Origin of the sequence: Robertmurraya mesotrionivorans, from assembly GCF_050971805.1 — a bacterium.
Lineage (GTDB): Bacteria > Bacillota > Bacilli > Bacillales > Cytobacillaceae > Robertmurraya_A.
In genome coordinates this window covers 1-115343 of record NZ_JBPCCH010000002.1, presented here as the reverse complement: position 1 = coordinate 115343, position 115343 = coordinate 1, and the positions used below count along the sequence as shown (strand labels likewise).

102 protein-coding genes and 2 pseudogenes are annotated in these 115343 nt (G+C 38.8%); 69 read left to right on the top strand and 35 right to left on the bottom strand.

The genetic code is table 11. The annotated features are described in order from the left end of the window. Positions 1 to 113 precede the first annotated feature (113 nt). The 4 genes from ACRX5O_RS04645 (at position 114) to ACRX5O_RS04630 (ending at position 3286) form a co-directional block, all read left to right on the top strand. Positions 114 to 812 (top strand): response regulator transcription factor, encoded by a 699-nt coding sequence (locus tag ACRX5O_RS04645; RefSeq protein WP_433904855.1) that lies wholly within the window; start codon positions 114 to 116, stop codon positions 810 to 812. Continuing rightward, on the top strand, positions 809 to 2173 hold the full coding sequence (locus ACRX5O_RS04640) for a sensor histidine kinase (protein ID WP_433904854.1): 1365 nt from the start codon (positions 809 to 811) through the stop codon (positions 2171 to 2173). The genes ACRX5O_RS04645 and ACRX5O_RS04640 overlap by 4 nt, the downstream gene beginning before the upstream one ends. A gap of 53 nt (positions 2174 to 2226) precedes the next feature. Then, positions 2227 to 2787, top strand: a complete 561-nt coding sequence (locus ACRX5O_RS04635) for a PepSY domain-containing protein (protein WP_433904853.1) — start codon at positions 2227 to 2229, stop codon at positions 2785 to 2787. A 100-nt stretch (positions 2788 to 2887) separates the two neighbouring features. Beyond that, positions 2888 to 3286, top strand: a complete 399-nt coding sequence (locus ACRX5O_RS04630; RefSeq protein ID WP_433904852.1) for a PepSY domain-containing protein — start codon at positions 2888 to 2890, stop codon at positions 3284 to 3286. 23 nt (positions 3287 to 3309) lie between these two features. Here the strand turns inward: ACRX5O_RS04630 and ACRX5O_RS04625 are convergent, their stop codons facing one another. Then, positions 3310 to 4209 carry a Gfo/Idh/MocA family protein gene (locus ACRX5O_RS04625; protein ID WP_433905194.1) on the bottom strand — a complete coding sequence of 300 codons (900 nt, stop codon included), beginning with the start codon at positions 4207 to 4209 and terminating at the stop codon, positions 3310 to 3312. 273 nt (positions 4210 to 4482) lie between these two features. On the opposite strand from ACRX5O_RS04625, the gene ACRX5O_RS04620 reads away from it, so the two are divergent. From ACRX5O_RS04620 to pepF, 9 genes are all read left to right on the top strand, one after another. Beyond that, complete coding sequence (locus tag ACRX5O_RS04620; protein ID WP_433904851.1) at positions 4483 to 5289, top strand: Cof-type HAD-IIB family hydrolase; 807 nt, start codon at positions 4483 to 4485, stop codon at positions 5287 to 5289. Between the two features lie 269 nt (positions 5290 to 5558). Continuing rightward, complete coding sequence (locus tag ACRX5O_RS04615) at positions 5559 to 6167, top strand: TetR/AcrR family transcriptional regulator (RefSeq protein WP_433904850.1); 609 nt, start codon at positions 5559 to 5561, stop codon at positions 6165 to 6167. An 11-nt stretch (positions 6168 to 6178) separates the two neighbouring features. Next, positions 6179 to 6790: a TetR/AcrR family transcriptional regulator gene (locus ACRX5O_RS04610; protein WP_433904849.1), complete on the top strand. Its 612-nt coding sequence runs from the start codon at positions 6179 to 6181 to the stop codon at positions 6788 to 6790. Between the two features lie 150 nt (positions 6791 to 6940). Next, the gene (locus ACRX5O_RS04605) at positions 6941 to 8455 is read left to right on the top strand and encodes a carboxypeptidase M32 (protein WP_433904848.1); all 1515 of its coding nucleotides are present in this window, start codon (positions 6941 to 6943) and stop codon (positions 8453 to 8455) included. A gap of 72 nt (positions 8456 to 8527) precedes the next feature. Further along, positions 8528 to 9403 carry a GNAT family N-acetyltransferase gene (locus ACRX5O_RS04600; RefSeq protein ID WP_433904847.1) on the top strand — a complete coding sequence of 292 codons (876 nt, stop codon included), beginning with the start codon at positions 8528 to 8530 and terminating at the stop codon, positions 9401 to 9403. A gap of 247 nt (positions 9404 to 9650) precedes the next feature. Then, a complete protein-coding gene (locus tag ACRX5O_RS04595) occupies positions 9651 to 10037 on the top strand; it encodes a hypothetical protein (RefSeq protein WP_433904846.1) in 387 nt (128 codons plus the stop codon). Between the two features lie 20 nt (positions 10038 to 10057). Then, positions 10058 to 10708, top strand: coding sequence for a PspA/IM30 family protein (locus tag ACRX5O_RS04590; protein WP_433904845.1), 651 nt, complete (start codon positions 10058 to 10060; stop codon positions 10706 to 10708). A 115-nt stretch (positions 10709 to 10823) separates the two neighbouring features. Further along, positions 10824 to 11018 carry an IDEAL domain-containing protein gene (locus ACRX5O_RS04585; RefSeq protein ID WP_433904844.1) on the top strand — a complete coding sequence of 65 codons (195 nt, stop codon included), beginning with the start codon at positions 10824 to 10826 and terminating at the stop codon, positions 11016 to 11018. A gap of 123 nt (positions 11019 to 11141) precedes the next feature. After that, complete coding sequence (gene pepF / locus ACRX5O_RS04580; RefSeq protein WP_433904843.1) at positions 11142 to 12929, top strand: oligoendopeptidase F; 1788 nt, start codon at positions 11142 to 11144, stop codon at positions 12927 to 12929. A 72-nt stretch (positions 12930 to 13001) separates the two neighbouring features. Here the strand turns inward: pepF and ACRX5O_RS04575 are convergent, their stop codons facing one another. Beyond that, the gene (locus ACRX5O_RS04575) at positions 13002 to 14666 is read right to left on the bottom strand and encodes a hypothetical protein (protein ID WP_433904842.1); all 1665 of its coding nucleotides are present in this window, start codon (positions 14664 to 14666) and stop codon (positions 13002 to 13004) included. 165 nt (positions 14667 to 14831) lie between these two features. On the opposite strand from ACRX5O_RS04575, the gene ACRX5O_RS04570 reads away from it, so the two are divergent. Then, the gene (locus ACRX5O_RS04570) at positions 14832 to 15491 is read left to right on the top strand and encodes a hypothetical protein (RefSeq protein ID WP_433904841.1); all 660 of its coding nucleotides are present in this window, start codon (positions 14832 to 14834) and stop codon (positions 15489 to 15491) included. 299 nt (positions 15492 to 15790) lie between these two features. Here ACRX5O_RS04570 and ACRX5O_RS04565 read toward each other — a convergent pair whose 3' ends face one another. Next, entirely contained in the window at positions 15791 to 16042 is a 252-nt protein-coding gene (locus ACRX5O_RS04565; protein ID WP_433904840.1) for a phage holin family protein, read from the bottom strand. Between the two features lie 197 nt (positions 16043 to 16239). Here ACRX5O_RS04565 and ACRX5O_RS04560 point away from each other — a divergent pair, with 197 nt between their 5' ends. The 23 genes from ACRX5O_RS04560 (at position 16240) to ltaS (ending at position 49480) form a co-directional block, all read left to right on the top strand. After that, positions 16240 to 16383: a YvrJ family protein gene (locus ACRX5O_RS04560; RefSeq protein WP_119708442.1), complete on the top strand. Its 144-nt coding sequence runs from the start codon at positions 16240 to 16242 to the stop codon at positions 16381 to 16383. Positions 16384 to 16603: 220 nt separating this feature from the next. Further along, positions 16604 to 16804 (top strand): cold-shock protein, encoded by a 201-nt coding sequence (locus tag ACRX5O_RS04555; RefSeq protein WP_433904839.1) that lies wholly within the window; start codon positions 16604 to 16606, stop codon positions 16802 to 16804. Positions 16805 to 16953: 149 nt separating this feature from the next. Continuing rightward, the gene (locus ACRX5O_RS04550) at positions 16954 to 18093 is read left to right on the top strand and encodes an exonuclease SbcCD subunit D (RefSeq protein WP_433904838.1); all 1140 of its coding nucleotides are present in this window, start codon (positions 16954 to 16956) and stop codon (positions 18091 to 18093) included. Between the two features lies 1 nt (position 18094). Continuing rightward, a complete protein-coding gene (locus tag ACRX5O_RS04545; protein ID WP_433904837.1) occupies positions 18095 to 21232 on the top strand; it encodes an AAA family ATPase in 3138 nt (1045 codons plus the stop codon). Between the two features lie 532 nt (positions 21233 to 21764). Then, positions 21765 to 23645, top strand: a complete 1881-nt coding sequence (gene selB, locus ACRX5O_RS04540) for a selenocysteine-specific translation elongation factor (protein WP_433904836.1) — start codon at positions 21765 to 21767, stop codon at positions 23643 to 23645. 55 nt (positions 23646 to 23700) lie between these two features. After that, positions 23701 to 24531, top strand: a complete 831-nt coding sequence (locus tag ACRX5O_RS04535) for an STAS domain-containing protein (protein WP_433904835.1) — start codon at positions 23701 to 23703, stop codon at positions 24529 to 24531. A gap of 588 nt (positions 24532 to 25119) precedes the next feature. Further along, positions 25120 to 26004, top strand: a complete 885-nt coding sequence (locus tag ACRX5O_RS04530; protein ID WP_433904834.1) for a nitrilase-related carbon-nitrogen hydrolase — start codon at positions 25120 to 25122, stop codon at positions 26002 to 26004. Positions 26005 to 26049: 45 nt separating this feature from the next. Next, positions 26050 to 27423: an NAD(P)-dependent oxidoreductase gene (locus ACRX5O_RS04525; protein WP_433904833.1), complete on the top strand. Its 1374-nt coding sequence runs from the start codon at positions 26050 to 26052 to the stop codon at positions 27421 to 27423. Between the two features lie 32 nt (positions 27424 to 27455). Then, complete coding sequence (preA, locus tag ACRX5O_RS04520; protein WP_433904832.1) at positions 27456 to 28742, top strand: NAD-dependent dihydropyrimidine dehydrogenase subunit PreA; 1287 nt, start codon at positions 27456 to 27458, stop codon at positions 28740 to 28742. Positions 28743 to 28764: 22 nt separating this feature from the next. Then, positions 28765 to 30180, top strand: coding sequence for a dihydropyrimidinase (hydA, locus tag ACRX5O_RS04515; RefSeq protein WP_433904831.1), 1416 nt, complete (start codon positions 28765 to 28767; stop codon positions 30178 to 30180). A 92-nt stretch (positions 30181 to 30272) separates the two neighbouring features. After that, entirely contained in the window at positions 30273 to 31745 is a 1473-nt protein-coding gene (locus ACRX5O_RS04510; RefSeq protein WP_433904830.1) for an NCS1 family transporter, read from the top strand. 14 nt (positions 31746 to 31759) lie between these two features. Then, a complete protein-coding gene (locus tag ACRX5O_RS04505; protein WP_433904829.1) occupies positions 31760 to 31981 on the top strand; it encodes a hypothetical protein in 222 nt (73 codons plus the stop codon). Positions 31982 to 32055: 74 nt separating this feature from the next. Next, positions 32056 to 33705, top strand: a complete 1650-nt coding sequence (locus ACRX5O_RS04500) for a PucR family transcriptional regulator (RefSeq protein ID WP_433904828.1) — start codon at positions 32056 to 32058, stop codon at positions 33703 to 33705. A 112-nt stretch (positions 33706 to 33817) separates the two neighbouring features. Then, positions 33818 to 35284 (top strand): CoA-acylating methylmalonate-semialdehyde dehydrogenase, encoded by a 1467-nt coding sequence (locus ACRX5O_RS04495; RefSeq protein ID WP_433904827.1) that lies wholly within the window; start codon positions 33818 to 33820, stop codon positions 35282 to 35284. A 31-nt stretch (positions 35285 to 35315) separates the two neighbouring features. Continuing rightward, entirely contained in the window at positions 35316 to 36674 is a 1359-nt protein-coding gene (locus ACRX5O_RS04490) for an aspartate aminotransferase family protein (protein ID WP_433904826.1), read from the top strand. Positions 36675 to 36722: 48 nt separating this feature from the next. Then, entirely contained in the window at positions 36723 to 37826 is a 1104-nt protein-coding gene (ald, locus tag ACRX5O_RS04485; protein WP_433904825.1) for an alanine dehydrogenase, read from the top strand. A gap of 20 nt (positions 37827 to 37846) precedes the next feature. Then, positions 37847 to 39094 (top strand): M20 family metallo-hydrolase, encoded by a 1248-nt coding sequence (locus tag ACRX5O_RS04480; protein ID WP_433904824.1) that lies wholly within the window; start codon positions 37847 to 37849, stop codon positions 39092 to 39094. A 239-nt stretch (positions 39095 to 39333) separates the two neighbouring features. Then, complete coding sequence (locus ACRX5O_RS04475) at positions 39334 to 42042, top strand: tetratricopeptide repeat protein (protein WP_433904823.1); 2709 nt, start codon at positions 39334 to 39336, stop codon at positions 42040 to 42042. Positions 42043 to 42248: 206 nt separating this feature from the next. Further along, positions 42249 to 44684, top strand: a complete 2436-nt coding sequence (nirB, locus tag ACRX5O_RS04470) for a nitrite reductase large subunit NirB (RefSeq protein ID WP_433904822.1) — start codon at positions 42249 to 42251, stop codon at positions 44682 to 44684. Between the two features lie 37 nt (positions 44685 to 44721). Beyond that, positions 44722 to 45081 (top strand): nitrite reductase small subunit NirD, encoded by a 360-nt coding sequence (nirD, locus tag ACRX5O_RS04465; protein ID WP_433904821.1) that lies wholly within the window; start codon positions 44722 to 44724, stop codon positions 45079 to 45081. A gap of 48 nt (positions 45082 to 45129) precedes the next feature. Then, a complete protein-coding gene (gene cobA / locus ACRX5O_RS04460; protein WP_433904820.1) occupies positions 45130 to 46599 on the top strand; it encodes a uroporphyrinogen-III C-methyltransferase in 1470 nt (489 codons plus the stop codon). 18 nt (positions 46600 to 46617) lie between these two features. Next, positions 46618 to 47247, top strand: coding sequence for a precorrin-2 dehydrogenase/sirohydrochlorin ferrochelatase family protein (locus tag ACRX5O_RS04455; protein ID WP_433904819.1), 630 nt, complete (start codon positions 46618 to 46620; stop codon positions 47245 to 47247). A gap of 238 nt (positions 47248 to 47485) precedes the next feature. Then, positions 47486 to 49480, top strand: coding sequence for a lipoteichoic acid synthase (gene ltaS, locus ACRX5O_RS04450; RefSeq protein ID WP_433904818.1), 1995 nt, complete (start codon positions 47486 to 47488; stop codon positions 49478 to 49480). 34 nt (positions 49481 to 49514) lie between these two features. Here the strand turns inward: ltaS and ACRX5O_RS04445 are convergent, their stop codons facing one another. Beyond that, positions 49515 to 49976: a CBO0543 family protein gene (locus tag ACRX5O_RS04445; RefSeq protein ID WP_433904817.1), complete on the bottom strand. Its 462-nt coding sequence runs from the start codon at positions 49974 to 49976 to the stop codon at positions 49515 to 49517. 130 nt (positions 49977 to 50106) lie between these two features. Further along, on the bottom strand, positions 50107 to 51762 hold the full coding sequence (locus tag ACRX5O_RS04440) for a glutamine--tRNA ligase/YqeY domain fusion protein (protein WP_433904816.1): 1656 nt from the start codon (positions 51760 to 51762) through the stop codon (positions 50107 to 50109). 446 nt (positions 51763 to 52208) lie between these two features. Between ACRX5O_RS04440 and ACRX5O_RS04435 the strand changes: the two genes are divergently transcribed. After that, the gene (locus ACRX5O_RS04435) at positions 52209 to 52982 is read left to right on the top strand and encodes a C40 family peptidase (protein ID WP_433904815.1); all 774 of its coding nucleotides are present in this window, start codon (positions 52209 to 52211) and stop codon (positions 52980 to 52982) included. A 96-nt stretch (positions 52983 to 53078) separates the two neighbouring features. Here the strand turns inward: ACRX5O_RS04435 and ACRX5O_RS04430 are convergent, their stop codons facing one another. Next, the gene (locus ACRX5O_RS04430; protein ID WP_433904814.1) at positions 53079 to 53252 is read right to left on the bottom strand and encodes a hypothetical protein; all 174 of its coding nucleotides are present in this window, start codon (positions 53250 to 53252) and stop codon (positions 53079 to 53081) included. Positions 53253 to 53325: 73 nt separating this feature from the next. After that, entirely contained in the window at positions 53326 to 54363 is a 1038-nt protein-coding gene (locus ACRX5O_RS04425; protein ID WP_433905193.1) for a M42 family metallopeptidase, read from the bottom strand. Positions 54364 to 54500: 137 nt separating this feature from the next. Between ACRX5O_RS04425 and ACRX5O_RS04420 the strand changes: the two genes are divergently transcribed. Next, positions 54501 to 55892, top strand: a complete 1392-nt coding sequence (locus tag ACRX5O_RS04420) for a PAS domain S-box protein (RefSeq protein ID WP_433904813.1) — start codon at positions 54501 to 54503, stop codon at positions 55890 to 55892. Positions 55893 to 55911: 19 nt separating this feature from the next. Here the strand turns inward: ACRX5O_RS04420 and ACRX5O_RS04415 are convergent, their stop codons facing one another. Next, the gene (locus ACRX5O_RS04415; protein WP_433904812.1) at positions 55912 to 56523 is read right to left on the bottom strand and encodes a YczE/YyaS/YitT family protein; all 612 of its coding nucleotides are present in this window, start codon (positions 56521 to 56523) and stop codon (positions 55912 to 55914) included. A gap of 132 nt (positions 56524 to 56655) precedes the next feature. Here ACRX5O_RS04415 and ACRX5O_RS04410 point away from each other — a divergent pair, with 132 nt between their 5' ends. From ACRX5O_RS04410 to helD, 4 genes are all read left to right on the top strand, one after another. Further along, on the top strand, positions 56656 to 56892 hold the full coding sequence (locus tag ACRX5O_RS04410; protein WP_433904811.1) for a hypothetical protein: 237 nt from the start codon (positions 56656 to 56658) through the stop codon (positions 56890 to 56892). 151 nt (positions 56893 to 57043) lie between these two features. Beyond that, positions 57044 to 57997, top strand: coding sequence for a Gfo/Idh/MocA family protein (locus ACRX5O_RS04405; protein WP_433904810.1), 954 nt, complete (start codon positions 57044 to 57046; stop codon positions 57995 to 57997). A gap of 124 nt (positions 57998 to 58121) precedes the next feature. Next, on the top strand, positions 58122 to 59363 hold the full coding sequence (locus tag ACRX5O_RS04400; protein WP_433904808.1) for an MFS transporter: 1242 nt from the start codon (positions 58122 to 58124) through the stop codon (positions 59361 to 59363). Positions 59364 to 59509: 146 nt separating this feature from the next. After that, positions 59510 to 61792 (top strand): RNA polymerase recycling motor HelD, encoded by a 2283-nt coding sequence (gene helD / locus ACRX5O_RS04395; RefSeq protein WP_433905192.1) that lies wholly within the window; start codon positions 59510 to 59512, stop codon positions 61790 to 61792. Between the two features lie 21 nt (positions 61793 to 61813). Here helD and ACRX5O_RS04390 read toward each other — a convergent pair whose 3' ends face one another. Continuing rightward, positions 61814 to 63187 carry a dipeptidase gene (locus ACRX5O_RS04390; RefSeq protein ID WP_433904807.1) on the bottom strand — a complete coding sequence of 458 codons (1374 nt, stop codon included), beginning with the start codon at positions 63185 to 63187 and terminating at the stop codon, positions 61814 to 61816. 160 nt (positions 63188 to 63347) lie between these two features. On the opposite strand from ACRX5O_RS04390, the gene ACRX5O_RS04385 reads away from it, so the two are divergent. The 3 genes from ACRX5O_RS04385 (at position 63348) to mscL (ending at position 68132) form a co-directional block, all read left to right on the top strand. After that, on the top strand, positions 63348 to 66710 hold the full coding sequence (locus ACRX5O_RS04385) for a hypothetical protein (RefSeq protein WP_433904806.1): 3363 nt from the start codon (positions 63348 to 63350) through the stop codon (positions 66708 to 66710). Between the two features lie 78 nt (positions 66711 to 66788). Continuing rightward, a complete protein-coding gene (locus ACRX5O_RS04380; protein WP_066049283.1) occupies positions 66789 to 67229 on the top strand; it encodes a peptidylprolyl isomerase in 441 nt (146 codons plus the stop codon). 345 nt (positions 67230 to 67574) lie between these two features. After that, positions 67575 to 68132 (top strand): large conductance mechanosensitive channel protein MscL, encoded by a 558-nt coding sequence (gene mscL / locus ACRX5O_RS04375; protein ID WP_433905191.1) that lies wholly within the window; start codon positions 67575 to 67577, stop codon positions 68130 to 68132. 23 nt (positions 68133 to 68155) lie between these two features. On the opposite strand, the gene ACRX5O_RS04370 is transcribed toward mscL, so the two are convergent. The 7 genes from ACRX5O_RS04370 to ACRX5O_RS04340 form a co-directional block, all read right to left on the bottom strand. Continuing rightward, entirely contained in the window at positions 68156 to 68803 is a 648-nt protein-coding gene (locus ACRX5O_RS04370) for a glycoside hydrolase family 25 domain-containing protein (RefSeq protein WP_433904805.1), read from the bottom strand. Positions 68804 to 68880: 77 nt separating this feature from the next. Next, positions 68881 to 69480: a class D sortase gene (locus tag ACRX5O_RS04365; RefSeq protein ID WP_433904804.1), complete on the bottom strand. Its 600-nt coding sequence runs from the start codon at positions 69478 to 69480 to the stop codon at positions 68881 to 68883. A 15-nt stretch (positions 69481 to 69495) separates the two neighbouring features. Then, positions 69496 to 70296, bottom strand: coding sequence for a processed acidic surface protein (locus ACRX5O_RS04360; protein WP_433904803.1), 801 nt, complete (start codon positions 70294 to 70296; stop codon positions 69496 to 69498). 149 nt (positions 70297 to 70445) lie between these two features. After that, positions 70446 to 72065, bottom strand: a complete 1620-nt coding sequence (locus ACRX5O_RS04355) for a PhnE/PtxC family ABC transporter permease (RefSeq protein WP_433904802.1) — start codon at positions 72063 to 72065, stop codon at positions 70446 to 70448. Next, positions 72062 to 72820 (bottom strand): phosphonate ABC transporter ATP-binding protein, encoded by a 759-nt coding sequence (locus ACRX5O_RS04350; protein ID WP_433904801.1) that lies wholly within the window; start codon positions 72818 to 72820, stop codon positions 72062 to 72064. The genes ACRX5O_RS04355 and ACRX5O_RS04350 overlap by 4 nt, the downstream gene beginning before the upstream one ends. A 10-nt stretch (positions 72821 to 72830) precedes the next feature. Then, complete coding sequence (locus tag ACRX5O_RS04345) at positions 72831 to 73718, bottom strand: putative selenate ABC transporter substrate-binding protein (RefSeq protein ID WP_433904800.1); 888 nt, start codon at positions 73716 to 73718, stop codon at positions 72831 to 72833. 77 nt (positions 73719 to 73795) lie between these two features. Then, positions 73796 to 75343, bottom strand: coding sequence for an ABC-F family ATP-binding cassette domain-containing protein (locus tag ACRX5O_RS04340; protein WP_433904799.1), 1548 nt, complete (start codon positions 75341 to 75343; stop codon positions 73796 to 73798). A 282-nt stretch (positions 75344 to 75625) separates the two neighbouring features. Here ACRX5O_RS04340 and ACRX5O_RS04335 point away from each other — a divergent pair, with 282 nt between their 5' ends. Next, a complete protein-coding gene (locus ACRX5O_RS04335) occupies positions 75626 to 76822 on the top strand; it encodes a glycine C-acetyltransferase (RefSeq protein ID WP_433904798.1) in 1197 nt (398 codons plus the stop codon). 19 nt (positions 76823 to 76841) lie between these two features. Further along, positions 76842 to 77789: an L-threonine 3-dehydrogenase gene (locus ACRX5O_RS04330; protein ID WP_433904797.1), complete on the top strand. Its 948-nt coding sequence runs from the start codon at positions 76842 to 76844 to the stop codon at positions 77787 to 77789. A 38-nt stretch (positions 77790 to 77827) separates the two neighbouring features. On the opposite strand, the gene ACRX5O_RS04325 is transcribed toward ACRX5O_RS04330, so the two are convergent. Both ACRX5O_RS04325 and selD read right to left on the bottom strand, forming a co-directional pair. After that, positions 77828 to 78121 carry a hypothetical protein gene (locus ACRX5O_RS04325; protein WP_433904796.1) on the bottom strand — a complete coding sequence of 98 codons (294 nt, stop codon included), beginning with the start codon at positions 78119 to 78121 and terminating at the stop codon, positions 77828 to 77830. A gap of 113 nt (positions 78122 to 78234) precedes the next feature. After that, positions 78235 to 79272 (bottom strand): selenide, water dikinase SelD, encoded by a 1038-nt coding sequence (gene selD / locus ACRX5O_RS04320; protein ID WP_433905190.1) that lies wholly within the window; start codon positions 79270 to 79272, stop codon positions 78235 to 78237. Between the two features lie 239 nt (positions 79273 to 79511). Between selD and ACRX5O_RS04315 the strand changes: the two are divergent. Next, a pseudogene (locus ACRX5O_RS04315) lies at positions 79512 to 79694 on the top strand (Rdx family protein); the annotation flags it as partial. Between the two features lie 57 nt (positions 79695 to 79751). Here ACRX5O_RS04315 and ACRX5O_RS04310 read toward each other — a convergent pair. Beyond that, positions 79752 to 80123, bottom strand: coding sequence for an Hsp20/alpha crystallin family protein (locus ACRX5O_RS04310; RefSeq protein ID WP_433904795.1), 372 nt, complete (start codon positions 80121 to 80123; stop codon positions 79752 to 79754). A gap of 109 nt (positions 80124 to 80232) precedes the next feature. Between ACRX5O_RS04310 and selA the strand changes: the two genes are divergently transcribed. Beyond that, positions 80233 to 81663, top strand: coding sequence for an L-seryl-tRNA(Sec) selenium transferase (gene selA / locus ACRX5O_RS04305; RefSeq protein ID WP_433904794.1), 1431 nt, complete (start codon positions 80233 to 80235; stop codon positions 81661 to 81663). A 25-nt stretch (positions 81664 to 81688) separates the two neighbouring features. On the opposite strand, the gene ACRX5O_RS04300 is transcribed toward selA, so the two are convergent. Next, positions 81689 to 81835: a small acid-soluble spore protein P gene (locus ACRX5O_RS04300; protein ID WP_119708486.1), complete on the bottom strand. Its 147-nt coding sequence runs from the start codon at positions 81833 to 81835 to the stop codon at positions 81689 to 81691. 110 nt (positions 81836 to 81945) lie between these two features. Between ACRX5O_RS04300 and ACRX5O_RS04295 the strand changes: the two genes are divergently transcribed. Then, entirely contained in the window at positions 81946 to 82206 is a 261-nt protein-coding gene (locus tag ACRX5O_RS04295; protein WP_119708487.1) for a hypothetical protein, read from the top strand. Positions 82207 to 82249: 43 nt separating this feature from the next. Here ACRX5O_RS04295 and sspO read toward each other — a convergent pair whose 3' ends face one another. Continuing rightward, complete coding sequence (gene sspO / locus ACRX5O_RS04290) at positions 82250 to 82399, bottom strand: small acid-soluble spore protein SspO (RefSeq protein ID WP_119710601.1); 150 nt, start codon at positions 82397 to 82399, stop codon at positions 82250 to 82252. A gap of 355 nt (positions 82400 to 82754) precedes the next feature. On the opposite strand from sspO, the gene acnA reads away from it, so the two are divergent. The 10 genes from acnA to ACRX5O_RS04240 all read left to right on the top strand — a co-directional run bounded on the left by acnA (position 82755) and on the right by ACRX5O_RS04240 (position 91687). Further along, the gene (gene acnA, locus ACRX5O_RS04285; protein WP_433904793.1) at positions 82755 to 85463 is read left to right on the top strand and encodes an aconitate hydratase AcnA; all 2709 of its coding nucleotides are present in this window, start codon (positions 82755 to 82757) and stop codon (positions 85461 to 85463) included. Positions 85464 to 85582: 119 nt separating this feature from the next. Further along, entirely contained in the window at positions 85583 to 86632 is a 1050-nt protein-coding gene (gene mtnA / locus ACRX5O_RS04280; RefSeq protein ID WP_433904792.1) for an S-methyl-5-thioribose-1-phosphate isomerase, read from the top strand. Positions 86633 to 86717: 85 nt separating this feature from the next. Beyond that, positions 86718 to 87131: a hypothetical protein gene (locus ACRX5O_RS04275; protein WP_433904791.1), complete on the top strand. Its 414-nt coding sequence runs from the start codon at positions 86718 to 86720 to the stop codon at positions 87129 to 87131. 26 nt (positions 87132 to 87157) lie between these two features. Further along, complete coding sequence (locus tag ACRX5O_RS04270; RefSeq protein WP_433904790.1) at positions 87158 to 87664, top strand: peroxiredoxin family protein; 507 nt, start codon at positions 87158 to 87160, stop codon at positions 87662 to 87664. Positions 87665 to 87794: 130 nt separating this feature from the next. Further along, positions 87795 to 87926 carry an FbpB family small basic protein gene (locus ACRX5O_RS04265; RefSeq protein ID WP_119708492.1) on the top strand — a complete coding sequence of 44 codons (132 nt, stop codon included), beginning with the start codon at positions 87795 to 87797 and terminating at the stop codon, positions 87924 to 87926. A gap of 65 nt (positions 87927 to 87991) precedes the next feature. Then, the gene (locus ACRX5O_RS04260) at positions 87992 to 88135 is read left to right on the top strand and encodes an acid-soluble spore protein N (protein WP_119708493.1); all 144 of its coding nucleotides are present in this window, start codon (positions 87992 to 87994) and stop codon (positions 88133 to 88135) included. A 143-nt stretch (positions 88136 to 88278) separates the two neighbouring features. Next, positions 88279 to 88515, top strand: coding sequence for a small acid-soluble spore protein Tlp (gene tlp, locus ACRX5O_RS04255; protein ID WP_433904789.1), 237 nt, complete (start codon positions 88279 to 88281; stop codon positions 88513 to 88515). Positions 88516 to 88611: 96 nt separating this feature from the next. Beyond that, complete coding sequence (locus ACRX5O_RS04250) at positions 88612 to 90939, top strand: AAA family ATPase (protein ID WP_433904788.1); 2328 nt, start codon at positions 88612 to 88614, stop codon at positions 90937 to 90939. After that, positions 90939 to 91373, top strand: coding sequence for a YbgC/FadM family acyl-CoA thioesterase (locus ACRX5O_RS04245; protein ID WP_433904787.1), 435 nt, complete (start codon positions 90939 to 90941; stop codon positions 91371 to 91373). The genes ACRX5O_RS04250 and ACRX5O_RS04245 overlap by 1 nt, the downstream gene beginning before the upstream one ends. A gap of 14 nt (positions 91374 to 91387) precedes the next feature. Then, positions 91388 to 91687, top strand: a complete 300-nt coding sequence (locus tag ACRX5O_RS04240; protein WP_391557941.1) for a hypothetical protein — start codon at positions 91388 to 91390, stop codon at positions 91685 to 91687. 25 nt (positions 91688 to 91712) lie between these two features. On the opposite strand, the gene ACRX5O_RS04235 is transcribed toward ACRX5O_RS04240, so the two are convergent. The 4 genes from ACRX5O_RS04235 to ACRX5O_RS04220 form a co-directional block, all read right to left on the bottom strand. Next, positions 91713 to 92000: a HesB/YadR/YfhF family protein gene (locus ACRX5O_RS04235; protein ID WP_433904786.1), complete on the bottom strand. Its 288-nt coding sequence runs from the start codon at positions 91998 to 92000 to the stop codon at positions 91713 to 91715. 76 nt (positions 92001 to 92076) lie between these two features. Further along, the gene (locus tag ACRX5O_RS04230; protein ID WP_433904785.1) at positions 92077 to 92628 is read right to left on the bottom strand and encodes a hypothetical protein; all 552 of its coding nucleotides are present in this window, start codon (positions 92626 to 92628) and stop codon (positions 92077 to 92079) included. A gap of 315 nt (positions 92629 to 92943) precedes the next feature. After that, on the bottom strand, positions 92944 to 94116 hold the full coding sequence (locus ACRX5O_RS04225; RefSeq protein WP_433904784.1) for a CapA family protein: 1173 nt from the start codon (positions 94114 to 94116) through the stop codon (positions 92944 to 92946). A gap of 460 nt (positions 94117 to 94576) precedes the next feature. Further along, entirely contained in the window at positions 94577 to 95632 is a 1056-nt protein-coding gene (locus ACRX5O_RS04220) for a phosphatidylglycerol lysyltransferase domain-containing protein (RefSeq protein ID WP_433904783.1), read from the bottom strand. A 175-nt stretch (positions 95633 to 95807) separates the two neighbouring features. Between ACRX5O_RS04220 and ACRX5O_RS04215 the strand changes: the two genes are divergently transcribed. After that, positions 95808 to 95978: a hypothetical protein gene (locus tag ACRX5O_RS04215; protein ID WP_433904782.1), complete on the top strand. Its 171-nt coding sequence runs from the start codon at positions 95808 to 95810 to the stop codon at positions 95976 to 95978. Between the two features lie 54 nt (positions 95979 to 96032). Here the strand turns inward: ACRX5O_RS04215 and ACRX5O_RS04210 are convergent, their stop codons facing one another. The 3 genes from ACRX5O_RS04210 to plsY all read right to left on the bottom strand — a co-directional run bounded on the left by ACRX5O_RS04210 (position 96033) and on the right by plsY (position 97720). Beyond that, positions 96033 to 96221, bottom strand: a complete 189-nt coding sequence (locus ACRX5O_RS04210; RefSeq protein WP_433904781.1) for a hypothetical protein — start codon at positions 96219 to 96221, stop codon at positions 96033 to 96035. A 91-nt stretch (positions 96222 to 96312) separates the two neighbouring features. Beyond that, positions 96313 to 96999: a two-component system sensor histidine kinase NtrB gene (locus ACRX5O_RS04205; protein ID WP_433904780.1), complete on the bottom strand. Its 687-nt coding sequence runs from the start codon at positions 96997 to 96999 to the stop codon at positions 96313 to 96315. Positions 97000 to 97132: 133 nt separating this feature from the next. Continuing rightward, positions 97133 to 97720: a glycerol-3-phosphate 1-O-acyltransferase PlsY gene (plsY, locus tag ACRX5O_RS04200; protein WP_433905189.1), complete on the bottom strand. Its 588-nt coding sequence runs from the start codon at positions 97718 to 97720 to the stop codon at positions 97133 to 97135. A gap of 211 nt (positions 97721 to 97931) precedes the next feature. On the opposite strand from plsY, the gene ACRX5O_RS04195 reads away from it, so the two are divergent. From ACRX5O_RS04195 to parC, 4 genes are all read left to right on the top strand, one after another. Next, the gene (locus ACRX5O_RS04195; protein WP_433904779.1) at positions 97932 to 99653 is read left to right on the top strand and encodes a glycosyl hydrolase family 18 protein; all 1722 of its coding nucleotides are present in this window, start codon (positions 97932 to 97934) and stop codon (positions 99651 to 99653) included. A gap of 98 nt (positions 99654 to 99751) precedes the next feature. After that, on the top strand, positions 99752 to 100165 hold the full coding sequence (locus ACRX5O_RS04190; RefSeq protein WP_433904778.1) for a CoA-binding protein: 414 nt from the start codon (positions 99752 to 99754) through the stop codon (positions 100163 to 100165). 326 nt (positions 100166 to 100491) lie between these two features. Further along, entirely contained in the window at positions 100492 to 102471 is a 1980-nt protein-coding gene (parE, locus tag ACRX5O_RS04185) for a DNA topoisomerase IV subunit B (RefSeq protein ID WP_433904777.1), read from the top strand. Further along, on the top strand, positions 102468 to 104915 hold the full coding sequence (gene parC / locus ACRX5O_RS04180) for a DNA topoisomerase IV subunit A (protein ID WP_433904776.1): 2448 nt from the start codon (positions 102468 to 102470) through the stop codon (positions 104913 to 104915). The genes parE and parC overlap by 4 nt, the downstream gene beginning before the upstream one ends. 72 nt (positions 104916 to 104987) lie before the next feature. Here the strand turns inward: parC and ACRX5O_RS04175 are convergent, their stop codons facing one another. Continuing rightward, positions 104988 to 105833: a GNAT family N-acetyltransferase gene (locus ACRX5O_RS04175; protein WP_433904775.1), complete on the bottom strand. Its 846-nt coding sequence runs from the start codon at positions 105831 to 105833 to the stop codon at positions 104988 to 104990. A gap of 120 nt (positions 105834 to 105953) precedes the next feature. Here ACRX5O_RS04175 and ACRX5O_RS04170 point away from each other — a divergent pair, with 120 nt between their 5' ends. The 3 genes from ACRX5O_RS04170 to ACRX5O_RS04160 all read left to right on the top strand — a co-directional run bounded on the left by ACRX5O_RS04170 (position 105954) and on the right by ACRX5O_RS04160 (position 108248). Beyond that, positions 105954 to 106823, top strand: coding sequence for an NAD-dependent epimerase/dehydratase family protein (locus tag ACRX5O_RS04170; RefSeq protein ID WP_433904774.1), 870 nt, complete (start codon positions 105954 to 105956; stop codon positions 106821 to 106823). Between the two features lie 86 nt (positions 106824 to 106909). Then, a complete protein-coding gene (locus ACRX5O_RS04165; RefSeq protein WP_433904773.1) occupies positions 106910 to 107689 on the top strand; it encodes a YybI family spore inner coat protein in 780 nt (259 codons plus the stop codon). Positions 107690 to 107768: 79 nt separating this feature from the next. After that, positions 107769 to 108248 (top strand): staygreen family protein, encoded by a 480-nt coding sequence (locus ACRX5O_RS04160; RefSeq protein ID WP_433904772.1) that lies wholly within the window; start codon positions 107769 to 107771, stop codon positions 108246 to 108248. Between the two features lie 908 nt (positions 108249 to 109156). On the opposite strand, the pseudogene xerS reads toward ACRX5O_RS04160, so the two are convergent. The 6 genes and pseudogenes from xerS to ACRX5O_RS04130 form a co-directional block, all read right to left on the bottom strand. After that, positions 109157 to 110074: pseudogene (gene xerS / locus ACRX5O_RS04155) on the bottom strand (tyrosine recombinase XerS); the annotation flags it as partial. Between the two features lie 34 nt (positions 110075 to 110108). Further along, complete coding sequence (locus ACRX5O_RS04150) at positions 110109 to 111110, bottom strand: NADP-dependent oxidoreductase (RefSeq protein ID WP_433904771.1); 1002 nt, start codon at positions 111108 to 111110, stop codon at positions 110109 to 110111. A 113-nt stretch (positions 111111 to 111223) separates the two neighbouring features. Then, complete coding sequence (locus ACRX5O_RS04145; protein WP_433904770.1) at positions 111224 to 112285, bottom strand: alkene reductase; 1062 nt, start codon at positions 112283 to 112285, stop codon at positions 111224 to 111226. Positions 112286 to 112555: 270 nt separating this feature from the next. Beyond that, positions 112556 to 113305: an SDR family NAD(P)-dependent oxidoreductase gene (locus ACRX5O_RS04140; RefSeq protein ID WP_233319333.1), complete on the bottom strand. Its 750-nt coding sequence runs from the start codon at positions 113303 to 113305 to the stop codon at positions 112556 to 112558. A 156-nt stretch (positions 113306 to 113461) separates the two neighbouring features. Next, entirely contained in the window at positions 113462 to 114037 is a 576-nt protein-coding gene (locus ACRX5O_RS04135) for a TetR/AcrR family transcriptional regulator (RefSeq protein ID WP_433904769.1), read from the bottom strand. A 524-nt stretch (positions 114038 to 114561) separates the two neighbouring features. Beyond that, on the bottom strand, positions 114562 to 114882 hold the full coding sequence (locus ACRX5O_RS04130; RefSeq protein WP_433904768.1) for a hypothetical protein: 321 nt from the start codon (positions 114880 to 114882) through the stop codon (positions 114562 to 114564). Between the last annotated feature and the right edge of the window lie 461 nt (positions 114883 to 115343).

Sequence of the window (115343 nt, the reverse complement as noted above, 5' to 3'; positions counted from 1 at the left end):
GAGGGTTTATCTTATGCACTTTTCCCCTTAAATCTTTACTCCGATACACAAATTAAGTAAACATCCTCCATTTATGATAAAATGACGGTAAATTCCATCTTTTGGAGGTTTTAATGGATAAGCCAAAGGTGTTAATTATTGAGGATGAAGAAAAGATTGCCCGTGTTCTTGAGCTTGAACTTTCCTATGAAGGTTATGAAGTGAAAACGGCTTTAAATGGATTAGAAGGTTTTCAGTTGTTTCAATCAGAAACTTGGGACGTCATTCTATTAGATGTGATGCTTCCTGGTATTAGTGGAATTGAACTTTTACGGCGGATTCGATCAGCACAGTCAAACGTAGCGGTTATCATGTTAACCGCAAAGGATTCTGTTGAGGATAAGGTGTCTGGACTTGATCTTGGAGCAAACGACTATATGACAAAGCCTTTTCAAATTGAAGAACTGCTTGCAAGAATTCGTGTGTGTCTACGCAATAAACAGCCGATTCTCGATAAGGGGACTGAATCCAACTGGCTTATTTTCTCTGATTTAAAACTAAGCGAGACGACACACGAAGTGATGAGAGAGGAAGATCGGATCGAATTGACTCCAAGAGAATTTTCGTTACTTTCACACCTCATCAAACACCCACGCCAGGTGCTAAGCCGAGAACAGCTTTTAAACGGTGTGTGGGGTTATGATTATTACGGTGACACCAACGTTGTTGATGTTTACATACGCTATTTAAGAAATAAAATCGACAAGCCTTATTCTACGAATTTAATTCATACGATTCGTGGCGTTGGTTATGTTCTTAGGGAAACAGAATGAAACTTAATAATAAAATCAATTTATCTACAGCAGTCATGTTCATTGTTCTGTTAATCATTATTGTATTAACGATTTATCTCTCTTTTAGCGTAATGGCGAAGAACCGTGAAATAGACAGAGTGTATGAAGAGGCGAAACAGGCAACTACCGGTATTCACCAGTCGGATGCGTCAGTTCCCGTCCAAGAGCTTCTCCGAGCGTATGTACCCGTGGATGGACTTCTACAAATTGTAAAACCAGATGGAATCCCAGGGGCAGGGGCAGCAGCCGATTCAGCACAACTATCGGAATTACGAAATTTACCCGTAACCTACTACGGCAAAGAAGAGAAGAAAATTATTAACAACAACGGAAGTTCCTTTGCCTTTGTATCACTCCCGATCGTTTGGTTGGATGGCGAAATTGTTGATCTACAGGTAATGGTAAGTTTACACTCCACCGATGAGATGCTTCACATATTAAAATTACTTCTCATTGCTGTCACTTTTTTAGCAACCATTCCTGCCCTGATTTCGTCGAGGCTATTAGGAAATGTCATCACTAGACCGATAACATCCATGATTCACACCATGAAGGAAATACAAAAAAGTGGTCATTTTAAAAGACTTCCTTTACCGAAGAAAACAAATGATGAACTTTACCAAATGGGAGATGCATTTAATAAAATGATCGACTTATTAGAGGTGAATTATCAAAAACAAGGAGATTTCATTAGCAATGCTTCTCACGAACTTAAAACACCATTAACGGTGATTGAATCTTATGCCACTTTATTGCGTAGAAGAGGGAAGGAGAGGCCAGAAGTGTTCGATGAATCCGTTCATGCCATTCTTTCTGAAACAGAACGGATGAGGGATTTAACCAATAATCTTCTTTTATTAGCCAAGCACGACAAGCAATGGCAAGTGAACAAAGAGAAAATAGAATTATCACCGTTGATACAAGAAATTGCTCACTCCTTTCAACACGCGTACCATCGACAAATACATATCAATATTGAAGGTCATCCCGTTGTCGAAGCTGATCACCAAAGGCTCAAACAGCTTATCTATATTTTCATGGATAATGCGCGAAAATACAGTGATGAAATTATAGAATTACGGTTATATACAAAAGAGAATCTTGCTTTTTTGGAAATAAAAGATTTTGGAATTGGGATTCCTGCTCCTGATTTAGAAAAGATATTCGATCGTTTTTACCGGGTAGATAAAGCAAGGGAGAGAAAGACGGGCGGCTTTGGATTGGGCCTTTCCCTAGCCAAAGAGTTAGCAGAGGCAATGAATATAAAGCTTCAAGTAGAAAGTAGGGAAGGGTACGGTACAACAGCTCGTATTCTTTTCAACACTACTAACTCTCAGTAAATTCTCATTTTTCACATGTATACTAGTGTCAATATACAAATGGAGGGAGAAAAATGAGGCTAAATAAATGGGGCATTATCATTATTTTTCTAAGTGTAATCGCAATCATTGCTGCAGTCTTTTTACAAACCTCTTCATTTGCCAGCCAAATGAGCGCTACTGAGGCCGAAGAAAAAGTAAAACAATTGTATACAGGCGAAGTGATATCAACACTTGAAAAGGACGGTCGTTTTCATATTACTCTGTCATTATCAGGTGGGGAGTATGAACTTGTCCTTGATCGAGAGTCAGGCGACATTTTAAGAATGACAAAAACAAAAAGTTCTCTAAATAATAACTCTGACACCTCAACTGATCAAGGCAATCATGCGGCAGAGGAAGAACCCGTGGAACCACCCCCATCGAAGGAGGAGCCTCCAAGTCAGATTACGGAACAAGAAGCCATAGGGATTGCATTAGAAAAAATAGCTGGAACAGTGGAGGAAGTTGATCTCGAGGAATCAAAAGGTATCTCATATTATTTGGTTGAGATTGAAGCAAATGACCAGCAGGAGGCCACCATACAAGTTCACTCCATTACAGGGGAAATCATGAGTGTCACATGGGATGATTAAACCTTTCTTTTCGTTTTCTCATCAATTTCTCATTTTCTTATCTGAGTTTCCTCATTTTTGCTGGCTATGATAAGAGTATCAACAGTAAGGAGGAAACAAAATGAAAAAGAGAAACGCATTATTAATTTGTATTGTAAGTTTCGTTGTACTAGGTGGAACACTCGGTGTAGGAGCGATTGATAAAATGGATGACAATTCGGTAAAGAATGTCAAGGATGTGGTAACAACTAGCGATTCTACAGAACCTACACAAACAACTGTAAAAACAGACGACTCATCTGTATCATCTCAAGAAGTGAAAATTTCCCAGGATGAGGCCATCGCTATAGCATTAAAAGAATCACCAGGTACAGTAACAAAAGTCGAAATTGACGATGATAATGAATACGAGATTGAAATCCAAGATGGTGACAAGGAGATGGACTATGAAATTGACGCCATGACAGGAGAAATTAGAGAGATGGATACTGACTTTTTCGATGACAGAGATGATGATTAATTCAATAAAATACCCCCACATTTTCACAAGTGGGGGGTTACTAATTTCATGACTAATTGTTGTGATTTTAACGCTTCTTCACCATCAACTGAAGGCGTCATATCATTTTCAACACAATGAATAAAATGATGGATAGCATCTTCAAATCCGCGTTGTTTCAGCGTGGAATCCCAAGAGCCTGGGTAAGAAGTTGAGATGGTATCACCAGCTTCCCTCTCAGTCGTATTCATATTCTTTACTCGTATGATGGCCCCGTTCGTAACTAGTTCCAATTGCTCCAATCCCGTACCTGCATTTCGATGCATGGCCGTCGTCATTTGGATCCCGTCTTTTTTGGAGAAAGTATGCTGACCAAAAACCATCTCGTTTTTTTCATTTCTATGTATGGTTCCATGCTGAACAATAAGATCACCCTCAGCCAACCAACGGACAGTATCAACAAGGTGCAAGTAATCATCTAACATCGTAAACTCCACATCATGTGGTCCAACACTATTCGCACGATACTTCTCAAATCTTGCCCATGCAAGATCTTTCGATTGTTCCTTCGCTTTCACATACATAGGGGCAAAACGACGATTAAAGCCCACCATTAATTTGCAGCCTGATGTATGCTGCAACTCCACCAATTTCTCCGCTTGATCGAGAGTAGCCGCTAACGGCTTATCCACGTATACATGCTTGCCTTTTGAGAGAAGAGTAGTGATAATGTCAAAATGTGTAGCTGTTGAACTATGAACAAACACCGCATCACACGCATCAGCCACAGAATTAACACTTGAAAAATCCTCGATCCGGTATTGCTTACAAATCAAACTTCTCTTTTCTTTGTTCGGGGTAAAAGCACCAACAAACTCCCAATCTGTCTCTCTAGATAGAATAGGCAAATATGCCTTTTGTGCTATATTGCCAAGCCCAACCATTCCAATTTTCAACTTCAAATTATACCACCCTTTACCATTTATGTACTTCTTTCATCATATATAGAGTGTGGAACGTCCGTCAACCATGGAGGTTTTCACGAAAAATGTGCTCCTATTTTTTTACACGCTATAATAGAAAAAGTGAAACCGAGAAAAGGATTTCGAACAATAATTAAAAAAATGCCACCTAATCGAATTGATAGGTGGTCGTTTTTATGTAAAAATAAGATATGTTAAAAAATATTACAAAAATTCAATTCTAGTTAGGTGTGAATGTGTGTGAAGTGTGTTGCCCTTGATTTAGATGGTACTTTGCTCAATTCAGAGCATGAGGTATCTGCTGAAAACGAAAAGACGATCCGAAAGCTTCAAGAAGAAGGGGTAGAGGTGATCTTAAATACGGGACGAGCTTATGCTGATGTTGTGAAAGTAAATGCGATTCGCGAACTAAATTGCCCGATATTAACCTTAAATGGATCTGCTCTTTATGGAAAGGACGGTTCCTTATTATACGAAACGACGATACCTGTTCCTGTCTATATGCAAATGCTGACTGAATTAAAAAAGCTTTCTGTCGGGATATTGGTATATACAAATCACGGAGGATTTCCTTGTACACTTCCTGGGTTAAGAGGCAAAAGTGACGAGGAACTAAAAGAGCTATTCCTTACATACGATTATGACCAGATATTACAAATCGAGGATTTGAAGATTTTCAAATGTATTGCGGTGGTTTCATATGAAGAGCTTGAGAGAATTCAAATCGTTAAGGAGAAATTATCCGGTTTTGAAGAATTAACTTTGGCTTCTTCCTTCCCAAATAACGTCGAAATTATGTCTAAAGAAGCTCATAAAGGGAAAGCGATTCAGCGGTATGCTTTGATGCATGATCATGTGTTTTCTGAGATTTATGCATTTGGTGATGGGGGCAACGACTTACCGATGTTCGAAATCGCAACAGCATCCGTCGCCATGGAGAATGCACCTGATGAAGTAAAGGAAAAAGCTACGTATGTAACAAAATCGAATGATGAAGATGGCGTTTCTCACGCCATTTACCATATTTTAAAGCTTTTATAAGCGGTTGGTCGTTTCCCTCTTGTTTTGAGCAGGAGGGGGCGATTTTTAAAAAAATCTTTGATAATCTCTTGTTGTTTTCTAATTTTTTTGCGATAATCAGAACTTATTTGCGATTATTGGGAAATACTTGCGATTCGAGAAATTTATTTGCGATTAAAAATTTTTATTTGCTATTTTCAGAATTTACTTGCGATTATTAAAATTTATTTGCGATCCACACCATTTATTAGCGATTAACCATTAATATAACAAAAATAAAGGAGGAGCTTATGCCAATTGTATCCGAGGAGTACAAAGAAGAGAAAAAAGAGCAGATTTTAGACAGTGCGTTTGAGTGCTTTGCGAAAAAAGGCTTCCAAACTGCAACAATGGATGATATCGTTGCCCATTGTGGTATGAGCAAAGGAGCGATCTACAATTATTTTTCAAGTAAGGAAGAAATCTATTTAGACCTCCTAACACGTGCAACAGACAAGAACTTTGTTCAATACCATAAACACTTTGCCAAACATCGAACAGCTAGCAGCAAAATGGATTATCTGTTTAACGCTTATTTATCTGCAAATCCCATTGACCGCAATCGGTTAGAATATATTGTTGTTTTCTACGAATTTAATCTTCATAGCACAAGGGATCCTGACCTTCTTCAACAGCTTCATGAAAGAAAAAGAAAATTGGTTACCTTAGTGAATGACATCATTCAAGAAGGACAACAGCAAGGTGAATTCAAACAAGATATTCCATCTCAACTTTACGCTGAAAGATTTTGGACGATAATCGATGGAGTCAATCTTCATGCGGTATATGATGATTTTCCTTATTACGATGTGTTAAGGGAATTAAAAGATATGTATTTAGAAGAATTAAAGTCTGAATAAGGGAGGGTACTATGCCAATCGTATCTGAAGAACATAAGAGACAAAGAAGAAATCATATTTTATTGAGTGCACAGCATTGTTTTGCGGAAAAGGGCTATCATATCACGTCAATGGATCAGCTTGTTCAACATTCAGGCCTTTCAAGAGGAGCGATTTACAACTATTTTAAAAGCAAAGAAGAAATATACCTAGAGCTTATGAAAGGGATTGTCACTCGAGAAATAGAACCAATCGAGTCGCATATTAAGACCCTTCCTACACATCTTGAAAAAATAGCCTATCTGTTTGATCATTATTATCAGCTAGAACCGATGTGTGAAGAGCAAAAGGAAGCATTTTTCGTACAGCTTGATTTTCAGTTGTCAGCTTCTAGAAAACCTGACATGATGACTATCCTAGATGAATTACATAAAAACATGAAATTCGAATTAGTGAAATCGATTTTAAAAGAAGGAAAAGCGACGGGCGAGATCAAATCAAATATCCATGTTGATATTTATACTCATATGTTTTGGTCATTTATTGATGCGGCAAATATGCAACGAATTCTTTTTCCAGAGCTACCGTACCAATCGATATTAATGGATCAGAAGCATTCCTTCCTAAATAAGATCACTAAATAGACTTGTTGGTATGTTAAAGACCCTTCTTTGATACTACGCATTTTTTCGCGAAAATTGACCGATTATTTTCACTTGATAATATTCTGAATGTTCCATATAATGAAAATAAACCGATTAGTCGGTTAAAAAACATTAAAGGGGTGTTCGGCTATGACTCAATCGGTTCTACATATGGCTCTTGAAAGATTCCAAGCATTGGACGAAAAAATTTCACACTTAGAAAGTATCTCTGGTCTCCTTTCATGGGATCAAAAGGTGATCGCACCTAAAAAGGGAAGAGCCCAGTTTTCAAAAGCATACGGGGCACTGCAAACGGAAATATTCGATCTTATGATCTCTCAGGAAATGGGAGAGCTTTTAGGTCAGTTGTCAGAAAACAATGAGAATTTTGATACAGTAACAAAAGCAAAAATCCGTTTACGAAAACACTTTTATAACCGTTCAAAGAGTATTCCTTCTGATTTATATAAGGAATATTCCGTCTTGTGCAGTGATGCCAATGATGCATGGGAAGAGGCACGAGAAAAAAATAACTACGCTCTTTTTCTCCCTTATTTAGAAAAAATCGTTGAAATTAAAAAGAAATTCGTTGAATATTACGGGTACGAGAAGCATCCGTATGACGCATTACTAGATGAATTTGAGCCAGGCTTAACGGTAGAAGTACTCGATCCACTTTTTGCTAGCTTAAGAGAAAAGAGCATAGCACTGTTAAATAAAATTAAAGCTGCCTCACATAAGACACCAGTTGAAATCGTGAAACAGCCATTTGCCATAGAGAAGCAAAAAGAGTTAAACCGCTACATGCTTCCACAATTAGGATTTGATCTGGACGCTGGAAGACTTGATGAAACGGTGCATCCATTCGCCCAGACGGTAAACACAGGGGATGTTCGAATTACGACTCGCTATCTAGAAGACAATGTACTTTCTGCTTTGTTTGGTACGATCCACGAGGCAGGTCATGGTATCTACGAACAGCAAATTAGCTCAAGCCTTGAGGGAACAGTCTTATGCGCGGGTACTTCATTTGGGATTCATGAATCACAGTCTCGCTTTTTAGAAAATATGGTGGGACGAAGTGAAGCCTTTTGGCAGTACTTTTTGCCAAAGCTAAAGGAATTTTTCCCAACTCAGCTTCATAACGTTGAATTACAAGAATTTTACGAAGCAATTAATACGGTACATCCGTCTTTTATTCGTGTGGAAGCAGATGAACTTACGTATAATCTTCACATTATGCTTCGATATGAAATTGAGAAGGAATTGTTTGAAGGAAAACTAGAGGTAAGCGAACTCCCAGCTGTTTGGAATAAGAAAATGGAAGAGTTTCTAGGAATAGTCCCTCCAACAGATACGTTAGGTGTACTTCAGGATGTTCACTGGTCATTCGGTGGCTTTGGTTATTTCCCATCGTATTCATTAGGAAATCTGTATGCAGCACAACTATTAAAAACGATGAAAAAAGAACTACCAGTATTCGACCAATACTTAGAAACTGGTAATTTACAGCCAATCATGAGTTGGTTAAAGGAAAAGATTCATCAGCATGGAAGCTTGTATACACCAAATGAATTAATTGTTTCTGTGACAGGCGAGCAACTAAATGCCGCTCACTTAGTCGAATATCTTGAAGAAAAATATAGTCGAGTGTATCAGATGTAAATAATAGAAGGGTGTGCCAAATCAAGAGTGTTTATCACTTTCAGGCACACCCTCTTTTAAGGAGAGATACCAATGCTTAAGATCAAAAGATTAAAAGATTGTGAGATTTCAGAAGCAGTAGAGGCATGGAATATTGGCTTTGAGGGATATTACTTTGACTTAACGATGACTACCGAAAAATTTACGGCTAGAATGGCTTCCGAGGGACTATCTGATAAGTTGTCCGTTGTTGCCTTCTGGAATGATAAACCAGTCGGATTAATTGTAAATGGAATTAGAGAGTTTCAAGGAGAATTAATCGGCTGGAATGGAGGAACAGCAGTCGACAAGGACTACCGAAGCAAAGGAATCGGCAGAAGAATGCTCGAAGCCACTTTAGATATTCTTGAAGAAAATGACGTGAATGTGTCGACGCTAGAGGCTATAAGCGAAAATAAAGGAGCCATTGCTCTCTATCAATCTCTTGGATACGACATTATTGACCACCTCGAATGCTTAGAAAAAAAGGAAGGTCAAATACCAGCCGTCTCGTCAAACGTTTTTCAAATAAAGAGAGTTTCACCTGAAGAAGTCGGCAATCTATCGTTCTATCAAGGAAAAAATCCTTGGCAAACCCACTGGCAAAGCGTCATGGATGGGGAAGCGTTGATTGCTGAAGATGCCTTTGGAAATGCCATTGGTTATGCCTACTTCCGTAAGATTTTTTCAGAGGAAGGAATTCATACGGGTACTACCTTATATCAATGTGAAGCAGATCGAAGTAGAAGCGATCAAAAAGAAGTCATTCAGTTTCTATTAGCAGAAGCTTTTCATGCTTCCACTGACCATATTCGTCACTATGTACCTAACCTACCGATATTGAGCAGTTCCATTACTTATGGGGTATTAAAAGAATTGGGATTTGAACCCATTGTTCATCTTGTTTATATGAAACAAATCTTAAACTAACCAATCCGCGACCTTACTCTGCAAGATGAGTAAGGTTTTTTTATGATCATTAATGAATTGTTCCTCTCTTTTCCTATAATTCGTAAAGGATCGTTAATAGTTTTGACATATCTCCTCGATATGATAATAACAAGCCCAGGATATAGCAGCCTCAACCGAAAGAGAACCCTTGGAATTCCCCCCTCCAATGAATAACTCATAAAAAGAGGCTGCGCATCCGGTTAATAAGGAGAGGAGGTGTAGTTGATTGAAAAAGTTAAAGTGGCTGCTTTTCTTCCTTTTACTTGCAGTTGCTTTTAGTTTAGGAGTCTATACAGCTCCCTATCTAAACGGAACAACACAATGGGTACAATCCTTGCCAAATGTAAGTAACTGGAATGTAAATTATAATCCACTACCGTTTTTAATGGCACTTAGTATGTCAACGATACTTACAATCATTAAAATTGTTACTGCGTTCATCGGTTGGTTAATTTGGAGTAAAACGAAAAAGCTGAATTTAGTTAAGCTATCAGGTTTACTATTGTTCGCTTTTTCCGTCATTTCCTTATTACCCATGTTATTTGCAGTAGGGATTATTGGATTAGCTTTATTTTTAGTAACAAAAAGAAGAAAAAGAACAATAATGGAATGAATTTGAGGAGGAACTACAAAATGGGATTATTTAAACGTTTAAAAACGATCGCAACAGCAGACTTACATGATGTACTAGACCGAATGGAAGATCCAATTGTGATGCTCAAGCAGCATCTACGTGAAATGGAACAGGATATTGCCAAAGGGGAAGAATCTTTAGGCAAACAATTGTTTTTCGAGAAGAAACAAGAAGCTCAATTAAATGAAACTAGAGCATTAATGGAAAAAAGAGTGGGACAAGCTGAAATAGCTGTTAAAAAAGGTGACGACGAAACAGCGAAACAATTAATCTTAGATAAAATCGAACTAGAAAAGAAGGAACAGGTTTATGCTTCACAGCTTGAAGCTCTTTCACAACAAACGAAGAAACTTGTTCAGCAAATTGAAGATTATAAGTATAAATATAAGGAATTAAAAAATAAGCAGCAGATTCTTATTTCAAGAGCTCACGTGGCAAAAGTGACTGAATCCATTGAACAATCATTTGCGACTTTTACTCCTGGCAGTGCCGTGAAGGGGTTTGAACGTGCTGAGGAGAAGATTCTTGCTCTTGAAGCAAAATCAAAGGCAAGAGAACTGTTTCAACCGTCCGTTGACTTGAATAAAGTATATGACTATGAGCTCGAAGAACAGGTCCAAAAAGAATTAGAGAAAATTAAGAACAACTAATACGAACACTGTGATCACTCCTTAACAAAAGTATTCCGAAAAAATAATTTATTTAAATATTGAATTTTCAGAAAACAAATGTTATTATAGAAAAAAGGTTAAGGAGTGATTTCCAATGGAAAAGTATTTGCTAAATTCACCACAACAACCAACTGAAGAACAATTATCGTCAGCCGCAGATATGGTCATCCGTCAAGCACTACTTGATTATCGAAAAGATAAGTTAAGAAAGGAAATTGATGATTCCTTAGCCACAAGAGATAAAGAAGAGTTTTTCCGATTAACAGACGAATTAAAAAATTTAATGTAAGTAAAAATTAATCGACGACCACACATTTGTGTGGTTTTTGTTTTTTATACGATATTCGATTTGTATTGGCGTATAATGGATATAAATAGAAAATATTACATACATAAGGAGTTGTCTTCGCCTATGACTACCTATACGTCTCGAGAGCAAGTACCCTCTCAAGAAAAGTGGAATTTAGACGATATTTATCCCGATTTATCATCATGGGAGAACGATTTTAAGAAAGTCGAAGAAATGACGAGTGAATTAAAAGCTTTTGATGGCAAGATTCAGGATGGTGCCAGCCTCTTTCAATTTTTACAGAAAAAAGAAGAGCTTTCCTACAAATTCAATCATTTATACGCTTACAGCATGCTGAAGGTGGATGAAGACACTCGTGTGACAGAGTCTCAAAGCTATCTCGAACGTATGAAGAGCTTAGGTATTAAAGTAAGTTCCTCTACGTCATTTTTTATGCCTTATCTCTTGAGTTTAGAAGAGAAGGACTTAAAGGCCTTTATTGAGGAAGAAAAGGGATTGAGTTACTTTGAAGAGGATTTATTAGAATCGTTTCGATACAAGCCACATGTTCTATCTAAGGAAAAAGAGGAGCTCGTTTCCCAGCTTGGAGAGGCTTTTTCCGCACCAAGTACCATCTATGGAATGATCAACAATGCGGATATAAAGTTTGGAGAAGTGACACAGGAGGACGGGACAAAGGTCGAGCTTACACGTGGCTTATACTCAAAGTTGATTGAAGATGAGAACCGTGAGACGAGAAAAGAAGCGTATAAAGCATACTACGAACCTTACATTCAGCTAAAAAATACAATAGCTTCTACATTATCCAATTCAATAAAAAACAATGTGACGATGTCGAAGCTACGTAATTATCCGTCTGCACTTGAAAAATCATTGTTTGGCGATAATGTTCCGAAAGAAGTATACGATAATTTAATTATGTCAACAAAACAACATATTGCACCGATGCATCGTTATAATCAAATTCGGAGGGAAAAGTTAAACCTCGATGAACTTCGAGCCTATGACTTAAGCGTTCCGATTGTAAGTGGTGTGAAAATGGACATTTCGTACGAAGAGGCGTATGAAACGATGCTAAAAGCACTAGCGCCACTTGGAAGTGATTATATTGAAACCTTAAAAACATTCAAAGATTCTCGCTACATTGACGTTCGAGAGACAAAAGGGAAGCGGTCTGGGGCATATAATCTTGGAATTTATGGGGTCCACCCGTATATTTTATTAAACCATCAAGATGATTTGGATAGCATGTTCACACTCGTCCATGAATGTGGGCATGGTGTTCATAGTAAATTAAGTGCGGAGCATCAACCGAAAATTTCAGCGAGATACAGTATTTTCGTAGCCGAAGTAGCTTCCACCGTAAACGAAGTACTTTTAATCAACTATTTACTACAACACGAAACGGATCCTGATATTCGAAAGCATCTGTTAAATCATTTTATTGATCAATTTAAAGGTACATTTTTTACTCAGGTCATGTTTGCAGAATTTGAGAAAAAGACACATGAAATGGCGGAAAAGGGAACTCCATTAACCGTTGATGTTTTTAACTCAACGTATGAACAGCTATTCCGGGAGTACAATGGAGAAGAGCTTATTTTTGACGAGGAAGTAAAGTACGGTTGGTCTCGAATTCCTCATTTTTATCGACCTTATTACGTGTATAAATATGCGACTGGCTACGCATCCGCCATCCATATTGCCTCGAACCTATTGTCTGGTGATGAAAAGTTCCTTGAGTCGTATTTGAAGTTTTTACAAAGCGGTAGTTCTGATTATCCCCTCGAGCTGTTAAAGAAAACCGGTGTAGATCTTACAAATAGTGAACCAATCGAATCAGCGATGAAAAAGTTTTCTGAGCTTGTTGACGAATTTGCTAGCTTATAGGTCTATTTTTAGACTACCTTATTAGTATTGGACATATCAAAAGGACGAACCAAGTCGGTTCGTCCTCAATTTTTATTCAATATTATCAATTGATAGCTTTTTCACCGGTAGAAAGTCCTCTCCGGAATCCAAATACGTGATAGATACTTTGTCTCCACGCTCTAAGTAGATCGCTAGAGGGTTATTTTCTGATGAAACAGTAAAGTTCTGTTGATTGTTTAGTAGGAAGGATACAACCGTATAATCTCCGATTCGCTCCTTATAAACTCGAAGCACTTCACCGCTAGTTTCCCTTTCTTCTGCCTTTGAGGTTCCATTTAGTGTACTACCTTCACGCTGTAGAGCAACCTTGTATTTCTTCAAGGCATCGTTAGGCGTTTCTGCATAGGATGATATTTCAGGGTTTGCTGCTGAAACGATAAAATAATTTTGAAGGAAACCATTGGAATCAAGAACAGGAGTGAGCCAGCTTGCTTCACCATAGAAATTGTAGAGAACAGGCATTTCTCCATCCCATTTTTTCTCGATAAATTTCTTATCGATAATTTCAAGAGCTCCTCGAGAATCCATATACGATTCCTCTAAATTTCCAGTGTAGTAGGTGGCTTTTCCGGTCCGAGCATTTGTTAACGAGTACCCTAGCATGGAATCTACTCCTTCTTTCGGACTCGTAAAATCAGTAAAGTAGTACATCACACCATTCTCATCAAAAATTGGGCTTACATTGGCCTCCGTGCCTTCATCGGAAGGCAACTTCACATCCGATTTTCCAAATAAGCTATTCCAAAAACCATGTACAAAATTTCCGTAATAACTATTTTGTAAACTCACAGCTTCAGGTGAGACAGACCCATCAAGAAACTCTGGTGCTGACTCTAGATCAAACGCTTCTGTTTTTCCAGTGGAGGGATCGACAAGAACGATTCCTTCCGCTTTAAAACCGTTTCGCGCCGTGACAAAACTTCCATACGTTCGAATAAAATAAGGTTTTTCATCATCATCTATTTCAAGCTGCACATCACCGTAGAATATGTTCTTTGGATAGTTAAGACGAATATGACGTTCTAGGTTCTTTTGAAAATAGGAAGATGGAGTGTACTTCATACTTGATTGAACAAATTTAGGATTCGCTGAGGAATCTGTTGCACTTAAGATAAAATAACCAGGTGTTTCCCCACCCTTAAACCACTTGAAAAAGCCAGAGAACTCAACAGGAGCAATATAGACAAATTGTCCATTTACTTTCTGTATTTGTAAATTTCCGAGTTCATAGTAACTGGTATTGGGAACCTGTCCAAAAGCCTTTCTCATTTTATTTCTAGCAAATTGGGGCGGAACACTCGCTGGAGTCACACTTTCATCAAAGGCAGGGATCTCCACCTTTTCGTCCATTTTGGAAAGCTCATATTTCTCATCTGCATTGAACACAAAGGCAGATAAAAAATATATTCCAATGCCAAGTGCTCCGAGGGAGATGATTCCTTTCAACTTTCGCTCCAATCCTTTTGAAGCGATCGTTCCTCCGATTGACACCAAAAGTATTAAAGCCCAAAGAGTACTGATGTTTTGATCCAGTTTTGTGAGATAAAAGAAGCCGAACAAAATCAAAACAAGAATTGTTGTAAACGCCACCGCAATACCCGTTACCTTCGTTTCTTTTGTCATTTTAGAAAAAGGGATAAGTAGAATGCTCGAAATTATTCCAGCAAGAAGTGAAAATATAAGAATGTTTCCCATTAGTAAGCTCCTTTCGGCGATCTTGTATGTTTTACGGGTGTGATAGGGTGTTTGTTTCATGTTTTTAAAATTTGTAATAGGCTTGTAATATTTTTACCAAAATCTGAAACTTTTTATCTTCGAAATCGTCTAATAAGTATGGAGTTATTTTTAGGGGGGAGTCATTTGAAAAAGAAAGTTTGGACCGTTTTATCACTGCTCTTCGTAGTTATTGTTGTTAGTTTTTCACGTTTTTTAGATGTCGGTGCAAATGTTACAGCCGATCAGGGATCATCACTAAGTGTAAACCATGATGTTCCAAAAAGAGCAGATGTCTCCCTAGGAAAAACAATCGATAATGAGTCGGCTTTTTTAGTTACTTCCGAAGAGGAAGAGGTAATGGAAGTGGTAGCGGTTGTTTCAGAACCAGCTGTAGAAACCACAGAGGTCGTGAGCAAAGGGGAAGAAGCTCTTGTTCCGGATTCAATCGAGTTGTTTGGATCAACATATGAGAAAGTTACAGATGAAAAATTTTCTGTTTATATAAATGTAGCGAGTGAATTAGGGGCAGGTTTTTATGCCATTCCAAATAGCGATGTTTTTGCGATGGTAAAGAATGGGGAAGTTTTATTCCAGATGTCTACCGGAATTAAAGCTGTTCCAATGACAAATGTAGAATTATTGGTTCGCATTTTTGAAAAAACTGGAGAGTTTAACGAAGTAGGACCTATCGTGGACAATATACGAAACGTCGCATCCACAGGCGAAACGATTAGTGTAGAAGGTGAGAACTACACCGGATATAGCGTATTTATTCAGGACGAATGGATTCTCGTATCGTTCTAATCAAATAAAAGGGCCGCCTAAATGGGGGGCTTTTTTCATTGGAAAAGGATTTTTGCCTCCGCTTGTCAAGCAGCCTATCCATATCTCATCCAGGGGGGGAGTGGATGGGAATAAAATCTTGTTATTCCATTCCTCATATACCCTCACATAATAAAAATAAAACCCAAAACGGAATATTCCATCACGCATCTGTCCACCCCAGACGGACAAAATCGGCACTTCTGTCCACGAGCGGTGACAGACACCCTAAAAATACAATTCCCCTACATTTGTCCACGAAGGGTGTCTGTCACCCATTTTTACCCTTTTTTGATCGTTTGTTTGACCATTTGGTGGCCTAGTACGGCAATTCCCGCTGCGATGATCGCGTTAATTACACCTGTGGAGGAAAAACCCCAAGCAATTACTCCGAATACAAGGGAAAATCCTAATAAGACCCAAATAATTGCCCAGTTAGGTACGCTAGGTGTACGTTTAAGTGCAAATCCAAGGACCCAGAGAGCTGGGACAAGCATATAGTAATTTTCATTTAAAAACGATGCTAGATCCATTTTCTCACCTCCTAATCGTGCTACTAACATGATATGAAGGCTTGTCGGTGTTGGTTTGCATTCATGTCCTCTAAATGAAAAATTATTATTTCTATGCCTGTCCAAATCAGTAGATCGATAATATATAGAAGATAGAAGGTTACAAGGGATAAAAAACACCTACACCTTCATATTCAAAAAGAAAGGAGCTGAGACTAGTGGAACAGCTCATCGCGTTCATTAGTGATGTCGGATTTCCGATTGTAGTGACTTTATACTTGCTACATCGAGTAGAAGCAAAGTTAGATGCAGTCGTTCAATCTATCCAAAGTCTACCTGACCGAATTCGTGAATTCACTTAGTATTAATTTTCCTAACTTTCTAAATTTTATAGACAATACAGGTCGGATTTTATTGACAGAAATAGGGGATGATGCTAAATTTAGGGTAACCGTTCTGCACCGTGTTAGAGTTTTTGTACGACTTTGTTCCACGTTTGGATGCGTAATGTTTGCAAATGCTATACGTTGTAAATGGTAAATTTAAGGCATGGCTTTCAACAGCCATTAGGGGGATTTTGAGATGAAAAACGGAAAAGTAAAATGGTTCAATGCTGAAAAAGGTTTCGGTTTTATCGAAGCTGAAGACGGTAAAGACGTATTCGTTCATTACTCTGCCATCCAAGCTGAAGGCTTCAAAACACTAGAAGAAGGTCAAGAAGTAACATTTGAAGTAGTAGAAGGTGCACGTGGACCTCAAGCTGCTAACGTAACAAAAAAATAATTCCTATAACCTTTCAAGCAGTTTAACCACTTGCGGTTAAGCTGCTTTTTTATTTTGCTGAAAAGACGAACTTACAAAAATATGTAAAGAAAAACGAATGCACGTTCTGTTATAATAGAGAAATACACTAAACAAACGAGGTGGAAGGTTTGAAATTTATTCATACAGCGGACTGGCATTTAGGAAAGCTTGTCCACGGTATATATATGACGGACGACCAGAAAGAAGTATTAAATCAATTTATTCAAGTGGTTGCAGAGGAACAGCCGGATGCGGTTGTCATTGCAGGAGACCTTTACGATCGCTCAGTTCCACCAACAGAAGCGGTTGAGCTGCTTGACCAAGTATTGTTCGAAATCAATGTAGGCCTAAACATTCCCGTCGTAGCAATAGCCGGGAATCACGATAGTGCCGAACGTTTATCCTTTGGAACCTCCTGGTATCGAAATAGCCAATTGTACTTAACAGGTAAACCAGAAGCGAACTTTCAACCTGTTCAAATTAATGGGGTGAACTTTTACTGTGTCCCATATGCAGAGCCTGGTATTATTCGACAATTATTAAATGAGGACAGCATTCATAACCATCAGGAAGCAATGAAGAGAATCATCGGAAAAATAGAGGAGCAGTTAAACCCGAACACTCCAAATGTATTCGTCGGACATGCCTTCGTTTTAGGGGGAGAGTCGACGGATTCAGAACGATCCTTATCTGTAGGAGGATCCGGATGTGTCACTCAGGATTTATTTTCTCCATTTCAGTATACAGCGTTAGGCCATTTGCACAGTCCTGATGCGATTAAACATGATAAAATCTTCTATTCTGGATCTCTATTAAAATATTCCTTCTCAGAAGCTAAGCAAAAGAAATCCATTCAAATCGTAGAAATGGATGAAAAAGGTGATTTTTCAATTCGTTACCGTTCGTTAACACCAAAACAGGACATGCGTGAACTAGTTGGATACTTAGATGAACTATTGGATACGAGCTTTTACGAAAATCAAAAGGTCGATGATTATTTAAGTATTACCTTACTAGACGAAGGGTCATTACTTGACCCAATCGGAAAGCTTCGTCATGTCTATCCAAATGTCCTTCACTTAGAAAGACAGACCGTGCTAAAGGATATGAAAGAAAAGAAATTAATCACTTCGATCGGTCACGAAAGAAAATCGGAACTAGATCTGTTTGAACAGTTTTATAAAGAAATGACTTCAGAAGAATTCTCGCCTGACAAGAAAAGGATTATGGCAGGGGTCATCGAGAGTGTCTTAAAGGAGGAACAATAACATGAGACCTTTAAAGCTTACGATGCAGGCATTTGGACCATACTCTCGCACAGAGGTGATTGACTTTTCCGAGCTTGGAAACCGAACAATGTTTGTTATCTCTGGGAAAACAGGATCAGGGAAAACTACCATCTTTGACGGAATTAGCTATGCGATCTATGGAAAAGCGAGTGGTGAAGATCGGAATGGACCAGAGCTTCGTAGCCAATTTGCCGATAACGATACACTAACAGAGGTATCCTTGGAATTTCGTCTTCGTGGCAAAACGTATGAGATTAGTCGTTCTCCTCAACAGGAAAAGAAAAAGTCGCGTGGTGATGGGGTTACCTCTATTGGCGCAAAAGCAGAGTTGTATGTTTACGATGAGGATGGAACGAAGCAAATCATCGCATCAAATGTTCGTGATGTGGATGAAAAAATCAAACAAATCATGCTGATTGACAGCAATCAGTTCCGCCAAATCATAATGATTCCTCAAGGCGAATTTAGAAAACTACTAACCTCTGACAGTAAAGAAAAAGAAGCCATCCTACAACGCTTATTCCATACGCAGTTGTATAAGAGAATTGAGGAAAAGCTAAAAGAAGAAGCAGCTTCTTTAAAAGCAGCAGTAGAAAAACAGCTGGCGGACCGTAACCTTGCGATTCGAAAAATCAACGCTTTATTTACTGAGGATTTGAAAGAGTATATGGAAGCGCGCAGCACAAATGATCTTGTCATTGTTCCGGCATTAATAGTAGAAATTCAAACAATGGTAGAGCAAATCTCTTTATTTGAAAAGGAAATTGTGGAAAGAGATCAGCTGCGTCAAGTAGAACAAAAAAAGCTTTATGATGCAGAAGCAGTTGTTAAACAGTTCGAAGCAAAGGAAACGGCCCTTCAGAACAAGCTTCACCTTGAAAACCAAAAGGAGTTGTTTGAGAAAAAAAGGGATGACGTAGAATTAGGAAAAAAAGCGATATTGTTGCTACAGCAAGAGCAGTTATGTGCTAGGTTAAAAAAAGAACTGACCACTTACGAAACTCAAGCGAATGACTTGCTAGTAAAGCAAAAGACGTTGTTGGATCAAGTGCAAAATCTTGAAGAAGCATGGCAAGCAGAAAAAGGAAAAGAACCGGAAAGAAAAGCATTAGAGGAAGATATCCATAAACTAAGGTCATTAAAGGATGATGTACACTCTTATGCAAAGCTTGAAGCTGAAATTCGCGACCTTCAACTACAATGGAAAAAGCTTGAAGAGAACAAGATAGTAGCGGAAAAAAAGGGAACAGAAATTGACCATCGTCTTCGTTTATACACTGAGAAAAAAGAAGAAATAGATGCAAGCAAACTTGTTTTTCTAGAAAATAAAAGCCTACTTGACGAGTTAAAGCGTGAAACTGATTTAATTTCTACTTTAGAAAAACAGAGGGAAAGCTTGTTGACTCTAGAAGAGAAATTTAATCGAAAAAAAGCGGAGTTTGAGAGGACAAATGCACGCTACTTGGATTCCAAATCTCTCGTTGAGGAACTAGAAAACAGCTGGATGCATGGACAAGCTTCTATACTAGCAAGTAAGCTTCAAGACGGTGCTCCTTGTCCTGTCTGCGGGTCAGAACATCATCCAAAACCGACTCATCAGGCGGATAAAGCCATTCCAGATGAAGCCGATTTGAAAGCTGCTAAACAGCAGCTTGAAGTATTAGAGAAAGAGAGAAACGAAGGACAATCTCAAAGTTACAAGTTACAATCGAGAGTGGAAGCCTCCACACTATTAGTCTCTCAAACACTAGAGTCTTTACAAGCGAGTAAGCCTGACTTTTTGATAGAGGAACTTTCTACTTTTAAAGAGACCATCTTAAGTAAGAAAAGAGATGTCGAGGCAGAGCAACTAAAATTACAAACAGGTCTTGAACAGCTTCAAGCTATCGTGGAGGGCCTAAAGAAACTTGAAACGGCAAAGGCGGAATGGACACAAAAGGCTAAAAAGCTAGATGAATCCTACCAGGAAGCTAGACTCTCGTTCGTTGAAAAAAACAGTCATTTTACTAGACTTCAAGAAACGATTCCTGAAGCACTTCGTTCAGTTGATCGGTTCGAGCAAGAAGTAAATCGTCAGCAAAGCCAGTTACTCGAACTAAACACCAAGCTCGAACAGGCTCAGATGGCACTACAAAATTCTAAAGTTTCCCTTTCCACAATCGAAGGACAGCTTCAGTCAGTCCATCAGTCAAAAGAGACGAAGCAAGCCGAACTTCAAGTGGAGCGAGAAGTGTTTAAGGAAATACTGGAACAACAAGGATTTCAGAACTATAAGCAATATGAAACAGCGAAGCGCTCCGAAGTGGAACTTCAACAAATGGAAGCAGAGATATCAAACTATCGTGAGTCACTTCGCTCGGTAACCGATCGCTACACAGAGTTAGAAGCACTGTTAAAGGATGTACCGATGCCTAATATTCAGGCATTAACTGACCTCATTGAAAAAATGACACAGGAAATAAAGGATATTGATGGTCAAAAGAGTGACTTAAGCTTTAAAAAGCGAGAAAACGAACAAATATTAGAAACGATTCATTCCTTGAACAAAGAAATAAAGCAATTTGAAGAACAATACAAAATGATTGGTAATCTTGCAGATATTTCAAAGGGCAATAATAATCTACGAATTACATTTGAGAGATACGTCCTCGGTTCTTTTTTAGATGACATATTAAGAGAAGCGAATGGACGATTGCTCAAAATGACGAGCGGAAGATTCCAACTGCTTAGAAAAATGGATAAATCAAAAGGGAACACGCAGAGCGGGCTTGAGCTCCTCGTCGTTGATTCGTATACAGGGCAAGAACGACACGTTAAAACATTATCTGGTGGAGAGAGCTTTAAAGCCTCGCTCTCTTTAGCACTTGGACTAGCTGATGTTGTCCAGAATTATGCGGGTGGAGTTTCCCTAGAGACGATGTTTATTGATGAAGGATTCGGTACGTTAGACCCTGAATCCCTTGACCAAGCAATTGAGGCACTGATTGACATTCAAAGTAGCGGACGTCTTGTTGGGATCATTTCGCACGTACCTGAGCTAAAGGAACGAATTGATGCTCGATTAGAGGTAGTTGCTAGCCAAAGCGGAAGTACCACTTATTTTCAATTTATTAATTAACCAAAACAGGAGTAAAGGTCATAATTTTGCCTTTACTCCTGTTTATTTGTTTATATGAGAAATAGAATAGAAAGAATTGGTATGAATGTACAGAAAACCGATTATGTTGTATATAGACCCTTAGTTAGGAGCAAGAGTATGAAGGAATTGTTCGGACATCATTATGATCCTTATCCGTTTGGACTATTTCAGCTCCATCACTGGTTGATGCTGTTACTATTTGTATTGGGCTGCATGTTCTTTTATTTTTTCAGAGCGGTTCTTATAAACTCCGAAAAGAGAGTCACATTCATTATGTTTGTGACCTTGTTTGGCCTTGAAGGCCTCTATCATTGGTGGCTTATCCAGGGTGAGCAGTGGAACCTCTACCCTTATTATATTCTCTCATTAGAAGGGCTCGCACTTTTCATATTTTTGATTCTGTTTCTACCTTTTAAAATGATACAAAAAAAAGAAGCTCGACAAAAAGGTTGAGCGAAAGGATGTTTAAAGATAAAGTAAAAGAGTGGAGAACGTTAAAGTAGGTGCAAACATGGAAAAACGATATTTTACAATAGGCATGGCAGGTCATATCGACCACGGAAAAACAACACTCACGAAGGCACTGACCAATGTTGATACCGATCGTTTAAAAGAAGAAAAGGAACGGCAAATTTCCATAGAACTAGGGTTTGCCCCCTTATATGAAGATGAAAAAATACAAATATCAGTGATTGATGTTCCAGGACATGAGCGATTTATTAGGCAAATGATTGCTGGGGTGGCAGGTATCGATTTGGTCGTCCTTGTTGTCGCAGCAGATGAAGGGGTTATGCCACAAACAAAGGAGCATTTAGAAATACTTGGATTCTTAGGAATAAAGTCAGGTATTGTTGCAATTACCAAAATGGACAAGGTCGATGAGGAATTTTCAGAACTAGTGAAAGATGATATTTATGAAGAATTAAGCGGAACGGTCTTTGAAAACTCACCTTACGTCCTTGTTGACAGCCTTTCACATAAAGGAATTGACGAACTTAAATCACAAATTATACAAACGTTAGAACAACAAGACGTTCGTGATGCAAAAGGACCTTTTCGCTTGCCAATCGATCAAGTGTTTACCGTAAAAGGGCAGGGAACAGTTGTTAGAGGAACCGTGTATGAAGGAGCTGTTGAGGAAGGTCAAGTTCTTACAATTATGCCACAAGGGATTGAGGTAAGAGCAAGGCAGCTTCAAGTACACCACCAACCAGCTAAACAAGCGTTCGCCGGTCAAAGAGCGGCGATAAATATATCAAACGTAACCAAGGAGGAAATTGAACGCGGCGATGTACTAGTATCCTCCGAGCATTTTAATATCACTCGTACAATTGACGTTGCCATTCAAATGGTAGAAGATCTTGAGCATCTGGTAAAACAGAGAATGCCGATTAAATGTCATATAGGAACGGCTGAAGTGATGGGTAGAATCGTGTTTTTTGATCGTAATGAACTGAAAGAAGACAGTAGGGAAATTCTTTGTCAATTAAGACTTGAGGAAGAAATCGTCACAAAGCGTGGAGATCGTTTTATTTTACGCAGACCTAGCCCACAGGAAACGATCGGCGGGGGATGGGTCATCGATCCTAAAGGTGAGAAGTACCGTTTCGGGCATCAAACGATTGAAGAGCTCGGGAAAAAGAAAGAAGGATCACCAACCGAACGCATAACTGCCGCGTTAATGGAGGCAAAGAGTTTGTCAATCGATGAACTCATTAAGCGGACCTCTCTCGATAAGGAGGAAGTTTCTCTTGCCCTTGTTGGGGAAGAATTTATCCCATACAGTAGCAAGGAATACACCTATCAAGCAATCATTAAAGATGTTGAGGAAGAATTATACGACCGATTAAATGATTACCATAAACAGTTCCCGCTACGCAATGGGGTAAATAAAGCCGAGCTTCTACAAGGTTTAAAAAAATGGTATCCAAAGTCGTTAGTGGAATATGTAATAGAACAGGGATCTACAACGAAACTGTTTCAACGAAAGGGACAATTTGTATCCTTAACCACCTTTACGCCTCATGTTCCGTCAAGTTGGAAAAAACGTACAGACAACCTATTAAATGATTTAAAAAGAGATGGTCTTCAAGTAAAATATTTACATGACTACATAAAAGAGGCAGGAATTCCAGAAGCCTTAGTCGAGGACATTAAGAGATATTGGATCGAACGAGAAATGATTATTCCTCTTGACGAATCCTATTATTATCATGGAGAGGTCTTTACAGAAGCTGTGAAAAGGCTTCAAGCTGAAACAGAAAATGAGTTTGATGTAGGGAAAGCAAAGGAAGTACTCGGATTGTCTAGGAAATACATGATTCCTTTTCTAGAGCGATTAGATGAAAATGGAATCACAAGACGAGTTGAAAACAAGCGAGTGTGGTTATAAGAAGTAGCATCTTTTTGAAAGGTGCTACTTTCATTATTACATAGGGGGAAAATGAATGCATAGGAATAAAGATCTCCATCAGTTTTTACTTGATAAATCTTGGCAGCTAACAGAGGACTGGTATGCTTCGTTGGATAAGAGCGATCCTGCCGGCGTGTATTCTTCCAAGGATCCCGCAGTCATTGAAAACTTAAAACAGCAAAACTATCGTTTTCACTTGCAGCTTTGCGAAATATTTATTAAAGATGAAAAGCAATTTACACAGGATATACAAGAGTGGATACTAGAAATTGTTAAGGATGAACCGCATTTCCAAACACCAAACCATTTTACATTGCGAGAATTTTTTAGAGTACAAGATCAGTATCTGGATTTTCTTCAAGAGTTTTCATCCATCCATGAGGGGACATATGACCGTCATTCTATAGATGTATGGAATCGTATGATCATTAAAGCCTTTAAGCTTGTGATGTTACGATTTGTTGAGGAATTAAATGAATATACTGAGACCCGCCTACGTGCACAGCAGGAATTAATTAATGAATTAGCCTCTCCCGTTATTGCTATCGATAATAACGCAGCGCTGTTACCATTAATTGGAGAAATAGATACAAATCGGTCGAGGTTTATAATAGAGAATACTTTGTTGCAATGTTCCTCAAAGGGAATAACCGTGTTGTTTATTGACTTATCTGGGGTCGTAATGATTGACACCATGGTTGCCCACAAGTTATTTCAGCTAATCGAAGCACTTGATTTAATCGGTGTGAAAACCGTTCTTTCTGGCTTGCGCCCAGAAATCGCCCAAACATCGGTCCAACTGGGCCTCAATTTCAATAAAGTCAAAATCGTATCCACCCTCGCCAAAGCTCTCGCCAACCGCTAAGCTGGTGACAGACACCCTTCGTGGACAAAACATAGGTATTTGTCCGCCTGAGATGGACAGTTACAAAACCACTTCTTCATCAAAGGAAGTGGTTTTTTTATTTGATAACAAAAAGCACGTAATAATATCTAACAAAATAGTTCTCAGTCACTAGGTTGTAAGTATTATAATGGGCTTAATTCCATTTTTGTTACATAATTTCACACACTCTGCAGAACGATATGTAAGATTTTTCTTTCTATACTCCACAATGACAAATGATCTTCTTGCAAAAAAAACATACTCTAGTAACTCCCTAGAACTTCTCGTCAGAATATCTCACAACCTACCAGTCATAATTGACAAAATGACTAGCTATTGGCTAGAAGGATTTTACATAATGTATCATGCGATGGTTATCAAGCAAATGTAAAATTAATTAAAAGTTTTGATTTTTCTGCTTTTAATATAAAAACAGGAGGGATACTGTCCATTTACAAGAAATATAATGTACAAGATGTGCATGAAAATAAAAGGCTGCTATGATTCATTGGTTTTTTAATTTTCAAAAAAAATAGAATTATTTCGGATTAGGGGGAAACGAAGAGAATGGCAGATCAAGTAACCATCGGTTTAATTCAGGCTAGCAACGATGTTGATGGAAAAGAACCCGTTGAAGTCCATAAACAAAAAGCAGTCGAAAAACATATCAAACTCGTTCGTGAAGCAAAGGAAAAAGGGGCACAAATTGTTTGCTTGCAAGAAATCTTTTACGGACCCTACTTTTGTTCTGAGCAAAATACAAAATGGTATGATGCAGCAGAAGAAATCCCAAATGGCCCCACAACAAAGCTATTCCAGGAGCTTGCTAAGGAACTGGGAGTCGTAATTATTCTGCCAATCTATGAGCGTGAGGGTATTGCCACCTATTATAATACGGCAGCCGTTATTGATGCGGACGGTTCTTATTTAGGAAAATACCGCAAACACCATATCCCGCATGTGGCTGTAGGCGATCAAGGGTATGGCTTCTGGGAGAAATACTATTTCAAGCCTGGAAATCTAGGATACCCCGTATTTGATACCGCATTTGCAAAAGTCGGAGTGTACATTTGTTATGACCGACATTTTCCAGAAGGTGCTCGAGTACTAGGTCTTAATGGAGCCGAAATAGTGTTTAACCCTTCCGCCACTGTTTCTGGAACCTCTGAATACTTGTGGAAGCTTGAACAGCCGGCCCATGCGGTTGCCAACGGTTATTACGTGGCCGCAATCAATCGGGTTGGCTATGAAGGGCCGTGGAATATGGGCGAATTTTATGGCCAGTCATACCTCGTTGATCCAAGAGGAAGCTTTGTGGCCATGGGCAGCCGAGACAAAGATGAAGTAATCATTGGAGTAATGGATAAAAAAATGATTCGTGAAGTAAGAGATGTTTGGCAGTTTTACCGTGATAGACGTCCGGAAACGTATGAGAAAATGACCTCAATTTAGAAAGCAAAGAGTAAAAACGAAAAAGCTTAGAGGGGGTATTTACATTTGAGTACGGTAAAACAATCGAGAATTTCCTACGATCATATAGCCGCTAACTTTCAGGAGGTTCATCCTGGCCTGTCCAATCGAGAGGCGGTAGAGGAAGCAAATCGCTGCCTTTATTGCTATGATGCACCTTGTATTACAGCCTGTCCAACAGGGATTGATATCCCAACCTTCATTAAGAAAATAGCCTCAGGAAATATAAAAGGTTCCGCAACCACCATCATGTCTGCCAATCCAATTGGTGCAAGCTGCTCCCGTGTCTGCCCAACAGAAGAATTATGTGAAGGGGCCTGTGTACTCAACCATTCTACTAAACCGATTATGATTGGAAACCTACAACGATATGCAACAGATTGGGCAATGAAAAATAACCAAATCCTTTTTAAAGCTGGTAAGAAAAACGGTACTTCGGTTGCCATAATCGGTGGTGGACCTGCTGGATTATCAGCGGCGAGAGAGCTCGGTATCCTCGGCTATGACGTAACGATTTTTGAAGCAGCTGAATACGCTGGGGGTCTGAATACGTACGGAATCGTTTCGTTCCGATTGCCAAAGGAAGTATCGTTTTGGGAAGTCAAACAAGTGGAAAGTGTCGATGTAAAAATTAAGACAAACACAAAGGTTGGCGTCGACATCTCTGTCCAAGAAATTCTAGAAAACTATGATGTTGTTATATTAGCCATTGGCATGTCTAGTGTTCCTAATATAGGGATTGAGGGAGAAGATTTACAAGGGGTATATGATGCGATTGAGTTTGTAAAACAAACGAAAACAAGTCCTATTACTGATGAGTTCCTCGGTAAAAAAGTTGTTGTTATAGGTGCCGGTAATACAGCAATTGACGGCGCTACTTGCTCTGTTCGCCTCGGAGCAGAAAATGTAAAGATCTTATACAGAAGAACGCTAGAGGAAATGACGGCATATGACTTTGAATATGAATTTGCCAAGCAGGATGGAGTCGAGTTCAGATGGTTAACCGCCCCCGTCAGAATTATTGGAGATGAACTTGGGAACGTAAAAGCAATCGAATGTATCAAAATGGAACTTACTGAAGCAGGTGGGGATGGTCGAAGGAAGCCTGTTCCGGTAAAAGGCTCTGAATTCCAATTAGAGGTGGATGCTGTTATAAAAGCGATTGGCCAGTCTAGATACGTAAATCTCATCGAAGAGATGAACCTCGAGCATAATGGTGGCGTCGTTACAATTAACCAATACACATACCAAACCTCCAACAAAAAGGTATTTGCTTGTGGAGATGTAATTTTCGGAAAAGGTCAAGGAGAAGCGATGGTAGTTTCCGCAGCACAACAAGGAAAGAAAACTGCCCACGCCATCCACCAAATGATTACCAAAACCGTATCTGAAACCGCCTAAGCAAGGGCTAATCTATTCAAGGAGGTATGATGATGGCAGATTTACGTATCAACTTGGCAGGAATTCAATCACCGAATCCTTTCTGGCTCGCATCGGCTCCCCCGACAAACTCTGGATATCAAGTGCAGAGAGCTTTTGAGGCGGGATGGGGTGGTGCTGTTTGGAAAACGCTAGGAGAACCGATTCTGAATGTTTCATCTCGCTTTGCAGCTGTTAGCTTTAACGGACAAAGGGTGGCGGGCTTTAACAATATTGAACTGATCACCGATCGACCTCTTGAAGTGAATCTGAAGGAAATCGCGGAAACAAAAAAGAAATTTCCCAATCATGCGATTATTGCTTCTCTCATGGTAGAGCCAAAACAAGAAAAGTGGCATGAAATTGTCAAAAAGGTAGAAGCAATAGGGGTGGACGGATTAGAACTCAATTTTGGTTGCCCACATGGAATGGCTGAAAGAGGAATGGGTTCAGCCTCTGGCCAAGTACCTGAGCTAGTTGAAAAACAAACCTATTGGGTGAAGGAAGTTGCCCAAACACCCGTCATTGTTAAGCTCACTCCGAACATTACCGATATCACCGTTACAGCTGAGGCAGCTACACGGGGCGGGGCAGATGCCATCAGCATGATCAATACCATCAATAGCTTAGCTGGTGTCGATATTGATACTTGGAACACCATTCCTCATGTTGCTGGTAAGGGGGCTCATGGTGGATATTGCGGACCCGCAGTAAAGCCTATTGCCTTAAATATGGTCGGAGAATGTGCGAGAAATCCTCATATCAATGTTCCGATATCTGGAATAGGTGGAATTTCAAATTGGAGAGATACCGTGGAATTTTTGTTGATGGGAGCGACAGGCGTACAAGTGTGTACAGCTGCGATGCATCACGGCTTCCGTATCGTTGAGGATATGATTGAAGGCTTAAACAATTATTTAGATGACAAAGGAATAGCTTCGGTCATGGATATCGTGGGTAGATCTGTACCTAAATATTCTGATTGGGGAAATCTTGACCTTAATTATAAAATCGTTGCGAGAATTAATAACGATGTATGTATCAACTGCAATAAATGTCATATCGCCTGTGAGGACACATCTCACCAATGCATTGATAGATTAAAAGAATCCAACGGAGAAAGTATTTTGCGCGTACGAGAAGAAGATTGTGTTGGCTGTAATTTATGCTCGATTGTTTGTCCTGTCGACGGTGCGATCGACATGGTTGAGCTGCCTAATGAACTCCCACCAATGACTTGGAACGAAAGGCAAGCGGCGTTAGGTGCCATCACATGCAATGTTGACGTTATAAAAAGATAATTCTTTAAAGGGGGAAACGGACTTGAAGAAAGTAATAAAAAACGGAACGATCGTAACAGCGACAGATACGTATCAGGCTGACATCCTAATTGAAAACGGAACAATTCGTCAAATTGGTGATAACCTCCCTTCGAATGACGCAGAAGTGATTGATGCAACTGGGAAATTCGTATTTCCTGGTGGAATCGACCCCCATACCCATTTAGATATGCCCTTTGGCGGCACGGTAACAAAAGACGATTTCGAAACAGGGACAATCGCTGCAGCATTTGGTGGAACAACTACCGTTATCGATTTTTGTTTGACTAATAAGGGTGAACCATTAAAAAATGCAATAAAAGTGTGGCACGATAAATCGAAAGAAAAAGCGGTTATTGACTACAGCTTCCATCTAATGATCGGTGAAATTAATGACCAAGTACTAGAAGAGCTGCCAACAATCATGAAGGAGGAGGGGATTACATCCTTTAAAGTGTTTATGGCATACAAAAATGTATTCCAAGCGGATGATGAAACCTTATTCCGTACCCTGTTAGCGGCAAAGGAGCATGGAGCGCTCGTGATGGTGCATGCCGAAAATGGGGATGTGATTGACTTCTTAACAAAGAAAGCACTTGAGCTGAATCAGACAGATCCTATATATCATGCATTAACCCGACCACCGGAGGTAGAGGGGGAAGCAACTGGAAGAGCCGCCATTTTAACAGGGTTAGCTGAGTCGCAACTGTACGTCGTGCATGTTTCTTGTGCAGAGGCAGCTAAGAAAATAGCAGAAGCTCGCTCAAAAGGAATTGATATTTGGGGAGAGACTTGTCCACAATACTTAGTTCTTGATCAGTCCTATCTCGAAAAACCAAATTTTGAGGGAGCCAAATACGTGTGGTCACCGCCATTGCGTGAAAAATGGAACCAAGATGTATTATGGAATGCTCTCAAAACAGGTGAGTTGCAAACCCTAGGTTCCGATCAATGCTCCTTTGATTTTGATGGCCAAAAAAGTCTTGGTAAGGGAGACTTTTCTAAAATCCCAAATGGAGGTCCTATCATCGAGGACCGATTATCCATCTTGTTTTCCGAAGGTGTGATAAAAGGAAGAATCTCTTTAAACCAGTTTGTAGATATCACCTCAACAAAGGTTGCAAAGCTTTTTGGTCTTTATCCGAAAAAGGGAACCATAGCGATTGGTACAGATGCTGATATTGTCATATTTGATCCGAATGTTGAGCGGACGATCTCAGCAAAAACACACCATATGGCGGTTGATTACAATGCCTTTGAAGGAATGGAGGTAGTTGGTGAACCGGTGTCGGTTCTCTCTAGAGGAGAATTTGTAATCCGTGACAATGCCTTTGTCGGAAAGATTGGTGGTGGACAATACATTAAACGTGCAAGGTACGGAAAAACGTTAGAAACTGAAAACAAATCCGTACCAATTTAAACCAAAGAATACAAATGGGAAGGATATAAATTTTCTGTAAGTTCCATTACCAGAAAATATTATATATTAAAAACTAGAAAAGGAGTGGTTTCATGAAAAAAAGTAGTGGTTATTTAAAGTCTCCAGATTTACTTCCCATTTCCCACAGCGATAAAAAAATTGGATCATTAGGCTTTTCAATTATTTGGGTAGGGATGGCAGTCGTTTTAGCAGCATTTGCTATTGGTGGCTCTGGTGTACAGAGTCTGCCTCTTGGCTGGGTAATTGTAGCAACGATTATTGGTTCAGTCGCAATTGGAATCTTTATGACAATTATTGGAGACATCGGAATCGAACATGGATTATCCTTCCCCGTCTATATGAGAGCACCATTTGGAACCATCGGTACTCATATTCCTTCCATCGTTCGTGGAGTAACCGCTGCTTGTTGGTTTGGTATTAATACGTACTTTGGTGCAACCGCAATGAACGGAATACTAAATGCACTTTTTCAATTTGATAATTGGTTTATTTGCTTCGTATTGTTTGCTACTGTTCAACTTGTGAACACCGCATTAGGGATTAAAGCGATTGAACGCTTCGCCGATTTGGCCGCTCCGATCATCATTATTATCTCTGCCTGGATGTATACATCCCTATCTGACAAAGCTATTGAGCAAGGTAGAGACGTTTGGACTTGGGTGGAAAGTCCGGTGACAGGTGGTGCTGCATTAACCGCATTTATGGTTGTTGTTATGGCAAATATGGGCTTTTGGGCTACTCTTGCCGCGGATATGCCTTCTTTATCCCGTTTTATCAAAGCTCCTAAAAACGAAAGAAATTGGTTTAAACGAAACAAAGCTCAAATTTTTGGAAATATCATTGCCATGCCGATTACAAACACGTTTATGGTCATTATCGGCGCAGTGTCCTATATTGCCGTTTTAAATTATGACCCGGTCGTCGCTCTACAAGAAGCAGCTACTGGCTTTATTCTAGGTATTCTTCTCCTTATGATCGTTTTAGCACAATGGTCAACCAACACATCAGCAAATGTTATTCCAGCAGCTACGATTTTCTCGAATGTTGGCGGTCCGAAAGTTCCGTTCTGGGTTGGAGTAATCATCGCAGGTGTGATTGGGATTGTCGTTCAGCCATGGAGCTTATTTGGAGTGATTGTTCCTGCTCTACTCGTGATTGGTGGGGTTTTATCTGCCATCGTTGGCATATTATTTACCGATTATTATGTGATTCGCAAAAGACGAGTTAACGTAGCAGACCTGTACGAAGCAGATGGTCAGTTCAAATACATGAATGGGGTCAATCTTGCTGGAATGATTTCATGGATCATCGGAGGCGCAGCCGCATACTATTTATCAACCTATTCCTTTATTGTTGGATTCTTGGTAGGGGCCATTATTTACTATTTCTTAGCCAAGTATTGGTGGTTTAAAAAATATGAGCAAGCTGAGCTCGTGGATCCTAGCGACGAAAAATACCTCGGTATCACCGTCGGACGTGATTGGGATATAGAAGCAGGAGAAGAATCTGTTCTTGTAACAGAGCCGATTAACACACAAGTATAAAAGGGGGACACCTCATGTCTGAATACCATCAATATCTTCAAGAAAGAGATAAGATTGATTTTTTCATTCAAAAAGGATTTACGATTAAAAATGTCACCGAAACATTAAGCGGATCCTTTGTTGACTTTGTAAACGAACAATCTGAAGAAAAAGAAACCGTCACCTTGCATGTCGGTACAGCCGAAGGGCGTAAGTATTTCTCAGTGATGATTATTAAACAGCAAAAAGGAGCTTAACACAAACGCGAGTCACACAGACAAGGTCTGCGTGACTCACGTTTTTACCAATTGAATTGGAAGGGGGCTGTTCCTTGAAATCGTATATTACTGTAGGAGATTTGTTACAAAGAAATCATTTTGAAGATATTGAAATTCTTGCAGGGGAAGAGGGACTTATTCGTCCAGTAAAGTGGGTACATATTGTAGAAGTAACCAATATTCGCAACCTTTTGCGTGGAGGTGAATTTATTTTATCCACTTGTGCCTTATTACATGACAATAATGAGTTGTTTTTATCCGTAGTAGAGCAATTAATTGAAGTACACGCTTCTGGATTATGCATTGAACTAGGTACATACACCACGCATATACCTAATGAGGTTATTGAGCTTTGCAACCTGCACCAATTTCCGTTGCTCATTTTTCACAATGAAGTACCATTCGTGGAAATCACTCAAGATATTCATACCCTCCTAATCAATCGTCAATATCAAATGATATCTGAGCTCGAAAGCTACACACAGGAACTAAACAAAAAACTACTTACGTTCGGCCATACAAAGGAAATTCTGCAGTTTACGAAGGAATACTTACAGATTCAAGTGATGATTGTCTTTAACAATCAAGAAATACAATTTTCTCCGGATGTAAAAGTAAGTGATAAAAAGAAATTTATACACATAATTCATAGTGAGAGAAATCAAGGTACCGACCTGGCCCCTCAAACAATGACAAAAGTGCCGATTCATATATTAGGAGATACATATGCAGAATTATATCTAATTGCGGAAAACCGCACTCTTACAGAATTTGATCACTTAATACTTGATCGAACCGCAACTGCACTGGCGCAACTCCTTTTAAGACAACTATACGTAGAAGAGAAAAAGAGGATTGAGGAATCTGAATGGCTCACAAGTTGGCTAGATGGGGAGCATAGCGAAGATGCCATTCATGACTATTTGGCCTATCATTTCCCAAAGATTAAACCGAAAGGAGCATTTGTATGTCAATTTAAGTTAGGAGCAATCTCAGACTTTTCCATGCTTGATATCACCTATTTTAATTTATACGTTCGTGCTTTTTTTGAACCTCAAGGATTTACACTCTTTTCAATTGAAAAAAAGCATACAATTACTTTTATCTTCGTTAACGAACGAAACACCTCAACGTGGAAGGCCCGGATGAAGGAAGGGATTCAACGTTTAGAAAAATCGGATATAAAAATGGCCAACCAAACAAGTCCTTTTGTACTCGGAGTAGGAAAATTTGTTACACAATTATCCCATGTTCATGAAAGCTATTTAACCTCCTTAGAAACGATCCGCATCCAAGACCGCTTAACCGTACCTTCTCAAAGTCATTTTTACGATGATCTGCATATTTTCCGCCTTATTTCCTTATTAAATAAACATATTAATCTACAAGAAATTGTCATGGAGTATCTCGAGCCCGTTTTAACCTATGACGATATGTACAATGGCAAGTTATTAGAAACGCTAAAAACATATCTAGCCTGTAACGGGTCCAAGCAGGAAACGGCTAAGCGATTATTTATCGTTCGCCAAACGCTCTACCATCGTATTGAAAAATTAGAAAAGCTTCTTGGTGAGGACTTTTTACATCATGAAAAAAGGCTTGCGATTGAGTTCATGATTCTGTCTCACGAATTCCTTCTTTCTTCCCAGTTGAAGAAGGAGAAAGGAGTGCCTCAGTTATTCCCCAATGAAGGCAAAATGTAAAGTTTAACACAAGCATTTTTTCACAAAACGTCTAATGCCACAAAGGCAGCATATCCTTGATAATAATAATAATAATAGAAGATAACTAATTATTTAAAAGGGGGATGCACGAATGACAGTAATCAAAAAGCATACGGTAAAGCTCAAAAACTATATTAATGGGGAATGGGTAGAGGCTTGTAGTTCAGATTCATTGGAAGTGCTAAATCCTGCAACCTCAGAGGTGATCGCAACCGTTCCCCTTTCTTCTAAAGAGGACGTTGACCAAGCAGTAAAAGCAGCAAACATTGCTTTTCAAATGTGGAAAAATACTCCCGTGCCAAAGAGAGCAAGGATTCTATATAAATACCATTATTTATTAACAGAAAATCATGAAAAACTCGCTCAGTTAGTCGTAAAAGAAAATGGCAAAGCGTATAAGGAAGCATATGGAGAGGTTCAACGAGGAATTGAATGTGTCGAGTTTGCCGCGGGAGCTCCTACATTAATGATGGGTGAAACTTTATCCAATATTGCTGAAGATATTGATTCCGAAATGTATCGTTATCCGTTAGGGGTAGTCGGTGGAATTACACCATTTAACTTCCCAATGATGGTTCCACTATGGATGTTCCCACTTGCGATTGCCTGTGGAAATACCTTTGTACTAAAACCGTCGGAACGAACGCCTCTTTTAGCCAGCGAACTAGTTGAATTATTTACTCAAGCCGGAGCTCCTAAAGGAGTGCTTAATATTGTTCATGGAGCACATGATGTAGTGAATGGGCTGATCGAACATGAAGATGTAAAGGCGATTTCCTTCGTTGGTTCACAGCCGGTTGCAAAGTATGTATACGAGCGTTCAGCAGCACAAGGGAAAAGAGTGCAGGCATTATCCGGTGCTAAAAACCATCATGTCGTCATGCCTGATGCCAATCTTGAAAAAGCAGTTTCTCATATTATTAGCTCTGCTTATGGAAGTGCAGGCCAACGATGTATGGCATGTAGTGCAGTCGTTGTTGTTGGTGATGGAGAAGAGTTTGTAGCTGCACTTAGGGAAAAGGCAGACGAATTACTAATCGGAAATGGTCTTGATGAAGAGGTATTACTAACACCTGTTATCCGTGATTCTCACCGCGAGAAGGTCTTACAGTACATTGATATCGGCGTAAAAGAAGGGGCCACTCTCGTTCGCGACGGGCGACCAGAGATGGAACAGCATAAAGAAGGCAGTTTTCTTGGACCAACTATTTTCGACCATGTTACTCCTGATATGAAAATTGCAAAGGATGAAATATTTGCCCCAGTTTTAAGTCTATTACGGGCAAAGGACCTGGATGAAGCTTTATCATTTATTCGCAAGTCCCGTTATGGAAATGGAGCAACCATTTACACAAAGGACGCAGCTGCTATTCGTCAATTCCGAGAAGAAGCAGATGCTGGCATGCTTGGGATCAATGTTGGTGTACCTGCAACTATGGCCTTTTTCCCATTTTCCGGCTGGAAGGACTCCTTTTATGGAGATCTACATGTAAATGGAAAGGATGGCGTCAATTTCTTTACAAGAAAGAAAATGATTACATCCCGTTTCGACTATTAAAACATAACAGGGTGAGAAAGGGGAATTTGCGATGGCTCAAATGAAGCAAGGAGAAGATTTTCTAACAAAAGATAAAGAATTTGTATGGCACTCCATGAAACCGTACAATCCAAACGGTACGATGATTGCTGAAAAAGCAGAAGGCTCTTGGGTAACAGATCTTGATGGAAATCGCTTTTTGGATGGAATGGCTGGTCTTTGGTGTGTCAATGTAGGATATGGTCGGCCAGAGCTCGCCGATGCTGCATATGATCAGCTAAAGAAAATGGCTTATTTCCCACTCACCCAAAGCCATACACCTGCGATTCAATTAGCTGAAAAGATTAATGAACTTTTGGGCGACGAATACGTGATCTTTTTTTCGAATAGCGGTTCAGAAGCGAATGAAACAGCCTTTAAGATTGCTAGACAATATCATCAGCAAAAGGGGAACCACTCACGATATAAATTCATCTCTCGTTATCGAGCCTACCATGGCAACACGATGGGGTCTCTTGCTGCAACAGGGCAGGCACAGCGAAAGTACAAATATGAACCACTAGCACCTGGATTCGTTCATGTGCCGCCACCTGACTCTTATCGCTCAAACGATCAATTGGACAGTCCAGCCTCGGAGCTCGACTCTGTCAAAGATATCGAGCGAGCGATGACATGGGAGCTCAGTGAAACGATTGCTGGAGTCATCATGGAACCGATCATTACCGGTGGAGGCATCCTCATTCCGCCTGATAATTATATGAAGGGTGTTAAGGAAGCTTGTGAAAAACACGGCGCTCTATTAATTGTTGACGAAGTGATTTGCGGATTTGGTCGTACAGGGAAAGCATTCGGCTTTATGAATTACGGAGTGAAGCCTGATATAGTTACGATGGCAAAAGGGATAACAAGCGCCTATCTTCCATTATCAGCAACAGCTGTCAAAAAAGAAATCTATGAAGCTTTTAAAGGCAGTGAAGAATACGATTACTTCCGCCATGTCAATACATTCGGTGGCAATCCGGCTGCTTGTGCTCTTGCATTAAAAAACCTAGAAATCATGGAGACGGAAAAGTTGTTTGATCGTTCCAAAAATTTAGGAGAACAACTAAAGGAGAGATTGAATATAAGCTTACGTAACCATCCGTTCGTAGGGGATGTTCGTGGAAAAGGGTTACTAATAGGAATTGAACTCGTTAAGGATAAAGCCACTAAGGAACCATTAGATGTGGATTTGGTAAACCAAGTGATTGCTGGCTGTAAGAAAAAAGGACTCATTATTGGGAAGAACGGGGCAACAGTAGCTGGATTTAATAACGTTCTTACCATATCTCCCCCATTATCCATTAAAGAGGAAGATCTCGACTTCTTATTTACAACTGTCACTACTGAACTAGAGGCGCTCGTCAAATAAACTTAGAGCATCGTGCGTTTTCTAAAGTAACTAGAAAGGAAGAATGCTATGAAAATTGGAGTACCAAAAGAGATCAAAAGCCAAGAGAACCGCGTTGCTCTTACACCTGCTGGCGTCCTACAATTAAGCACAAAAGGTCATTATATTTTCGTAGAAAAGGGAGCCGGATTGGCTTCAGGTTTCATTGATGAAGAGTATATAGAAGCGGGAGCATGTATCGTTGAAACAGCCGCTGAAGCTTGGGCATGCGAAATGGTCATCAAAGTAAAAGAACCCATTCCAAGTGAATATGCTTATTTTTATGAAGGATTAATTCTTTTCACCTATTTGCACTTAGCTGCCAATTTCTCTTTAACAGAAGCTCTTATTCAGAAAAAGGTAGTAGCCATCTCCTATGAAACCGTTCAACTGCCCGATCGCAGCTTGCCATTATTAACACCAATGAGCGAGGTAGCAGGAAGAATGGCTGCTCAAATTGGGGCCTCCTACTTAGAAAAAAGCAAAGGTGGAAAAGGGATCCTCCTGGGTGGTGTGCCTGGTGTAAATCGTGGGAAAGTAACGATCATCGGTGGAGGCGTTGTTGGAACAAATGCAGCCAAAATTGCTATTGGTCTAGGTGCAAAGGTATCTATCCTTGATGTGAGTGCAGCAAGATTAAGAGAATTAGACGATATCTTCGGCTCGTCTATTACTACACTTATGTCGAATCCATATACGATTGGCCAAGCGGTCGCGGATTCGGACTTAGTCATTGGGGCAGTTCTTCTTCCTGGTATGAAAGCTCCAAAGCTAGTAACAGAAGAAATGGTTCGACTCATGGAGGAAGGCTCTGTCATAGTTGATGTGGCCATTGACCAGGGAGGAATTTTTGAAACGGCTACACATGTGACCACGCATGCCGATCCAACCTATACGAAGCATGGTGTCGTCCATTATGCAGTTGGCAATATGCCTGGGGCTGTTCCAAGAACGTCAACCATTGCGCTAACAAATGTCACGGTTCCATATATTATCGAAATAGCAGACAAAGGCTATAAAATTGCATTTGCTGAAAACAAGGCCTTATTTAAAGGGTTAAATGTCATTGATGGAAAAGTTGTTTACGAAGGGGTTGCTATGGCACATAATCTTCCGTACGTTTCCACCATTTAATAGTCGAGGAGGGATTATAGATGACGTTACAAACACTTTCAATTAATAAGGAGCGACTAGAAAAAAGAATACAGGAGCTTGCGGAGATTGGAAAGATTTCCGATACAGGTGTTTGCCGCTTAGCTCTCTCGAAGGATGATAAGAAAGCAGTTGAGACCGTTAAAAGATGGATGGAGGATGCTGGATTAGCAGCACGAATTGACCATTTTGGAAACTTAATTGGCAGACTAGAAGGAAAGAATCCTGATGCACCTATATTAATAGTTGGCTCTCACATCGACTCACAGCCTTATGGAGGAAGATTTGATGGAGTAATTGGTGTATTAGGTGCTCTAGAAGTTGTCCAAACGATGGTAGAAAAAAACATAGTGCCTGATACTCCCATCGAAGTAGTTGCCTTTTGTGATGAGGAAGGTTGTCGATTTAACAAAGGCCTATTTGGGGTAAGAGGAATTCTTGGCAAGCTAGAAGAAGGAGAGCTTGAGAGGAAGGACAAAAATGGAGTAACAAGAAGAGAGGCACTAATTGAGTTCGGCTGTGATCCAACTAGATTTAAGGAATCAGAGTATAAAGAAGGGAGCATTGGTGCCTTCTTAGAGCTTCATATTGAACAAGGTCCTATTTTAGAAGCAAAGGGGGTTCCTGTTGGGATTGTGACAGGTATATCTGGCCCTCTTTGGCTTTCTATTGAGTTAGAAGGATTTGCCGGTCATGCTGGGTCCGTACCGATGTCGATGCGACAAGACGCACTAGTTGGTGCTGCTAAAGTAATTGTCGCACTAAACGAGTTGGCCAGTCAGGATCCAAGTGCGCCAACTGTGGGAACCGTCGGAAGTCTACAGGTTTTCCCGGACTCTCGCAATATTATCCCTGAGAAAGTAACCTTTACCGTCGATTTACGAGATATTGATATTAATAGAAGGCATGTGCTTGAAGCAAACTTAAGAAATCAAATCAGAGAAATATCGGAAACACATGGTTTACGTTGTACCATTTCCGAAGATACCAATAGCGAACCAAGGTATTGCTCTGAAAGATTAATGAATATCATGAGGCAACAAAGTGAAGTGATCGGTCTTAATCCTATTGAATTGATGAGTGGTCCTTTTCACGATTCTCTTTCCATGTCTTATGCATGCGAATACGGCATGATCTTTGTGAGATGCAAGGACGGAATCAGTCACAATCCTAAGGAATTTTCAACGATCGAAGATATCTCACTCGGAACCGAGCTCCTCTACCGCACCGTCATCCACTACAATAGGTGACAGACACCCTTCGTGGACAGATTTGTTGTTTTGTCCATCCGAGGTGGACACACCAAACATCTAGTTCTATTGAGCTAGGTGTTTTTGTTCATTTTACGACATAAAAGGAGATTTCTCTCCGAAATATGTAGAATCATATTATAATTAACAGAATCAATAAAGAGTTACATAGCATCATAGCATATTTTACTCTATCGGTTATTAAAATGAATGGGGAGAAAAAATATGGAGGAATTATTATGACATCAGAGAAGCTATTTGTTCAGAAAAGATATTATCAAACCCTAATTGAACAAGAAACGGATTTCCCTGTACGTTCGCTTGGGGAAGCTTATTATAAGGAGCAACAAAAGGACGTACCTGACTTAACACCCATTCGATTCGCGCAAGGGGAAGTGTATTTCCTATACAAAGACTTTGAATCAGCGATCTTTAAATGGGAAAGCATTCAAAATGAATTAGCACCATGGGCAAAAAAGAATATCGCTGATGCTTACTTGGAGTTAGAGCAATACTCAACTGCAGAGGAAATCTATAAAAGAGTAAGTACCGAGTCCATCGTACTTCATACAGAAGTTTCCTTACAGCTGTTTAGACTGTATGTAAAAGACGGTCGTACCCATGAAGCAACGTCTATTATTAGCGAAATCATTAACAACCATCCCGACTATTCAGGAGTAACTGAGCTTGCCCGTCTCTTCTTTGAAGAAATAGAAGATTGGGCTAACGCAATTAATCTTGCAATGAAAGAATTTATGCGTACCAACTCTCCAGAATGGATCGATGTCATTAAAAGATATTGCGATGAAAAACGAACCACAATTTTTAAACCTGAAGAGTACACGCCATTTTTATCGTACTTGTTACGCCTTGATCGTATTCGATTCGAAAAAATTGTTTTTAAGCTATGGGAAAATTACGAAGAACAATCAGAGCTACTCGATTGGGTAAGCGAGCTTAATTCATTACTGCTACAATCTGAGCTCCCTGAACAGTTATCATGGAAGCTGTTATCTCAGCAATACTTAAAAACATTTCAGCTATTTTTAAATGGAAAGTATTCCTTGAACGAGATTCAAGAAATCATTCCATTACTGCTGAAAAATTGGATGCGTTTCGCAGAATCAAATCATTTTGTCTATACCGCATGTGCAGCACTTGCATGGAACGAAGTTTTCCCTGGAACGATCAATGAAGACACCGTTACGGAGGCAAACCATGCATTATCCAATTCAGCACCAAATGGACTGATTGATGTGCACCAGACAAAACAATTGTTCACTAGTATCGTTACTTGGGCTGAAGAAGAAGATCTTCCTGTAAGCAATAAGCTGAAATGGATCATGGAGAATCTACAAAATAAGCAAAGCACCATTACATTGTTTACAGGAACAAGCAAGCTACAAACAACGATTTTAAGTGATGTGCTTGGACATGAACAAGTAAACCAATTGTCTTCCAAATTAGCGTTGTATAGCTACTTGCCTGAGCCTGAATTAGTTGAAGTGAACTCTGTGGAATCCAAACAAGTAGACAGTCCTACGGAAATTGGATCAACCGATCATTACATTCACTCTAAAGGACCTTATGAACTATTAAAAGCAGCAAACACATCATTAATGTCTATACCACCGTATCGTGGAACGGTTCAAGAAAGAAGTTCTCTTTCCGTTAATTTACACATGGCTGATAGCATTATTTATGTTTTAAATGAGGAAAATCCCTTAAACGATATGGAATTGAATGTGATCAAGCAAATGAACCAGCAAGCTAACGATCATATGTTCATTTTTATCCTTCCGATCCCAAATGCGGTAGAAGAAGAGACTGGCGTTTCTTATTATTTGGAAACCATTAAGAAGAACCTGAATCCTATCTTCCCGAATGCTGACATTTACCCGTACACGTCTTCTAAGGCTCTGGTCTGGAGTGACATTTTGAAAGATGTTAACAGCGAGCAATCCAACGAAAGAAGAACTAGAAAAGAGCTTTACTTTATTAAAGAAACACTACACTATCTGTTAGCTAAACGAGCTGATAAAGAAGAAAAATTAATCGATGTCATTCAATGGAACAAAGAAATGTTAGCTAAGGTTAGTGGAGCTTCCATGCAGCTAGGTGATTTAGAACAGGAAGTTGGAGAAAGACTGAAGAGCAATTATGTTACGATCCTGCAGGAGCTTTCTGCAGAAGTAGAAGCAGACATACCTAATGTACTAAAGACAACAGCTGAATCTATTACAGATCAAAGCAACCTTGCCACTATCCATCTTCAATTAAACGAGGAAATGAACAGGCGCATGGAGGAATATTTACAAAACACCACCCTTCCAAAGCTCTACTCCTCCCTTCAAAAATGGATTGGTCTTACGAAAGAGGAACTACAGCAAATTCGTGCTTATTTAGATGAAATGGCTACAAGCTTTAATGGCTTATACGGAATTGAAAAATTTCAATTTCCAGTAGATGATCAATTACTTCATGACTGGAGAAGAGACACTGGACGGTTGACAAGTGGTGTTCAATTAGAACACATCAACATTATGTTAAAGCATAATCCAACACAATTATTACTAAAGGGCGCAGGTAAGCTATTCGCTGGCATCGGTCAAAATAAAGCCATGCTGCAGCAAAAATACAAGCGCTATGTGGAAACGGAAGATTATTCAGAAGTAGCAAAACAAGTAAGTAAACAGTTTTTTGCCCCTTATCATTTTTTTGCTATGGCAATACAAAGGGATTTAGAATCGTTCTTTCAAAAGCCAAAGGATGAGTTAACACATACGGCAGAAGATTTAGTAGAAAAGATCAGCCAGTATGAGCAATCTTTAACAAAGCTTCAGCATAATCCAACAGCTTTTGAGGATCCAATTAAGCTATTCACGGTCCGTTATAAGCAATATGAATTCCTATTTACTGGACTTCCTAAAGTCAAACAAGAAGTATAAGCAGTTTTCAAGCTGGTGCAAACATATGCACCAGCTTTTTTCATTCACCCACCTAAACTTTTTGAACAAAATGTGAATACCTTCACATAGTTTGTGAAAGTGTGACAAACTTCACAAGTTTTCAACATAAAAGAAGTTAAAATAGAGCTATCAAGTCGATTGTGAAATAACGAGCATAAAGCTCAGGCTAGGGAGGACATAACAAAATGGAAAAACGACATTTAGTTCTTATTGGTAACGGGATGGCTGGAGTAAGAGTAGTAGAGGAAATTCTAAAACTAACACCCGATACTTTTCATATAACAATCTTTGGAAACGAACCATATCCAAACTACAACCGAATTCAGTTATCAAATGTATTGCAAGGGAAAACAACGGTAGATGACATTTTCCTAAATGAATGGGAATGGTACCGTGAAAATAATATCACTCTATATACAAATGAAGCAGTTACAAAGATCAATACACAGTTAAAGACAGTCGTATCTTCAACGGGAAGAATCGTTGCTTACGATGAACTTATTATCGCAACAGGATCAAGCTCATTCATCCTTCCGGTACCCGGTGCAGATAAACAAGGCGTAACAGGCTTCCGTGATATCCAAGATTGTGAAAATATGATGGAAGTAGCTCGTACTCATAAAAAAGCAGTAGTCATCGGTGGTGGCCTTCTTGGTCTAGAAGCTGCAAGAGGTTTAATTGACCTTGGTATGGAAGTACATGTGGTTCATTTGATGCCACACCTAATGGAAAGACAGCTAGATGAGACAGCTGCAACGATGCTGAAAGAAGAACTTGAAGCTCAAGGGATGAAGTTCCTTTTCCAAAAACAAACGAGTGAAATTCTTGGAGATGACCGCGTAACAGGTCTTCGATTTAGCGATGGAACAGAAATCGAAACAGATCTAGTCGTTATGGCTGTTGGAATTAAACCAAATACACTGCTTGCAAAAGAAGCTGGAATTAACGTAAACCGTGGGATTGTCGTAAATGACTTTATGGAAACAAATACACCTAATGTATATGCGGTTGGGGAATGTGCAGAACATAGAGAAGTTACGTATGGAATGGTGGCCCCACTGTATGAACAAGGGAAGGTTTTGGCACAGAGAATACTCGGATTAGAGGTTGCACCGTATGAAGGATCGGTTACAGGGACTCAACTAAAGGTATCTGATGTTGATCTGTATTCTGCGGGTGAAATTATTGATGATAAATCAACAAAAGCAATTAAAGTTCACAATGAATTTGAAGGCATCTATAAAAAGATACTAGTAAGAGACAATCGAGTGGTAGGGATTGTTCTATACGGTGACACAAAGGATAGCACAAAATTGTTCCGCATGCTTGTTGATAAAGAAGATGTAAGTGGTAAAACAAGCGCTAGTATTCTTGATTCTGGTTGCTGTGGTGGGGGTCAAGCAGACATGAGCGTTGACTCTATGCCGGATACGGAGATTGTGTGTGGATGTAACGGCGTATCAAAGGGAACCATCGTGGAAGCCATTCAAACTAAAGGACTTACAACAGTTGATCAAGTATCTAGCTGTACAAACGCCGGACGTTCTTGCGGTCGTTGTAAGGGCCTTGTTGGTGAAATTCTTGCTTACACATTGGGTGATTCATTTGATGCAACAAAGGCTAATAAAAAGACTCTATGTGGCTGTACAACATTAAGTCGTGACGAGGTTGTTGCTGAAATTAAAGAAAAAGGCATGATGAGTACAAAAGAAGTCATGAATGTTCTTGGCTGGAACAACGAGGAAGGCTGCAGCAAATGTCGTCCTGCTCTTAACTACTATTTAGGTATGCTGCATCCTGAAGAATACCTTGATGAACGTGATTCTCGACTTGTTAACGAAAAAATGCACGCAAACATTCAAAAGGACGGCACATACTCTGTTGTTCCAAGAATGTACGGTGGTGTAACGAATGCTGATGACTTAAAGAAAATTGCTGAAGTAACTGAGAAATACAATATACCGCTTGTTAAGCTTACGGGTGGACAGCGTATCGCATTGCTAGGTGTGAAAAAGGAAGATCTGACAAATGTTTGGGAAGACCTTGGTATGCCATCTGGTTATGCCTACGGAAAAACATTACGTACCGTAAAAACATGTGTGGGATCTCAATTCTGCCGTTATGGTACACAAGATACAATGCAACTAGGAATCGACCTTGAGAAGAAATTTGAACGTCTAGACACTCCACATAAATTTAAGATGGGAGTATCTGGTTGTCCACGTAACTGTGCTGAAGCAGGAATTAAAGATATGGGGATAGTCGGAATCGATGGCGGATTTGAGTTGTATGTAGGCGGTAACGGAGGAACCGATCTTCGTGCTGGTGACCTTCTCTGCACGTTAAAGACTGAAGAAGAAGTAATGGAAATGATTAGTGCTTATATTCAATACTACCGTGAAACCGCGAATTACCTAGAGCGTACATCTACTTGGATTGAACGTGTGGGGCTAGATCATGTAAAAGAAGTATTGCAGGATGCTGAAGTAAGAAAAGAATTAACGGAGAAACTTGATCGTTCCCTAACTAGATACACAGAGCCTTGGAATGAAGCATTGAAAAATCAACAAATTCGTGAAAAATACTACAAAACAGAGGAAATTCCAGAAGTTTTAGTCTAATATCGTAAATGAAAAATTAATATTTACGAAGACGAAAATGATGGGTAAAATTAAAGGAAAGGTTTTGGTGATTGATATGCCACAAACATTAACAAAGGTTGATGTCGGAAATTATCAAACATTAGCACATCAAGCAGGAAAAGTGATCAGACTTGGCGAAAAAGAAATAGTCCTATTTAAATTATCAACTGGAGAAGTAAAAGCAGTTGAGAACAAAAGTCCACATCCAAAGGGAGGCACATTGGCAGACGGCTTAGTTAGTGGAAGCTATGTATACTGTCCACTTTATGATTGGAAAATCTCTTTGAATGATGGTAAGGTGCAAGCACCAGACGAAGGACAAGTAAAAACGTATGATGTAGAAGTAGAGGATAATCGCATTTTATTACTAATATAAAGGATGGGGGCGACTTCGCCCCCATTTGCCTTAGGGGAGGAAGTTTGTATGACAACAGGAAAAGCATTTTTAGTTGGAGCAGGACCAGGGGATATTGGTCTCATTACAGTAAAAGGCCTAGAAGCCATTCAAAGAGCGGAGGTTATTCTATATGACCGACTTGCAAACCCAAAGCTTCTGGATTTTGCACCTCCAAATTGTGAGTTTATCTACTGTGGAAAGCTTCCTGATCGTCATACCCTCAGGCAGGAAAAAATAAATGATCTTCTTGTAGAGAAAACAGCTTCAGGAAAAATCGTCGTTCGATTAAAGGGAGGAGACCCTGGAGTATTCGGACGAGTAGGAGAAGAAGCAGAGGCATTAGCTCAAAATGGGCTTTCGTTTGAAATGATTCCAGGAATTACTTCCGGAATTGCAGCCCCTCTTTATGCCGGCATTCCAGTAACCCACCGAGAATATGGAGAATCGTTTGCCATTGTTACGGCTCATGATAAATCAAAAGATGGAAAATCCGCACTCAATTGGGAAGGCCTTGCAAAAGGAATCGATACGATTGCTTTTTACATGGGAGTAGGCAATCTTTCTCATATATGTACGAATTTACTCTCACATGGCAAACCAGCTTCAACACCAGTCACGCTCATACAGTGGGGAACATTTGGACGTCAAAAAACACTAGAAGGTACACTTGAAACTATCGTTCAGCGTGTAGAGGAAGCAAAGTTTACGAATCCAGCCATCACACTTGTAGGAAACATCGCTTCTCTTAGAGAAAAAATCAGCTGGTTTGAGAAAAAACCATTATTTGGCCGCCAAGTATTGCTTCCAAGAACAGGGTTGAACACAAGCAATATAGCAAAGGCATTAGAAGAACAAGGGGCTGACGTGATTGAATTCCCTAAGTGGAAACGCGTAAAAATCACTCCAGATCACCTTATTTTATCAAAGCTTTCTATGTATTCTTCCATCATATTTACGTCTCCTGAGAGTGTTGACGAATTCTTCCAAATATTGATGGAAGAGAAAATAGATATTCGCTCAATCCAAGCTGATTTGTACGGCTTGTCGAGGAAATCAGTAAATCAACTGTTGAATAAAGGACTGCTCGCTAATCCAATTGAAAAATTAAGAAAAGGAGGGACTATCCTCCTTATTGGAAATAGTAATAATATAGAAGAAACTAGTCAAGACGTCTTGAATTTTGGGAATTTTGATACCTTTACAACCTCAATAAAAGAAGTGGATGAAAGCTATCTTCCTATTTTTAAGCGTATGCTTGACGACTCTAAGCTTAATACAGTAATCTTTCCGAGTTCCGCTTCTGTACCAATATTGATAAAAGCACTTGAAAAAACTGATTTTCTAACAATAGATACGGTAAAAGAACTAGAAATATACTGCTTAGGAAATCAAACGATGGATGCGCTTCTAGCACATGATATACAAGGGGCAGAGCAAACAAAAGAAGCAACCATCCCATCACTTGTATTTACTTTAGTTAATAAGTCTGATTCCTAAATAGCAAACGGTGATGAAATGGAAAACTTATATCCTGTTTTTTTAAATCTAAAACACAAAAAGGTATACGTAATTGGCGGGGGACAAATTGCTGCTCGTAAACTAGAAGGATTATTGCAATCAGAAGCGGTCATTACCATCATAAGTCCCACTCTCATTGAGTCCATTCTTACCTATGTAAGCAATGGTTCGGTTCATTGGATTCAGAAGAAATTTGAACTAAATGATATTGAGGATGCTTTCTACATTATCTCTGCTACCAATGATCCACATGTGAGTAGTGAACTACAGAAAGGGGTCAGTCCCCATCAACTCGTAAACTTTGCTGATGATCATTCCTCTTCTAACGTAATCGTACCTTCTGTCGTTAGAAGAGGGAGGCTTGCCATTGCTGTTACGACCTCAGGTGCTAGTCCAAGCTTATCAAAAAAAATTAAAAATGAGCTAGAGGACATTTATGGTGAAGAATATGAAGATTATGTAGAGTTCCTGATGGAAAAGCGTACCTATATTCAAGAGAGTGTAAAGGACGTAGGTAAAAGAAGAAAATTGCTCTTATTGCTTGTAGAAGATCCGATATTTCGTACGGAAGAGAGAGAAAAGCGCTTCCAAAAAATTTACAAAAATATAATTAATAATTGTGAGTAAGGGGTGCCTTACTCCTTTTTTTTATGGTATAATCTGTTTTTGTAAACATGATGCTAAATATTAATGGTATTTTTAAAGAGAATATTAAATATTTTTTAAGAAAAGACAAAAGTCGTCACAATTTGTTAATAACTATGTTGTACACTATTGTTTGTTACTCGCTACTATTTAAGATATTGACAATTACTAAAAATGAGCTATTATAGTAAAGGTTTTAATGATGAAGAGGTGATTAAATATGCTTAACAAAAAATTAACACATGTACAATTTTATATTGTGGCAATTATTCTTTTGTGGATTAAAACATATGGAGCATATCGATTTGAATTTAACTTGGATCTTGATAATGGAATACAGAAGTTTTTGTTATTTATAAACCCAATTAGTTCTGCAATTCTCTTTCTAGGACTTGCTTTATTTTTCAAGGGGAAAAGATCACTAAAGATGCTAGTGACTTTTAATTTCCTTCTTACTTTCTTATTGTTTGCTAACATTGTCTATTACCGCTTTTTCTCTGATTTCATAACGTTGCCAACATTAACTCAAACAGGTAACGCATCTGATCTTGGAGGAAGTATTTTAGCGTTACTTCGACCAACGGATTCATTGTATTTCGTAGACACATTGATTTTGCTTACACTGTTACTAACTAAGCGAGTAACACCGATGGTTGGAAAATTAAAAAGACGACAACTTGCTCTAGTATTTCTTACTGGTCTTGGTTTCTTTGCAGTCAATCTTGGACTTGCTGAGACAGATCGTCCTCAGCTATTAACAAGAACATTTGACCGTAACTATATCGTTAAATATTTAGGTATGTACAACTTTACCATTTATGACGCGATTCAAAGCACAGGTGTATCTGCTCAACGTGCAATGGCAGACACGGACGATATTACAGAAGTGCAAAACTTCACAAGAGCGTTATACGCTGAGCCAAACCCAGAATTATTTGGTGTAGCAAAAGGGAAGAACGTGATCTATATTCACTTAGAGTCTGTTCAAAATTTCCTTATTGACTACCAATTAAACGGACAAGAAGTTACTCCGTTTATGAATTCATTAACGAGAGATTCCAATACGTTTTATTTTGATAATTTCTTCCATCAGACTGGGCAAGGGAAAACAGCTGATGCTGAATTTATGTTAGAAAACTCATTATATGGATTACCACAAGGGTCTGCTTTCTCAACAAGAGGACGTAACACGTACCAAGCAGCACCTGCCGTTCTTGGACAACAAGGCTACACATCAGCGGTGTTCCATGGTAACAATCGTACGTTCTGGAACCGCGATGAAATTTATAAGCGACTTGGCTTCGATAAGTTTTATGATTTAAGCTATTACAATGCAAAAGAAGAAGATGTCCTTAACTACGGTCTTAAAGATAAACCGTTCTTCCAGGAATCTGTTTCATTACTAGAGTCAGTACCACAGCCTTTCTATGCTAAATTTATTACTTTATCGAATCACTTCCCATATCCAATGGATCAAGAGGAAGCAACAATCGAAAAGCATACAACTGGAGACACTTCGGTTGATAACTATTTCCAAACAGCGCGTTATTTAGATGAAGCTTTAAGCGAATTCTTTACGTACCTGAAGGAAAGTGGTTTATATGAAAATTCAATGATCGTTATGTATGGTGACCATTATGGTATTTCAGAAAATCATAATAAAGCCATGTCGATTGTGCTTGATAAAGAGGTAAATGAATTTGAAAGTGCACAACTTCAAAGAGTACCACTTTTCATACACATTCCAGGTGTTGAAGGTGGAACGATGCATCAATACGGTGGTCAAATCGACTTAATGCCAACCGTTCTACATTTACTTGGTGTAAGCACGAAGGAATATGTACAGCTTGGTACTGATTTATTTTCACCACAGCACGATGCCGTTGTACCATTCCGTAACGGAAACTTTATTAGTGAATCTGTTACTTATATCGATGGTAGACTCTACAATACAGCAACTGGAGAGCGCATCGAGGAAACAGAAGAAATCACTCGCATGAAGGAGCAAACAGAAGAAAAGCTCCGTACATCTGACGTGATTGTAAATAAAGACTTGCTTCGTTTCTATACACCAGATGGTTTTACACCAGTAAATCCTGATGATTATGACTATACAAACAAGGCTGAGACAAAAACAGAAACTGAAGTAGAAACCGATGAAAATAAAGAAACTGACGAGACTGAAGTACCAGCCCAAGAAGAGATAAGCCAATAATAAAAACTGCAAGGAGAAACTCTCCTTGCAGTTTTTATTTGCTATATTTTCTAACTAGACCTATAAATAGTCTAGTCCCCATAAACGTTAACATTTCAGAGATAAGGGTATGAATCCAAGACCATTGTTTACTAAATTTAATTAACTTCGTTTTTTTCTCAAAGATCGTCTCGATAATGGTCATAGGGGTGCTAAATAATAGAGCTTTTATCATGATTCCTAACACGTTCGAATTATAGGTGGATTGATTAAAAAGTACACAAGTGATTGGAAAGAGTAAATAGTCAAATAAAACATTAATCTGAAAATATTCAGGCAAAAATCGCTTAGGATAAGACACTTTATTTCGTCTAGTCAAGAAGGTATCCATAAAACTCGAAAAAAATCCTTTTAATAAGAAAATAATAATCCAATCGTTTATATGTTTACCTTTGATAGTAAAAGGTAAAAGAAATAATCCCATTATAAGTAAACCTTTTAAAATTCTTTTCTCCATAACATACCTCATCTCTATAGCATGTTGAATCTTTTCGTTTCTATTACTTTTTCTATTATTTCCAAACTTTAATGAGAATTTCATGCGAACCAAAAGGAAGGTCAATCCACTTGGATTGACCTTCCTTTTTTTATAATTTGAAAGAACTCTTTAACGAAACGATTTGATTAAATACAATATGTGATGGTTTTGAGTCCTTTGGATCTACATTAAAGTAACCGTGACGGAAAAATTGGAATTTATCATGTGCCTTAATGTCAGACATATTTGGTTCAATGAATCCGTTAATTTTTTGCAATGAATTTTCATTCACGTTATCAAGGAAGGTTTTGCTTTCTGACTCCTCTTCATCCTCGGCAGTGTTGTCTAAGATAAGAGGCTCATACAGACGGAACTCTGCTGGAATCGCTTGTGATGCTTCCACCCAATGTAGAGTACCCTTAACCTTTCTTCCCGTAAAGCCCGTTCCGCTCTTTGTCTCCGGATCATACGTACAGTGGATTTCAACGACATTGCCATTCTCATCCTTGATGACGTCTTCACATTTAATAAAGTAAGCGTGCTTCAGTCTCACTTCATTGCCAGGGAAGAGGCGGAAGTATTTACTTGGAGGATTCTCCATAAAGTCATCTTGCTCAATATATATTTCTCTAGAGAACGGAATTTGTCTGATGCCCATTTCAGGATTCTCCGGATTTATCTCAGCATCAAGCATCTCTACTTGGCCTTCAGGATAATTCGTAATAACTACCTTTAAAGGTCGAAGCACACCCATCGTTCTTGGTGCTTTCAACTTTAGATCTTCACGAACAAAATGCTCAAGCATTGCAGAATCTACCACACCTGACCCTTTTGAAATTCCTGTTTCTTTTACAAACTCACGAATGGCTTCTGGAGTATAGCCTTTTCTTCGTAATCCAGAAATCGTTGGCATTCGAGGGTCGTCCCATCCATCTACAAAGCCTTCGTCAACAAGCTGTTTTAGTTTTCTCTTACTCATAACCGTATTGGTAAGCCCTAGGCGGCCAAACTCAATTTGTTGTGGCTGGCTCTCCATTTCACATTGCTCTACAACCCAATTATAAAGAGGACGTTGATCTTCAAATTCCGTTGTACATAATGAGTGAGTAACACCTTCAATTGCATCCTCTAGTGGATGTGCAAAAGCGTACATAGGGTAGATACACCATTTGTCACCTGTATTATGATGACTTGCATGAGAAACACGATAAATAACTGGATCACGAAGGTTAATATTAGGTGAACTCATGTCAATTTTTGCACGAAGTACCTTTTGACCGTTCTCGAATTCTCCCTTGCGCATACGAGCAAATAATTCAAGATTTTCTTCAATTGAGCGATTTCTATATGGGCTTTCTTTCCCAGGCTCCGTAAGTGTTCCACGATATTCACGAATTTCATCAGCTGTTAAATCATCCACATAGGCAAGACCTTTATTGATTAATAATACGGCTCTGTCATACATTTCCTCGAAGTAGTCTGAAGCAAATCGAAGCTCTTCCCACTCAAAGCCAAGCCACTTTACATCTTCCTTAATAGAATCAACGTATTCTTGATCTTCTTTCAATGGGTTAGTATCATCAAAGCGTAGATTTGTACGTCCATTAAACTCGTCTGCTAAACCAAAGTTAATCACAATCGATTTTGCATGACCAATATGTAAGTATCCGTTTGGTTCAGGAGGGAAGCGGGTAATAATCTCTTTATGTTTTCCCGTTTCTAAATCCTCCTTAATAATTGTCTTAATAAAATTTGAAGTTTCCAACCAGAATCAGCCTTTCTATGTAACTGTTTTAAATATCTTTTGTCTTTCATTATAATATATCAGCAACATAATTAAAAACCCTTAATATTTGCGATTTGTTAATAATGTCAAGACTTGTTTTCAGAAAATTATTTTAATATTCATTTATAGGAAACTCTATTACTATACATGCAAACGTTTTTATTAGTAAGATTGACCAAATTCAAAAAACTTTTCCAGAAAAATTTCATACTTGTAATATTCCTGTAACATTATTTTCACAAACAAATACAGCAGTACATTCCACGCTGTAATATACATGTAATATAAAAGGCTCCTTTTTCTAAGAAAAATTAAAAATTCCATACATGGTTGTATATAACATCTCCTCCAATTATTAGTTATACCTTTCTAGTAAAATACCAACTATCATTAAGGTATCAACAAGAGTTAACAGGAGGGAATACATGAAAAAACAACTATTTGCAGCCGCAGTAACAGCAGGTTTACTTTTCACATCCTTCAATGGTACAGCGAGCGCACATGAAAAAACATATAAAGTTTCTTCTGGAGATACTCTCTATCGAATTGCTTTAAACAATAATCTATCAGTCTCACAAATTATGGAGTGGAACAAGCTTTCTACTTCTAGCATATATGTTGGACAAACATTAACATTACTTGCACCACACACACACGAAACAACAACCACTTCTTCTACGTACACAGTAAAAGCTGGTGATACACTTTGGGGAATTGCGACAAGAAATGGTATGACTGTTGATCAATTAAAAGCGTTAAACAATTTAACAACAAACACACTGTATGTTGGACAAGTACTGAAATTGTCTGGGACAGCACCAACTTCAACCTCAACCTCAACAACGATTAATGCTTTAATTGCAGAATCGAAAAAGTATATTGGTGTCCCATATGTTTGGGGTGGAAGTACACCATCAGGTTTCGATTGTAGCGGTTATTTAAATTATGTATTTGCAAAAGTAGGAGTTTCTATTCCTCGAACAGTGGAGACGATTTGGGGAGCTACAAAGTCTGTATCAGCACCTAGAGTAGGGGACTTAGTTTTCTTTACAACGTATAAAGCAGGTCCATCGCATGCAGGTATTTATCTTGGAAACAATCAATTTATCCATGCAAGTTCTTCTCAAGGCGTGACGATATCTGATATGAACAACACTTACTGGAAATCACGTTACCTAGGAGCACGTACTACTTTTTAATGTGATAAAAATAAAAGAACCTGTCCACACAGTTCATGATCATCATAACTGGGTGGACGGGTTTTTATTTTTTTACAAGCCTGTTGAGCTCTGGAACTACATGTTTTCGCTATCGTTGAGTTCTTGTTTTAAGTTGGCTCCAAATCGGTTGGAGACACGCAGATCATGACCATCTTCATCTGATGCCACATGTATGATATCTTCAACTGCACCACGTTTGCTTGCTCGTCTGATTTCCGATTCACTACTTGTCATATCTTCATTTTTCAATTGACTCACCTCAAAGGATAGTATGTTCTATCAATAAACATCTATTCTGAGTAGAAGGTAAGAGATTCCTACTTTATGATTGCACCATTTGAGACTGAATGTAATGATACAAAAGCTTTCCTGTATTCTCAATAGATGACTCATGAGTACGCTCAAACGCATGAGAAGAATCGATACCAGGTCCGATTAACCCATGAACGATATCGTGCCCAGACCGAATCGCTGCAGAAGCGTCAGAACCGTAATATGGATAAATATCGAGCTTATACCCAATATTATTTTCTTCAGCTAACTGTACCAAATGTTTTCGAAGTTCATAATGGTACGGACCACTCGCATCCTTGACACAGATAGAAACCGTATATTCATCTGTTGATTGACCATCGCCCATGGCACCCATGTCTACAGCTAAATACTCAACGGTTTCAGGTGTGATATTGGAGTTGCCTCCATAACCGATTTCTTCATTGTTAGATATAAGAAAATGCGTTGTGTATGGAAGTTCAATCGATTGTTGCTTAATCGTTTTTATCAATTGTAATAAAATAGCTACACTTGCTTTATCATCGAGATGTCGTGACTTGATAAAGCCACTTTCTGTTCGCTCCACACGTGGATCAAAGGAAACAAAATCTCCTACCTCTATTCCAAGCTTTCTAACATCTTCTTTATTTTTCACAACTTCATCAATTCGAACTTCCATATTTTCTTGGTTTCTTTCTGCTTTGCCCGCATCCTTATATACATGAACAGACGTTTGGCGCATTAAAATGGTACCCGTAATTTTCTTTCCATTACGTGTTTCAATTTGGCAATACTCGCCTTCAATGGAGTTGTATTGAAAGCCACCGATTAAATCGATCTTCAGACGACCGTTTGGCTTAATTTCCTTCACCATTGCCCCTAATGTGTCAACATGCGCAGTTAGCATTCTGTGATGACTGTCAACACGCCCATTAATTGTAGCAAGTAAGCCACCTTTGCGATTTCTTTTTGTTTCAACTCCTATTTCCTCTAAAAACTGCTCAACAAATGTAATCACTTCATTTGTGTTTCCTGAAGGACTTGGAATGGAGACTAACTCGGTTAATAAATCTAATGTTTCGTTCATATCTATGTAGGCCATGCATGATTCCCTCCTTTTCAACTAAATAGTAGCATTCGTTCTGGAAAAAATACAGCGGTGAGTTTTATAAAAGGATAAAATTGGATATAGATGGAAAACGAGAATTGAAAAGGAGTGAACCGATGTTCAGGGATATATTTCATCAGTCCAGCTTACCACAGGTCATCATAGAACCTGATTTAACTTATCTAGAAATCAATCATGCTTTTTGCCAATTTCTTGGTTACACAAGAGAAGAGTATGATTCTCTTACTATTGAAAGTGTCTCTCATCCTGATGATTTCCTAATGGATTATCGGCAATTTCAGAGATTAAAGAAGGGGATTATATCAGAATATGAATTGGTAAAGCGTTACATACATAAAAATGGTTCCATTAAAACAGGTCGATTAAAAGTATCTAAAATACGTGATCGTGACACGAAACATGTATTTTATTTAGGACAGGTGTACGATTTGACTGAATTCACGAAGATTTATGAGGGATTACGGCAAAGTGAGCAAAAATATCGGCTACTTGCAGAGAACAGCTCTGATATTATTTGTCTACATGACTCTCATGGCCACATTCTTTATATTAGTCCGTCCATCAAAGGAGAGCTTGGCTATGAGCCAGAAGAACTGATTGGCTGTTACTCGCCGCAACTCGTTCATCCTGATGATCAGGACGTTGTTACGCTAGAAGAACAAACGATTTCCTTTCGTGCTAAAAAGAAAAACGGTTCGTATATATGGATGGAAACGGCTATTAAAAAAGTCATCGATGATGAATGCAATTCCATGTCGCAATTTATTACAGTCACACGTAATATTCAAAAGAGGAAGGAAACCGACGAGCTCCTAAGAAAGTCGGAAAAATTAGCTGTTGTGGGGCAAATGGCTGCTGCCGTTGCCCACGAAATTCGTAACCCTTTAACTCCAATAAAAGGGTTTATTCAGTTACTGAACTCAGGTGCCGAGGTTTCTACTCAATACTCAGCCATCTTACTAAATGAGATCACTCGGATTGAATCCATCCTATCTGAGTTTCTTTCTCTTGCAAAGCCAACGGAAAGAAAGAAGGAAGCGCTCTGTGTAAATGAACTGTTAGAACAGGTGATTCAAATTTTCACACCACAGGCATTTTTAGCGAACAAGGAAATTATTTTTCGAAAAAATGGACAGTTAAATAAAAAAATTAATGGCGATAGTAACTCCCTAAAACAAGTTTTCTATAACGTATTACAAAACGCCTTAGACGCTATCGAGGAAAAGGGAAGAATCATGGTGAACCTTGAAGAAGGGGGCGAGGTCCTTTGTATACGTATTATTGACAATGGTTGTGGAATGCCAGAGGAACGGATCAAACTGATTGGAGAGCCCTTTTACTCTACAAAGGAAAAAGGAACGGGATTAGGTTTGATGACAAGCTACAATATCATAGAAAATCATGATGGGACGATTAGCTTTGAAAGTAAAGAAGGAGAGGGAACGACGGTTACGATATCGTTTCCATATATTGAAAAAGAAGCATAAATAAAAAAACGAGAGCTCATCAGCTGTGAGCTCTCATTTTTTTCTGATAAAGTCGTTCAAAAAATGGGTGCAAATGCTGAACCACATACCCGAGAGTTAACGTGACAACAATCGTACCTACTCCAATTTCTCCTTTGAAGAGAAGGGCAAGAATAAATGCTGAACCTTCGGCGATCACCCTCGCAACCCCAAGTGAGAGACCAAAGCGCTCATGAATCGCAACCATTAATACATCCATTGGGCTTGATGGTAGCTTGGCCTGAAGATAAATGGATATACCTAGACCCAAAATGAGAATCCCACAAATAAGTGAGATGACCTTCAATAGAAGTGACCCCGGGTGATAATGATTAAATAGGACAAAAAACCAAAAGTCAATTAATAAACCAATCGATAAAATCGTAAGACCCGCTAAATATTCCGGCTTCTTTTTTTGAAGAATGGAATTAATAATAATTAGAATAATACCATTAATTAATACCCATGTACCCATGCTAAGGCCAAATACACGTGCTTCTCCAATCGCCAACGCATCCCAAGCGCCAGCACCCAAACCCGCTTGAATGATCAGGCACACACCAAAAGTGAGAATCAAGATGCCACAAAGAAAAAATAAAATTCTGTTTTTCATAAGCTGCTCCTTTTTGTACTTGTACAAACTATTATCTCCACACAAAGTGTGAACATACAACTTGCGAATTGTACTATAGATGCTCTAAAGCGTATAGTAGAACATATAGTTCATATACTGGAGGTACCTAATTTGGAAAACAAATGCAAACTAAATCATCCCGTTGAAGACGTTCGAAACAAATACGAAACTCAAAAAGAGTATTTACCGTCAGACATGATCTCCTCTTTTGAAGCATTTTTCACCCATGAACATACTCAGGACATCTTAAATGACGTGTTTCATCTGTTAAAAAAATACGATCTTGCTACACAAGAAGATCGAGAACAAAGAAATAAGCGTTTGTTTATGGTTTTACAAAATTTATAAAAAACAGTGAAGCGGACAAACAGTGCGCTTTTGTTTTTGTAACAGGACAAACAGTTGTATCGTCTACTCGTATAGGAATAAATTGAAAATTCCAAAAATCATTAAGAGAAGCTATAATGAATATAATGTTTAAAAAATTTGGGGTGTCGACATGAAAAAGGAAGTAAAGGTAGCAATGATTGGAATTGGTGCAATTGGAGAACGTGTTCTGCGTAAATTCCAGTACCATTCAGGCGTGGAGCTCGTTGCTGTTTGTGATCAGAATGCTGAAAAATTACAGGCACTCAAAGAAGACCTCGAAGACGTTTCTCTCCACACTGACTATGTAGACATGTTACAAAAAAACGAGATTGATTTGGTATATATTGCAGTCCCTCCCAAATATCATCATGAAATTGCTTTATACGTATTAAAACAAAAGAAGCATGTGTTATGTGAAAAACCTTTAGCCAATTCATTAAATGAAGCACTCGAAATGCTCCAAGCAGCAAGGGAAGCTCAAGTTACACATGCGATGAATTTTCCAATGGTGTATACAAATGTGTACCAATTATTTAAAGATAAAGTGGTATCTGGAGAAATCGGGGAGGTAAAAAGAGTAGAGGTTCATTTACATTTTACCGAGTGGCCTCGTGCTTGGCAGAAAAACAATTGGATTTCTAGCCGTGAGCAAGGCGGCTTTATAAGGGAAGTCGCACCACACTATATTCACATGATTCACGATATGCTTGGAGAACTGCAAGACGTAACATCACTTGTCGAATATCCTGAAGACGAGTCTTTGTGTGAAACCTCATTTGTCACACATTTGAAGCTTCAAAACGGCGTAACCGTATTATTTAACGGTGTAAGCGGAATTGGACAGAAGGAACATCTCTCGTTTAAAGTGTTTGGAGAAAAGGGGACGCTTGACTTAACAAACTGGAGCCAGCTTTCTATGAGTTCACCAGATAAGCCGACAACGGTTCTACCGATTGAAAGGACCGAGCAGCATGATATTGTTATGGAGATTCTAAATGCCATTGAAGGAAAAGAAGCAAAAATAGTAACGTTTGAACATGGCTTTCAAGTACAACAGGTGTTAGAAAAAATCTTGAAAAAATAGCGTAAAAGACACCTTGCAGGGTGTCTTTTTTCGGTATTCGAAAGATTCCTATTGCAGGGAGAAACCGATTGGGAGTATGATAACTTTTGAATAGTGAAAATGGAAAAAGAAAGAAGCTGAGTGTATGAAACATTCTTCGTATGAGTACAATGAAAGGCTTAGCATTCAAAATGGAATCGCTTCAACGATCGTCACAAATATTACGAATAATTACTTCACTTTATTTGCCATCAGCGCCTTAGGAGCAAGTAATTATCAGATCGGATTAATGAATTCCCTTCCTCAATTTATCGGAATGTTTGCGATGATTGCGGGCTCGATACTTTTAGGGAGATTAAATGAGAAAAAGAAGTTTACTGCCTTATCCATACTGTATACTCGTTTGTTTCTTTTATTAATGACATTCGTAATATATATTCCTGGTGATTACAGAAGCTGGATTTTTGTCATACTAGTTGGATTGATGAATTTTCCAGGCTCATTTGCTCTTGTAAGCTGGCAATCTTTTATTGGAGATTTGATTCCAGAGTCACGAAGAAGTAATTTCTTTAGTAACCGCAATCGTATATTAACAATGGTAGGAATGATTTCAACCTTTATCATCGGGCTATCTTTACAGTATTTTCATCCTTCAAATCCATTGCCATACCAAGTATTATTTTTTCTAGCCTTTTTATTTGGTTTAGTGGAAGTGTATTATTTATTTAAACATAAGGAGCCAAACCTCGAAAAGAAAGCTGTGGCAAAAAGCAAAGGACTCGGATTTCATGTATATAAGCACAAGCCATTTTTATATTTTTTAGTTTGTGGATTATTCTTTAATTTTGCTTGGCAAATGGCTTGGTCACTTTTTAGCATTTACCAGATTAAATATGCCATGGCTACAGGTCTATGGATTAGCTTATTTGCTGTTGCCAATCAGGTCGCACAAATTGTCAGCTTTAAGTGGTGGGGAAGAATGGCAGACAAGCATAGCAATGCAAAAATGATGATTCTTGTGTCGGTCGGGATGGCAACCGCCCCCATTTTAAACGTTTTGTCTACCAATCTAGTATACTTATTAATAGTGAACGGGTTGTCAGGTTTCTTCGTCTCAGGCACGGTCTTGATTTTATTTAATCAACTGCTAGAAGTAACAAAAGAAGACAATCGAAGCTTATGTATCTCACATTACAATGTGTTATTAGCATTTGTGGCTTTTATTGCTCCTCAGTTTGGGGTATATTTACTTGAAACCACATCTATGGACATGGCCATGACGACAGCAACTGTATTGCGTGGACTTAATGCTTTTCTTTTCTTAGCGCTTTACGTTTTCATGAGAAAAGAAAAATTCAAGCAAAACACGCTTATTCCGTCTAACTAACCATTGTTCTAGAATGACCCTTTTCGGTCTATACTAACAAAAAGAGATCGGCATATAAGTAACAAGTCATCTTCATCGGAGGGTGACTATTTTCTTTCATAAGAAATAAGGTATGAAGATAGATGAAGGGGGATTCGCTTGTGGAAATGGAACGAGAACTTGAGCAAAAAAGAGTTAATGAGATCATAAAAGTAATTAATTATAAATCAAACAAAATCTTTAAGCATCTCGAGAAAGTCGGTGGAGATGCACTTGAAATAAGGCAAAACTTTTGGAATGACGTAACGGTGAATACGGACGAAGCGGATGATTTAGCAGAAACATTCTCAAGCATCAAACAACAAGCGCAGCTTCTATTAGAAAGGGAACGAAGCCAAAGTCAGCTCGATAAACAAATCAATACCTTGTTTCGGTTAAAAAATTCGCCATACTTTGGTCGCGTAGACTTTTTAGAAAACAACGAACCAGCTACCGAATTTATTTACATAGGAATTAGTTCATTAATGGATGAAAAGGATGAAAACTTTCTTATATTTGATTGGAGAGCACCGATATCCAGCCTTTATTACGATCACTCCCCCGGAGAGGCAAAATATATCACACCAGAGGGGACGATTGAAGGTGTCATTGAATTAAAGCGTCAATTTCTAATTCGCAACAGTATTATACAAGGCATGTTTGACACCGGGATTACGATTGGCGACGAAATGTTACAGGAAGTATTAGGAAATAACGCAAATTCACAAATGAAAAGTATCGTTGCGACGATTCAAAAAGAACAAAATCGAATCATTCGAGATGAGAAAAGCAAACTCTTAATTGTTCAAGGAGTTGCTGGAAGTGGGAAAACATCCGCAGCCTTACAGCGTGTAGCTTATTTACTTTACCGATATCGTGGAAAAATCACCTCTCAAAACATTATGCTGTTTTCACCTAATCCATTGTTCAATAGCTATGTCTCCACGGTTTTGCCAGAGCTTGGTGAAGAGAACATGCAGCAAAGTACGTTTTTAGAATTTCTCTCATCAAGAGTTGGTGGAAAGCTAGAGCTTGAGGATTCTTTCATGCAGCTAGAAAGTCTCCTTTCCTCCGAGCAGATCAGTTCGTACGAGATACGAATGAAAAGTATTAAGTTAAAATCGAGTCTTGATTATAAAAATATTCTTGATGACTATATACAAAAACTAAACCATTCAGGTCTTCAATTTCACCCGATCGTTTTCAAAGGGAAAGTCCTTTTGTCAGCTGAACACATAACAGAAAAGTTTTATCGTCTAGATAAACAAGCAAGTATCCCCAGTCGAATGGAAGACCTAAAAGAATGGTTATTAAAAGAAATTCGTAAACACAAACGCGCAGAAGCAAAGAAAGACTGGGTAAAGGAAGAAATCCAGTTTCTTGATAAAGAGGATTATTTAGAAAGCTTCAAAAAACTTCAGAAAAAAGAGAATGACGGATTTCAAGATTTTGATGTAGAAGAGAAATTTTTATCAAGTGTTGTCGTTGCCAGATACTTTAAACCTCTCATAAAAAAAATTAAAAGATATCAGTTCATTGATTACGAACAACTATATCGAAACCTATTCTTCACTCTGTCTGGAGAATGGGAGGAGGTTGTTGGACTGAGCTTAGGACAATTAGAAGAGGGAGTTTTAACTTACGAGGATGCGACCCCATTTGTCTATTTAAAAGAGAAGATCGAGGGAGGCAAATCGAGGCTTTCCATTAAGCATGTCTTTATTGATGAGGCACAGGACTATTCACCATTTCAATTTGCTTATATTCGTGAATTGTTTCCGGTAAGCAAAATGACCCTACTTGGTGATATCAATCAAGGGATTTATGCACATACGGATGACACAAGCTCCATTTTGCTTGGAGAAGACGTGAAAGACAAAGAAACGATTATTTTAACGAAGAGCTATCGGTCAACAAGACCGATTGTTGAATTTACAAAAGGCTTATTGCCAAACGGTGAAATGATCGAACCATTTAACCGGGATGGAGAAAAACCAACTCTAACCATTTACAATAAGAAGCAAAGTTATGAACAGGGGTTACAAAGCCTTCTTGATCAACTCGTTGAGGCAGGGCATGAAACGATTGCAGTTATTTGTAAAACTGCGAAAGAAAGTGCAACGGTCTATGCTTCCTTAAAAAACAGTCGCGATGTTCACCTGGTAGAAAAGGGAACCATCTCCTTCGAAAAAGGGATTACCGTCATCCCAGCGTATTTGGCAAAAGGTATCGAGTTTGACTCAGTTATTATTCACGATGCGTCTCAACATACGTACTTTAGAGAAAATGAACGAAGACTCTTTTATACGGCTTGCACAAGAGCCATGCACGAGCTACACATACTTTCCCTAGGTGAACCGTCTATGCTTTTAAAAAATAGTATGGAAAAACTACAGGCAGCCTCAAAATAGGCTGCCTGTTTTTTCTATTGTTTATAACGAGTCTGCAAGCTCGAACCAGTACGTGCAGAGTGTCTCAAGCCCTTTGTCAAAGTTCTCAAGATGGAAATGCTCGTTTGGAGCGTGGAAGTTTTCCGTTGATAAACCAAAGCCCATCAATACGACTGGTAACCCTAATAATTGATCAAAAGCAGCAACGATTGGAATGGATCCACCTCCACGAGTGTAAGAAGTAGGAACCTTGTAAATGGCTTCGTATGCTCTGCCAGCTGCTTGGATGGCTGGATGCTCAAGAGGAGTCACGTACGGATGACCTTGATCAAACAAGGACACATTTACCGTAACCCCCGCAGGTACATTCGCGTAAATATGCTTGGTTAAAAGATCTGCAATTTCAGCTGGATCTTGATTAGGTACCAAACGACAGGTAATTTTCGCTGAGGCCTTAGCAGGAATGACCGTTTTAATGCCATCTCCTTGAAAGCCCCCGTAAATGCCGTTCACTTCTAAAGTAGGTCGTACGTATGTACGTTCTCGGGCGGTAAACCCAGGTTCTCCATGCAGTTCAGAAACTCCTAACTGTTCCTTTAATTCCGCGTCTGTATCACCTAGTGCAGCAAATGCTTCTCTTTCTTCTTGTGTAATCTCTTGAACACTGTCATAAAAGCCATTGACTAACACTTTTCCGTCAGGACTGTGGAAGGAATTCACAATCTCCACAAGGGCATGAATCGAATTTTGTACCGCACCTCCGTAAAGTCCAGAATGAAGATCGCTATTTGCACCAGTTACATCGATCTGAAGTCCACATAAACCGCGTAGCCCATAACAAATCGCAGGCTTTCCAGGCCCTTGCATACCGGTGTCTGAAATCACTATCACATCAGCCGCCAACAGCTCCTTATTCTCTTCAACAAACTGAGGAAGAGTAGGACTTCCAATTTCTTCTTCTCCTTCGATACAAAACTTGAAATTCACAGGTAGGCTACTAGTTGTTCGTAGCATCGCTTCCACTGCTTTTATATGCATAAACACCTGGCCTTTATCATCGCTAGCTCCTCGGGCGTAGATTTTGTTATCACGGATATTGGCTTCAAATGGGGGAGTATCCCAAAGTTCAAGCGGATCTACCGGCTGAACATCATAATGTCCGTATACGAGAACGGTTGGCTTTCCTTCTTGCTTAAGCCAATCACCATACACAACAGGATGGCCCTTTGTTTCATATACTCTGACATTTTCCATACCGGCATCCTCAAGCGCTTTTGCCGTCCATTTTGCGGCTTCTTTCACATCATCTTTATGCTCAGGAAGGGAGCTAATACTTGGTATGGCCAAATACTCGGTAAGCTCTTCTAAATGTTTGCTTCGGTTCGAAGTTAAATATTGAAAAATCTCTTTGTTCATCACTCATTCTCCTTTAATTAAACAGTTCTTATTAGTATTTCGATAGACGAAACGAAAAATCCTTCATAAAAAATCATGGGAATTTTTCATAATATGGGTAGAAAAAATATGGTGAAAGTAGTATAATGGTGTAAAATTACACAAAAAGGAGGATATGACAATGAACTCCATTACAAAAGAGCAAAGGAAACAGATCTTTCGAGAAGAGCTTTATTTGTTAAAAGAAGAGCAGCTTATTTCTCATGCTATCTATGACAAAGTAATCGAAGAGTATCAAATGTACTACCATATAAGCATCCACAAAGAAACGATAAAAGAAATAGAGACGACACCTGTTAACACTGTGGTTGCCAAGCAAGAGAAAAAGAAAGCGGTACGAGAAAAGAAGAAGAAAACCTCTGAGCAATTGCGTGAGAGAAATATCACATGGTTGCTTAACTTAGGAGTCATCTTGTTACTGATTGGTGGTTTGTATGTGGCGACTAGCAACTGGGAGACTATGTCTAGTTGGATGAAGGCTAGTGCCATCGGTCTGGTTGCTTGCTTATTCTACGGGATGGCTTATATATCAAAAAGAATTCTTCATATCAACCAAACAGCCTTTGCTTTTACTGTATTAGGAAGCTTATTTCTACCCATTTTCCTGCTATCCCTTGGCTGGTTTAAGATATTAGGCTCCTATTTCTCTTTTACCGGGGAGGGAAGATACTTTCTAGGAATGCTAAGTGGCTACATACTTGTACCAGTTTATCTTTTTTTAGCTAAAAAGATTTCTTCTCGTTTATTTGTTTGGTTTGCGGGAATTGCTACAACAATTGGTACTGCGTTTTTTCTCACGGCACTTCCTATCCAAAGAGATGGTTTTTATTTCGGAATGATTTTGTACCATGCAGGCTTGTTAGTCGTCCATTTTTATATGAAAAAGAAACCTTCTTTTACGTTGATTACGAAAGAGGTTCTTCCATTTTTCCAAGCCAGCTTAGTACTGACGACGGCTTTTATGCTACTTCTATTTGATAACCCTATTTTCTATGGAATGAATATCATACTCACTGCTGGTTTATATTTATCGATGGTGTTTGTGACTGGCCACAAAAACTATCATTTTGTTTTTACCTTATTTTTGGTTTATGGAGTGTATCAGCTTGTCGAGAACTCGATTCTTCTAAACGTTGGACCGATCATGTATGCATTGGTAGGGTCGTTCTTACTAGGCTTGCCTTTATTTTTAAAGGGAGTCGTCGATTGGAAGAAAATCTTCTCGATGACAAGTGCGGTGGTTTCACTTATTGCATTTGTGTATATATCCGCCAAATCCTTCATCGTCAACTTTGGAGATCCCACTCTGGTGATGATGATTTCTTATGTGATTCTTGCTGGTAATTTTTATTACTTAGCTTATTCTGAAAAAAAGCTGTGGTTTACATATGTAACTTCTAGTTTTTTAGTTGCGGCTTTATTTGAATTGATGATGCTTGTTCATAAGGTTGCCATGTTTGATTCTTTTCTCCCATTGTTTTTTATCGGGTTCATTCTTTTTGTTGTTTTTGGTTTTATGGTACCTTCGTTAATCCGGCAAAGCTCTAGAGATCTTGGAATAGGAGTCATGCTTTTACCACTTCTTCCGTCTTGGCTTATGTATGATTGGTGGGAAACAGGGGTGATGTTTGGGCTATTAGCTCTATGCTTTAACTTTGGAAGAAGAGTGGAGGAACGTTCGATTTATCAGGAAGCGATGGATTGGATCATTCCTATTTGTTATGTGTTATGTACGGCTGCCTTGTTCGAGGAAGGTAAGGAATGGTTCCACTGGAGTAAGGTAGAAGTGGGTCCTGCCCTGAATTTTATCGCAGGAAGCGTCCTTCTTCTCTTGATAGGGAAGACAAAGAAACCGGCCTTTCTTGTGTCACAAGCCTTCTATTTGGTAGGAATTCTTTATTCATTTAGTCAGCCAGTTAATGATTTTATCAGAGTCTTTATTCTCTCTGGTGGAATGGCTGTCTCGTATTTGCTTTATCAACAGACAAAGCAGAAGGCCATCACTTATTACGTGACTCTTTGCTCGCTCATTACCTATATTACTCTTATATATGCGATTCATGAAAGCTCTCGTTTTCCTTTATGGCTAGAAGAGGAGCAATGGGTGATCGGTGGAGCGATTTTGATCGTAGTAAGCTATGTAATACGAAGACACGACTTGGAACTGTCTACTAGTTTCTTATACACAGCTCATGTTTATTTACCAGCAGCCTTGCTATTAACATTCTTTGCCTTTAATAGTGATGGCATATGGAGCTTTGTGATTGCCATTTTGCTGTATGGTGTGAGTGTTAAGCTCGTTAGCAAAGAATGGTTACTAAAAACCCTCCTTTACGGCTGTTATGTAAGTCTATTTATTGCTATCAGTCTATTTCTTACTGAATTGGACTGGAGTGAGTACTCCTTTTTCGTGACAAGTATTCTTTTAGCGATTTGGTGGGGATTTAGCACCAAAGAATGGAAGGAGAGAACAACCTTTTTTCTTGTTCCATTTTCAATGATCGGAATGCTCTCCATGCTAACATCGTATCCTTTTGGGGAATATACGTATCTTTGTCTGATGATTTATGGGGTAGGGCTATTGTTCCTTTTACACCATCAAAAATGGGATTTTCTCGTGTTACTCCCATTGATTGTTATGCTAGCAGGCAGCATTCAACTTTCCTATGTTTCAACCTTACTCGACCCAGAGAGTACAATGGTACTTTTCGCCGGTCTCGGCTTGGGTTCCATTATTGCAGGTAGAAAGCTTTATAAGGGACTATTCGCGTCAAATGCAAAGCTTCCATTTCTCTATTTCGATGCGTATACGGTCACAGCTTTTCTGTACGTTTTATTTCTGTATACCATGGAAGCAGAAGGGATTCTTTTGGAGATCTTGCCTGGCATCCTTATATGTATGTTTTTGTGGATTCAGCAAACGCGGATTAGTACAAAGCTAGCGTGGATTCCAAAATTTTTAGCAGGCGGTTATTTACTAGAGCCATATTATCAAGTACTGGATCAACTCACGGTCCCTGCCTTGTTCGAGAGGGAGTTATATGTTTTACCATTCATCGCACTTGGAATTTATCTGGGGCGATGTTTGAAGGGGGCATACGTCACACTTCTTCAAAGAACTCAATGGGGAATTTTGATCGGAGTCGCTTTATTACTCGTTCAAGATGGTTTACAGAGCAATACCGTGTATGATGCGATTATCGTTGGAACACTTTCACTTCTTTCAATATTGGCTGGAACGATGCTTAGAATCAAATCGTATTTCTTCGTAGGCTCAGGTGTCCTATTACTTAATGTCGTCTTACAAACAAGACCATATTGGGGAAATCTCCCATGGTGGGTATACTTGTTACTAGCCGGATCCTTGTTAATTTCTGTGGCTAGCTATAACGAATGGAATAAACAAAAGCGGTCAAAAGGGGAGACACCAAAGCTAGAAGAGATCAGAAAGAAGGTTCTGTTGCGACTAAAGACGTGGAAATAAAATTGTAATGTTTGTTTTTTCTACTAGAGTAGTGATATGATATAAACTGATTTTACATAAGAAGGAGATGTTCTCACAATGGCTAAAAAAGGATACATAACAATGGAAAATGGGGAAAAAATTGAATTCGATTTATTCCCGAACGAAGCACCTGGTACAGTTGAAAACTTTGAAAAATTAGCTAAAGAAGGATTCTACGATGGAGTTACTTTCCACCGTGTTATCCCTGGCTTTGTAAGCCAAGGTGGAGACCCAACTGGAACTGGAGCAGGCGGCCCTGGTTATTCTATTAAATGTGAAACAGTAGGAAACCCTCACAAGCATGAAGAAGGAAGCCTTTCTATGGCACATGCTGGAAAAGATACAGGCGGAAGCCAATTCTTTATCGTTCACGAGCCACAACCACACTTAAACGGAGTTCATACTGTTTTCGGTAAAGTAACTTCAGGAATGAGCACAGTGAAAGCAATGAGAAACGGCGACACAATGAAAGAAGTTCGCGTATTTGACGCTGAATAATACAAAGAAAGAGTCCATGTTGGGCTCTTTTTTTGTTTATAGAGAGCTGTATGTAGATGAGAGGGAAGAGTAACGAAAAGGGGAAAGACGTTGGCTCCTTGGATTCTGCTACAAAAATAATCTTCATTTGCACGGATAAACTTCATTTGCTCCAACTTTTCGGCTTCTAATGAGCTTCATCGGAGCGCTGAACTTCATTTCCTCCGTTTTTCCGGCGTCTAATGATCTTCATAAGGGCGATGAACTTCATTTGCTAGAACTTTTCCGCTTCTAATAATCTTCATAAACACGATTAAACTTACCCGAACATGCAACTTTCCAACGAATGACCCCCAACCCTAATTCATATATTGGTACAAGCGTGCAAAAAGGGAGGGGAGGACCATTCGTTTTTTAAAGAATTTTAAAGAGTTCGCAACGAGGGGAACTGTCGTTGAGATGGCGATTGGGGTCATTGTTGGAACAGCGTTTGTTAAAATGGTGGACTCGTTTGTTAAGGATATTATTACACCGCCGCTTGGCCTTATTTTAGGGAGAGTCAACTTCACAAACATGTACTTCTCCCTGACAGGACAAACCTACACGACTTTAGCTGAAGCGAAAGAAGCAGGGGCGATTACGATTAACTATGGAGTATTTATCGGAACCATTATTGATTTTGCAATTATTTCATTCGCTACTTATTTTGTCCTTTTGCAGATAGGCCGTTTAAAAAATGCACCTGTTGTTAGCATCCCAGTTAAGGAATGTCCATTCTGTTTATCTAATATTCCAGCTAAGGCAGTACGGTGTCCACAGTGTACCTCTCAACTAACAATAGGTGGGGAAGATGAGTTCGGGGAACAGGACAATGATACCCGAGTAAAGATTCATTTTCGACAAAATAAAAAGCGCTTGAGTTAAACATTCTCAAGTGCTTTTCAACGTTACCAAAGCAATTCATAAAGGCGGCTATTAAATAAATTCGTATCAATCTGACATTGTGGTGCATCGCGGCCATATTGCCAGCCCCATACATTGGCCTTACACGGCGGCTTTTTTGGACGGAAGTTAGGAGCACTTCTTGCTCTGGTCGGGCCAGGTTCGGGCTCTGCACTCCACAAAATGAGCTGATTAGCCACTTTATTATCTTTAGCAACAGCGGCACAATACGCTTTGTTAAACTCTCCATGAACTGGATCGTGGTATAAGCCAGCTTTGTAGCCGCTCGGGTACATCGCGTCGACAAAGCCTCTAATCCATTCCTCATCCACTTTAAAAAACTTCTCTATATTGCCAAACACCACTTTTCCTTTTGGGATACTTAATCGTCTTGCATGATAAATTGCATTTTGTGCAACAACTTTTCCTTCCCGGTATCCAACCGCTTCACGAAAATTACTTAATATCGGTAACAGCTTAATGCCTCTATTACGAATAAAACGTACTTCTTCTCTCGTGAGTCCAGCTACTTTTCCAGGAATGGGTGCTAAATATCTTCCCCAATAGGATGGCTTCCCAAATCCCTTTTCCACACAACTATACAGGTCCTCCGTTACTTCTGCAGCAGAGTCTACACCCCAATAATAAGCCAATGGCCATTCTCCCTTCAACTTATGTTAACTTTAGATTATATCGGGAGAATCTTGTCCTCATTCCAAAAAAAGCGTGATTACCTAGGATGATTCCAAGTAATCACGCGATGTTTATTTATGAGCTTGGCACTAATAATATAGCGCTCAGGTGCATTGCCTAAAAAATAGAAGGGGTAACAGGTTGTCACCGTCAAAGTTGCCCTTGACTTTGGCGTCATAACCGTATGATCGTCCGCTTTTACAATGCGTATACGATAGATTTTATAGGTGAAAGTTCCTTCTGTTGTTGTAACGACCAGTTCATCGTCTTCCTTCAGATGACGCAAGCCTCTAAATACGGTGTCTCGATGACCTGAAAGAATCGTATTATTTTCTTCACCCGGCAAAGCACTTCGAATATAATGACCGACTCCGTTACGCAAGACTTCTTTTCCGGTACCCTCATAAATAGGAAACTCTTGCTCTAATCGAGGAATATACAGTTCACCAAATTTCTCACCGATAGATGGTTTCACTTCATACAGTGGCCACTGTTTATCAGAAGGAGCTTCTGTCAATTTAACCGAAGAAGGGGGCTCCATTTTAATCTGTTGGACGGAAAGGATTCCTTGTAAATAATAATACGTGTTAACAGCAGCAAGACTAACCCCTACGAGGAGCAAGCCTACTGCTAGCATTTTTATCTTCATTAATTATTTTATTGTCGAGATTGTTTTCTTTCGTATCAAGAATAGACCTAGGCCAGAGAAGGCGAGAATGAGACCAAGAAGGATTCCCGTTCCATAAAAGCTTGCTGTATCAGGAAGCTGTGCCACTAGTTCCCCGACATCTGCAACCTTTTCAAAAGCACTCAAAACAAAATCTCCTGAAAGCATGGCGTTTGTTAGCTCAACATCTGCGAGCAACTCGCCACTTGTACTATGCAATTGTACAAGAAGAGCGTCACTTGTAAATTCATTCGCCTGTAATAGCTCTTCATATGATATAGCTGTTTGCGCTCCAGTAGAATCGACTAAATAGAAGGTAGGGACTAACTGCATGGCGTCCAACATCTTAGCAAACAGGGAAGAGAGCTCCTCTTTTTCAGAATCTGTAAACTCTGAATCAGAAGCCATCATTATTTCCTCAATTCTTGTATCGATGGCCACCATTTGTAGCTGCATTTCATCCGAATCGATTTTCTCGAGGTGTGCAAACAGTTGATCAGCTTCTCCCTCTGTGATGCCAATCGACGCTAGAAATTCCTCTAGATCCTTTAAGACAGAGAGGTGATTTAAATAAAAATCAACTGCATCTGCTAATTCTTGCTCGGACTCATGTTCCTCAACCGTTGTACCATATTCGGCCAAAATTACATCAAGTTCTTCTCTGGATAAATCGTAGTCTGCTAATATTTCATTAACCTCCGTATCCGTCACAGCAGCATGGGCAATCAGAATGCCCAATTGCGAAAAAATAAGACCGAAGAAGATAAGCGCTATTACTTTTCTCACTATACTAATCCTCCATTTCGAAAGTATCGATAATGGTATTGTTTGTAAATTTATGAAAAAACATACTCGCTTTTCCTAATGAATGTTATTGTTTGCTATTATTGGAATAAAAAAAGAGCACCTCCTGTAAAGAGGTACTCAAGTTTGTATCATTTGGCTGCCTTACGCGAAAGCTCCGATAAAAAGTCTGCCAACCAAACAAGCAATAAATAACAAAGAATAATCAATGTAATGTCTGAATAATGAAAATAACTCATGCTAAGCTTAAACTGCTGACCAAGCCCTCCTGCACCAACAAAACCTACAACAATCGTTGTTCTCATGATCACTTCCCAACGATAGAGGATAAAGCTTAAAAACTTCGGAAGAACGGAGGGAAGAACACCATATAACAAGATTTGTGCTTGACTGGCTCCTGAAGAGGAAAGATGTCGAATGGGTCTTTCATCAAGATCCTCAATGACCTCTGCACATAGCTTTCCAAGTATACCAAAGTTATGAAGGGCTAGTGCAACAGCCCCCGGAAGGATACCTGGCTGAAAAATAAAGATAATCATCATGGCCCAAATCAGTTCTGGTACCGCTCTACTCAAAACATAGGAAGCTCGAATGAGAAGGAAAGATACCCAATGAAAAGGGGAACGACTCATCGTAAGTTTTCCATTTGCAACGTTACGGGCAGCAGGGACAACCGTGATCAGCATGACAATTGATGCTATACCTATAGCAATAATACTCATCATCAGCGTATCATAAGACAGCTGCAGGATATAAAGCCAGCTCTGAACCGAAAAAAAGGAAGGAGACTCTTCACCAATCCCAAGTAAGCTTAGGAAGAACTTTTTCGCATACTGACCATTCTCGTCTGTAAACAAAGTGAAAAAAGAGGCATGCTCGACTGTATACAAATACATCCAAGATCCAACCACTAATGTAAAGGATAAGAAAAATGATAGCAGGGAAACGCGTGACGAGCGTTTCTCTATACGAGAACGCCATTGACTGCTCCACCCGTCTATGACGATCACAATGGCCATCAAAAATAATACAAAGGTCCAAACTTCTTCGTAATTTAAATCATCCAATGAAAGCTGGATCTGATACCCGAGTCCACCTAAACCAACAAAGCTCATTACCGCAGAGGAACGAACCGCACATTCAAAACGGTACATTGTATAAGAAATCATATTTGCTTTTACAAGCGGAAAGTAGCCGTAAAATAACAGCTGCCACTTAGATGCACCTGTTGACTGTAAGGATTGAATCGGTTCATTTTTTACATCTGACAGCATATCAGCGAAGATTCGCCCTAGAATTCCTCCATAAGGAATCGCGATAGCCAAAATAGCAGAGTAAGGTGTTAAACCGAAAGCAGATACAAACAGCAACGCCCAAACCAGCTCATGAATAGCACGAAGGAATCCAAGAAATGATCGAAAAATGCTTTTACTCAACGAAGAGAAAGGCTTCAGAGAGCTTTGTAATACACCTGAAGCCAGAACCCCAAAAACAACTGCAATGACGATTGCAATTGTCATTCCAGCCACCGCATAGGTAATCGTCACCCAAGCAGAATCAAGAGCGAGAAGAAGAATGTCAAGAGAAAGATCAGGGTGTACCATCGCCTCAATAATCTGGAGGAAGGTTGCACCTCCACCGGGGTGAAGAAGAGGATCCTTCCAATCAATCACACGTAAGCTCCATAAAAACACAAGAACTAAAATAAAAGTGAGAAGATTTTTTTGTTGAAATCGAAGACTCTGTTTCATTCCATCGTCTCCCTCAGTTTGTATAACTCTTTTAGGTGACGATCCGTTAATTGGTCAACAGGAAGATCGAAAACCATTCCACCTTCTCTTAGTCCAATGACTCTAGTAAAGTATTTTTTTGCATAATCGACGGAATGAAGACTAGTTATCAGTGTTTGTTTTTCTTCTTGAACAAGCTTTGTTAATATGTCTAACACATCTTCCGCTCGAGCAGGATCGAGAGACGCCACAGGTTCATCTGCTAAAATAATTTCAGGCCGTTGCACGAGCAATCTGGCTAATGCAACACGTTGCTGCTCACCACCAGACAATGAACCGGTTTGCTCAAGAATTTTGTGACTCAATCCTACTCGTGAAAGTGCTTGTTCTGCAATTTCCTTCTCTTGAGGAATCACTAGCGAAAGAACAGATTTGAATAAACTCCAGTCCGCAAGTTTCCCAGCTAAGACGTTATGTACGACAGGGAGAGCATTCACTAAATCGAACTGCTGACGAATGACTCCAATTTTTTTGGCACGTACTTTGCGATTACGATAAAAGGAGGGAGGTTGCCCATCAATCATTAATGTTCCCGTTCCACTGACATTTGACAAAGATAGCACATTTAAAAGCGTGCTTTTTCCAGCACCACTCGGGCCAATTAAGGCAATTCGTTCACCCTTTTTAATGAATAAAGAAAGGGAAGATAAGGCTATCTTCCCGTCAAAAGAGACTGATACATCTTTTAATTCGATGATGTTTTGACTGGTCTCCACATCTACACCTCTATTTAATAATACCGATTTGTTTTGCCACTTTTTCAATGGCTTCGTAGTTTTCATTTTTTGTTTCGATAAACTTATCCGTTTGGAAAAGGTCCAAAATCGTTTGTTGTTCACTACCCATAGAAAGAAGGGCATCTGTTATTTTTTGCTTTACGTCGGAATCGTATCCTTCAAGTGTATTAATTGTCCAGTGATAATCATAGTAAGCAGGGGTCGTATAAAATACATCCACCTTGCTCGTGTCGACTTTTCCTTCTGCTACTGCTGCTTCCCAAACTGCTTCGTTTAGTGCACCCGTTTGATAAGCACCTGATTCTACTAGCTTATAAGTTTTGTCGTGAGAACCTGAATAAGATGGTTTGCCGTTAAGATCTTGGTCGGCATCAATGCCTTCTTCCATTAAATAATAGCGAGGCATCAAATGTCCAGAAGTTGAGCTTTCGCTACCAAAAGTAAAGCTTTTTCCTTTTAAATCACTCAACGATGTTAATCCAAGTTCTTTTTGAGCGATAAAAACGGAGTGGAATTCTTCATCACGAGGTCTTTGGGCAATGGCTTCCGCGTCAGGAACCAAACTTCTTGCTTGAACACCCGTTAAGCCACCAAACCAAGCCAGTTGGATTTCTCCTCGCTCAAATGCAGTTACTAACGCTGCATAGTCTACGGATGGTACATATTCAACCTCTAATCCAGTCTCAGCAGAAAGATAGTCTGCCACTTCGCCCATGCTACGACTTAAAACCGAAACATCTTGGTCAGGAATCGCACCAATTTTTAGGGTTTGTTTTGTTGTTTCTTCTTTTTCAGAGGTTTCTTGGTTCTCCTCCGCACAACCGCTTAAAAGACCAAGCAGTAAGACAAACGCAAAAAAAGATACTAATCTTTTCATTTTTAGTTCCCCCAAATCATTAATAAATATTTATGTAGAATAACAATCCTCTTAAGAAGAGGATTGTTATTTTTTATTTAATTGCTTTGAGACCAAGCTTCTACATCCCAAACCTTTGTCACCCAATCTTCGTAAAAGTCGGGTTCGTGGCAAACAAGGACAACGGTTCCTTTGTAGGCTTTTAGAGCACGCTTAAGTTCTTCTTTCGCAACAACATCTAAGTGATTGGTAGGCTCATCGAATAAAATCCAGTTACTTTCTTCCATTAATAGCTTACATAAGCGAACCTTTGCTTGCTCGCCACCACTCAGTTGACTTAACGGACGAGAAATATGCTCATTTTTTAATCCGCAACGAGCAAGTGCTGCACGGACCTGATGTTGATCCAAAGAAGGGAAGGCATTCCACACATCATCAATAGGAGTAATGTCTCCGGCCTTTACTTCTTGTTCAAAGTAAGAAGGGTAGAGGAAATCTCCTCTTTCGATTTTCCCGCTAATCGGATCAATTTTTCCAAGCATCGTTTTAAGAAGGGTAGATTTCCCAACCCCATTGCAGCCGACGATGGCAATTTTTTCTCCTCTTTCAATGGTAACCGACATTTTTGGAAGAAGAGGCTGTGAATATCCAATCTCGAAATCCTCGCCCATAAATACGTATCTTGAGCTTCCACGAGCTTCCTTGAAATCAAAGGTTGGCTTGAGTGCAGTCTCTGGTCGATCGATTCTTTCCATACGATCAAGCTGCTTTTGACGACTTTTTGCACGCCCAGTTGTTGAATAACGCGCTTTATTCTTCGCAATAAAGTCTTCTTGCTTTTTAATAAATTCCTTTTGCTTTTCGTATGCATTAATATGTTGATTCTTATTAATCTCCGCGAGCTCTAAGAACTTTTCATACGTTGCTGTGTAACGATTCATTTTTGAAAACTCAAGGTGGAAGATGACGTTTGATACTTCGTTCATAAACTCTGTATCATGCGAAATTAACATAAACGCATATGGATATTCCTTTAAATAGCTAGTCAACCAGCGGATGTGCTCTACATCCAAATAGTTCGTAGGCTCGTCTAAAAGAAGAACCTGCGGCTTTTCTAATAAAAGCTTTGCTAGCAATACTTTTGTACGCTGTCCACCACTAAGCGCAGCAACATCACGATCAAGACCAATCGCATCAAGCCCAAGACCTCTTGCTGCATCTTCAATTTTAATATCAATGGAGTAAAAGTCACCGGCATCTAGTCTGTCTTGAATTTCTCCCATTTTTTCAAGTAGAACTTCAAGCTCTTCAGGAGAGGCATCCGCCATTTGAGCAGTTACTTCATTTAATTGCTGCTCCTGTTCAAATAATGGAAGGAACGCATCACTAAGCACATCACGAATCGTTCTACCTGCTGTTAAAATCGTATGCTGATCCAAATACCCGTAATGTACATGAGGAGTCCACTCCACACGACCTGAATCATGGATTAATTGCTTTGTAATGATATTCATTAACGTAGATTTGCCGACACCATTTGCACCGACTAATCCAACATGATCTTCGTTTAATAAACGGAAAGAGACATCCTTAAATAGAGTTCTATCTCCAAATGTATGACTTAAATTATCAACTGTAAGTAACATTTTTACCCTCACCTTATCAAGTAATCATAAAAAACCTCATTTTCTAATCATACTAAAATTTTCAGTGTTACACTACTGATTTATTGTAATAGGAATACTTTATCAATTCCGCGCATGTAACTCATGCGAAATTTGTCCACGCACTATGCACAACGTATTAAAATATGCTAAAGTAATAACTATAAAAACCTTTATTTTTCAACGTTTTAACTACATAACAACTGTCTTTTTCCAGTGGACAGTTGTTTATTCCGAAACAACATTGCAAGGGGGATGAATGGAATGTCAAGTAAGAAATTAGCCAAGTTTTTAACTGAAAATCTCGAAGATTTAAAGGGGAAGGGTCTTTATAACGTCATCGATCCACTAGAAAGCGCAAACGGTCCAATGATTACAATTAACGGAAAAGAGCTTGTGAATCTCTCCTCCAATAACTATCTGGGACTTGCAACCGATTCTCGGTTAAAGGAAGCGGCAACAGAAGCCATCCAACAGTTTGGAGTAGGAGCGGGTGCTGTACGAACAATCAATGGAACGTTAAAGCTTCACTTAGAACTTGAGGAGAAATTAGCTCAATTTAAGCAAACAGAAGCCGCCATTGCCTACCAATCAGGCTTTAATTGTAATATGGCTGCTATCTCAGGGATTATGGATAAAAACGATGCAATTCTATCTGATGAATTAAACCATGCTTCCATTATCGATGGCTGCCGCTTATCACGAGCAAAAATCATTCGTTACAATCATTCAGACATGAATGATCTTCGTGCAAAGGCAAAGGAAGCAACAGAGTCAGGACTTTACAATAAAGTAATGGTGATTACGGACGGGGTATTTTCCATGGACGGTGATATTGCCAAGCTTCCTGAAATCGTTCAAATTGCAGAAGAGTTTGATTTAATTACGTACGTAGATGATGCGCACGGTTCTGGTGTACTTGGAAAGGGTGCAGGAACGGTTAAGCACTTCGGATTATCCGACAAAGTAGATCTACAAATCGGAACATTATCAAAAGCCATTGGAGTGGTCGGAGGATATGTCGCAGGGAAACAAGATTTAATTGACTGGTTGAAGGTTCGCAGTAGACCGTTTTTATTCTCCACCTCCTTAACTCCGGCTGATGTGGCTGCAAGTATTCGTGCCATCGAGTTGTTAACGGAAAACTCGGAACTGAACGAAAAGCTTTGGGAAAATGCGAATTATTTAAAAGCAGGCCTTGTCAAATTAGGCTTTAATATCGGCGACAGTGAAACACCAATTACTCCATGCATCATTGGTGAGGAAGTAAAAACTCAAAGGTTTAGCAAGCGCCTTTATGAAGAGGGTGTGTACGCCAAATCGATTGTCTTCCCAACCGTACCAAGAGGGACTGGAAGGGTAAGAAATATGCCTTCTGCAGCTCATACTAAGGAGATGCTTGACACAGCACTTGTCATTTATGAAAGAGTTGGAAAAGAGTTAGGAATCATCACAGAGTAAGCATAATTGGAGGAGAAACATGAAACGCATTTTGATAACGGGGGCATTAGGGCAAATCGGTTCAGAGCTAACTGTTAAATTAAGAGAATTATACGGTGCTGACAATGTGGTGGCGACAGATATTCGTAAAAATGAAAGCGAAGCAGCTTTAAGTGGACCATTTGAAGTTGTGGATGTGACAGACGGAGCTAGAATGCTTGATGTTGCGAAGAAGTACAAAACAGATACCGTTATTCATATGGCCGCACTTCTTTCAGCGACAGCAGAAGCAAATCCTGTGTTTGCTTGGAATTTAAATATGGGTGGCTTAATGAATGCTTTAGAAACAGCTCGCGAGACCAAAAGTCAGTTTTTCACTCCGAGCTCAATTGGAGCTTTTGGTCCAACGACTCCGAAAGTAAATACCCCTCAAGACACCATACACCGTCCAACCACGATGTATGGGGTAAATAAGGTCGCAGGTGAGCTGCTTTCTGATTATTACTATCATCGCTACGGAGTTGATACGAGAGGTCTCCGTTTCCCTGGATTAATTTCCTACGTAACAGCACCAGGTGGAGGGACGACTGATTACGCAGTAGAAATCTATTACAAGGCTCTTAAGTTTGGACAGTATACCTCCTATATCAAAGAAGGAACGTACATGGATATGATGTACATGCCGGATGCTTTAACTGCTATTGTTGATCTAATGGAGGCGGATCCATCCCAACTTGTCCATCGAAATTCCTTTAATGTGACAGCTATGAGCTTTGCACCAGAAGAAATTGCGGCTGAAATTAAAAAGCATATTCCACATTTCACGATGAAATACGATGTAGACCCAATTCGACAAGGGATTGCTGACAGCTGGCCGGATTCGATTGATTGTACCGCTGCCAAGGAAGAATGGGGATTTAAGGTGGACTTTAATTTAGAGACGATGACCATCGACATGCTGGATAAATTAAGAAAAAAAATGATATAGAGCGGGGAAGGGGCTAACCATGATGTTAGCCCCCTTTTTTATCTATTATGGCAATACACACCTAATACATCTTTCACGGTGTTAGCATCATTAGTTTGAATATAGTAGTGATCTCCATCTAACTGTCCAGAAAATTCTTTGATTCCTTGCTGCTTTAAAAAGTCATCCACATCCTCAATCGAATCAGATTGATTTATTAACGTCTTATATCCAACAAAATCGTTATTTACATAGATTTCATAACGATCATCCTGTAACTTTCCATCAGCAAAATCTGCAGAAGGGAGGAAATTTCCTCCAACTATTTGCGACTGTATATTTGAATCTGTCATAGCAGCTCCCCCAATCTTATCTGTTTAAACGTAGCATCTCCGTCTTTCCTTATGTTATCGATGGTAGTTATAAACAAAAAAGCAGTGAAGGTAGATTCACTGCTTTTTCAAGACTATTTTACATAAATAAGTTTGTCTTTCTTTTCAACTACTTGACCAATGATAGTATATCGGGAATCAAGTGAGGCATACTTTTCCGCATCTTCCAATGAAAGGGCAATCAAAAGTCCACCCGATGTAATTGCATCACAAAGGACAAGCTGTTGCTGTATGCTTATGTCAGTTCCATACTCAATATCTTTTTCAAGCCATTTGTGATTGGACTTAGAACCTCCTGGAACAATTCCTTGCTCAGCCAGCTCATATGTACCATTAAGAACTGGTACTCGGTCTAAATCAATCTCAAAACTAACATCACTTCCACGAGCTATCTCACTCGCATGACCAAGTAAGCCAAATCCTGTCACATCTGTTACGGCATGAGGAGTGAAATCCTTCAATCGTTCACAAGCCTGTTTGTTCAACTCCGCCATAAGCAGGGTGACCGTTTCCTCTTGTTCCCTTGTTACAACAGCCCGCTTAATTCCTGTAGTCATAATGCCAACACCAATCGGTTTCGTCAAGACAAGCACATCACCAGGCTTTGCACCAATGTTTTTCCAAATTTTATTCGGTTCAACGATACCAGTCACTGAAAGTCCAAATTTAGGCTCTTGATCATCAATGGAGTGACCTCCGATCGTTAAGGCACCAGCCTCAACTACCTTATCACTCGCACCTTTTAAGATCTCAGATAAAATTTCAGCTCCCAGCTTTTTGACAGGGTAACCAACAATATTTAATGCCGTTTTCGGTGTTCCACCCATGGCGTACACGTCACTCAACGCATTAGCTGCTGCAATTTGACCAAACATATATGGGTCATCAACAATTGGTGTAAAATAATCAATTGTTTGAATGATGGCTAAAGAATCGGTTAACTGGTACACCCCTGCATCGTCAGACGTTTCGTGTCCCACTAATAGTTCAGATGTTCTTTTTTGTTCAGGTAAAAGGCGCAAAACTTGCGCTAAGTCCTCAGGACCAATTTTACAGCCTCAACCAGCCTTTGTAGAAAGGGAAGTTAGTCGTACTTTTTCTAACTCGCTCATCATCACTCACCTCCAAGAAATAGTATACAACCTATACGGAGGAAAATCACTTTTTTGGTAGTTTCTTGACACGACATTTAAGGAATTTCATGACCTTGCGAAAACTAGTAACTCTGTAATAAAATAGTATTATCACAAAGAAATGAAAGTTTTGTGAAATCTTTCTGCTGAAAATGGAGGAAGCTACGATGTCTTTTGAGGTAAAAGTTGAATTTTGCATGATGTGAAACTACGCACCAAAAGCCGCGAGTTTCGCGGAAGACCTGTTTAATCATTTCCGTATGGACATTACGAAACTAGAGCTCATACCTGCTTCAGGTGGGGTATTCGAAGTTACGGTAAATGGAGAAAAGATGTATTCTAAAGCTGAAACGGGTGTATTTCCAAAAAGCCCAGACATTATCGCAAAAATGGAAAGCTAAATAGAGCAACAAAGCCGTCTTGTACAAGACGGCTTTTCATTTTTATAAAAAGAGAGGCTACCCCTTTATCTCTATTAGACGGTCTACCGGCACTAATGTTTTTTCCTTATCAATAGAAATCTCTAGTAATTGATCGATTTGGTACGCACCAACCTCATGTTCTCTCACATCAAATGGCCAATCCACCTTTCTTGATCGAATCTTTCCGCCACAATTGACAGAAATAATAACGGTATTCTCCTGAAGCGCAACGGTTGTTTCAGTGGATTGTTCAGGAATATCTGCTTCGATAATAAACTGAGTCCCTGATTCGAATATATCAAAGCGAAAGGCAGTTTCGTCCAAAAAGGTTGTAAGCGGGTCCAAAAATAAGGCTTCTAACCATTTGTCGATCGACTGGGAGTCAGAATTCTTTTTTGAAGATGTCATCGCTGTGTTCCTCTCATGTATTTGATAACTGTTATTATCGTATGAGAATTTTTTCTATCGGTGAAACATGTTATACTAAACAGGCAAAATAAGGGCTGGAGGGTTACTTTTGAAAGAGTTTGTACGATATATACCACCGATTCACGAGCTTCAAAAAGACGCTCGTTTTACTACACTCACACAAACATACGGAATGGATACAATCGAAATGAGTACTATTTTAAAAAATGTCGTCAGTACCATTCGCGAGCAATTACTATCTGGTTTCTGGGAAGGGGAATTACCGGGATCCCAACCATTTATAGATGAGCTCTTTCAAAAAATAGAATATGAATTAAAACAAGCTTATCAATATACGATTAAAAGGGTCATTAATGCCACTGGAACCATTTTACATACAAATCTTGGCAGAGCACGCCTCAGCCAAAACGCTATGGATCATGTCATTCAAACCGCCCAAAACTACTCTAACCTCGAATATAAGTTAGCAGAAGGGAAAAGGGGCTCTAGACATGCCCATGTAGAAGAGCTTATTAAACGATTAACTGGTGCAGAAGCGGCAATGGTCGTTAATAACAACGCAGCTGCGGTTTTTCTCATTTTGCGTGCGCTAGCATTTCAAAAAGAAGTAATAGTATCAAGAGGACAACTGGTTGAAATAGGAGGTTCCTTCCGTATTTCTTCTATTATGGAAGAGAGTGGGGCAAAGCTCGTAGAAGTAGGAACGACAAACAAAACCCATTTGTATGATTTTGAAAAAGCTATTAGTGAAGACACAGCGATGATTATGAAGGTACATACAAGTAATTTTAAAGTGATTGGATTTACAAAGTCAGTTGAAACATCCGATTTGGTGGATTTAGCAAATAGTCATAAGTCTGTTATTTTTTACGAGGATTTAGGTAGCGGTGCACTATACGACTATAGTCAGCATGGAATAGGGGAAGAACCCGTTGTTTCTGATGTTCTTAACCAAGGGGTAGACATTGTCTCTTTTAGTGGGGATAAGCTGCTTGGTGGACCACAAGCAGGGTTAATTGCTGGTAAAAAGATATTAATCGATCAATTGAAAAAACATCAACTTGCTCGTGTGCTGCGTGTAGATAAGATGACACTAGCAGCCCTTGAGGGGACTTTACTTGATTATAGTAAAGGGAAAGAAGCGATTCAAACCATTCCAGTAGTACGAGATTTACTTGCCACAAAAAAAGAGTTACAATTACGAACCAATCAGTTTATCGACCGGCTAACACAACAATCAAGCGGCTATACAGTGACAGGCAAGGAGGCAACTAGCCAAGTAGGGGGAGGAACGATGCCTGACGTGGAGCTACCTACTGTAGTTGTTCATATCAAAAGTGAGTCCATGTCCGCAGAAACACTAGCTTACTGTCTACGAACCGAAAATACCCCTCCTATTGTGGCACGTATTCAAAAGGAAGTACTGTTACTGGATTTACGAACGGTGACAGTAGAAGAAGAAGATATTATTATCGATGCGCTAGTTTCCATAGATAGGATGATATCAAAAGAGCTGTAGGGAGTAACCTACAGCTCTTTATTTTTTACATATCATGTCCTGAGTTATGCTTTTGTCTCGTATGGTTACGGTTTTTCACCTTTTTTGAACCGCTAAGTGGCTCTGGTTGGCTGCCGTTGTTGTGACCTTTTGGTGCATTTTTACGCATGTCTTTTCCGTCATTTTTGTTCATTTTCATCCCTCCTATTGATAGGATGGAATGCGCAAGATTTTTTATACCGAATATTTTTATCGTTACCTGCACAATTTAACCTCAAGCAAATAAAGAAAGGAGAGGCTTACATGCCTTACAAAGAGGATAAACAACATGCATTTTTAGCTGCACAGCAAGGCGTAAATGAAGCGCAGGAGCTGTATAACGATATTGTTCAAGACAGTGCTAGCTATGGACATCAGTTAAAGCACTTGAAAAAGGAAGTAAACGAAGCGTATGCACAAATAGAAAATGCACTTGAGGTGGCGTCTGAAACCCAAAGAGCGCAGCTGGAAAGATTTCAACAAGATTTACAATCGATTGTCTCAGAAGTAAATATGACTGAGTAAAATAGATAAGCTGACTCGAGATGATCGAGTCAGCTTTTTCCCACTATTGATTTTTCTTTCTCTTTTTATTATTTTTCTTTTGCATTTCCGTTAATGGTTCGTTTGAAAATTCCTCATTATAACCAGCGCCAGCTCCTTGAGCACTAGCCGCGTTCGTGGTTGGGATTACATGGTTTGCCTTTCTTTTTGCCATTTCTATCACCTCCACTGATATTTTCACCAAAACTATATGGATAATACCGATAACACTTTCATAAAACCTAGAGCGTAAATAAGGACACTATTTTTCCACCATAGCTTTACCTCAAACCTTTTCACTTCAAATAAAAAGAACCACATCAATGTACTCAAGATTTCAATGATACAAAACAGGGGAATAGAAAATAACATAAGTTCAACTTATCAAAAACAATAACTTTCTTGTTATTTACTTATATAAAAGGTTGTATTAAGATAATATTGAAAGAAAAGTTTGAAGAAAATTCATTTTATTCACTTTTCGACTATCAATCTATTGGTATATGAACATTGTAATGGGGGTAATTCATATGTCTAATCAAGATGTATTCCAATCCCGTAAGTCCTTTGAAATCGACGGGAAGCGCTATCACTACTATCATTTGGGAGCTCTAGAAGAAGCAGGAATTGGAAAAGTTTCTAACCTGCCATACTCTATTAAAGTATTGCTAGAGTCAGTTCTTCGTCAGTATGATGGCCGTGTTATTACAAAAGAGCATGTTGAAAACTTAGCAAAATGGGGAACAAGTGAAGTAAAAGAAGTAGATGTACCTTTTAAGCCTTCACGTGTTATTCTTCAAGACTTCACTGGTGTACCAGCAGTTGTTGACTTAGCCTCTTTAAGAAAAGCAATGGCTGATCTAGGTGGAGATCCTAACAAGATTAACCCTGAAAAACCAGTTGACCTAGTAATTGACCACTCTGTACAGGTTGATAAATATGGTACAGCTGATGCACTTCAAGCTAATATGGATCTTGAATTTGAACGTAACACAGAGCGTTATCAGTTCCTTAGCTGGGCTCAAAAAGCATTTGATAACTATCGTGCAGTTCCACCAGCTACAGGTATCGTTCACCAAGTAAACCTTGAGTTTTTAGCAGGGGTAGTACTAACTACTGAAAATGCTGATGGTGAAATTGAAGCGTTCCCAGATACATTAGTTGGAACAGATTCACACACTACGATGATCAACGGTATCGGTGTTCTTGGTTGGGGTGTAGGTGGTATAGAAGCAGAAGCAGGAATGCTTGGTCAGCCTTCATACTTCCCAGTTCCTGAAGTAGTTGGGGTTAAATTAATTGGGGAACTTCCAAACGGTGCAACAGCTACTGACCTTGCCCTAAAAGTAACACAAGTTCTTCGTAAGCAAGGCGTAGTTAACAAGTTCGTTGAATTCTTTGGACCAGGTGTGGTTTCTCTACCATTAGCTGACCGTGCAACTGTTGCTAATATGGCTCCTGAGTACGGCGCAACTTGTGGTTTCTTCCCAGTAGATGGAGAAGCACTAGAATATATGCGTTTAACTGGACGTACTGAAGAGCAAATCAAGCTTGTTGAAACATATTGCCAAGAAAACGGTTTATTCTTCGATCCAGAACTAAACCCTGTTTATACAGATGTAGTTGAAATTAATCTTGCTGACATTGAAGCGAACCTTTCTGGTCCAAAGCGCCCACAAGACTTAATTCCACTATCTCAAATGAAGAAAGAATTCAACCAAGCGATTACTGCTCCTCAAGGCAACCAAGGCTTCGGTTTAACAGAGTCTGAAAAAGACAAAGAAGTAACCGTTACTTTCGACAATGGCGACACGACTGTTATGAAGACGGGCGCAGTGGCAATCGCAGCGATTACGAGCTGTACAAATACTTCTAACCCATACGTATTAGTAGGGGCTGGCTTAGTGGCGAAAAAAGCAGTTGAGCTTGGTATGGAAGTACCTAAATTCGTTAAAACATCTTTAGCACCTGGATCAAAGGTTGTAACAGGTTATCTTTCAGATTCGGGCTTACTTCCTTATCTTGATCAATTAGGCTTCAACCTAGTAGGGTACGGATGTACAACATGTATCGGTAACTCTGGACCTCTTAAGGATGAAATCGAAAAAGCAGTGGCGGAAAATGACCTTCTAATCACATCAGTTCTTTCTGGTAACCGTAACTTTGAAGGACGTATTCACCCACTTGTAAAAGGTAACTACTTAGCTTCACCACCACTAGTTGTTGCATATGCACTTGCTGGTACAGTAGATATCGATCTTCAAAACGAGGCGATTGGAAAAGATCGTAACGGAAACGATGTATTCTTTAAGGACATTTGGCCAACTACTGCTGAAGTAAATGAAGTAGTAAAACAAACCGTTACACCTGAACTATTCAGAAGAGAATATGAAAATGTCTTTGATGACAATGCTCGTTGGAACGAAATCCAAACTAGCAATGACTCTTTATACACGTTTGATGATTCTTCAACATATATTCAGAACCCTCCATTCTTCGAAGGCTTAAAGCCAGATCCAGAAGAAGTAACACCTTTAGCTGGATTAAAGGTAGTAGCGAAGTTTGGTGACTCTGTAACAACGGACCATATTTCTCCTGCTGGTGCTATTGGTAAAAACACACCTGCTGGAAAATACCTTCTTGAAAACGGAGTAGAAATTCGTGATTTCAACTCTTACGGATCTCGTCGTGGTAACCATGAAGTAATGATGCGCGGAACATTTGCAAATATCCGTATCCGTAACCAAGTGGCTCCTGGCACAGAAGGTGGATTTACAACTTACTGGCCAACTGGCGAAGTAACATCTATATATGATGCATGTATGAAGTATAAGCAAGATGGAACAGGCCTAATTGTTCTAGCAGGTAAGGACTACGGAATGGGTTCTTCACGTGACTGGGCAGCAAAAGGTACAAACCTTCTTGGGATCAAAACCGTTTTAGCTGAGAGCTTTGAGCGTATTCACCGTTCAAACCTTGTATTAATGGGTGTTCTTCCACTTCAATTCAAAGATGGAGAAAACGCTGATACACTTGGCCTAACTGGTAAAGAAACAATTGACGTTCAAGTGGATGAAAATGTAAGACCACGTGACCTATTAAAGGTTACAGCTACTGCTGAAGACGGAAGCAAAAAAGAATTCGAAGTTCTCGTTCGTTTCGACTCAGAAGTAGAAATCGATTACTACCGTCACGGTGGAATTCTACCAATGGTTCTTCGTGAAAAATTACAAAACTAATTACTCAGACCGTGTGGCATTTAGCTGCACGGTTTTATTTTATAAAAAAATAGTTGCTCAAAAACAGAATATTGTTAAAATATAATAGCAACCAATTACAACATTAAGAGGAGCAAAAGATGACAACTAACTTTATTCAATCCGTTACTTTTGACGACCAAGGTCGATTGCATATTCTAGATCAAACAAAACTTCCACATATTACTGAATTTATTGAAATTCAAACCGTAGAAGACACATGGGATGCCATTAAACAACTAAAGGTTAGAGGAGCCCCGGCGATCGGGATCGCTGCAGCATACGGACTCGTATTAGCGGTAAAGGATGCACCGGAAGACAGCTTTGATGAGTTTTATCAAGTTTTTAAAAAGCATCTTGATTACTTAGCTTCATCCAGACCAACGGCAGTGAATCTTTTCTGGGCATTAAATCGTTTGGACGAGCTGGTGAAACAACAGCAAACTCAACCAATCAGTGAGATCAAAGCCTCTTTAATAAGAGAAGCACATGAAATCCGAAATGAGGATGAAGAACTATGTCGTGCGATCGGTGAGCATGCCTTAACTCTTCTTGAAGATGGAATGACGGTTCTTACACACTGTAACGCAGGTGGAATTGCTACAGCGAAATATGGTACAGCCCTTGCACCAATCTACTTAGCTAAGGAAAAAGGGATGGATATTAAAGTATTCGCAGATGAAACAAGACCGCTTCTTCAAGGAGCACGTTTAACCACTTGGGAATTAATGCAGGCTGGAGTAGATGTAACACTGATTGCTGATAACATGGCAGCGATGGTCATGAAAAAGGGAATGGTACAAGCAGTCATTGTTGGATGTGACCGTGTGGCTGCCAACGGCGATGCAGCTAATAAAATCGGAACATACGGAGTAGCTTTGTTAGCAAAAGCTCACAATATTCCTTTTTATGTCGCAGCACCAACGCCAACAATTGATATTGATACACCAACAGGAGAAGATATTCCGATTGAAGAACGTGGTTCAGAAGAAATCACTCAAGCGTTCGGGATTGAAACAGCTCCTCAAGGCGTGAATGTATTTAATCCAGCATTTGACGTAACTCCACATAACCTCATCACTGCAATTATTACCGAAAAAGGCGTCATTAAAGGTAATTATAGTGAGGAATTAAAGAAATTATTTAATTAGTTTGCGTAAAGAGAGCTCCTAGAGCTCTCTTTTTTTATACTAGTCAGGGTATAATAGTAGAAAATAAAGAAGCAAGGAGTTAGTCATGGAGACAATTGTTTTAGGTCCGCTACTTATCCCATACAAATGGCTGTATTTCTTATTAGCGGGTATAACTACATACATTACGGTAAAAATTACTTTAAAAGAGAACAAGTCTTTCTTCAAAATGTTTATGGATGAATTAACTAATGCTTTATTTTTATGGTTTCTCGTTTATAAATTTAGCATCGTCCTTTTTCGCCCAAGTATTCTATTCGAAAGGCCCATAGAAATTCTTTATTTTACAGGCGGTTCTAAGGGGCTTCTATTGGGGACTTTCGTTGCTGTATTATTTTTTATCAGAAAGGCTTATAAAAACAAGTGGAGTGTTCCTTTAACACTACATGCTGCAGTTTATACTCTGCTCACATTCATTATTTCTTATTGGATCATCCACACGCTTTTTGCAATATTTTAAATCAATAATCTACATGGAGGGACATCATGCTTAAAAAAGTAACGTTAGCGGTCTTCCTATTATCCTTTATGACGATTACTCTTACTCATACGATGGCGGAAGCAGCCCCAGACAATCTCCCAGGTTTACGGGTAGGGGAGAAAGCTCCTGATTTTAAGCTAAAGACCCTCGACGGAAAAACGGTTAAGTTATCGGATTATCGTGGAAAAAAAGTGATTCTCAACTTTTGGGCAACTTGGTGTCCTCCGTGCAAAGCGGAAATGCCTGATATTCAAAAGTACTACAATGAAGCAGATGACAACGTAGAAATATTAGCGGTTAATATTGACCCTCAGTACGATATAAAGAAGTTTGTACGCGAGGCCAATGTCACATTTCCCGTTTTATTAGACAGCAACGATGAAGTTAATACCATGTATAGAATTCTCACCATTCCCACAACTTATTTTATCGATGGAGAAGGAATCATACGCAGCAAGCATTTAAGTGTCATGACAATCGAGATCATTCGCGAGCATATCAAAAACATGTAATCTGCCTTTAAGAGGCAGATTTTATTTTGCGAAGGCTTGCACTTTATTAAATTTTCAAAAAGTTGTAATAATTACAAGCACTACCGGACATAATGACTGTTATAATAGTGATAAGGATGGTGAATACGACATGAGAAAACCAAGAAAACGCTCTTTTGAGGAACTAGTAGCTGAAAACAAACTTCAGTTATTACGCGATCAAGAGGCTTTAGATAAAATTGAAGCAAAGCTTGAGGAAAAAAGGCTAGGTAAAGCGGAATAAGGGAAGGATTCCCTTACATGTTTCTCTTTAAAAAAGCTGATACTTTTTAAAGAGGAGGGATAGTGATGGGAAATCCAAAAAGAAATTCCAAACCTTTTGTTCCAAGTCACCTCGGAACTCAACCACGTGGGTTCAGTGGCAATAATGGTAAAAAAATGAATGATACATCAGGCAAACATGCACAAGTAATTCAAACCAAAGGTGAATAATCTATGACAAACCCGTCAACTAGACGGGTTTTATTTTTGTTAAAAAGAACAAAGAAACACCATTCGTTTCCTCTGTTATTTCTGATTTAAATAGGCAAACCTATCTTTGTAACGCACTAATATGAATGAAGGAGGAATTGACCATGGTCAAAAACAAACCAAATCCTGATGACAGAAGCGATAATGTCGAAAACATTCAATCGATTATTGTTCACACAATAGAGAATATGCAAGAAGCTGAAGCTGCTATGGAACATAGCAATGCTAAAGATGTTGCTGAAATTGAAGCAAAGAACGAAAGACGAAGAGAAGCACTTGATGCGCTACGTTCTGAAGTGAAGGAAGAAGCACAAGCTAGACAAAATGGGGATACTGAATAAGTAAGGCAAAGAGGCTGTATACGCAGCCTCTTTCTTCATGCTTCGAGATAAATATGGTAATATAGAAAAAAATAAAGATAAAAAAGAAGTGATATTATGGAACAACAACTAGAACTACATACCCTGACACCTGAAGTGATTGACCAATGGGAAACAGAACTCCGCGAAACCGGATCTATAGAAGACGAGACAAAGGTCATTCATGCGATTCATTCGCTTCATGAACAGAACGATGCCCTTTTACTTTCCAAATTACTCTCCATCGCGTCCCTTTCTAGAACAGCCAAACATGGGAAAGAGGATCATCTTAGCTTTCTATGGATGAACAAAGCACATGAGCTCAATCCAACTAACCAAAGAGCGAGCGAATTTCTGGCACAATTTGAGTGGAAGAAGAAAAAATCAATCCTCGATTCTCTGAAGTTTCCAATCATGCGTGAGACAGATAATCGAGCTGCTAAAAAGAAGGTTGCTGAAGACATTATCGCTATTTGCCAACGTTTCTTATCAACAAGTGATGAACATATCGACGAGTTGGAATCGGGGTATCAACTAGCTTATCGGAACCAAACTGGAGAACTAGTCAGTATTTACCGAAGCCTGATTGATACGCTTGTTGAAGTACAAGAGGTCATTGGCTCGATGTTAAAAGCAGCTGAAGAATACGATGAATCCATATCTGGAGTGTTTCATACAGCCGTTCACTTCCAAGACTTAAAAGGATCGCTCGAAGAACTCGATCGCTTAAAGCAAACATGGGAACAATTATTTGGTGAAGAGGAGACGGTACAGCAAACACAGCACTCCCTAGATACACTTCAAGAAATGATTGGCATGAATAAGGTAAAAGAACGTGTTTCACAGTTATATGAATTTTTAAAGTACCAAAAAGAAAGAAAAAAACAGGGATACCAATCTAAAGATGAACAAAGCCTGCATATGGTTATCACAGGTAATCCAGGTACGGGGAAAACAACCCTCGTTCGACTGCTAGCAAAAATTTACTACGAGATAGGGATTCTTCCTCGAGAAGAGGTCATCGAGACTGATCGTACACGACTCGTTGGAGCGTTTGTTGGTCAAACGGAGGAGAATGTTCGCCAAGCCGTCGAGCAGGCCATTGGTGGAGTTCTGTTTATCGATGAGGCATATAGCTTGAAAAGGGAAGGACAGACCGGAAATGATTATGGTCAAGTAGCTGTTGATACTTTGGTTTCCTTAATGACCGGAAAAGAATACGGTGGGAAATTCGCGGTTGTGCTTGCAGGTTATCCGGAGGAAATGAGGCAATTCTTGGATTCCAACACTGGGTTAAAAAGTAGATTTCCTCGTTCCAACCATATACACCTTGATAACTACTCGACTGAAGAACTTTTAATGATTGCTGAAAAGTTTGCACAAGATAACGATTATTTGCTTACACCTGATGCGAGGAAAGAATTAGAGCACCGCATCGATATGGAAAGGGTCGACGACACGTTTGGAAATGCGAGAACCGTTCAAACACTCGTTCTCGATGCGATTTTTAGAAAAGGATCGAAGAAACAGTCCGAACGATCTGTTTTGGATTTCACAGTACTTGATAGAGACGATTTTGCTTCTAACACAGAACAGGACGAAAAGAAGGCAGAGGAGCTTTTAGAATCACTCGTAGGATTAGAGCATGTGAAAGATGAAGTGGAGAAACTCGTCTCGTTTGTAAAAATTCAAAAACTGAGATTACAAAATAGCTTACCGATCTTGCCAATTCAATTACACTCTGTATTTACAGGAAATCCTGGAACCGGAAAGACGACGGTAGCAAAGGTTTTTTCCAGAGCATTGAAAGAAATTGGTTACTTAAAGAGGGGCCACTTAATTGTCACAAGTAGAGCAGACTTTGTAGCGGGTTATGTTGGACAAACAGCCGCCAAAACAAAAAAGAAAATACGCGAGGCGCTCGGAGGGGTATTATTTATTGACGAAGCGTATTCCTTACTTAGTAAATCACCAGGAGATTTTGGGAAGGAAGCGATTGATACTCTCGTTGATGAGATGACCAAGCACAACGAAAACTTAGTTGTCATTTTAGCTGGTTATCCAAATGAAATGAAACAGCTTCTCGAAAGCAATCCGGGCTTGCAATCTCGTTTTAAAAAGTTTTTTCATTTCCATGATTATAAGGTAGAGGAGCTTATCGAAATCATGGTCACTTACGCAACAAGCTATCATTATATCCTTGAAGATGAAGCCTTATCCTTCTTAAAAGAGGAGCTTACTGGATTGCCTGTGAGCGGAAATGGGAGATTTGCAACAAATGTTATTGACGAAGCAATTCAAGTTCAAGCGTTACGTATTTCAAAAGAGAAAGACTCCGATCTTTCACTTTTAGACAAAGACGATATTAGAATTGCTTTGCACAAAGTAGGAAAAGGGGAATCATAATGCTAGTAGGAAAAAAAGAAATAGAGGTTCGCTATGCAGAAACAGATCAAATGGGAGTTGTTTACCATGCAAATTACCTCATTTGGATGGAGCTAGGTCGAACAAGTATCATTGAAGATCTTGGTTTTAAATATGCTGATATGGAGAAAGAAGGCGTTATATCTCCTGTGATTGACATTCAAGCTTCGTATAAAAAACCAGTAAGATACGGGGAAAAGGCAATGGTCCATACTTGGATTGAAGAGTACGATGGATTCCGTGTAACTTATGGCTATGAAATTTTCACAGAAAGTGGAGATTTAGCTCTAAAGGGAATGTCCCAGCATGTTTGCGTGATGCAAGAAACATTCCGCCCGATTTCCATTAGAAAGAAATTTCCCGTTTGGCACGAGGCATACGAAAAACACAAAAAGCAGCCGGTTGCAACCGAGTAAGAAGGAGAGAACCGATGGCTTTTGGCATTAAAAGAGAAGAATTGCGAGCTTGGAAAAAGAAAATTGATCGTGGTGAAATTGCCTTTCTCACACATTACTGGTTGGACGATCGCTTTCCCGATTGCAATACTGTAACAAAGGTTGGCTGTCGTGATCTGGATCAGTTAGCCAAATGGGGAGAAACCTACAATCTAAAACGAGAGTGGATTCATCATAGAGAAAATGGCTATTCACACTTTGACTTATTAGGAGAACATCAAAAAAGAGTGCTGCTACATGAAAAAGAAGCAGCAACGAAATTATTCAAAAAATAAAGCTGATCCACTTTGGATCAGCTTTTTACTCGTATCGAAAGACTGGCTCATTTACTTGTTCGTTAAAATCAACGAATAAATCCTTACCATCAAAATACCATAAGTCTTTTTCTTCAATATAGTAATGAATATCATCCTTAACCAATTCAAAACCAATTTGATGAGGTGTTTCCGAAGATACTCCTAAAGAAAAGCCTTGCTGTACTGTACTACAGCCACCATAGCGAGCAAAAAATCGAACGTAATCTCCCTTATTTAACAGCATCTCTTCTTTATACCAAGCCGCAGCACGATCATTTACAATTATATTCATAATGAAAAACTCCTTCCGTATATCGAGTATTATAATGCAAATTGGACGGAATTGCTAAAATCAAGCTCGACAAAAGCTAATGAGAAAGTGCTGGAAATCCCCCTACTAAAATAAAAAGAAAGACAAGCACGGAGTGAACCACATATACGGGTAACAAACTCTTACATGTTGATCCTAACCATGCATAACCAAGCCCCGTTAAACCGATGATTAACAAAGAGATGAGAGAATAACCTAAAGAGGTAAAAGGAAGGGTAAAAATGATAGCTGCACCTATCATACTGACCGATCTACTCGTCAATGTTTGTAACCTACTAAGAAATATACCGAATGAGAGGTATATTTTTAACTGTGAGACAAGCAGGGAATAGAAAAGTACCCTTAGCCACTCATGCAACCCATTTATTGTTCCAATACCAAGAAGGAAAAATACCACTACTAATAGAAAGAGGATATTCCTAGTGCTTGTCTTCTGTAGCTGTCTTTCCTTATCAAGTGATGGACTTTTAAAGGATGACGTAATATACGTACCAAAAAGAATAGGTATGAGCCAAAAAGATTCACTCAGTATAAAAAGGAACCCCTGATGAAAAGATAGCTCTGAAATAAAGCGATCCATATATCTCATAATCAGGAGTCCTAAAAAGAGCGAGAGTATCATCCAAACCCATATTCTCTGATTTTCTGATAAGAACAATACGAGTAACAAATGAACAAAAAGAAAAAACATGAACATAGATGGAACGTGTACATGATACAAAACAAAAGTGAATAACGTTAGGAAAACAAGTATGGTATGGTTTACTTTCAAGATTCTACAGCCTTTCAATCGTACTTATCTTTATTTTAACAAATAATTTTGCTGTTAGGGTATGATACATTTGACGGTTGGAAAGGATGGATGGGGAAAGAAAAGCAGTGTCCTATAAAAGACACTGCTTACTCATTTCAGATTATTGGTCATATGTGTCAGTATTTCATTGTACTTGCTTTCGGCGTTACTCATTCCAAAATTCCCAGCATCCTGTAAGGGGACCACCCGATAATTTTGAAGTCTTTGATTTGATACATAGGTTGGAAAGAACCCGGGCTCAGAAAGACGGATAGAAGTTCCATCTGAATTAATCTGCTTGGTTACACGTATAGAAGCCATACCGCCAATATCTTTATAATCTCTCATTTGCCCAGAAAGAAAATTCCCTAAAGAGTATACAACTAGAGCTTGTCTCCCGTCAGAAGCTTTCAGCCATTCCATCGGTTGGAGAACATGAGGATGATGACCAAAGATAATATCTACTCCTTCATCCACAAGGAATTGAGCAAGTTCTTCCTGTTCATCGGTAGGGAAACGTTGATATTCGTTGCCCCAGTGAATACTCATGACAGTAATATCAGCGGCTTCACGTGCGCGGTGGATTTCACTTTTCATGGCTTCCTTATCAATTAAGTTGACTAAATAGTCCTTACCTTCAGGAATAGGCATTCCATTCGTTCCATATGTGTACGATAGATAGGCCACCTTAATTCCGTTCTTTTCCATCATGGTTAACGTTTGCTGATCCTCAGCACTAGAGTATGTTCCAACACTAGGAATCCCAAGTTGATCTAAATTGGTTAGGGAAGTAAGAAGTCCTTTTTCACGTTTGTCTAATGAGTGATTATTAGCAGTGGAGACAATGTCTACACCTGCATCTTTTATAGCGCTTCCAATTTCAACAGGACTATTAAACATTGGATAGCTAGAAATACCCAACTCCACTCCACCAAGTATCGTTTCCTGATTCGCTAACAAAATATCCGGTTGAGATAGTGTTGCTGAAACTTGTTCAAACATGGGGTGAAAATCGTATCCATTGCCAGTTTGAGCATCCTCATACACCCAATCATGAATAAGAATATCTCCAATGGCACCAAGTGTGATCGTTTGTTCATAACTTTTCGATTCGACCCCAAGCGCACGAGGGGATACATTTTTTTCATTATGTACAACTGGACTTGCATTGGCACTTTCATACATGTTCATGAATAAGATTAGAGACGCGATGATTAAAGAACCTGAAAGAACGGCTCCAACCCACATATTGTTTTTCCGCTTTTTTTTTCTAACTCTCCTCATAACTAACACCTACTACATACAGATTATTGGCAATCCATGTACTTTTTCGCTAAGATGGGTATCATAAAGTTTGTCTTTTCTTCATTATGTCATAAATGCGTTACAATATGCGACAATTTTCTTGTTAGGGAGGAGCAAAAAATGTTAAAACTTACCGAACCAGCGTATCATATTTTGCTAACTGCTGTTGAAAAAGAGAAGAGAACAGAAGGGGAAGTACTGTACGTTCGATTAACCATGGGAATTGGCTGAGGGGGTCCACAGTTAAAGCTTTCTCTGGAAGAGAAGCCATTACAGGAAGATCAAGTAATACCCTTTCATGACCTTAATATCGTTATTCATCTTCGGGATATGGTCTATTTTGAAAACACCAAACTTGACTACCAAACCGATGTCCTTGGTAAAGGACGCTTTCAAGTAATTAAGTTATAAAAAAGAGGTGAGCCTCATGGTTCACCTCTTACACTGCTTTCTTAATCAGATATTTAAGCTTTCCTACAACCTCTTTTGTCTTCGTTGATAAAGGAGGTTGATTAATTAATAGAATCAATTGAATAATCACAAGAATCAAAGGGGACTTTTTATAAGCCAAATACTTTGGTTCCCAACTTGAAGTAAATTTGCCTTTAAACTCTTGAAGACCCTTAAATTTATATAAGGCATTACCATGTAAAAAGATGTATCGTATCAATTTTTCACAAGTAATCGAGTATTTGCTTTGTCCAACATTGGCAAGCGGGGCCATGCCTAAGCTGCAGTACTGATATCCATGTTCTTTAACCCATTGAAAAATATGAATAAAAAGTACATCCATTGTTCCGTATGAAGAACTTGTTGTCTTTCTCATTAAATCAATCGTCACTGTATCTTTATAATCTGTAGCTAACGTAGCAAAAGCGACCACTCGACCTTCCGCATTCGTTAATAGAGCAACCGGATACGAAGACACATATTCCTCACTGAATGAGACAACCGAAAACCCTTTTTCCTTTTGGTCGCCTAACCATTCATCAGAAATGGCACGAAGCTCTGTAAGAAGGGTATGCGAATAGGGAGGAGTGATGACTCGAAAATGAAAGTTTTCTCTTGTAAATTTATTAAACTTTGTACGAAGCTTCGCCCCCTGTTTTCCTGCAAGAGAGAAGTTCTTTACATCCACAATACCTTCCTCGCCAAGCTTCATAAACGAGAAGCCTGTTTCGTGATAATAGTGCATAAATCGAGCACTGATTTGATAAAAAACAGGAGTCAGACGGAGTTCATCACAGTATTCATGAAATTCTTTTATTGCATCAGCCATATAATCCTCATCACCGATGGGGTCGCCTAACACTACCAATTTATTAGCAATTTTTTTATAGGCAATTAACACCTTTTGTTCTACTGCCCAAAATAACTCTTTATCGCGCAACAAAATTAAGTGTGAAGCATGATTTCCTCCATTTTCTTCTAAGAAGGAAAGTACTCGCTCATCCTTATGCTCTGTTTTACTAAGAGAGAACATGTTATTCGTCATATCGTTCGTTCCTCCTGATAAAATTCACCTCCATAAAGATACCATATTCCACTTTGTATGAGTGATAAAATTTTTACCAAACAATAAAAAACTGGATTTAAATAAATAGGACTGTCATAATTGAGTAATACTTTATTTTCTAGGATCAAAATTTAATTAGAGACAGGATGAGAGAATGAAAAAAAATTTATATAACAACGGAGAAGAAGTAAGCATAAAAGCGTCTGGTGAGTCTGTCGTCATCTCTAAATGTCAATATGTTAAAAATATGAAAAGATATTCCTATATTGTTCAGGAATACCCTAATACCTTTTTCTTTGAAGATGAGTTAATTAAAGAAACGTAACACCGAAAAAAAGGACCGAAGAGGAGCATTAGATGCTCTTGTCGGTCCTTCTTTTTACACATATTCAGTAAGGTCTTTTATCATTTCCTCATCCAATTCCTCTAATAAATCCATTAATTCATTGAAATCCTTTGTCCTACTTAACATTCCAGAACCATCAAACCAATTTAAAGGGAATTGATCTTCTTCATAGTGCTCTGTTGAAGTCGTATACACAAGTTTATCTTGTAAGAATCCTTTCATCTTTTACATCTCACCCTTTCACATAAAGGCATCAGCTTCTTACTATTATCGTATCTTATTTCTGGTATGAAAGGGTTTTATCTTATGACAATTAGTCGACATCTGCTAGAGAGGGTAGGGCAATTTGAAAGGTGGTTCCCACGTTTTTTTGGCTTTCAACGGTGATTAGTCCATCATGCTTTTCAATGAGCTTTTTGCAAATTGATAATCCCAAGCCTGTACCATAAGATTTTTCGGTATAAAAGGGAGTAAACAGTTGCGCAAGGGTCGCTTGATCCATCCCAGAACCATTATCTTTTACCATCACATTTATTCTTTTTCCTTGAACTTTGGTTTCTAAAGTAATTTTGCGGACTCGGTTATCTTTGACCTCCATTAGAGATTCAACGGCATTTTTCACTAAATTTACGAGTACTTGTTTTAATTCATTACGACAAACATCTACCTTAGGAAGATCGGGATCGATATGAGTATAAAATTGAATTCTATATACATTGGCTTCTCTTTCAAAAAGCAATTTCATTTCCTCCAATAACATGTTCACACACACATGCTTTTGTCGTGGAGAAATGGATGTATTTGAATTTGCATACGCTGTAAGTAACTCATCCGCACGGATAATTTCACTTATGGCGAGATCCGCATATTGTTCTTTTTCTATCATCACCAAGTATGGTTTCAATAATTGCAGCAAGCCCTTCACGGTTGTTAAAGGATTTTTCACTTCATGAACCATTTCAGCAACTGTTGTTTCACACTTTTTCATGTCGTCCGTCATTTTCTCTTATCTCCCATCTAGCGTAATTTCTACTCCATCTATATGGGGAATTTCATCGTAATATGTATGTTTTTCATTAAAAAAGTCAAAACCTGCAAAATCTTAGTCAAAAAAAAAGACCCTATGTCGGGTCTTACATCCATTTAATCTTCGGTTCTGTTTTATTAATAATTCTCTTGATATTTGCTCGATGACGATAAATAACAAATAATGAAAGCAGAGAAACGACGATAATTAACAGTGGTTCCTTTGCAATCACTGCATAAATCACTGCTACAATGGATGCAATGATTGAAGAAAGTGATACGAACTTCGTTATGTATAAGCTAAGCAAGAATACAACGACCATCACAAGAAACATAACTGGAGCACATGCTAAAAGAACTCCACCTGACGTAGCGACCGCTTTTCCACCCTTAAAATTAGCAAACACAGGATACATATGCCCAACAACCGCAATCATCCCCGCTATTAAAGGATCAATTTGGCCCTCCACTCCAAATATAACAGGAAGGGACGAGGCAAGTGTACCTTTTAGGATATCAGCAGCGGTAACAATAATCCCTGCTTTTTTCCCTAAAGTACGAAACGTATTGGTTCCACCTAAATTTCCACTTCCATGCTCACGGATATCAATTCCGTAAAAAGCTTTTCCAACAATTAACCCTGAGGGGATGGAACCAAGTAGGTAAGAAACAATAACTATTAATGCAATTTCCATCATACAAATACTCCTTCACACTTCATATACCGTCTTATTATTGTACCATGTATTGCTTAAAAAACCATGTACAAATGGTTTTTTCCATTATATTCTCGTAACTTTTTTGTTATTCAATCGTCATATTTAGAGGCTAAAATGAAGGAATGTCGAAACCCTCTTTTCAAAAGATCATCTTTTCGGGTACGATGAAGGGAAGGGAGAGTGAACCATGGCACGTCTAGAAACATATAAGAAAAAACCGATTGTATCAAAAGGATGGATCATCACGGGTCTCATTGCATCTATTCTTGTGATTATCTCTAGTATTCTATTATTCTTTTATCCTTTTGCTTCAAGTGAAAAAACAAGCTACTTCACGGGAGAAAATCCTGTTCTATTTCAAGGGAAACAACAAGGGAATGCCATTATAGAAGGGGAAAGCGTCTATGTATCGTTAGACTTTTTGGAGGAGAATATTGATGACAGTGTCGCGTTTGATGAAAAATCAAATTCAATCATCATTACTACCTCTAATAAAGTGGTACAAATGCCTACAGAGTCATTAACCTATTTTATTAATGAGAAGCCGGTTGAACTTCAATTTGCACCTTTAGTAGATGAACAAGGCCAATTATATGTAGCGCTTGACCCGGTCATTCAGTTTTATCCTGTAATCTATCGTGTACTAGAAAACTCAAATGCTATATGGATTGAAAAGGATGGAGATACTCTTCAAAATGCTGTTATTACGAATGAGGATGTGCACGAGGAAAAACTTCGACTACGAACGGACGCTACCTTACGATCTCCTTATGTTGCAGACGTTTCAAACGGGGAAAAGATTTGGATTGAAGATGAAAAAGAAGAATTCTATTTTGTGAGAAAAATAGACGGAGTTGCTGGATATATATCTAAGGATTTAATTGAAACACAGGAAAAGGAAAACATCGTCGTAGAATATGAAAAAGAAGTTGTAAATGCTCCAAACTTTGAAGGACCCATAAACCTAACTTGGGAGGCAGTATATACGAAAAACCCAGATACCACTATGATTCCTGAAATGAACGGAGTAAACGTTGTTTCTCCAACCTGGTTCGAACTAAAGGATGAAACTGGAAGCATCGGGAACCTTGCTTCTCTCGAGTACTCGAAATGGGCAAAAGCACAGGGCTATCAAGTATGGGGACTATTCTCCAACGCGTTTGATCCCGACCTTACTCACGCAGCCTTTAAGGATTATGAGACGAGACAGAAGATGATTCGAGAGCTCCTACATTACAGTCAATTATATGAGCTGAACGGAATCAATATTGATATTGAAAATGTAAGAGAAGAAGACGGACCGCTTGTGACACAATTTGTTCGAGAGGCAACGCCATACTTTCATGAAGCAGGCTTGATCGTTACGATGGACATTACGTTTATGGCGGAAGGCAATTGGTCTGCTTTCTATGAACGTGATAAGCTCGCAGAAATTGTCGACTATCTTGCGATTATGGCCTATGACGAGCATTGGGGTTCCTCGCCAAAAGCAGGGAGCGTAGCAAGTCTTCCATGGGTTGAGACAAACCTTCAAAAGCTCTTGGAAATCGTTTCAAATGAAAAGCTGATTTTAGGAATTCCTCTTTACACAAGACTATGGGAAATCAAAGACAGCGGTGAAGTTTCCTCAAAATCCAAAAGCATGGCACAAATCAAAGAATGGTTAACCACGAATAACTTAACTCCTATCTATGATGCAGCTAGCGGACAAAATTATGCCGAGCTTTATGTTCCCGATCAGGCAACTACCTACAAGGTATGGCTTGAAGATGAACAGTCTCTTACCGCAAGAACTAATTTAGCGGTAAAGTATGATCTTGCGGGAGTGGCGAGCTGGTCCAGATATTTTGCCGATGAAACAGCATGGACCGCTCTGCAAACTTTTAACCAGCAAATAGTGAAAAAGTAATGAATGGCTAGGACTTTCTCCTAGCCTTTTATCATTCAATTGGCTATGATTAAAGAATGTAAGGGCATACTAAACAAAAATTAAGAGGAGTGAGTTTGATGCCAATCGAATATCCGAGCCGTGAAGAATTGGGGCAAATCTTAAAAAAGACAAAGCGAATCGCTGTTGTTGGAATAAGCAATAATCCAGAGCGTACCTCTTACATGGTTTCTGAAGCTATGAAAAATGCTGGTTATGAAATTATTCCAGTAAACCCAACCGTAGATGAAGTATTTGGTATTAAGGCCGTAGCCAAATTGACTGATATTGAAGGCCATGTAGACATTGTGAATGTGTTTAGACGATCTGAATTTCTCCCAGAGGTGGCAAGAGAATTCGATCAAATCGATGCTGATGTATTTTGGGCACAGTTAGGATTAGAAAATGAAGAAGCGTACGAATTTTTAAAAAGCAAAGACTACACTGTCGTTATGAATCGATGCATTAAAGTAGAACATGCTTTGACAAAATAATTTTTTCTCCTTCACTCTAGTCATTAGGATTAGGGTGTTTTTCTTTTTAACATAGGCTTTATAAACATTTCTATAATCGAAGAATATTCGTCTAAAATACTTTTCTTTTTAAAATATCCATTTGCCAAATCACAAGAAATATATACAATAAAGCATAGGTGTCTTAAAAAATGTGATAAAATACGAGGTAGGAACATTTGTTCTTCATCCTCGTTTCATAATATTTAAAGGATAATTCACTTGTAAGAACGAATAGGTATAAGACGTTCAGGTCCATTACATAGATAGAGACATGTAGCTGGCACGGAAGGAAAGGGGTATTGTACGTGGCAAAAAATCAAGGAACGTTTGAATACAACGATGATGCCATTCAGGTACTAGAGGGGTTAGATGCGGTTCGAAAACGCCCAGGAATGTACATTGGTAGTACAGATTCACGAGGGCTTCACCATTTGGTATATGAAATAGTAGATAACTCTGTCGATGAAGCATTAGCAGGTCATGGAGACCAAATAATTGTAAAAATACACAGAGATAATTCCATTAGTGTGCAAGACAAAGGGCGTGGTATGCCAACTGGTATGCACAAAATGGGAAAACCCACTCCTGAGGTCATCTTAACCGTCCTTCATGCTGGGGGAAAATTCGGTCAAGGTGGTTATAAAACAAGTGGTGGGCTACACGGTGTAGGTGCATCGGTTGTTAATGCATTGAGCGAATGGCTCGTGGTAAAGATTAAGCGAGACGGCTTTGTCTACGAGCAGCGTTTTGAGAACGGCGGAAAACCTGTGACTACTTTAGAGAAAGTAGGAAAAACGAATCAAACAGGTACGACTATTCATTTTAAGCCGGATGCGACGATTTTTTCGACGACGACCTACAATTATGAAACACTGTGTGAACGCTTGAGAGAATCTGCCTTTCTTTTAAAAGGCATGAAAATAGAAATTATTGACGACCGTAATGACTTCCATGAGATTTTCCATTACGAAAATGGAATTGAAGCGTTTGTTCAATACTTAAACGAGGAAAAGGACGTATTACATCCAGTCATCAGCTTCGAAGGGACGAGCGGTGGAATTGAAGTGGATTACGCGTTCCAATTCAACGATGGATATTCGGAAAATGTTCTTTCCTTCGTCAATAATGTTCGTACAAAAGACGGTGGAACACACGAGGCTGGTGCAAAAACAGCCATGACTCGTGTGTTTAATGAATATGCACGCAAAATCGGCCTGTTAAAAGAAAAGGATAAAAATCTTGACGGAGCGGATATTCGAGAAGGATTTGCAGCGATTATTTCCGTACGTGTCCCGGAAGAACTTCTTCAATTCGAAGGTCAGACAAAAGGAAAGCTTGGAACGAGTGAAGCACGTTCTGCAGTAGACTCGGTTGTATCTGAGTATCTGTCTTACTTTTTAGAAGAAAACCCTGAGACCAGTACGTTATTGATACGTAAAGCGATTAAAGCGTATCAAGCTCGTGAAGCCGCTCGTAAAGCTAGAGAAGAAGCGCGAAGCGGGAAGAAGAGGAAACGATCTGAGGCTGTTTTATCAGGGAAGTTAACGCCAGCCCAATCTAGAAATCCTCAGAAAAATGAACTTTATTTAGTAGAGGGTGACTCTGCTGGAGGATCTGCTAAACAAGGTCGTGACCGTCGTTTTCAAGCGATTCTTCCTCTCAGAGGAAAAGTTATCAATACAGAAAAAGCAAAGTTACAGGATATCTTTAAAAATGAAGAGATTAATACGATCATCCATGCTATCGGTGGTGGAATTGGAGCAGATTTTAATATTGACGATATTAACTACGATAAAGTTGTCATTATGACCGATGCCGATACTGATGGTGCTCATATCCAAGTTCTTCTCCTTACATTCTTTTACCGTTATATGAAACCACTTCTTGAAGCTGGAAGAGTATTCATAGCCCTTCCACCGCTTTATAAAGTAAGTAAAGGAACAGGTAAGAAAGAAATTATTGAGTATGCATGGAGCGACGACGATTTACAATCAGCCATTAAAAAGGTTGGTAAGGGTTATATGATTCAACGTTACAAAGGACTAGGCGAGATGAATGCAGACCAGCTTTGGGATACGACTATGAATCCCGAGACAAGAACATTAATTCGTGTGCGCATTGATGATGCTGCTCGTGCAGAACGTCGTGTGACTACACTAATGGGCGATAAGGTTGAGCCTCGCCGTAAGTGGATTGAAACACATGTAGCCTTCGGTTTAGAGGAAGACGGAAGTATTTTAGAAAATGAAAATATTTCTGTTGCTGAGGAGGTTACTGAACAGTGAGTTTGACGGAAAAATTTCGCGATTTACCACTTGAAGAGGTCATTGGTGATCGCTTCGGAAGATATAGTAAATACATTATTCAAGACCGTGCCTTGCCTGATGCAAGGGACGGCCTAAAACCAGTACAAAGACGTATTCTTTATGCGATGCATGTGGAAGGAAACACAAACGATAAAGGGTTCCGTAAATCGGCCAAAACAGTCGGTAACGTAATTGGTAACTATCACCCACACGGAGATTCCTCCGTGTACGATGCCATGGTGCGTATGAGCCAAGACTGGAAGCTTCGTAATCTTCTTGTTGAAATGCACGGAAACAACGGGAGCATCGATGGTGACCCACCAGCTGCGATGCGTTATACGGAAGCACGTTTAAGTGCAATTTCGTCTGAGTTATTGCGTGATATTGACAAAAGAACCGTCGATTTCGTACCAAACTTTGATGATACAGCAAATGAACCGACCGTTCTTCCAGCGATGTTCCCTAACCTTCTTGTCAATGGTTCTACAGGGATTTCTGCTGGATATGCAACAGAAATCCCGCCTCATCATTTAAATGAGATCATCGATGGTGTCTTCATGAGGATGGATCAGCCGAACTGTACGGTCGATGATTTAATGACTGTGATTAAAGGACCTGACTTTCCGACTGGTGGAATCATTCAAGGGGTAGACGGAATAAAAAAGGCTTACGAAACGGGCAAAGGGAAAATCATTGTTCGCGGGAAAGCAGAAATTGAAACGGTTCGTGGCGGTAAGCAGCAAATCGTTATTACAGAAATTCCTTTTGAAGTAAACAAAGCAAACCTTGTGAAAAAGATGGATGAATTCCGCTTAGACCGTAAAATAGAAGGAATGTCAGAGGTTCGTGACGAAACGGACCGTACTGGACTTCGTATCGTGATTGAATTAAAAAAAGAAGCTGATGCTGAAGGTGTACTAAACTATTTATACAAGAACACAGACCTTCAAATTGCATACAACTTTAACATGGTTGCCATCCATCATCGTCGTCCGGTGCTCATGGGACTTACACAGCTTCTGGATGCGTATATTGAGCACCAAAAGGAAGTAGTAACTCGACGCTCTCAATTTGATTTACAGAAGGCGAAAGACCGCCAACATATCGTGGCTGGATTAATGAAAGCATTATCCATCCTAGATGAAGTCATCCAAACGATTCGTGGATCAAAAGACAAGCGTGATGCAAAAGACAACTTGATTATGAAGTTTGGCTTTACCGAAGCACAATCCGAAGCAATCGTTTCTTTACAGCTATATCGCTTAACAAACACAGATATCACTGCTCTTCAAAACGAAGCAGATGAACTTGCTAAGAAGATCGATGAACTTACAGCTATTTTAGAGAGTGAGAGCAAGCTTCTTTCTGTAATTAAAAAAGAGTTAAAGGATGTTCGAAAGCGCTTTGCCGATCAACGTCGTACCATTATTGAAGCGGAGATTGAAGAAATTAAGATCAATCTTGAAGTTATGGTAGCAAGCGAAGATGTGATTGTCACTGTGACGAAGGAAGGCTATATTAAACGTACTAGCCCGAGGTCGTATGCTGCATCGAATGGTCAGGATTTTGGTATGAAGGATTCCGACCAATTACTCGCACAGCTTGATATGAACACAACCGATGTGGTTCTGTTATTTACGAATAAAGGGAATTACTTGTACTGTCCAGTGCATGAACTTCCTGATATTCGCTGGAAGGACCTCGGTCAACATATCGCAAATCTTGTTCCAATTGATCGTAACGAAACGATTATCAGGGTACTTCCTGTTAAAGATTTTGAGAAGGAAGCGTTCTTGTTGTTCATTACGAAAAATGGAATGGTTAAGAAAACAGAACTGAAGGCATATAAAGCTCAAAGATATTCGAAGCCACTCGTTGCTATTAATGTAAAAGATGACGACGAAGTACTTGATGTTCATGAAACGGATGGTACGAAGGAGTTGCTATTAACGACTCATTTAGGGTACGGTTTACGTTTCGCAGAAGATGAGGTAAGTATCGTTGGCGCTAGAGCTGCAGGTGTGAAGGGAATTAACCTTAAGGATGGCGATTATCTAACAGCTGGTAAAATTGTCGATGATCCTCGTTCTCAAAGCATTGTGATTGTGACTCAGCGCGGAGCAATCAAGAAGATGAAGTTAGATGAATTTGAGTTAACTTCACGTGCCAAGCGTGGAGTGATCATGTTAAGAGAATTAAAGGCGAACCCACACCGGGTAATCGGTGCAGTCATCGTGAGTGAAGAAGATCAAATCTTTGTGAGTACAGAAAAAGGTCAAGTCGAGGAAGTACGTGCTTCTGATATAAGACATAATGACCGTTACTCCAATGGATCATTTATTATTGATGAAACCGATGCTGGCAAAGCAAAGACTGTATGGTCGGTTGCTCAAAAAGAAGCAAACGAAGCTACAAATAACTAAAACTTTATATAATACGTAAAAATAATCAAGCTCAGAGAAACGATCTCTGAGCTTGTATTTTTATTGATATTTTCACATTTTAAAAAACTGAAACATGAATTGAATTTGAAAGCCAACTTCTTCATACAGCTTGAGTGCATGTGTATTCTTCATTTCCACATCGAGGGATACCGACCGATAGCCTTCTTCAAAAAGCATGTCAACTGTTTCATGTAAAGCAGCTCGTCCTATTCCTTTCTTTTGATGTGAGGGACGAACCGCAAACGCTGTAATAAAGGCATTATCTGAGCGAATAAGATTGATCGTTCCAACCATTTCTCCGTTTACATGGATACCGTAAAGTGTCCTACTTGGCTGTGAGAGTGACAATTGAATAATAGCTTCCGCTTCTTCTACTTCATCACCAAAACTATCCATTAATACTTCACGATAGTCATTGTGACGACTAGAATGATACTCAACTAGCTCAATAGGAAAAGCAGGATTCTTGCCACTTAATTGAGAAACCATTAATTGGGCTTCACACACCTCATTATTTGCTCCCAATTCTAATAAAGCATTTTTCTCAAGCGTTGCTCTTTCATCTATTACCGCAGTGATGGTGGTGGGGAAGTGTGATAGTAAGTCTTGGTGGATTTTACTCATCAAATCTCTTGCGGTTTGTTCATCACTAGCAGCAAAACCAATCTCGAAATCTTTTGTTTTTAATATATCAACAACCGACCCAGCAGCTGTCATCTTATCCCCTTCATATATGATATAGATATAATCTGGAGAACCGTCTTCCTCCTCTAGAACAGAAGAGAGATTCATTGGTACTTCTAAGTTTATACCACGTACATTTTGATGCTGTGACACCCATAGTGATAACTGCTCATAAATTTCTGTTGAAAAGGGCGGAGTGAATTTTTTCAGCATATATCTCTTCCTTTCAAGGGATCTTTCCTAATTTTAACAGAAGGACAGAAAGGTGAATAGGAAGGATTAATTGAATATATTTAGATATGATTCAATTAATGTTGAGGAGGAGAAAACAGAATGAAAACTGCTTTAGTATTTGGGGGAACAAGGTTTTTCGGAGTAAATTTAGTTCATGAGTTACTTAACAAAGGGATAAAAGTAACAGTCGCAACAAGACAACACAGTGTGAATCCATTTGGGAACACTGTTGAAACGCTAATGGTTGACCGATTTGATTTAGATTCTGTGAAGGAAGCTGTAAGTGGGAGAACTTGGGATGTTGTATTTGATCAGATTTGCTTTAACGCTAGAGATGCGAGAATTGCCATTCAAGCACTAACTAACAAGATTCATACATACATTTTTACTTCAACGATGTCAGTTTATGACTATGCTGAACATGTGGTTGAAGCAGATTTTGATCCATATTTTTATCCTATTTCTGACACACCACCAGATCAAGTGACCTATCAGGAAGGAAAACGACAAGCGGAGGCGGTATTTTTCCAGGAGGCAGCCTTTCCTGTGATTGCTGTTAGAATTCCAATTGTTCTCGGGGAGTATGATTACACGGAACGTTTACTTCTACATATTAACCGAGCAAAAGAAGGGGTCGTGATCGGATTTCCAAACTTACAGGCCAAAATGGGATTCATTCATCAAAAGGAGGCTGGCAGCTTTCTTGCCTGGATAAGTGAGCAAAACTTCACTGGCCCCATCAACGCTTGTGCAAACGAGGAGATATCAATGGCAGAATTGATGGCATTTATAGAAGCCGCGGTCGGTAAGAAGGCCATTCTCCCAAATACTTTTAACCCATCTGAACACTCACCATACGGTATTGAAAACAACTGGAATATGAGCAACGCTAAGGCAAGTGAGCTTGGGTTTCGTTTTAGTAATCTAACTGATTGGTTACCTGGACTCATTAAACATTTAGCAAACTAATTTTTTGTTAAATTTGTTTTTTCTACATCTTTTTTCCACTTATGGGCAAAATAAAATACTGATATTTGCTCAGGGAGGAATTTTAAATGAAGAAAGAGCTATTGTTCGCTTTTGCTGCCTTCTTTTTTATGTCACTATCCGCGATAACAGGCGTATATGCAGTAGAGGAAGCTAACATGCTTGAAAGCGTCATAGTCAAAGAACAATTGGATGTTACCGGAGATGGAAAACTTGATACGATATATGTGAAGGGTGAGCCCTTTGAGGAAGGAGCGATCTTTTTACGTTCCATAACATTGGAAATCCTTTCTGCAACTGGAAAAAGCCATAAAATCAATCTCGAAGGTGGGTACGAACCACGAATAGATTTCAAAGATCTGAACAATGATGGCGTAAAAGACTTATTTCTAGCGGTTAACACGGGAGGAAGTGGCGGATTATCAAATCATTATTTATATACAGTAAAGGATGATCTGTTAACCGATATAACCGTCCCTGAACCACTAGTTATTCAAACTTCATTTCTAAATGGATATAAAGCCAATATGACTATAGAAAATACCAATGAGTCGTATCAGTTTGACTTAAGAAATAGAGCAAAAGATTACGAACGGCTCGGGTTATATCATAATGGCAAACTTAATGAACCTGCAGAACTCATGGTACTTCCGTTTGGAATGCTAAAACCCGTTAAAGTGACTAGAGACCAAATAGGCTTAAAAGGATCGCAACGAATTAGCGGTGCTTACAATGCTGATTCCATTGCAAATGTGGAGTCATCTTGGGTGTATGAAAACGGAAAATGGAAGCTGCTTGATACGAATGTTATGGAGTTACGCAAGAATACAACGAAGAAGAAAAAATAGGCTGTTGTCACATTTAACATTCAATCACATAAAATACAGTAGTAAATACTACTTCATCATCCAGGGGAGTGAGGCTTACATGAGTAAGTTTGATCCGGCAATGTTAAATGTGACATACTTTCCACCAGCAACACCCTTTAAACCTGTAGATGAGAGAAAATATACCTTAACGCACTCAGACGTAACAGGTGAACTATTTTTAACAATTGGATATTGCTACGATTTTGATGCTGTGAATACCAAATTTCGAGATGAAGTGTTAGCAGAGTGGAAACCTGTCATGGGTCAATACACATTATTAGGGAAAGTGTATATTACTAACGGAGAATTTGACGAAAATTATGCGATGATTCGCTTTCACATTTTCCAAAAAGAGCTACCATTAGCACTAACAGCAATGGTATATGGTGACCAAAAATTCTATCAAAATTATCCATGGTTATTAGACTCACCGATATATATACAATTCGAGTCTTCCTACCCACAATATAACCAATACATGTACTTCGGCACTCCTAGGTATTATTTAACAACCGCCCTTCAACAGCGAGTTGTTTAACCGTCAAACCTGACATTCCGTTAGGTTTTTTGTTTTGGGAAGGACTCTTAACTTGTTAATTGAATATATAAGATACCCACACGTACACGCAAACGTTTTCATGGGCTTTTTTGAAAAAAAGAGGGAAATGGATAATTAATGCAACTGAGGTAGAGGCTGTACATATCTTGAACTCGGTGGGATATCCGATTCAAAGGATAGAGAAGGAATTCGGGAAGGTGACCAATACATTTGGGAACTGGTAAAACCGAACTAACATGTGTATGAAACGCTTAGTCATTATTGACTGAGCGTTTATTGAAGAGATAAGTTGCATATAATAATATTATGTAAACTAATTAATAATAATGAGATCTGGATAGATACTAATAAGAATCGCTAGTATTATGCTGAGACTTATAAAACAATTAGCAAACTCTAATAAAAAAACTAAAGCAAAATATAATCCAGAGAACCAACAGTTTGAATTAGCTGCAAGGCAGTTTAAAAATATTTCAATGGTCTTAGATAAAAATCTAAATTCCGTCTCACTATTTTAAGTATACTTAGATATTGAGACCTCTTCCGTCTCTGTTTAAAGAACTGTGTATAATAGATATTATGTAAACTAGAAACAAACTCAAATAGAACGGTAATGAGCCCTTCTACTTTTTTGACGAGCGACACAAAAATACTTACAAAAGTGACACAAAGATACTGAAACTTAAGTTATAGCTTGTATATTTATATTTATTTACTGTACTTATTTTAATTATTTGCATCTGTTATACATTTTATAATTAGAATGCGACATAAATTAAGAAAATGACACAAAGATACTTAATATTAAATGACACAATAATACTGAAACTATGACACAAAAATACTAAATATCTTGTGAATTTGATTAAAAACGATTGTTATGTATTTTATTCTTTTGGCATATTGAATTTATTAATAGCTGTTTTTAGATCTTCATTTTTAATGTGAGTGTATATCATAGTTGTCTCTATAGAGGAATGCCCTAATTGTCGTCTCAATTTAGGCACATCATTGATTTCAGCGTGATACCTGGTAGCAAACGAATGTCTCAATTTGTGTACAGATAATGATGGTTTTCCAAATGCTTTCGCATATTTTTCAATCATTTTCTCAATGGCTCTGGCTGATAGCCTCCTGGTTGTTCCTTTAGGACCCATAGGAGCCGCAACAAACAATGCCTTGTTGTCTTTATTAATATTGTACTTACTTGCTCTAACGCTTAAATAGGCTTCTAAATCCAGTTGAGCCTGCTCACTGAAATATACGTACTGCTCTTTATTCCCCTTTCTAATCACTCTTACAGATGATTTTGAGAAGTTAATGTCCTCAATGTTTAACCAAACTAGCTCTGTTAATCTTAACCCTGAACCCAAGAACAGTGATACAATAGCTGTATTTCTCTCATTGTTTAACTCATGAAAACGAACGATATGTTTGTTAGAACTGTTTTGTTCACCGTACTCATGGGCTACAAAGCTTCTAAAACGCTCGTATTCGTCTCCCATTAAGATTTTCCCTTCCATACGATTTGCTACCGTTTCCGGGTTCTCAGACACATCATTAAATTCGATTTTAGCCATGACATTTCTTTTAATATAAGGCTCTAATTGATCTGTTTCCGCTATATTCTGTAGGTAATTAAATAAGGACTTTAAAGAGGATAATTTTCGATTGATCGTGATTTCTCTATTGTTTAATTGAAACTTTAAAAAACTTAAAAAGTCTTCAACTTGTTGCACGGTTAGTTTCTCAAATAGTGATAAAGGAATTTCTTTCATGTCTTCCTTATGAAAACCTTCAGAAATGAATCGACATTGCTACTTCCACTCCTACTTACCTTTAAAATTTAATAACTACTTTTCCTTTTGTCTTTCCTCTTACTACTAAATTTAATGCATCATTAATGTCTTCAATTGTAAAATTGGTAGGATCAATTGCTGGAATAATATTGTTTTCTTCAATGATTTTTGTGATTTTTTCTAATTGTCTTCCGTCAGCTCTAACGAAAATGAAGCGATATTGAACACCTTTTTTCTTTGCTTTCTTATCAAATTTCGAGCCCACTAATCCAAAAATAAATTGCTTCCATTTAGGAAGACCTTTATCTATTGCAAACTGTTTATTTGGTGCAGTACGAAGACTTAGTAACCGACCACCTGTTTTTATTATGGATAACTCCCGTTCGAATTCCTCAGCACCTAGCGTATCGATTACAAAATCAACTTCGTCTAGTATTTCCCAATAATTTTCCTTAGTATAATCAATATATTGATCTGCACCAGCGTTCATAGTTCTCTCTTTTGCGGAAGGACTACCAGAAACAATGACCTTTAATCCCATTGCTTTAGCTATAGGAACAGCCATTTGTCCAAAACTTCCTGAACCTCCTGGAATAAACACAGTTTGTCCCTTTTTTGCTTCTAACTCTTCTACTAAGCCTTGGTATGCCGTCAAACCAGTTAACGGTGCACCAGCTCCCGTAACGAAATCTAAATTTTTCGGCAAATGCCATATCGATTTAGCATCAACTGCAACATATTCTGCAAATGCTCCAATTTTTTCAATCGGGAGTCTTGTATAAATAGGATCTCCAACCTTAAACCCAAAGTCAGGATTACCCACTTTTTCGACAATTCCTGTTAGTTCATTTCCTAATGTAAGAGGCATATCATAGTCTTGTATTAATTTTACACTTCCTGTAATATTTAATATTTCAAGTGGATTTATTGCAGCAACTTTTACCTTTACCAATACTTCATTTTCTTTAATACTCGGTATAGGGATATCAACAATCTGTGCTTCAATGTTTTTCGAGTATTTTTGAATTTGAGCAGCTTTCATATTCTTAATCTCCTTTTAAAAAACCACCAACTCTTACATTGATGGTTTTTTATTATCTTTCGCTTATTTTATTCATTGGTTGTCTAGTCTTGTTAACGGTTAAACCTTGTCTTTTATTCTTTTAAGAAAGGATAATCTGTATATCCTTCTGCTCCTCCTGCATATATGGTATTTTTATCAGGCGTATTCAGTGGGGCATCCAATTTCAATCGTTCTACAAAATCTGGGTTGGCTATCATCCAAGTCCCTACAGTTATAACTTCCGCAAGTTCATTATCCAAGTCTACAGTAAGTTGGTCTAAAGTACGTCCTACTCGGTTAACAAGAAGTGCTTGCGACCAAAGTTGACGAATCTCTTGTAATAATGATTCATTTCCGAAGTGCATAATATGGAGATATGCAAGGTTGAGTTTATCTAACTCGCTGACTAAATAACGGTACATTTCCCTACTTGTTTCTCCCTCTTCTATTCCATTTAGTGTACCTTGAGGAGAGAAGCGTATACCCGTTCGTTCTGGTCCAATCTCATTAACAACTGCTTTTGCTACTTCAATGGCGAATCTTGAACGATTTTCAATCGTCCCACCGTACGCATCCTGGCGTTGATTAGCATTTTCACTTAAGAACTGTTGAATAAGGTAACCATTTGCTCCGTGGATTTCAACGCCATCTGCACCAGCTTCTACAGCTGCTCGTGCTGCTAGGCGAAACTCATTTATAACGTCCTTAATTTCTCCTTTACTCAACGCTCTAGGTGTTGGAATCTCCTTCATGCCTTGTGCTGTAAATATTTCTATATTAGGCGCAATAACTGATGGGGCAACAGCTTGACGGTGATGAGGTGTATTGTCAGGATGTGAGACACGACCTACATGCATAAGTTGAACAAATATACGTCCTCCTTCGTTATGCACTTTGGATGTTACCTTTTTCCACCCCTCAATATGTGATTCTGTGTAAATACCAGGTGTATTTGTATAACCCTGACCATCCTCAGAGGGTTGAGTACCCTCACTTATTATTAGACCGACCGAAGCACGCTGGCCATAATACTCTGCCGCCAAATCACTAGGTGTTCCATCTGGCAATGCTCTACTCCTTGTCATTGGTGCCATACCTAAACGGTTTTTTAGTTCTATATTTCCAATTCTGACTGGTTCAAATAACTTGCTCATATAACTTCCTCCTTTTTAATAGTTACAATTTCTTATAAAGATGTTGAATTTAGGAACGAATTGACGAACTCAGCTATTTCGCCTTTGAACATTGAGTTCTATATTTTTTATATAAATTAGTGACACACCTATATTAGAATGAACATTCTAATATAGGTGTGTAGAAAGAAAGCTAACACAGTAATTAAAGGGTCAGATTATAACTCTATTACTGTAGTTATTACGAGTCTTTACTAAGACCCTATATTAGAGTCTAAAGGTATTAATAACTCAACCTGCTATTATTGGATAAATTTGACCTCTTATTTGAAATTCATAATTTTGGTCTACCACACCTACTACCGCATTACTATCATATAATTCCATCATAAATCCAGCTACTTGCTTAGCTGTGTGGTACATAGGTAAATTTTCTTTATAATTGAAACTATCCAAATCGGTTGCATTTTTAGCAAATTCTGTTTCCGTCATAGCTGGTGCTAACACTTTTGCTTTTAGTTTTGCACCTTTTAATTCTAGTTCTTTTGCAAGACCTTCAGTGAATGCACTAACATAATATTTAGACGCAGAATAAGTGACAGTTCCAACAGCAATTGCATATCCAAGTGCTGATGATACGTTAATTAACTGAGTTCCCTCTTTCTCTGCATAATCTCGAACAAATAAGGTAGAAAGGATTGTTAAAGATTCTATGTTAACCCGTAACAGAGTTTCAACTTTGCTTAAATTTTGATCTGCTACAAAAGCAGATTCACCAAGACCAGCATTATTAATCCATGTCTCAATTTCATACCCTTTTAATTTGTTATACAGGTTATATGCCTGCTCTGTGACAGACAAGTCAACTGTGCGAATAATAACATCTAATTCAGGATCTATATTATGAATTGCGGTTTTTAGTTCTTCTAATTTATCTAATCTTCTTGCAACTATAATTAAATTTTTTCCCCGAGCAGCAAATTCTAACGCTGTCTCATACCCTATACCTGAGCTTGCTCCTGTAATGACTGTGTATTTCATATTAACTCTCCTCAAATTAAATTATCGATTAGTCTTTAACTGTTCATTAGTTTGTATCGACACAAACTTTGCTTGATAGTTTGATATCTGACAAGTGAAGTTCAGCTTGATTGATTACCCTTTTCGAGAATGAACATTCCCAAAAGAGTAAAAAAATTAATCTAATACTGAAAGTGTCATATCAATAATATTATTTAATTTTTCTGTGTCATCGGTAGTTTTGGTCATAACGCGTAGACCTACTAAGGAATTATGAAGAAATTCCGATGTTTTTTTTGCATCAAGATGTTTAGATATCTCTCCAGCTGTTTGACCTTTTTGAACTAGATTATTTAGCAGTAATTCGGTCATAGAAAAACTCTCCGTTACCTTTTCTGCTGCTTGTTCATCATGTAAAGACAACTCAACTGCAGTATTTACGGTCAAACATCCAACAAGTTGTTGTTTATCTCTGACAATTATCATATTAAATAACTGCTTGATGGCATCCTTTACCGAATGTTGCTGGCTTACTTCATTCTCTATTCTAGTTGTTATAATTTCATTATAATGATCCAACGCTTTTATAAACAAAGTGTGCTTGTCGCCAAACGTATCATATAAGCTACGACGATGGATACCCATATACTTTACTAAATCCTGCATGGAGGTTTTTTCATATCCTTGTATCCAAAAAAGTTCCATAGCTTTTCGTAATACTACATTTTCATCAAATTCCTTATTTCTAGCCATACTATCATTTCCTTTAAGTAATCTTAGAGTAACCAGAAAATCTAATGCTTTAAAGGTAATCATCAATCTTAATAAGGTAAAATATTGACTTTCTCGTCCCTTGCCAATGATATCATTTTAAGAATGAACAGTAAAGAATAGCATTAAGAGTTACTACCAATTTCACCATTTGTTAGTATGAACCATACGTGTTAACAACTCCACCTCCTTTAAAGGATTTTTTAATCTATTTCTGAAAACTTAAGATAATGCTAAGTCATATTTTTAGAATGAACATTCTCATTATGACAAAAACTAGTTAATACCTTACAAATCCATAATATCATTTTGAGAACGATTGGTAAAGAATAAAATGTTTGGGGCGTGCTAAAACTGCATAAACGTCTTTAGTCCTCTCTATAATACCTTTGTGAAGAAATACACTTAAACAAACCTGCCCCTTTTGTTGCAGAAAAAAAGTTCGCCGCAGCAAACTCATCTTTAACTATACACCTGTTAGTGTACTACTAATAAAAAATATAGTTTTAATGTGGGATTGAATTAGTCGAAAGATAAAATATCATAAACAAACTAAAACAGCCTAAAAGGATAAGCATTGTAAATACAAGCTTTCTACCTATCTGTCCTATGAAATAGATATTCACCATAAGGTAATAGATAATTGCACTCCCGCCAATAAAAAGCAAAAATTCTTTGGTGTAATAACTCGATGGGAGTGGATTTGTAACGTTAGTTAATGATAAACCACCAAAAATAAATATACCGATCATATTTAATAATCTTCTCATACTTGCTTCTTTTTTAGCTAAGATTACAGTATTTTGCGTTTGGACATTGGTTTCCAAAATTACACCACCAATCTATAAGACCTTAATAATTATACGGATTTAATCTTATAAATGTTTCATAAAATCTCAGTGGTGCTTATTAAACAAATCTGCTTCTTTAGTAGAATAAGAAAAAGGCTCTTTAACGAAAGCTCCCGTTAGTTCATTAAGAAAAGGTTGCTTAAATAACCTCTCTTATTGATGTAAAGCACGTATTCCCTGACTATCTTTGAGTGTGGGGTGTTGAGAAAGTAACTTGCTGAAAAGAGCGAGACTTATCTTTTTATTCAGCTACCTAAGTATTGAAAAAAGAACTTCGAATAAGAAAAACATAGGGAGATTTTAGTCTTCCTATGATTTCATTCATATTATTTATCTGTTTGTTCTTGCTTCTTTTTCAAGTACTCCGCACGTATTTTTTCAAGTTGCTGCTTTTTATCAAATTTGGCAGGCTTGTGTTTTTCATGATACTTTGTCAC

What these genes read in the sequence shown, in the direction of transcription:
- sspO (WP_119710601.1), bottom strand. Translation starts at nt 82,399, where the DNA reads ATGGCAAAAAGAAAGGCAAACCATGTAATCCCAACCACGAACGCGGCT.
- ACRX5O_RS04240 (WP_391557941.1), top strand. Translation starts at nt 91,388, where the DNA reads ATGGCTTTTGGCATTAAAAGAGAAGAATTGCGAGCTTGGAAAAAGAAA.
- ACRX5O_RS04345 (WP_433904800.1), bottom strand. Translation starts at nt 73,718, where the DNA reads ATGAAAAGATTAGTATCTTTTTTTGCGTTTGTCTTACTGCTTGGTCTT.
- ACRX5O_RS04590 (WP_433904845.1), top strand. Translation starts at nt 10,058, where the DNA reads ATGGGATTATTTAAACGTTTAAAAACGATCGCAACAGCAGACTTACAT.
- ACRX5O_RS04215 (WP_433904782.1), top strand. Translation starts at nt 95,808, where the DNA reads ATGAAAAAAAATTTATATAACAACGGAGAAGAAGTAAGCATAAAAGCG.
- ACRX5O_RS04445 (WP_433904817.1), bottom strand. Translation starts at nt 49,976, where the DNA reads ATGGAGAAAAGAATTTTAAAAGGTTTACTTATAATGGGATTATTTCTT.
- ltaS (WP_433904818.1), top strand. Translation starts at nt 47,486, where the DNA reads ATGCTTAACAAAAAATTAACACATGTACAATTTTATATTGTGGCAATT.
- pepF (WP_433904843.1), top strand. Translation starts at nt 11,142, where the DNA reads ATGACTACCTATACGTCTCGAGAGCAAGTACCCTCTCAAGAAAAGTGG.
- tlp (WP_433904789.1), top strand. Translation starts at nt 88,279, where the DNA reads ATGGTCAAAAACAAACCAAATCCTGATGACAGAAGCGATAATGTCGAA.
- ACRX5O_RS04420 (WP_433904813.1), top strand. Translation starts at nt 54,501, where the DNA reads ATGTTCAGGGATATATTTCATCAGTCCAGCTTACCACAGGTCATCATA.
- ACRX5O_RS04330 (WP_433904797.1), top strand. Translation starts at nt 76,842, where the DNA reads ATGAAACGCATTTTGATAACGGGGGCATTAGGGCAAATCGGTTCAGAG.
- ACRX5O_RS04205 (WP_433904780.1), bottom strand. Translation starts at nt 96,999, where the DNA reads ATGACGGACGACATGAAAAAGTGTGAAACAACAGTTGCTGAAATGGTT.
- ACRX5O_RS04335 (WP_433904798.1), top strand. Translation starts at nt 75,626, where the DNA reads ATGTCAAGTAAGAAATTAGCCAAGTTTTTAACTGAAAATCTCGAAGAT.
- ACRX5O_RS04340 (WP_433904799.1), bottom strand. Translation starts at nt 75,343, where the DNA reads ATGTTACTTACAGTTGATAATTTAAGTCATACATTTGGAGATAGAACT.
- ACRX5O_RS04295 (WP_119708487.1), top strand. Translation starts at nt 81,946, where the DNA reads ATGCCTTACAAAGAGGATAAACAACATGCATTTTTAGCTGCACAGCAA.
- plsY (WP_433905189.1), bottom strand. Translation starts at nt 97,720, where the DNA reads ATGGAAATTGCATTAATAGTTATTGTTTCTTACCTACTTGGTTCCATC.
- ACRX5O_RS04505 (WP_433904829.1), top strand. Translation starts at nt 31,760, where the DNA reads ATGTCTGAATACCATCAATATCTTCAAGAAAGAGATAAGATTGATTTT.
- ACRX5O_RS04435 (WP_433904815.1), top strand. Translation starts at nt 52,209, where the DNA reads ATGAAAAAACAACTATTTGCAGCCGCAGTAACAGCAGGTTTACTTTTC.
- ACRX5O_RS04575 (WP_433904842.1), bottom strand. Translation starts at nt 14,666, where the DNA reads ATGGGAAACATTCTTATATTTTCACTTCTTGCTGGAATAATTTCGAGC.
- ACRX5O_RS04640 (WP_433904854.1), top strand. Translation starts at nt 809, where the DNA reads ATGAAACTTAATAATAAAATCAATTTATCTACAGCAGTCATGTTCATT.
- ACRX5O_RS04170 (WP_433904774.1), top strand. Translation starts at nt 105,954, where the DNA reads ATGAAAACTGCTTTAGTATTTGGGGGAACAAGGTTTTTCGGAGTAAAT.
- ACRX5O_RS04195 (WP_433904779.1), top strand. Translation starts at nt 97,932, where the DNA reads ATGGCACGTCTAGAAACATATAAGAAAAAACCGATTGTATCAAAAGGA.
- ACRX5O_RS04165 (WP_433904773.1), top strand. Translation starts at nt 106,910, where the DNA reads ATGAAGAAAGAGCTATTGTTCGCTTTTGCTGCCTTCTTTTTTATGTCA.
- ACRX5O_RS04245 (WP_433904787.1), top strand. Translation starts at nt 90,939, where the DNA reads ATGCTAGTAGGAAAAAAAGAAATAGAGGTTCGCTATGCAGAAACAGAT.
- ACRX5O_RS04535 (WP_433904835.1), top strand. Translation starts at nt 23,701, where the DNA reads ATGCATAGGAATAAAGATCTCCATCAGTTTTTACTTGATAAATCTTGG.
- ACRX5O_RS04600 (WP_433904847.1), top strand. Translation starts at nt 8,528, where the DNA reads ATGCTTAAGATCAAAAGATTAAAAGATTGTGAGATTTCAGAAGCAGTA.
- ald (WP_433904825.1), top strand. Translation starts at nt 36,723, where the DNA reads ATGAAAATTGGAGTACCAAAAGAGATCAAAAGCCAAGAGAACCGCGTT.
- ACRX5O_RS04300 (WP_119708486.1), bottom strand. Translation starts at nt 81,835, where the DNA reads ATGAACAAAAATGACGGAAAAGACATGCGTAAAAATGCACCAAAAGGT.
- ACRX5O_RS04605 (WP_433904848.1), top strand. Translation starts at nt 6,941, where the DNA reads ATGACTCAATCGGTTCTACATATGGCTCTTGAAAGATTCCAAGCATTG.
- ACRX5O_RS04530 (WP_433904834.1), top strand. Translation starts at nt 25,120, where the DNA reads ATGGCAGATCAAGTAACCATCGGTTTAATTCAGGCTAGCAACGATGTT.
- ACRX5O_RS04490 (WP_433904826.1), top strand. Translation starts at nt 35,316, where the DNA reads ATGGCTCAAATGAAGCAAGGAGAAGATTTTCTAACAAAAGATAAAGAA.
- ACRX5O_RS04160 (WP_433904772.1), top strand. Translation starts at nt 107,769, where the DNA reads ATGAGTAAGTTTGATCCGGCAATGTTAAATGTGACATACTTTCCACCA.
- nirD (WP_433904821.1), top strand. Translation starts at nt 44,722, where the DNA reads ATGATGGGTAAAATTAAAGGAAAGGTTTTGGTGATTGATATGCCACAA.
- ACRX5O_RS04310 (WP_433904795.1), bottom strand. Translation starts at nt 80,123, where the DNA reads ATGACATCTTCAAAAAAGAATTCTGACTCCCAGTCGATCGACAAATGG.
- ACRX5O_RS04385 (WP_433904806.1), top strand. Translation starts at nt 63,348, where the DNA reads ATGAACTCCATTACAAAAGAGCAAAGGAAACAGATCTTTCGAGAAGAG.
- ACRX5O_RS04625 (WP_433905194.1), bottom strand. Translation starts at nt 4,209, where the DNA reads ATGGTTGGGCTTGGCAATATAGCACAAAAGGCATATTTGCCTATTCTA.
- ACRX5O_RS04620 (WP_433904851.1), top strand. Translation starts at nt 4,483, where the DNA reads ATGTGTGTGAAGTGTGTTGCCCTTGATTTAGATGGTACTTTGCTCAAT.
- ACRX5O_RS04645 (WP_433904855.1), top strand. Translation starts at nt 114, where the DNA reads ATGGATAAGCCAAAGGTGTTAATTATTGAGGATGAAGAAAAGATTGCC.
- ACRX5O_RS04150 (WP_433904771.1), bottom strand. Translation starts at nt 111,110, where the DNA reads ATGAAAGCTGCTCAAATTCAAAAATACTCGAAAAACATTGAAGCACAG.
- ACRX5O_RS04365 (WP_433904804.1), bottom strand. Translation starts at nt 69,480, where the DNA reads ATGCTAGCAGTAGGCTTGCTCCTCGTAGGGGTTAGTCTTGCTGCTGTT.
- ACRX5O_RS04545 (WP_433904837.1), top strand. Translation starts at nt 18,095, where the DNA reads ATGAGACCTTTAAAGCTTACGATGCAGGCATTTGGACCATACTCTCGC.
- ACRX5O_RS04510 (WP_433904830.1), top strand. Translation starts at nt 30,273, where the DNA reads ATGAAAAAAAGTAGTGGTTATTTAAAGTCTCCAGATTTACTTCCCATT.
- ACRX5O_RS04145 (WP_433904770.1), bottom strand. Translation starts at nt 112,285, where the DNA reads ATGAGCAAGTTATTTGAACCAGTCAGAATTGGAAATATAGAACTAAAA.
- ACRX5O_RS04210 (WP_433904781.1), bottom strand. Translation starts at nt 96,221, where the DNA reads ATGAAAGGATTCTTACAAGATAAACTTGTGTATACGACTTCAACAGAG.
- ACRX5O_RS04140 (WP_233319333.1), bottom strand. Translation starts at nt 113,305, where the DNA reads ATGAAATACACAGTCATTACAGGAGCAAGCTCAGGTATAGGGTATGAG.
- mtnA (WP_433904792.1), top strand. Translation starts at nt 85,583, where the DNA reads ATGACAACTAACTTTATTCAATCCGTTACTTTTGACGACCAAGGTCGA.
- ACRX5O_RS04270 (WP_433904790.1), top strand. Translation starts at nt 87,158, where the DNA reads ATGCTTAAAAAAGTAACGTTAGCGGTCTTCCTATTATCCTTTATGACG.
- ACRX5O_RS04275 (WP_433904791.1), top strand. Translation starts at nt 86,718, where the DNA reads ATGGAGACAATTGTTTTAGGTCCGCTACTTATCCCATACAAATGGCTG.
- ACRX5O_RS04585 (WP_433904844.1), top strand. Translation starts at nt 10,824, where the DNA reads ATGGAAAAGTATTTGCTAAATTCACCACAACAACCAACTGAAGAACAA.
- ACRX5O_RS04425 (WP_433905193.1), bottom strand. Translation starts at nt 54,363, where the DNA reads ATGAACGAAACATTAGATTTATTAACCGAGTTAGTCTCCATTCCAAGT.
- ACRX5O_RS04135 (WP_433904769.1), bottom strand. Translation starts at nt 114,037, where the DNA reads ATGGCTAGAAATAAGGAATTTGATGAAAATGTAGTATTACGAAAAGCT.
- ACRX5O_RS04565 (WP_433904840.1), bottom strand. Translation starts at nt 16,042, where the DNA reads ATGGATCTAGCATCGTTTTTAAATGAAAATTACTATATGCTTGTCCCA.
- ACRX5O_RS04610 (WP_433904849.1), top strand. Translation starts at nt 6,179, where the DNA reads ATGCCAATCGTATCTGAAGAACATAAGAGACAAAGAAGAAATCATATT.
- ACRX5O_RS04225 (WP_433904784.1), bottom strand. Translation starts at nt 94,116, where the DNA reads ATGAGGAGAGTTAGAAAAAAAAAGCGGAAAAACAATATGTGGGTTGGA.
- ACRX5O_RS04325 (WP_433904796.1), bottom strand. Translation starts at nt 78,121, where the DNA reads ATGACAGATTCAAATATACAGTCGCAAATAGTTGGAGGAAATTTCCTC.
- ACRX5O_RS04175 (WP_433904775.1), bottom strand. Translation starts at nt 105,833, where the DNA reads ATGCTGAAAAAATTCACTCCGCCCTTTTCAACAGAAATTTATGAGCAG.
- ACRX5O_RS04615 (WP_433904850.1), top strand. Translation starts at nt 5,559, where the DNA reads ATGCCAATTGTATCCGAGGAGTACAAAGAAGAGAAAAAAGAGCAGATT.
- ACRX5O_RS04480 (WP_433904824.1), top strand. Translation starts at nt 37,847, where the DNA reads ATGACGTTACAAACACTTTCAATTAATAAGGAGCGACTAGAAAAAAGA.
- ACRX5O_RS04260 (WP_119708493.1), top strand. Translation starts at nt 87,992, where the DNA reads ATGGGAAATCCAAAAAGAAATTCCAAACCTTTTGTTCCAAGTCACCTC.
- ACRX5O_RS04220 (WP_433904783.1), bottom strand. Translation starts at nt 95,632, where the DNA reads ATGACGAATAACATGTTCTCTCTTAGTAAAACAGAGCATAAGGATGAG.
- helD (WP_433905192.1), top strand. Translation starts at nt 59,510, where the DNA reads ATGGAACGAGAACTTGAGCAAAAAAGAGTTAATGAGATCATAAAAGTA.
- acnA (WP_433904793.1), top strand. Translation starts at nt 82,755, where the DNA reads ATGTCTAATCAAGATGTATTCCAATCCCGTAAGTCCTTTGAAATCGAC.
- ACRX5O_RS04555 (WP_433904839.1), top strand. Translation starts at nt 16,604, where the DNA reads ATGAAAAACGGAAAAGTAAAATGGTTCAATGCTGAAAAAGGTTTCGGT.
- ACRX5O_RS04190 (WP_433904778.1), top strand. Translation starts at nt 99,752, where the DNA reads ATGCCAATCGAATATCCGAGCCGTGAAGAATTGGGGCAAATCTTAAAA.
- ACRX5O_RS04415 (WP_433904812.1), bottom strand. Translation starts at nt 56,523, where the DNA reads ATGAAAAACAGAATTTTATTTTTTCTTTGTGGCATCTTGATTCTCACT.
- ACRX5O_RS04235 (WP_433904786.1), bottom strand. Translation starts at nt 92,000, where the DNA reads ATGAATATAATTGTAAATGATCGTGCTGCGGCTTGGTATAAAGAAGAG.
- ACRX5O_RS04355 (WP_433904802.1), bottom strand. Translation starts at nt 72,065, where the DNA reads ATGAAACAGAGTCTTCGATTTCAACAAAAAAATCTTCTCACTTTTATT.
- ACRX5O_RS04230 (WP_433904785.1), bottom strand. Translation starts at nt 92,628, where the DNA reads ATGAGATATATGGATCGCTTTATTTCAGAGCTATCTTTTCATCAGGGG.
- cobA (WP_433904820.1), top strand. Translation starts at nt 45,130, where the DNA reads ATGACAACAGGAAAAGCATTTTTAGTTGGAGCAGGACCAGGGGATATT.
- ACRX5O_RS04630 (WP_433904852.1), top strand. Translation starts at nt 2,888, where the DNA reads ATGAAAAAGAGAAACGCATTATTAATTTGTATTGTAAGTTTCGTTGTA.
- selB (WP_433904836.1), top strand. Translation starts at nt 21,765, where the DNA reads ATGGAAAAACGATATTTTACAATAGGCATGGCAGGTCATATCGACCAC.
- ACRX5O_RS04635 (WP_433904853.1), top strand. Translation starts at nt 2,227, where the DNA reads ATGAGGCTAAATAAATGGGGCATTATCATTATTTTTCTAAGTGTAATC.
- ACRX5O_RS04250 (WP_433904788.1), top strand. Translation starts at nt 88,612, where the DNA reads ATGGAACAACAACTAGAACTACATACCCTGACACCTGAAGTGATTGAC.
- ACRX5O_RS04265 (WP_119708492.1), top strand. Translation starts at nt 87,795, where the DNA reads ATGAGAAAACCAAGAAAACGCTCTTTTGAGGAACTAGTAGCTGAAAAC.
- ACRX5O_RS04455 (WP_433904819.1), top strand. Translation starts at nt 46,618, where the DNA reads ATGGAAAACTTATATCCTGTTTTTTTAAATCTAAAACACAAAAAGGTA.
- ACRX5O_RS04475 (WP_433904823.1), top strand. Translation starts at nt 39,334, where the DNA reads ATGACATCAGAGAAGCTATTTGTTCAGAAAAGATATTATCAAACCCTA.
- ACRX5O_RS04495 (WP_433904827.1), top strand. Translation starts at nt 33,818, where the DNA reads ATGACAGTAATCAAAAAGCATACGGTAAAGCTCAAAAACTATATTAAT.
- ACRX5O_RS04390 (WP_433904807.1), bottom strand. Translation starts at nt 63,187, where the DNA reads ATGAACAAAGAGATTTTTCAATATTTAACTTCGAACCGAAGCAAACAT.
- preA (WP_433904832.1), top strand. Translation starts at nt 27,456, where the DNA reads ATGGCAGATTTACGTATCAACTTGGCAGGAATTCAATCACCGAATCCT.
- nirB (WP_433904822.1), top strand. Translation starts at nt 42,249, where the DNA reads ATGGAAAAACGACATTTAGTTCTTATTGGTAACGGGATGGCTGGAGTA.
- ACRX5O_RS04405 (WP_433904810.1), top strand. Translation starts at nt 57,044, where the DNA reads ATGAAAAAGGAAGTAAAGGTAGCAATGATTGGAATTGGTGCAATTGGA.
- ACRX5O_RS04400 (WP_433904808.1), top strand. Translation starts at nt 58,122, where the DNA reads ATGAAACATTCTTCGTATGAGTACAATGAAAGGCTTAGCATTCAAAAT.
- ACRX5O_RS04380 (WP_066049283.1), top strand. Translation starts at nt 66,789, where the DNA reads ATGGCTAAAAAAGGATACATAACAATGGAAAATGGGGAAAAAATTGAA.